Raw genomic sequence first — 115343 nt, 5'->3', positions numbered from 1 at the left:
GCGGCAGGCTGCCCAGCAGCGGCACGCCGTACTGCGCGGCCATGCGCGCGCCGCCGCCTTCGCCGAACAGGTGCTCGGCGTGGCCGCAGTTCGAGCACACGTGCACGGCCATGTTCTCGACCAGGCCCAGCACCGGCACTTCGACCTTCTCGAACATGCGCAGCGCCTTGCGCGCGTCCAGCGTGGCCACGTCCTGCGGCGTGGTCACGATCACCGCGCCGGCGACCGGGATCTTCTGCGCCAGGGTCAGCTGGATGTCGCCGGTGCCCGGCGGCAGGTCGACGATCAGATAGTCCAGCTCGCTCCACTGGGTGTCGTTGAGCAAGGTGGTCAGCGCCGAGGTCGCCATCGGCCCGCGCCAGATCATCGGCGTGTCCTGCTCGACCAGCGGGCCGATCGACATCGCTTCGATGCCGTGCGCGCGCAACGGCTGGATGTGCTTGCCGTCGGGGCTGTCGGGCTTGCCGTGGGCGCCGAGCATGGTCGGCACGCTGGGGCCGTAGATGTCGGCGTCGAGCACGCCGACGCGGGCGCCGTCCAGGACCAGGGCCAGGGCCAGATTGACCGCGGTGGTCGACTTGCCGACCCCGCCCTTGCCCGAACCGACCGCGATCAGGTTGCGCACGTTCGGCAGCGGCGACAGCTTGGGCTGGACCGCGTGCGAGACGATCCGCGCGATCAGCTCCAGGCTGGCCAGGGCCAGTCCCTGCGGCGCCAGCGCGGCGGCGATCGACGCCTCCAGCCCGGGACGCAGGCCGTCGAGGGCGAAGCCGGCCTGGATCGACACCGCGACCCGGCCCTCGGCCGCGCCGGCGCGCACGCGCGCGCCGCTGTCGGCCAGGCTCAGCCCGGTGTCGGGCAACGGCAGGGCCGCGATCGTCGCGGCCAACGGGGATTGCAGGTGCTCGCTCATGCCGGCGATCCGGCCGGGCGCGGAAGGTGTGTGCGCATGGGGACTCGTTACAGGGATGCCGCGTCGCGGCCGGCGTACATGTTAAGGCCTGGGCGCGCGCGCCGGCGCCGCGGCGCGGGGCGGCGACGGTCTGCGCACCGCTCCGCGAACGATGAATAAAGCAACTTGAAATTGCTTTTATCCATTCAGCGCCTCGCCAAGACGTGACGGACACACGCATTAGTTGCCCAACGAGGATGCAACGCGATCGTGCCTTCCCGCCGCTTAGCTGAATAATCAATTCATATAATTCAATCAGTTGAAAAACTGAATTGGGCAAAGGCAACGAGCCCGCCGTGCCAGAAAGCGAACGTTAGCCGCGTGTTAAGTTCAGTTTCGTAAAGGAACCGTTAAAGCCCGGGAAGGCAACCAAAACACGTAGATCGACGCGGCAGCGCCCGCGTTCGCGCATTACTTTCCAGCTAGGGGAAACACCATGGCAGTACCCAATTCGTTCGGCCTGCACCGCAGCAGGCTGACGGCGGCGCTCGTGTCCGCGATCGCCTTTTCCGCCGCCGGCGCCGCCGGCGCCCAGCAGGCCGCGCCGGCCGAAGGCGCCGCCGCGCCGACCGACATCGACGCGGTCACCGTGACCGGCTCGCGCATCAAGCGCATCGGCTTCGTCACGCCCTCGCCCGTGGTCGGCATCAGCGCCGAGGAGATCCGCGCCACCGGCGCGGTCACCATCTCCGACCTGATGACCACCCTGCCGCAGCTGTCGGCGACCTACACCATGGGCAACTCGACCCGCGCCATCGGCACCGCCGGCCTGGGCCTGCTCGACCTGCGCGGCATGGGTTCCTCGCGCACCCTGGTGCTGGTCAACGGCCGCCGCCACGTCGGCGGCGTGTCCGGCTCGACCTCGGTCGACATCAACACCATCCCGGTGGAACTGATCGAGCGCGTGGAAGTGATCACCGGCGGCGCCTCGGCCGTCTACGGCGCCGACGCGGTCGCCGGCGTGGTCAACTTCATCATGAAGAAGAAGTTCGACGGCTACGAGCTGCGCGGCCAGACCGGCGACGCCAGCGAAGGCGACTTCAGCCGCTCGTTCTTCAGCTTCACCGGCGGCAACGAGTTCGCCGGCGGCCGCGGCAGCGTGGTGTACTCGGCCGAGTACAGCAAGCAGGACAACTTCGGCCGCGGCGACCGCGCGATCGGCCGCCGCAACCTGATCAGCATGCCGAACCCGGCCTACGACCGCAGCCGTCCGTCCACCCAGGACAACCCGCAGCGCGTGTTCATGGGCCCGGGCGGCAACTCCAGCATCTCCTACGGCGGCACCTTCGACGCCGGCGGCAAGCGCTACCAGTTCGACGACAACGGCACCTTCCGCCCGACCCGTTACGACGGCCCGCGCGACGGCGCCAACACCTGCGTCAACTGCGACTTCGTCGACCTCAACAACGTCGCCGACCTGCAACCCGCGTTCGACCGTTACAGCGTCAACGCGCTGGTCAACTTCGATATCAACGAGAACCACAAGTTCTTCTTCGAAGGCAAGTACACCCGCACCGAGTCGCAGTTCAACGCCCAGCCGGCGTTCGACCAGCCGCTGCGCATCCGCCGCGACAACGCCTACCTCTCGCCGCAGCTGGCCGCGCTGATGGACGCCAACGGCCTGCGCGATCCCAACGACGCCGCGCAGGCGTTGCAGATCTCGCGCTTCAACGTCGACGCCGGCCGTCGCGGCGAAGACGTCGAGCGCACCACCCAGCGCTACGTCGCCGGCCTGGAAGGCTTCCTCAACGAGAACTGGAGCTACGAGGTCTCGGCCAACTACGGCCAGACCGAGATCGACCGCCTCAACCTCAACAACCGCATCAACGAGCGCTGGCAGGCCGGCATGGACGCGGTGCGCGACGCCAGCGGCAACATCGTCTGCCGCGTCTCGCTCGATCCCAACGCGATCAACCCCAACACCAGGCAGCGCTACCACGAGATCGCGCGCCAGGGCTGCGTGCCGTTCCAGGTGTTCGGCAACGGCGCGGTCGATCCGCGCGCGGCCGACTGGTTCAACTACGACGCCCGCAACCGCACCAAGCTGACCCAGAAGGTGTTCAGCGCCTCGGTCGCCAACAGCGCGCTGTTCGAACTGCCGGCCGGCGGCGTCGGCTTCGCCGGCGGCGTGGAGTGGCGCAAGGAGAGCAGCCAGGAGATCACCGATCCGCTGGCCGCGCAGGGCCTGACCTTCCTCAACGCCATCCCGAGCCGCAAGGGCGAATACACGGTCAAGGAAGTCTTCGCCGAAACGACCATCCCGCTGCTGGCCGACCTGCCGGGCATCCAGCGCCTGAGCATGGACGTCGCCGGCCGCTACTCCGACTACAGCACCGTCGGCGAGACCAAGACCTGGAACGTCGGCCTGGACTGGGCGGTCAACGACTCCTTCCGCGTCCGCGCCAGCCTGGCCCAGGCGGTGCGCGCGCCGAACATCGGCGAGCTGTTCAACCCGGCGACGCAGAACTTCGCGACCATCTGGGACCCCTGCGACGTCCGCCCGGGCCGCCGCAACTCGGTCAACACCGCCGCCGATCCGGCGCTGCGCGCGCGCAACTGCGCCGCGCTCGGCCTGCCGGCCAACTTCAACGACAACTACGGCGGCCGCTTCCCCGGCACCAGCGGCGGCAATCCGGACCTGAAGGTGGAGACGGCGCGTTCGTTCTCCTACGGCTTCGTCTGGCAGCCCGAGTTCTTCGAAGGTTTCGGCCTGTCGGTGGACTACTGGCGGGTCAACCTCAAGGACGCGATCGACGCGGTCAGCGCCGAAGCCCTGGCGACGCGCTGCGTGGATTCGCCCGGCGGCATCGGCAACAAGTTCTGCGGCATGATCCAGCGCGCGCCGGCCGGCGGTTTCGTCGACAGCCAGGGCCGCGCGTTCCCGGCCGGCTCGATCTCCAACTGGATCGCGCTGACCGAAAACGTGGCGCGCTCGCGCCGCGCCGGCGTCGACGTGGAAGCCGACTACCGCTTCGAAGCGTTCGGCGGTCAGGCCGCGCTGCGCTTCGTCGGCACCCGCCTGATCACCTCGCGCGAATGGTCGTTCCAGGACTTCCCGAACGACTACCGGGAATACCTGAACTACGTCGGCGACCCGCGCTGGCGCGCCTCGCTCAACGCCAGCTACAAGCGCGGCGACTGGCGCGCGAGCTGGGACCTGCGCTACATCCACACCAACCTGCGCGTCGAACCGTGGAGCTATCAGTCCAATCCGGGCCAGGTGAGCCCGATCCGCAACGGCTCGTACACCTACCACAACCTGCAGGTCGGCTATAAGGTCCCGGGCACCGGCCTGGACCTGTACGTCGGCGCCGACAACGTGTTCGACAAGGACCCGCCGCTGGGCTACTTCGGCGAGACCGAGGACAACTCGAACTACGACAACATCGGCCGCTACCTCTACGTCGGCGCCAGCTACAAGTTCTGACCCGCGTCGGGATCGTTCCACCGTTGCAGCGAAAGCCCGGCGCACGCCGGGCTTTTCGTTTTCGCCGCTCGCGCCCGCCCGCGCCGCGGCGGCTGGCCTGAACGCGCCGCGCGCGCCGCTTCCATACCTTTGCGGATGCGGTATAAAGAACCCGTCCCGCCGCGCCGGCCCACGGCGCGCGGCCATCACGCTCACGTCTCTGGGAGGGGATACATGCGTAAACAACTGCTCGCCCTGCTGCTGCTCGCGCTGCCGGCGGCGGCGTTCGCCCAGGCCACGCCGGTCGGGTCCTGGACCACCATCGACGACAAGACCCAGAAGCCCAAGTCGGTCGTCGAGATCTACGAGGCCAAGGACGGCAGCCTCGCCGGCCGGGTCAACGAAGTGCTGCAGTCCGAGCACGGCCCCAACCCGGTCTGCGACAAGTGCGACGGCGAGCGCAAGGGCAAGCCGGTCAAGGGCATGGTCATCCTGTGGGGCATCCGCAAGAGCGGCGACACCTGGGAAGGCGGCAAGATCCTCGACCCGGCCAGCGGCAAGGTCTATTCGGTCAAGGTCACCCCGCAGGACGGCGGCAAGAAGCTGGAAGTGCGCGGCTTCATGGGCTTCTCGCTGATCGGCCGCAGCCAGACCTGGATGCGCCACGAACCCTGACCGGCCGGCCCGCATGCGTGTAGCGGAAACCCGGCCTCGGCCGGGTTTCTTCGTTTTAGGCTCCGGTCCGGCTTGCTCTTGTGGGAGGGCCTTCAGGCCCGATGCTTTTGTTTCAGGTCGCGGCAACTGATCGAAAGGCATCGGGCCTGAAGGCCCTCCCACAAGAGCAAGGCCCCACCTCACCCCCCGCCCCACCCGCCCGGCCTCCGCGGCCGCCCATGCCATAATCCACGACCACCTACGGCCCCCGTCTATGTCCCGCGAAATCGTCGTCTCCAACGCACTGCCCTACGCCAATGGCGAGCTCCACCTCGGTCATTTGGTCGGCTACATGCAGGCCGACATCTGGGTGCGGGCGCAGCGCATGGCCGGGAACACGGTGCACTACGTCTGCGCCGACGACACCCACGGCACGCCGATCATGCTCGCCGCGGAAAAGGCCGGCAAAACGCCCGAGGCGTACATCGCCGAAATCCAGGTCCGCCACGAGCGCGACTTCGCCGACTTCGGCGTGGCCTTCGACCATTACGACTCGACCCATTCGGCCGCCAACCGCCAGCTCACCGAGGCGATCTACGCGCGCCTGGACAACAACGGCCATATCGCCAAGCGCTCGGTCGCGCAGTTGTTCGACCCGGTCAAGCGGATGTTCCTGCCCGACCGCTACGTCAAGGGCATCTGTCCGAACTGCAAGACCCCGGACCAGTACGGCGACAACTGCGAGAACTGCGGCGCCACCTACGCGCCGACCGACTTGCTGGAGCCTCATTCGGTGGTCAGCGGGGCGACGCCGGAACTGCGCGACTCCGAGCATTTCTTCTTCGAGGTCGGCCACTTCGAGGCGTTCCTGCGCGAGTGGCTCGCCGCCGACACCGCCACGCCCGGCATCCGCGCCAAGCTGCACGAATGGCTCGACGCCGACGGCGGCCTGCGCGCCTGGGACATCTCGCGCGACGCGCCCTACTTCGGCTTCGAAATCCCCGGCCATCCCGGCAAGTACCTGTACGTGTGGCTCGACGCGCCGATCGGCTACCTCAGCAGCTTCCAGACCCTGTGCGAACGCAAGGGCCTGGACTTCTGGTCGTACCTCGCGCGCGACAGCCAGGCCGAACTGCACCACTTCATCGGCAAGGACATCGTCACCTTCCACGGCCTGTTCTGGCCGGCGGTGCTGCACGGCGCCGGCTTCCGCGCGCCGACCCGGCTGCACGTCAACGGCTATCTGATGGTCAATTCGCAGCGCATGTCGAAGTCGCGCGGCACTTTCATCCAGGCCCGCACCTACCTCGACCAGGGCCTGGACCCGGAAGCGCTGCGCTACTACTTCGCCACCAAGACCAGCGGCGGCGTCGAGGACATCGACCTCAACCTCGCCGACTTCGTCGCGCGGGTGAACTCCGACGTGGTCGGCAAGTTCGTCAACGTCGCCAGCCGCTGCGCCGGCTTCATCGAAAAACGCTTCGGCGGCCGCCTGGCCGACGCGCTGCCGGAGCCGGCGATGTACGCGCGCTTCGTCGAGCAGCTCGCGCCGATCGCCGCCGCCTACGACGCCAACGAAGCCGCGACCGCGCTGCGCCTGACCATGGCCCTGGCCGACGAAGCCAACAAGTACATCGACGAGCGCAAGCCGTGGGTGCTGGCCAAGCAGGACGGCGCCGAAGCCGAGTTGCAGGCGGTGTGCACCCAGGGCCTGAACCTGTTCCGCGTGCTCGCCGCCGCGCTCAAGCCGGTGTTGCCGCGCGTGGCCGCACAGGGCGAAGCCTTCCTGGCCGCTCCGGTGGCGACCTGGGACGACCTTGCCCAGCCGCTGCTCGCCCACGCCATCGCCGCCTACGTCCCGTTGTTCACCCGTATCGACGCGAAACTCATCGAAGCCATGATCGAAGCCAGCAAGGAATCCCTCCCCCCCACCGCCGCCGAGGCCAAGCCCGCCAAGCCGGCGGCGAAGGCCGAAGCGCCCAAGGCCGAGGCCAAGCCCGATGCCGCCGACGCGGCGCCGGCGACCGTCAACCTCGACGATTTCGCCAAGCTCGACCTGCGCGTGGGCAAGGTGCTGGCCTGCGAATTCGTCGACGGCTCCGACAAGCTGCTGCGCTTCGAACTCGACGCCGGCGAGCTGGGCAAGCGCCAGATCTTCTCCGGCATCCGCGGCTCCTACGCCGAGCCCGAAAAGCTGGTCGGCCGCAGCGTGGTGTTCATCGCCAACCTCGCCCCGCGCAAGATGCGCTTCGGCGTCAGCGAGGGCATGATCCTGTCGGCCGGCTTCGACGGCGGCGGCCTGTTCCTGCTCGACGCCGATGGCGGCGCGCAGCCGGGCATGCCGGTGCGTTGAAGCGAGAAAATAGCGGGGAGGAGTGAGAAGTGAGCGAAAGCGGCACTGCCTGCGCTTGAGCACTTACTCACTCCTCACTTCTCTACGCTCACTTCCATGCTCCCCGACTTGACCGAACGCCTCGACCGCCTGCTGCCGCAGACCCAATGCGGCCAGTGCGGCTACGCCGGCTGCCGGCCGTATGCCGAGGCGATGGCGCACGGCGACGCCGACGTCGATCGCTGCCCGCCGGGCGGCGACGACGGCGCGCGCGCGCTGGCGAAACTGCTGGACGTGGCGGCCAAGCCGTTCGACCGCGAACGCGGCCGCCACCTAGCGACGCCGCCGCTGGCGCTGATCGTCGAAGCCGACTGCATCGGCTGCACCAAGTGCATCCAGGCCTGCCCGGTCGACGCCATCGTCGGCGCGGCCAAGCACATGCACACCGTGATCGAACCGCTGTGCACCGGCTGCGAGCTGTGCGTGCCGGCGTGCCCGGTGGATTGCATCGTGCTGGTCGCGCCGGCGGCCTGAAAGCCGCGCGATCCACGCGATCCAACTGTAGGAGCGACGCGAGTCGCGACCGCGAAAACGCAACTACGATGAAAGTTTCGGCGTAGTTGCGTTTTCGCGGTCGCGACTCGCGTCGCTCCTACAGGGGTGCGCGGGAAACTTCGCGGGTCAGTGCCTGGGCTCGACCTTCTTGCTCTCGCGCGCGTCGTCCGGCGTCAGCTTCACCGGCGGCGCCGGCGGCAGCGCCGCGGGCGGCATCGGCGCCAGATCCGCGGTCCCGGTCGCGCACGCCGAGCAGATCCGCTCGATCTTGTAGCCCTTCGCGCGCAGGCGCTCGACCAACCCGTCGTTGCCGAGCAGATGCAGGCTGCCGACCACCACCAGGGTGTCGCCCTTCTTCTGCTCGTCGAGCAGCTTCTGGATCTGCGGCACCCAGGCCTCGTTGCGCTCGACGTTGACGATGCGGTAGGTCTGCGGGGTCTTCTGCTGCATCTCCACCCGCGCCTTCTCGTCGAGCTTGGCCAGATCGGCCTCGCGCCAGGCGGTGTGCATCTCTTCGAGCATGCCCGGCACTTCGGTGGGCCGGTCGAGGAATTCGCGCAGCGCCTTGATCTGCTCGTCGGCGGGGCTGGCGTCCATCACGTCGAGCTGATGGTCCATGCTCTCCAGGCCCGAGGCGCCCTTGCCGGCCTCGGCGGCCTGACGCATCAGGTACTGGTCCAGGCCCAGCTGCGAGCTGAAGCCCAGCGACTGCGACACGCCCAGCACCAGCGACAGGTTGACGAACCACGGCTCCAGGCTGTCGACCTGGCTCAGCGAACGGCCGTTCTTGGCCAGCACGCGGTTTAGTTTTTCGCGCAGGTCCGCCGGCAGGGTCTGGCTGAGGGTGCGGCCGTCCTGGTACCGCGCGCGCTCCAGGAAACGCTGGCCGACCGACGGATCGAACATCTCGTCCGGCGCGACCTCGAACACCAGTTTCTCCGAGCCGGCGAACGCGCGCTGGATGTCGTCGGACAGCGGGTAGTCGTCGGCGCGCAGCAGGTGGAACGAGCCCAGCAGGAACACCGCGTTGTCGGCGTCGGAGACCCGCCACAGCAGCGGCACCGGCGGCGGCTTGGCCGCGGCCTGGGCCGCCTGGGCGACCGCGCCGGTCGCGGTGGCCGAAGTCAGCGGCGCGCTCAGCGCGACCGCGGCGCACAGGGGCAGGACGAACAGCTTGAGCAACCGCATGGGCGACGCAGACCTCGAAGATGGGCGGGCGGCCGCGCAGGACGAAACGGCGGCGGCGCGAGAGAACGGGCGCCCAGTGTAAGGCGTCGGCCTCGGGCTTCGTATTACGAACCCGTAAACGCCGGCATTCGCATGCGGCGCGGCGACGCGGGGCCTCTGCGGCGACGCGACTCGCGGATGCGGGCGGGTTTCGCTTCGACGCCGCCGAAGCGCGTCGCCTGCCGAGGCCTGGCGCTGAAGTCTGTGGATCCCCGCCTGCGCGGGGAGGACGAACGGGAACATGCGCAGCGAACCGCGAGCGCCGGAGTCCGTTGTGGCAGGGCCTTCAGGCCCGACGCCTTCCTCTCAGAAAGAAAGGCGCAACCAGTAAACCCGCCCCTCGCCATTGCACACCGCGCACCCGGCGCGCGGCCCTCAAGACGCGTGCGCCGCTGCACCCGCAGGCTTGTACGCCTTCTCCCCCGCCGTGACCTCCAGGTCCAGCCGGTTGCCCTGCGGCGGCAGCGGACAGGTCGCGAACGGGGTGAACGCGCACGGCGGGTTGTAGGCCTTGTTGAAATCGACCGTGACCTTGCCCTGCGGGTTCGGCCGCGGCACGTCGAGGAAGCGCCCGGCGCTGTAGCTGCCGTGGCCGCTGGTGCGGTCGGCGAACACCAGCATCAGCTCCTCGCCGCCCTGATCCAGCGCCTCCAGGCGGAAGCTGCGGCCGTCGCGCTCGAACTCGACCGCGCCGGGGTTCGGGGTCGGCTCGATCACGCCGATGATGTTGGCGACCTCGATGGTCTGCCCGGCCGGATGGGCGACGAACTTGGCGCTGAGCTTCCAGTCCTGCGTCGCCGGCCAGTACTCGATCGCGCTGAAGCCGACCCGGCTGGGCGCGTCGGCATGGCGCACGCGCAGGTACCAGCGGCCGCCGCGCTTGATCGCGGTCAGCACGCCCTTGCCTTCGTCGAAGCCGATCCGGGTCGGGCCGGCCGGGGAGTCGTCGGCCAGCAGCACCGCCGCGCCCTTCAGCGGCTGCTCGTTGAGGGTCAGCGTCAGGCCGCGCTCGGGCACGAAGCGCAGCCGGCCCTTGTCCAGGTTCAGCAGCCCGATGTGGCCGGGGCCGACGCCGACGCGGATGCCGTTGTCGGCGTCGCTGCCGAAGTAATGCGCGCCCGGCTCGATCGGATGCAGCCCGACCAGGCTGGTCCAGCCGTCGGGCTTGAGCAGTTCGCGATGGCGTTGCTCGCGCCAGATCTGCTGGTCGCGCTGGAAGTCCTGGATGGCGTGGACCGCGCGCTCGGCCTCGCGTTCGGCCCGCGCCTGCTGTTCCGGCGAACCGCAGCCGGCCAGCGCCAGCGCGGCGGCCGCGCACAACCACCAGCGCGACGCGCCGGAATGGGACGGCAACGCGCCAGCGGCGGGCACGGCGCACGAACGGACAGCAGCGGTCATCAGCGCCCTCGCAGGAACCAGCGGTCGATTTCCGACAGGGTGAAGCGGGCCCAGGTCGGGCGCCCATGATTGCACTGACCGGAGCGTTCGGTCGCCTCCATCTCGCGCAGCAAGGCGTTCATTTCCGGCAAAGTGAGACGGCGATTCGCGCGCACCGCGCCGTGGCAGGCCATGGTCGCCAGCAACTCGTCGCGGGCAGCGCCGACCCGGCGCGATTCGCCGTGTTCGCGCAGGTCCGCCAGCACGTCGCGCAGCAGCGCCTCGACATCGCCGTGGGCGAGCAGCGCCGGCACCGCGCGCAGGGCAAGCGACTGCGGGCCGGCGCGGGTGACCTCGAAGCCCAGCGCGATCAGCGTCGCCTCCTCGCGCTCGGCGACTTCGGCCTCGCGCTCGGACACCGCCAGCGTCGCCGGCACCAGCAGCGGCTGGGTGCGCAAGCCTTCATGGTCGTGGGCGAACTTGAGCTTTTCGTAGCCGATGCGTTCGTGGGCGGCGTGCATGTCGACCACGATCAGGCCCTCGGCGGTCTCGGCCAGCACGTAGATGCCGTGCAGCTGGGCGATCGCGTAGCCCAGCGGCGGCAGGGTCTCGTCGTCGCTGTGCGGCAGCGCGGGCGCGGCGTAGGCGCTGCCGCCGCCCGAGTAACTCGCCGGCGCGGGGTAACCGCCGGCAGGCGCGCCGCCACTGCCGCCGCCACCGTTGCCGCCGTACAGCGCCGCATAACCGGCCTGGGTCTCCTGCACGCGCAAGGCCAGCGGCGCGGTCGGCCGGTACTGGTACATGCCCGCCTGCGACGGCGGCGCGGCCGCGCCCGGATCGGGCGGATGGCCGCCGCCGAACTCGCCGGTCTGCGCCGACGGCAGTGCGCCGGCGCGGGTTTGCGCCAACGCGTCGTTGAGCGTGCGATAGACGAAGTCGTGGATCAGCCGCGCGTCGCGGAAGCGCACCTCGTGCTTGGCCGGGTGCACGTTGACGTCGACCCGGCGCGGGTCCAGCTCCAGGAACAGCACGTATGCCGGCTGGCGGCCATGGAACAGCACGTCCGAGTACGCCTGCTTGACCGCGTGGGCGATGCTGCGGTCGCGCACCGCGCGGCCGTTGACGTAGAGATATTGCTGGTCGGCGCTGGCGCGGTTGTACGACGGCTGGGCGATCCAGCCGTGCAGGCGCAGCCCGGCGCCGCTGTGGTCCACGCGCAGCGCGTTGCGGGCGAATTCCTCGCCGAGCGCCTCGCCGATGCGCACGTCCGACAGGCCCAGGTCGATCTGGTCGCCCTCGCCTTTCCAGCGCCGGGTCGGCTTGCCGTTGTGCGAGACCCGCAGCTCCACGTCGGGACGCGCCAGAGCCAGCTGCCGCAGCCATTCCTCGATATGGCCGAGCTCGGTGCGCTCGGCCTTGAGGAACTTGCGCCGTGCCGGAACGTTGAAGAACAGGTCGCGCACCTCGACCGTGGTGCCCTGCGGATGCGGCTTGGGCGCGACCTCGCCGAGCCGGCCGCCGTCGATCTCCAGCACCGCGCCGCGGTCCTCGCCGATCCGGCGCGAGGACAGCGAAAAGCGGCTGACCGAGGCGATCGACGGCAGCGCCTCGCCACGGAAACCCAGCGTGGTCACGCCTTCCAGGTCGTCGAGCGACGCGATCTTGCTGGTGGCGTGGCGCGACACCGCCAGCGGCAGTTCGTCGGCGGCGATGCCCTTGCCGTCGTCGCGGATGCGGATCAGCCGCACCCCGCCTTCTTCAAGGTCGATATCGACCCGGCGCGCGCCGGCGTCGAGCGCGTTCTCGACCAGTTCCTTGACCACGGACGCGGGCCGTTCGACCACTTCGCCGGCGGCGATCTGGTTGATGAGGGTGTCGGGGAGCTGGCGGATGGTCACGGCGGCATTCCGGTGCGCGCAGGCACCGCGGGGGAGTGGAAACCGATGATAGCCGCCGGGTCCGGCCGGCGCGATCCGCGGCTTGCGCTGTGCGGCGTTGCGCCGGCGTCGCGCTCAGCGGCGGCGGACCGCCGCGCGCAGATCCTCGGGCCGCAACGGCAACTGCGCGAAGGTGTAGGCCAGGGCCTGCGCCAGCGTGTCGAAGCTCAGGCGCCGGTGGCTGAGATAGAGATCGACGGCGTCCTCGTGGCGATCCTGCCAGTCGTCGAAACCGAGCAGGATCGTGCCGTGCAAGATCGTGCCATGCAGAATCGTGCCGTCCAGGATCGCGCCGTCGATGTCGCCGCGCCGCGCGGGCTTGAGGAAGTATTCGCGCTGCGCGGGTTCGCCTTCGTGCGAATAGCGCTGGTTGATCCACAGGCTGCCGCGGTCGGACAGGCGGCGGCGGATCGCGGCGATCAAGTCGGCGTCGTCGGCCGCGTCGGCAGGCCCGGTGTCGTCGGCGCTCATCGACGCTCGCTCACGCTGCGGTGTTGGCGGCACCGCGCGGCATGCGCCGGCGTCGCCCGGCCGCGATCAGGGGCTGCCGCCCCCGCCGAATCCGCCGCCCTGCGCCTGCTGCGCTTCGGCGCGCGCCGCGTACAGCGAGCCCGGCGGCGGCTGGCGGGTGAAGTAGTTGTTGATCCCGCCGAGCACCGCGCGCGCCAGCGCGCGTTGGTGCGCGGGATCGGTCAGGCGGCGCTCTTCTTCCGGGTTGGAGATGAAGTTGGTCTCCACCAGCATCGCCGGCATGTCCGAGGTGCGCAGAACCGCGAAGTTGGCCTTTTCCACGTGCGGCTTGTGGTTCTTGCCAACGTCGCGCAGGCCGTCGAGCACGTGCGCGGCGGCGTCCTCGGAGGCCTTCATGTGGCCGCTCTGGGTCAGGTCGAGCAGCACCGAGGCCAAGGTGTTGTCGGTCTGCTGCAGGCGCACGCCGCCGATCAGGTCGGAGGCGTTTTCCTTGTCCGCCAGCCAGCGCGCGCGCTGCGAGGTCGCGCCCTTGAGCGAGAGCACGTACACCGACGAGCCGCTCGCGCTGCGGTTCTCGGCCGCGTCGGCGTGGATCGAGACGAACATGTCGGCCTTGGCCTGGCGCGCCAGCTGGGCGCGCCGCGGCAACGGGATGAACACGTCGGTGTCGCGGGTCATGTAGGCCTTCAGGCCCGGAGTGGCGTTGATCTGGCGCGCCAGTTCGCGGCCGATGGCCAGGGTCACGTCCTTCTCGCGCTTGCCGCCCTGGCCGATCGCACCGGGATCTTGGCCGCCGTGGCCGGGATCGATGGCGATGACCAGCGGGCGCATGCCGCGGCCGCGCATGACGTCCTTAAGGGTCTTGACCGCACCGGCCGGCGGCGCGGGTTCGTTCGCCGGCGCACTCGGCGCGGCGGCGGTCGTATTGGGATTGGCCGCGGCCGAACCCGGCATCGGCGTCGGCACGCCGGTGGCGATGCGGGTAGGCACGCCGGTGGCGATCCGGGTCGGGACGCCGGTCGCGACCGTGGTCGGCACCGGCGCCTGCGCGGCCTGTTCGAACACCGCCTGGGCGGCGGCCCGCTGCGCGCCGGTCGGCGGCAGCGCTGCCGCGACGGCGGGCGCTTGCATGGTCGTAGCCGGCATGTTCGTAGCAGGCATGTTCGTAGCCGGCGCGTTCGCCGCCGGCAGGCTCGCGGCCGGCACGGACGCGGGCTGCACGTTGGCGACCTGCGCGCCCGCGGGCTGGCCGGCATGCGCCGCCGGCGCACCCGCCGCGCCGCGCGCGGCGAGTTCGGAAATCAGCTTGCTGGTGGCGGCGTTGGACGCGACCGCAGGATCGGCGGGTTCGCTGCCGGGCGCGGCCTGCGCCGGCGCGGCTGCGGCAACCGTGGCGGGAACGACAGCAGCCGCTGCGGCGGGCGCTTCGGCCTTCGGCGCGGCGGCGACCGCCGGCTCGCTGCCGTCGCCGGGCCATTCCAGCACCAGGCGCGGACCGCCGGCGCCCTGCTCGATGCGCGGCTTGAGCACCGCGACCGGCTGGGCGAGGTCGAACACGATGCGCGCGGTACCCGGCTGGGGCTCGCCGACGCGCACGGACTTGATCAGGCCGGCACCGGCCGGCAGCTTGACGCCCTTGCCCAGGCGCGAGGCCGGCAGGTCGACGACGAGGCGGTCAGGGCCCTTGAGGCTGATGACCTTGTACTGGCCGGCGCCGTCGAGGGCGATCTCGGCGCGGGTACCGGTGGCGCCGTTGCGCAGTTCCAAGCCCTTGATTTCGCTGGCATGAGCGAGATTCCAGGCCAGCGCTGCCAAGAGCGCCAGGCCCATCAGGACTTTCTGAACGGTGGCCCCCTTGACTCGCATGGGCGTAAGTCAAGCACCGAGATAGTGGAATTGCAAGTATTTTTTCCTTGCAAATCCGGGACCTGCCGTTACTTCCTAGGGAATCGTTCAGGAGTCGGCCGCAAACGCCTCTAGGCCGAGCCTGTGAACGCCGCTGTCGCACCCATTGCTGCGACCCCGTCCAGCCAGGCCCGCGCCGCCGGACTGGCGGCCTGCAGGCGGGCGCTGCGCCCGGCGCCGTCGACGGCGAGGTCGATCCGCAGGTCGGCCGCCGGCAACCAGCCGCGACCGCGTTCGGGCCACTCGATCAGCCACAGCGAGGCCTCGCCGCCATCCAGGCCGAGGAACTCCAGCTCGCCGGCGTCGCCGATGCGGTACAGGTCGAGATGCCAGGCTTCGCCGCCGTCGCTCAACCCGTAGCGCTCGACCAGGGTGTAGGTGGGGCTGCGGATCGCGCCCTGCACGCCGAGCGCGCGCAGCAATGCGCGCGCCAGGGTCGACTTGCCCGCGCCGAGGTCGCCGTGCAGGTGCACGTGCAACGCCGGCGCGTTCGCCGGCAGGTGCGCGCGCGCGGCCGCGAGCGCGGCGCCGAGCGCGTCGGTGGCGTCGGCGTCGGCCAGATGCAGGCGCAATTCGGAAAGGACATCGTGACTCATCGCGAAATCATCGCTCATCCGCGCGCGGATTGGCGCAGCGGCGCAGCCACGGCATCAGGTCGCTCGGCAGCAGGCCGCGTTCGCCGTCGTCGCGCGCGGCGCGGTCGCCGGCCGTCGAATGCAACAGCGCGCCGCAACTGGCCGCATCGAACGCGTCCAGCCGTTGCGCGCGCAGCGCCGCGATCGCGCCGCTGAGCACGTCGCCCATGCCGCCGACCGCCATGCCGGGATTGCCCGCGCCGATCACGCGCACGCCCTGCCCCGGCGCATGCACCAGCGTGCCCGCGCCCTTAAGCACGACCGCACACCGGTAGCGCTCGGCCAAGGCGCGCACCGCGGCGTCGCGGTCGGCCTGCACCCGCGCGGTGTCGCTGCCGAGCAGGCGCGCGGCCTCGCCCGGATGCGGGGTGAGGATGCAGTCGGCCGGCAGCGCGCGCGGCTGCGCGGCCAGCAGGTTCAAGGCATCGGCGTCGAGCAGCAGCGGCTTGTCGCTGGCCAGCGCGGCGGCGAACAGCAGCGCGCCCCACTCCTGGGTGCCCAGGCCCGGGCCGATCGCGATCACGTCGGCGGCGGCGAGCGCGGCGCGCAGGTCGTCGCTGGATTCGACCGCGCGCGGCATCGCCTCGGGCAGGCGCGCCAGCAGCGGTGCGACGTGGTCGGCGCGGGTGGCGGCATCGACCAGGCCCGCGCCGCTGCGCAGCGCCGCCTGCGCGCACAGGACCAGCGCGCCGCCGTGGCCGTGGTCGCCGCCGATGCACAGCACCCGGCCGTTGCGGCCCTTGTGGCTGTCGCGCCGGCGCGGACGCAGCCAGCGGCCCAGATCCGGCGCGCGCAGCCACTCGGCGACCGGATAGGCCGCATGTTCGGACATGTCCACGCCCAGCGACGCCAGCACCGGTTCGCCGACGTGGTCCAGCGCGGCGCCGGTGCGCAGCCCGCGCTTGCGGGCGATGAATTCGAGCGTGCAGTCGGCGACCACCGCGGGGCCCGCGACCGCGCCGCGATCGGCATCGACGCCGCTGGGAACGTCGAGCGCGAACACCGGCGCGCCGTGGCCGTTGATCGCCTCGATCAACGCGCCCGCCACGGCATCGGGCGCGCGGCTCAGGCCGATGCCGAACAAGGCGTCGACGATCGCCTCGGCCGGCGGCAGCGCGCCGTCGAATTCGAGCGTCGCGCCGCCGGCGTCGCGGTAGCCGTCCGCGGCGCGGCGCGCCGGTTCGCCGCGCGGCGCGTGTTCGCGCAGCCGCACCACCGCGACCTTGCGGCCGTTGCGCAGCGCGTGGGTCGCCATGACGTAGCCGTCGCCGCCGTTGTTGCCGGGCCCGCACACCACCAGCAGCGAATAGGCCTGGCTCCAGCGGTCCAGCCACTCGCGCCAGGCCGCTTCGCCGGCGCGGCGCATCAGTTCGAACGCGTCGCCCGAGGCCGCGGCGGCGCCGCGCTCGGCCGCGCGCAACGCCGCGGCGTCGTAGAGCGGGCACGGCGCGGTCGCGGCGCGGGCGCCGGCGCGGCGGCCTTCGGTTTCGGCGGACCGGGACATGCCTGGATTCTATACTTGCCGCATCGTGAGCCAGATCGACGCCAGCCCCAGTTCGCCGCTGCCCGGCCCCGCCGGCCGCCCCGCGCCCGATTACGCGGCGCTGGCGCGGCGCATCCGCGCGCTGGCGCGCGAGTTCGGTTTCCAGCGCTGCGGCATCAGCGGGGTCGAGCTGGGCGAGGACGAGGCCTACCTGCTGGACTGGCTCGAACGCGGCCTGCACGGCTCGATGGACTGGATGGCGCGCCACGGCGAACTGCGCGCGCGCCCGGCGCAACTGCTGCCGGGCACGGTGCGGGTGATCTCGGTCGGGCTGGATTACGGCCGCCGCGACGACGAGGAAGCCTGGGCCACGCTCGCCGACGGCGAGCGCGCCTACGTCGCCCGCTACGCGCTCGGCCGCGACTACCACAAGCTCATGCGCCAGCGCCTGCAGCGGCTTGCCGAGCGGCTGGCCGAACTGGTCGGGCCGTTCGGCCACCGCGTGTTCGTCGATTCCGCGCCGGTGCTCGAACGCGCGCTGGCGCGCAACGCCGGGCTCGGGTGGATCGGCAAGCACACCTGCCTGATCGACAAGGACGGCGGCTCGTGGTTCTTCCTCGGCGAGATCTACGTCGACCTGCCGTTGCCGGTCGACGCGCCGGCCAGCGCGCACTGCGGCACCTGCGTGCGCTGCATCGACGTCTGCCCGACCCAGGCCATCGTCGCGCCGCACCGGCTCGACGCGCGCCGCTGCATCGCCTACCTGACCATCGAGCACGACGGCGCGATCCCGCTGGAGCTGCGCGAGCCGATCGGCAACCGCATCTTCGGCTGCGACGACTGCCAGTTGGTGTGCCCCTGGAACAAGTTCGCCAAGCGCAGCGACGAGCCGGATTTCCGCGCCCGCAACGACCTCGACCGGGCGACGCTGGCGCAGCTGTTCGCGTGGGAGGAAGACGAGTTCCTGCGCCGCACCGAAGGCTCGGCGATCCGCCGCAGCGGGCACGAGCGCTGGCTGCGCAACATCGCGGTGGCGCTGGGCAATGCGCCGACGACGCCGGAGGCGATCGCGGCCTTGCGTTCGCGCCTGCAACATCCCAGCGAACTGGTGCGCGAGCACGTCCAATGGGCGCTCGCGAAGCACGAAGCCTCGCTGTAGGAGCGGCGCGAGCCGCGACTGCGACAACGCAGCTACGACGAAGGTTGCGGCGCAGTTGCGTTGTCGCAGTCGCGGCTCGCGCCGCTCCTACAGGGTCTTCGGCCGCAAACGAAGAACGGCGCCGTAGCGCCGTTCTTTTGTTTCAAGACCCGAGAGCTCAGCCGCGCAACCGCGCCAGCAACTCGCGCGTCACCGGATCCTCCGCCTGCGCCTCGCCGGCCAGCGCCGGCAGCAGCTTGCTGGCGACCTGCTTGCCGAGTTCGACGCCGAACTGGTCGAAGGCGTTGATGCCCCAGAACACCGACTGCAGGTACACGCTGTGCTCGTACATCGCCAGCAGCGCGCCGAGCGAGGCCGGGGTCAGCGCGTCGAGCAGGATCGTCGTGCTCGGGCGGCCGCCGGCGTAGGCGCGGTGCGGGTCGTCGCTGCGCTGGCCGTTGGCGAAGGCCTCGGTCTGCGCGAGCAGGTTCGCGTGCAGGGCGCGATGGTTCTGCGGGTACGGCGCGTCGCTGCGGACCACGCCGATGAAGTCGGCCGGAACGATCGAGGTGCCTTGGTGCAGCGCCTGGAAGAAGCTGTGCTGGGTGTCGGTACCGGCGCCGCCCCACCACACCGGCACGGTGTCTTCGCCGACCGGCGAGCCGTCGAGCTTGACCGACTTGCCCAGGCTCTCCATCACCAGCTGCTGCAGGTAGTTCGACAGCAGCTTCAGACGCTCGTCGTAGGCCAGCACCGCCTGGGTCGCGTAGCCCAGGCCGTTGCGGTTCCAGATCGAGGTCAGCGCGTGCCACGCGGCGAGGTTGCTCTCCAGCGGCGTCTGCAGCACGTGCGCGTCCATCTGCGCGGCGCCGGACAGGAACTGCTCGAACCCGTCCATGCCGATCGCCAGCGCGATCGGCAGGCCCACCGCCGACCACAGCGAATAGCGGCCGCCGACCCAGTCCCACATCGGCAGGATGCGCTCGGGCGGGATGTCGAAGGCCTGCGCGGGGCGTTCGAGGTTGGCGCTGATCGCGTACAGGCGCCCGCCGTCCAGGCTCGCGCTGTCGCCGAGCCAGTCGCGCAGGATGCCGCCGTTGAGCAGCGTCTCCTGGGTGCCGAAGGTCTTGGAGATCAGCAGCGCCGCGGTGCGCTTGGGATCGAGCCCGGCCAGCGTGCGCTGGGCCGCGTGGCCGTCGACGTTGGACAGGAAGTGGACGCGGAAACGGCCCGGCTTCGGCCCGCTCAGCGCGTCGACCGCCAGCCGCGGACCGAGATCGGAACCGCCGATGCCGACGCTGACGATGTCGGTGACCTCGCTCGCTTCCAGCGCTTCGATGGTCGCGCGCATCCGCGCGCGCGCCTTGAGCGCTTCGCGGTGGGCCTCATGCGCGACCGGCGCGTGGGAGAAATCGCCGCGCAGCGCGGTGTGCAGCGCCGGCCGGCCTTCGGTGACGTTGACGGTCTCGCCGTCGAACAGCGCCCGCACGCGCTGCGCGCTGCCGGCCGCCTCGGCGGCGCGGAACAGCCAGCGCACGGCATCGCGGTCGTAATGCTGGCGGGCGAAGTTGGCGTAGACCGGCCCGACCTTGAGCGCGAAGTCGCCGGCGCGGGCCGGGTCGGCGGAAACCAGTCGGGACAGCGGCGTGGCAGCGACGCGCCCGACCTCGGCGCGCAGCTCGTTCAGTCGGGAGGCGTCGCTCATTGCGCGTCGGGTCTCAGGCGGCCTGGGCCGGCATCGAATGGTTGGTGTGGGTCAGCTGGTTGTCGCGGTCCACGTAGACCAGGGTCGGCTTGTACTTGGCCGCCTCGGCTTCGTCGCAGATGCCGTAGGCGCAGATGATCACCAGGTCGCCGGGCTGGGCCTTGTGCGCGGCCGCGCCGTTGACCGAGATCACCCCGCTGCCCTCTTCGCCGCGGATGGCGTAGGTGGAGAAGCGGTGGCCGCTGTTGATGTTGTAGATGTGCACCATCTCGTACTCGCGGATGCCCGAGATGTCGAGCAGGCGGCCGTCGATCGCGCAGGAGCCTTCGTAGTGCAGCTCGGCATGGGTGACGGTGGCGCGGTGGATCTTGGCCTTGAGCAGATTCAGTTGCATGTCGGTCACTCGTGGGCCCGCGGACGCGCGGGCGCGAAGGGTCTGAAGTCTAGCAGCGCATGGCGCGCTGCAACATGGTCCGGGCGCAAGCCGTACGGAACGCAGCTTTCCCGCGCGTTGCGGCCGCCCGCGCCCGCGGCCCGGGCGCCGTCGCCCTGTTCAGGCAACGAATTCGAGGTTGTCGATCAGGCGGGTGCGGCCGAGCCGGGCGGCGACCAGGGCCACGCGCTCGCGGTCGCCGGCATCGCCGGCCTCGGGCAGGCTCAGGTCCGGCCGGCGCAGCACAGCGTAGTCGACCTCGAAGCCCGCATCCGTGAGCCGGCGCGCGGCTTCGGCCTCGACCGCCTCGCGCCCCTGCCCGGCCTGGACCGCCTCGCGGATCCATTGCAGGGTGCGGTGGATCTGCGGCGCGCGCGCGCGCTCGTCCTCGGACAGGTATTGGTTGCGCGAGCTCAGCGCCAGGCCGTCGGCGTCGCGCCGGGTCGGCGCGGCGACCAGTTCGATCGGGAACGCCAGGTCGCGGACCAGGTAGCGGATCACCGCCAGCTGCTGGTAGTCCTTGCGGCCGAACACGGCCACGTCCGGGCGGACCTGGTTGAACAGCCGCGCCACCACCGTGGCGACGCCGTCGAAGTGGCCCGGGCGATGGGCGCCCTCCAGGGTCTCGGTCACGTCCGGCACGGCGATGCGCACCGTGCGCTGCGCGCCGTAGGGATACATGGTCTCCACCGACGGCCGCCACAGCAGGTCGCAACCGGCCGCGCGCAGGCCGTCGGCGTCGGCCTCGGGGGTCCGCGGATAGCGGCCGAAGTCTTCGTTCGGGCCGAACTGGGTCGGGTTGACGAACACGCTCGCCACCACCCGGTCGGCGCGCTCGCGCGCGAGCCGGATCAGCGAATGGTGGCCTTCGTGCAGGTTGCCCATGGTCGGGACGAAGGCGACGCGGTGGCCGGACGCGCGCCAGGCCTGCAGGGTGGAACGCAGCGCGCCCAGTTGATCGACGGTCAGCATGCGGTAACTCGCAAAGAAGGGACGGCGTAAAAAACGGCGTGAAAAAACGACGTGGAAGCGACGGCGCGATCCATGCGCGAGACGGGCCGGACTGGCTGCCGGACGAACGCGAAGGCACGTCCGGCGCAGCGTCCAGGCCTATGTCGGGCCGCGCCGCGGCGATTTCCAGGCCCGCGGCGGCGCGCGCGCTCAGTCGTAGGAGTGCGAGGCGTCGGGGAAGCGGCCGCTGCGCACCGCCTCGCCGTAGGCGGCGAAGGCGCCAGCGACCGAGCCGCCTTCGGCCAGGAAGTCCTTGACGAACTTGGGCCGGCGGTGGCCGGAGTTGACCCCGAGCAGGTCGTGCAGCACCAGCACCTGGCCGTCGCAATGCGGGCCGGCGCCGATGCCGATGGTCGGAATCGCGATCTCGGCGGTGATCGCCTGGGCCAGCCCGGTCGGCACGCATTCCAGCACCAGCAGCGCCGCGCCGGCCTCGGCGACCGCGCGCGCGTCGGCGCGCAGCTTGGCCGCGGTGGCGTCGTCGCGGCCCTGCAGCTTGTAGCCGCCCAGGCGCAGCACCGATTGCGGGGTCAGGCCGAGGTGGGCGCAGACCGGAATCTCGCGTTCGACCAGGAAACGGATGATGTCGAGCTTGTGCCCGGCGCCTTCGATCTTGACCATCGCCGCGCCCGCGCGCAGCAGCGCGGTGGACGCGTCGAGCGCGCGCTCGGCGGTGGCGTCGGAGGCGAACGGCAGGTCGGCGATCAGCAGCGCCTTGGACAGGCCGCGGGCGACGCAGGCGGTGTGGTAGGCCATGTCGGCCGCGCTCACCGGCAAGGTGCTGTTGTGGCCCTGCACGACCATGCCCAGCGAATCGCCGACCAGCACCAGGTCGGTGCCGACGGCGTCCATGGTGCGGGCGAAACTGGCGTCGTAGGCGGTCAGCATGACCAGCTTGCGGCCGTCGCGCTTGGCGTCGGCGAGCATGGGCACGGTCCAGGCCTTGCGCTTCTCGGAAGGCGTGGCATCGGTCGGAGCCGAGGTGTACATGGGCGGAAGTCCGGTGGCGACGGACGTGGTGGGGAGGTCGCCTAACTTAACAGGTTGCCGCCGGCCCGCATCCCTCGCCGGCGGAACGCTGTCGGGCCGCCATGCGCGGGCAAGCCGGCGGACAGGCGCGGCGATGTCGGCGTTCCCACGCGGTTGCGGCCGCCCCCTGCAGGACCGGCGCAAGCCGCGACCGCGCCGATGCGGCCACGGCGAAACCCACAGGAAACCCGCCGCCCCGCGACCGCTTCCGCCACAGCCGTCGGTCGCGCTGGCGCAGGCCGCTTGCGTCGTCGCCGCATCGGCGCGGTCGCAGCTCGCGCCGCTCCTGCACGGGGCGGCCGAACGCGCGACGCGAGCGGACTCAGCCGCCCTCGCCTTCGTCCAGGACCTCGATCCCGCCCAGATCGATCCGCGCCAAGGCCTCGCGCGCCGGGCCCACGCCCGGGATCGACGCCTGCGGCGCGATCTCCACCAGCGGCGCCAGCGCGAAGCCGCGCTCGTGCAGGTGCGGATGCGGCACCTGCAAGCCGGTTTCGGCGATGACGGCCTCGCCGTACAGCAGCAGGTCCAGGTCCAGGGTGCGCGGCCCCCAGCGGTCGCTGCCGTCGGCGCGGCGCGCGCGCCCGGCCTCGCGCTCGATCCCGAGCATCGCCGCGAGCAGTTCGCGCGCCGGCAGCGCGGTGTCCAGCCACGCCACCGCATTGAGGAAGTCCGGCTGGTCGGTGCGGCCCCAGGCCGCGGTGCGGTACAGACGCGAAGCGCGGCGCAGGCGCGAATGCGGCAGCGCGGCGAGCGCGTCCACGGCCGCGCGCAGCACCGCGGCGCTGTCGCCGAGATTGCTGCCCAGGCCGATGTAAGCGGAAACGGTTGGCGTCATGGCGGTGCGGCGCGCGAACGGACGGCGAACGGGCCGACGCCGCCGGGCGCGAGGCGGACGGCGGGCGGCGATGCGAAACGGTGTAGCTGGCTGGAACTGCGCAGGCTGAAATCGCGCCGGCTGAGATCGTGCTGGCCGAAATCGTGCAGGCCGAAAGCGCGCAGACCGAAATCGGGTCGGCGCGAGCGGCGCAGGCCGCGTCGGGACCGACGGCCCGGCATGGCCGGTCCAAACCGGCCGCGCCGAAGCCGGGCGACGACGCAGCGCGGCGCCGCGGGCTTACTCCGCGGCGCCGCCCACCGGCGCGCCGCGACGGCGCCGGCGGCGCTTGCGCGGAGCCTGGCCGTCGCCGCTCTCCTCGTCGCCGCCGTCCTCGCCCGCGCGCTCATGCTGCGCTTCGTGCTGGGCCAGCGATTCGTTCGGGTGCTGCTGCGCCTCGCGCCAGAACTCGACATCGGCCGAATGCTCGTCCGAGGCGGCCGTGCGCAGGCTCAGGAAGTCGAACGCGGCGCGGAAGCGCGGGTGCGACAGCAGCCGGAACACGCGCTTGCGCTGGCGCTGCTGGAACCGCGACTGCAACAGCCAGATCTCCTGCATCGGCAGCGAGAACCGGCGCGGCAGCGCGATCGTGGCGAGTTGGTGCAAGGTGACCCGGTCGGCCGCGCGGCGCTGCGCTTCGGCGGTATGCACGCCCTGCGCCTGCAGGCCCATCAGGTCGCGGCAATACGCCGGCCACAGCAACAGCGCGAACAGGAACGCCGGCGATACCGGCTCGTCCGCGGCGACGCGCGCGTCGGTGCCCTTGAGCCCTTCCAGCACCATCCGCCGCAGCGCGCCGCTGCGGTTGGACTTCAGCGCCGCGGCGCTTTCCGGCAACAGCGCCGGCAGCAGGCCGTAGCGCTCCAGGCCGAGGAAGCTCTCGACCGCGTGGCCGGACAGGAACAGCTTCAGGCATTCCTCGAACAGCCGCGCCGGCGCGGCTTCGGCCAGCAGCGGCGCCAGCTTCGGGATCGGCGCGGCGGTGTCGCGCTCGATCTCGAAGCCGAGCTTGGCCGCCAGGCGCACCGCGCGCAGCATCCGCACCGGGTCTTCGCGGTAGCGCGTTTCCGGATCGCCGATCAGGCGCATCAGCCGGTTCTGCACGTCCTCGAAGCCGCCGACGTAGTCGCGCACCGAGAAATCCTCGACCGCGTAGTACAAGGCGTTGGCGGTGAAGTCGCGGCGCACCGCGTCGTCCTCGATGCTGCCGTAGACGTTGTCGCGCAGCAGCCGGCCGCCGTCGTCGGTCTCGCGGTCGCCGCTGCCGTCGTCGATGTTGGCGCGGAACGTCGCCACTTCGATGATCTCGCGGCCGTAGACCACGTGGGCCAGGCGGAAGCGCCGGCCGATCAGGCGGCAGTTGCGGAACAGCCCCTTGACCTGCTCGGGCGTGGCGTCGGTGGCCACGTCGAAGTCCTTGGGATGGCCGCCGACCAGGATGTCGCGGACCGCGCCGCCGACCAGGTAGGCGCCGAAGCCGCTGTCGCGCAATCGGTACAGCACCCGCAACGCATTGGGGCTGATGTCCTTGCGCGAGACGTTGTGCTGGTCGCGCGGGATCACCCGCAGCGAGGTTTGGATATGGGATGAGATGTTGTCGGCTTGCATCGAACGCGGACGCGCCGCCTTTTGAAAGAATTCGTGGGTCAGGCCGTTGCCGGAGGCTGCGGCGGCGCATATACTAGCAGGCCGCACGGGATTGAGAGACTGTGCGGTCCACCAGGAAGCCTCCGGACGCCGGAGACCCCGGGCGGAGGTTCCAACGCTCCCTTCGTCTAGAGGCCTAGGACGTGGCCCTCTCAAGGCTAAAACACGGGTTCGAATCCCGTAGGGAGCGCCATCCAGGCGACCATGTCGCAGAAAAAGCCCGCCTCGCGCGGGCTTTTTCGTTGCTGGGCCGGGCCGGCCGGGGCCGGCCGCCTGGAAACGGCCGGCCGAACCGCGCCGCGCGCCACGGCCCGCTCGCGCGAGCGCCGCGGCATTGCGATCCGCGCCGCCGCCCCCAGCACGCGCTGCGTCGCGGATGCGGGCCGACGCGCTGCGCACAACCGCGCCATCGAGCAGTTCCGTCCATGGCGTTACCCGCTTCCCAGCTTGCGTAAGAGAACACGCGCAGCCTTGGGCCGGCGCGGCGCGAGTGGCTACACTATCGACCGCCCGGCCTGCACCGCACCGGATCACCTACAGGACCCAGCCATGCCCTTCGTCGTCACCGAGAACTGCATCAAGTGCAAGTACACCGACTGCGTGGAGGTGTGCCCGGTGGACTGTTTCCATGAAGGCCCGAATTTCCTGGTGATCGATCCGGACGAATGCATCGACTGCACCCTGTGCGAGCCGGAGTGCCCGATCAACGCGATCTACCCCGAGGACGACGTGCCCGCCGGCCAGGAGGCCTTCGTCGCGCTCAACGCAGAGCTGGCCCAGGCCTGGCCGGTGATCACCACGCGCAAGGACAGCCTGCCCGACGCCAAGGAGTGGGAAGGCAAGACCGGCAAGATCGACCTGCTGGAACGCTGAAGGCCCGGGGCCTATAGAAGTGAGCGCAGAGGAGCGAGGAGTGAGCGAGAGCCTGCTTTCGCTCACTCCTCGCTCCTCTGCGCTCGCTCCTCGCCCTCTCCGGCGCGGATGCGTTCATCCGCGCGTGCCTAGACTGGCCGCGGTCCCCTACCGCCGCGCCGCCATGTCCAAGCTTCTGCCGTTCGGCCTGTTGCTCGCGTTGTGCCTGACCCCGGCGGCGACCGGCGCGCAGCACCGCGGCTTCGATCTGTCGCAACTGGATCTCTCGCAACTCGACCTGTCGCGGCTGGATCCCGCCGCGATCATGGCCAGCGCCAACGACACCCTGATGCGCGCGCCCGACGCGCGCATCGACGGCCTGTTCCAGGCCCTGCGCAGCGCATCGCGCGACCGCGGCGACGCCGCCACGCTGTGCGCGCTGTTCGATCCGCGCGCCGACCGCAGCGCGCAGGCGTTGATGGCGGCGGCGCAGCGGCTCAGTCCGGACAGCCACCAACGCTTCGGCAACGCCCTGATCGAGATCGCCGCCAGCGGCCTGCAGAGCCCGCGCCAGGCCTACGACGCGGGCGCGGCCAAGCAGTCGCTGAAGTCGGCCGCGGCGCAGGCGATGATGCTGCACGACGGCTTCGGCGCCGGACTCAATGCCGACGGCGCCGACGAGACCTCGCGCCAGGCGCGCTGCCAGTCCTTCGCCTGGCTGCTCGACGCGCTCGGCGAGCAGCCGCTGGCGCAGCGCGCGGGGGCGATGCGGCTGCTGTTGAACGAAGGCATGAACCGGCTGGCGGTGCGCTGAGGCCAAGGGTCCGGCGATCCGACCCAAAAGCATCGGGCCTGAAGGCCCTCCCACAAAAGCCCGGCGCCCGGGCCTGCTCTTGTGGGAGGGGCCTGCTCTTGTGGGAGGGCCTTCAGGCCCGACGCTCTCGGCTCAGATCGCCACCCACCCCAACAACGAAAACGGGCGCCCCAGGGCGCCCGTTTCCGCATCCGGCCGAAGCCGGAAACAACCGATCAACGCCCGCCCAGCGCCGCCTTCAGGTCGGCGATCAGCTTGGTCGGGCCGGCGCCGGACGCCGGCAGGCCGCGCGGGTCGACCGCCGAGACGTAGGCGCCCGCCTCGACCGCGCTGACCCGGACCAGGAAGTTGGCGCCCTGGTAGCTGACGTCGTAGGCGCCCAGCAGCTGGGCGCGGCTGGCGATGGTCAGGCCCTCGGTCTTGCCGAGGACCTCGCCGACCTTGTTGAAGGCATCGTCGCGGTTGCCGCTGAGGGTGAAGCCCAGCGCCGAGGACGCCGGCGCGCCCGGCTGGGCCTGGATCGGACGGTTGGCCGAGGCCGTCGCCGAGCCGCCCGGGATCGCCATGGCGCCGTCGGTGCGCGGCTGGTCGAGGTCCGGCGGCACTTCCAGCGGGCGGTTTTCCGGCGCTTCGGCGTAGAGCTTGTTGCCCTTGCGGAACCAGCTGCAGCCCGAAGTGGCGACCACGGCCAGCAACAGACCGGCGACGACCGCGCGGGACAGGGAAACGTTGGAACGCATGGGTATCTCCTGCAAGGGTTCAGGCCGCGAGGTTGGCGCGGCTCAGGTGTTCGAGTTCGGCGGCCAGGGCGCTGGCCTGGCGGGCGGCATCGGCGTGCGCCGGCGACAGCGTCTGCAACGGCAGGCGCAGGCCGTGGCCGATGCCTTGCGCGGCCAGCAGCGCCTTGACCGGGATCGGGTTCGGCTCGACGCCGAGGAAATCGTAGGCCGGACGCAGGCGCGCGTCCCAGGCCTCGGCGTCGCCGCGCTTGCCGGCGCGGGCCAGGTCGGCGAGGCGGCGGAACGCGGCCGGCATGGCGTTGGAGCCGACCGAGACGATGCCGTCGGCGCCGGCCAGCATCGCCCGGCACGCGGTCGGATCGTCGCCGCTGAGCACGGCGAAGGCGTCGGACTTCAGCGCCAGCAATTCGTGCATGCGCTGCGGGTCGGACACCGCTTCCTTGATGCCGACGATGCGCGGATGCGCGGCCAGTTCGGCCACGGTCGCCGGCAGCAGGTCGCAGCCGGTGCGGCCGGGCACGTTGTAAAGCACCACCGGCAGCGCGCCGTCGTCGGCGATCGCGCGGTAATGGGCGAGCAGGCCGGCCTGGGTCGGGCGCACGTACGGCGGCGCGACCACCAGCGCCGCGTCGGCGCCGAGCGCGGCCACGCGCCGGTTCAGTTCGATCGTCTTGGCGGTGTTGGACAGGCCGGTGCCGGCCAGCACCGGGATGCGCCCGGCGACGAATTCCACCGCGCTGCGCAGCAGGGTGTCGTACTCCGCGTCGAACAACGCCGCCGCCTCGCCGGTGGAGCCGGCCACGACCACCGCCTGGGTGCCGCCCTCCAGCTGTTTCGCCAGCAGCGTGCGCCAGGCGTCCAGGTCGAGTTCGGCGGACGCGGTGAACGGCGTCGCCAGCGCGGTGATGCTGCCGGTAAGTCGCAAGTTGGAACCTGTTTGAGCGTTTTGAGCGTTGGGGAGCGGCCGCGGGGCGGTCGCCGGGGACGGGCGGGACGGTCCGGGCGCCACCGCCGCGGGCCGCGGCGGCGGTCGGCCGAGCGGGCGCGGCCGCAAGCGACCGGAACCGGGCCTGCGGACACGAAACCATGCCCACGGACGGCCATACACCGGGCGATGTTACTTGCGGCGCGAAAGCGCGGGCAAGTATGCTGACCTGCAGTCGCGGCCCGCGCCCGGGCCGCCGTTCATTCTCCGAGCCGACATCCGCTCCCCTTGCAGGCGCCGCCTTGACCGATTCCGCTTCCCGGCCGTCGCCGAACGATAACCACCTCCTGATCAACGCCTATACGACGCATCCGGAGTCGCCGCTGCTGTCGGTGACCCGCCGCATCGCCGACTCGGGCTGCAATCTCGTCGACGCGCGCCTGGCCACGGTCGGCCGCGACGTGTCGGTGACCGCGCTGGCCCAGGGCTCGTGGGATTCGGTCGCCAAGCTCGAAGCCATGATGGCCCGGCTGGAGCGCGAGGAAGGCCTCAAGCTGGTGTGGTACCGCACCGGCGCCAAGCAGGTGCAGTCCAACCTGCTGCCCTACATCGTCGAAGTCGTCGCCGCGGACAAGCCCGGCATCCTGTTCCAGCTGGCCGACTTCTTCGACCGCCAGGGCATCACCATCGAAAGCCTGCACTGCTCGCGCTACCGCGCGATGCAGACCGGGGCGGACATGTTCTCGGCCCAGATCACGATCGGCGTGCCTTCGAGCATGCACATCGCCGCGCTGCGCGACGATTTCCTCGAGTTCTGCGACCACTTGAACCTGGACGCCATCATGGATCCGATGAAGTTCTGACGGGTAGTCTCCAATCATGCTCGACACCGGCGATCGCGCTTACGGCGGCAAAGCCCCCAACTACGACCTGGCCCTGTCCAGCGGCGAAACGGTCAAGCTCAAGGATTACGCCGGCGGCTGGCTGGTGCTGTACTTCTACCCCAAGGACAGCACCCCTGGCTGCACCACCGAGGGCCTGGACTTCAACGCCCACCTGGCCAAGTTCAAGAAGCTCGGCGCCACCGTGCTGGGCGTGTCGCGCGACTCGGTCAAGTCGCACCAGAACTTCTGCGCCAAGCAGGGCTTCAAGTTCGACCTGGTCAGCGACAAGGACGAAACCTTGTGCAACGCCTTCGGCGTGATCCAGGAAAAATCGCTGTACGGCCGCAAATACATGGGCGTGGAGCGCAGCACCTTCCTGATCGACCCGAAGGGCGTCATCGTGCAGTCATGGCGTCCGGTGAAAGTCGCCGGGCATGCCGAAGCCGTACTCGCCGCGCTCAAGGACCACGCCGCCCAGTGAGGCCGCCCCTTTCCCCGACGCGCCGCCGTCCCGCCCCGCGGGCCATGGCGGCGCTGCCGTGCGCGCGCGCCCGCGCGCCGGCCCGCAGCCTTCCGAGTTCCTGTCCCCCGGCGTGCCGCCACGCCACTCTCCCGCGGAGTTGTCGATGACACGAAGCAAGCGCATCTACGTGCTGGATACCAACGTGCTGATGCACGATCCCACCGCGCTGTTCAAATTCGAGGAGCACGACGTCTACCTGCCGATGCAGGTCATCGAAGAGCTCGACAACGGCAAGAAAGGCACCTCCGAAGCCAGCCGCAACGCGCGCCAGGTCAGCCGTTTCCTCAACGAGCTGATCGAGGCCGAGGGCACCGACAAGATTTCCAGCGGGATTTCGCTGGTGCGCCCGCAGGGCCTGCAGCTGCGCGGCGCGCAGAGCATCGGCAAGCTGCGTTTCCAGACCGATTCCTTCGATGCCGGCAAGCGCTTCGGCACGGTGATCCCGGACAACCACATCCTCGGCGCGGTGCTCGCGCTCAAGGAGAGCGACCCCGGCGCGCCGGTGGTGCTGGTGTCCAAGGACATCAACCTGCGGATCAAGGCGTCGATCGCCGGGATCGTGTCGGAAGACTACGAGAACGACCGCGCGCTCGACGACTTCAGCCTGCTCTACACCGGCGCCACCGCGCTGCCGGAGGATTTCTGGCAGCGCCACGGCAAGGACCTCAAGTCCTGGACCGAGAAAGGCCGCACCTTCTACGAGATCGGCCGCACCGACAACGACGACTGGTATCCCAACCAGTTCCTGTACCTGCCCGGCGACGACGAGTCCGAGCTCAAGGTGACCAAGGTCGGCGAAGAGCGCGTGACCCTGCAGATCGTCGACGACTTCCGCCATCACCAGCATTCGGTGTGGGGCATCGCCGCGCGCAACCGCGAGCAGAACTTCGCGCTCAACGCGCTGATGGACCCGGAGATCGACTTCGTCACCCTGCTCGGCACCGCCGGCACCGGCAAGACCCTGCTGGCGCTGGCCGCGGGCCTGGCGCAGACGATGGACCAGCAGCGCTACCGCGAGATCATCATGACCCGCGCCACGGTCAGCGTCGGCGAGGACATCGGCTTCCTGCCCGGCACCGAGGAAGAGAAGATGACCCCGTGGATGGGCGCGCTGACCGACAACCTGGAAGTGCTGACCCACAACCAGGACGGCGGCGCCTGGGGCCGCGCGGCGACCAACGACCTGCTCGCTTCGCGGATCAAGATCCGCTCGATGAACTTCATGCGCGGGCGCACCTTCCTCAGCCGCTGGCTGATCCTGGATGAGGCGCAGAACCTCACCCCGAAGCAGATGAAGACGCTGATCACCCGCGCCGGCCCGGGCACCAAGATCGTCTGCCTCGGCAACGTCGAGCAGATCGACACGCCCTACCTCACCGAGACCACCTCGGGCCTGACCTACGCGGTCGACCGCTTCAAGGGCTGGGCGCACAGCGCGCACGTGACCCTGCGCCGCGGCGAGCGCTCGCGCCTGGCCGATTACGCCTCGGAAGTGCTGTAGCCGATGGGGTCGACGACAAGGACGTTGTCGCGCGGGTTGCGCATCGCGCTGGCGGTGTTCGCGCTCGCCCTGTTGGCGCGGATCGGCTTCGAGTTGTGGGCCGACGAGGTGCAGGGCGAGCCGCTGGACGACGCGCCGATCGCCGTCGCCAGCGGCGGCGCGCTGGATGCGCGCATCCGCCTGCGCGTGCGCGACTCCTACCGCATGCAGCTGGTGTTCCTGATCCCGCCCGGCGGCCGCGAGCGACTGCGCGACCTGCTCGCCGAACCGGTGCCTCGCGGTGGCCCGCCGGTCTCCGAAGGCGTGGTGGTGCCGCTGCGCTGGTCGCTCAGCGAGGCCGACAGCGGCCGTGTCGTCGCTCAGGGCGAACCGCGGACCGAGGGCCTGGATGCCTGGAACAGCGACATGTTCTGGCGCGAAGCCGCCAGCTTCGCCGCCAAGCCGGGCTGGTACCGGCTGCGGGTCCAGGCGACCCGGCCGGTGCCGGAACTGGCCGGCGTGACGACCCTGATCAACGTCGGCCTGCGGCCCAAGGCCAGCAGCAGCTGGCAGACCGAGTGGGCCTGGTTCGGCCGCCTGCTGTGCCTGCTGCTGGACCCGCTGTTGCTGCTCGCGGGGTTGCTGTTGGCGTGGTTCGTCGGCCGCCGCCTGTGGTTCGCTCGACGCGCGATCGCCGCGCCGGCCTGACCCGGATTCGACACGGGGCCGCCGCGCCGCGATGACGCCCGGATCGGCGCTGCCGCGCCGGGCGCTTTTCGCTACGCTTGCGCCATGAGCGCTACTCCCCGCACCGCCGCCATCGTTTCCGCCCTGACCATCGCCGGCTCCGACTCCGGCGGCGGCGCCGGCATCCAGGCCGACCTCAAGACCTTCGCCGCGCACCGCGTGCACGGCCTCAGCGCGCTGGCGGCGCTGACCGCGCAGCACACCCGCGGGGTGACCGCGGTGCACGTGCCCGACGTCGGTTTCCTGCGCGCACAGATCGACGCCTGCTTCGACGACTTCGAGGTGCGCGCGGTCAAGCTCGGCATGCTCGCCACCGCCGACGTCATCCACGCCGTGGCCGACACGCTGGAACAGCACAAGCCGCGCTGGCTGGTGCTCGATCCGGTGATGGTCGCCACCTCCGGCGCGCGCCTGCTCGAACCCTCGGCGCTGGACGCGCTGCGCACGCGGCTGCTGCCGCTGGCCAGCGTGGTCACGCCGAACCTGCCCGAAGCCGAACTGCTGATCGGCGCGCCGATCGCCGACCGCGACGCCATGCGCGCCGCGCTCGACGGCCTGTTCGCGCTCGGCGCGCGCGCGGTCCTGCTCAAGGGCGGCCACCTGCCCGGCGACGGCGACGTGGTCGACCTGTTCGCCGTGCCCGGCGCCCCACCGCGCGAGATCGCCCATCCGCGCCTGCAAGTCGACGCGCACGGCACCGGCTGCACGTTGGCCTCGGCGGTCGCCGCGAATCTGTGCCTGGGCCGTTCGCTCGAAGACGCCAGCATCGCCGCGGCCGACTACGTCCACCTCGCGCTGCGCCAGGGCTACAAACCCGGCCGCGGCGAGGTGCTGGTGCTCGATCATTTCGGCGCCGCGCCGCGTGGCTGAGCCGGCGCGGATCGAGCCGCGCGCGCTGACCGGCGCCGACGGCCATCGCTGGTCGCTGCTGTGCGCGCTGCCGGCGCGCCCCAGCGCCAGCCTGCTGTGGCTGCCGGCGCTGGGCGTGGCCGCGCGCCACTACCAGCCCTTCGCGCACGCGCTGGCCGCGCGCGGCGTGGCGGTGTTCGTGCACGAGTGGCGCGGCAACGGCGGCAGCAGCCTGCGCGCCAGCCGCGCCTGCGATTGGGGCTACCGCGAACTGTTGCTCGACGACCTGCCGCTCAGCGACGCCGAAGCCGCCGCCGCGCTGCCGGGCGTACCCCGCATCGTCGGCGGCCACAGCCTCGGCGGGCAGATGGCGTGCATGCGCCTGGGCCTGGCCGCGCTGGCCGGCGACCCGCTGATGCCTACATCGCTGTGGCTGGCCGCCAGCGGCGCGCCGTATTGGCCGACCTGGCCGCTGCCGAGCCGCCTGGCGATGCCGCTGATCTACCGTTTCCTGCCGTGGCTGGCGCAGGTCAACGGCACCCTGCCCGGCCGCCGCATCGGCTTCGGCGGCACCGAGGCGCGCAGCCTGATCCGCGACTGGGGCCGCACCGCGCTGAGCGGCACGTACGCGGCGCGCGGGATCGAAGCGGACATCGAAGCCGGCATGGCGCAGGTGCGCGTGGACGCGCGCGCGGTGCGCATGGTCGACGATTGGCTGGTGCCGCGGGCGTCGCAGGATTTCCTGCTCGGCAAGTTGCCGCTGGCGCGGGTCGAAGCCGTCGAATTGGGTGCGCGCGAGCTCGGCGTTCGCGCCGATCATTTCGCCTGGATGAAGCAACCGGATGCGGTAGTCGCCGCGTTGCTGCGCTAGCGCCCTGTAGGAGCGGCGCGCGCCGCGACCGCGAAACCGCACATACGACGCAACCGGCCGCCCCGCGGTCGCGGCTCGCGCCGCTCCTACAGGGATGGCTGCCGGCATTTACGCTGTCGGACCGATCTTTTACGCCGAATTTACGCGGCGACGCCGATCGCGAAATAGCGGCTTTACGCCCGCCCTTCCGAGAATGAACACGTGGCCGAACCGGCCTCGTTCGCTTCTTTCCGGATACTTCCATGTCGTCGTCGCATCACCTGTTCCGCCGCCGCGAAGCCGCCGCGCCGTTGCTGCTGGCCGCCTGCGCCGGCCTCGGCCTGCTCGCGCTGGGCGCGGATGCGCGGGCCGAGCAGGCGCCCGCCTTCACCCTCAGCGGCTCGGCCGCGCTCACCAGCGACTACGTCTGGCGCGGCAGCTCGCAGACCCAGGGCGACCCGACCGCGCAGGTCGGCGTCAAAGCCGCCCATCGCAGCGGTTTCTACGCTCAGGTCTGGGGCTCGGGCGTCGAGTTCGCGCCGGACACCCACGCCAGCAGCGAGCTCGACTTCACCGTCGGCTGGGCCGGCAAGATCGCGCCGGACTGGGCGCTGGACGTCAACGTCCTGCATTACCGCTATCCGTCCACCACGGTCGATCTGAACTGGACCGAGCTCAACGGCACGGTCACTTACCGCGACAACTACTGGCTGTCGCTGGCGTATTCCAACCAAGCGCTCGGCAGCAAGGACCGCGGGATCTACTCGCAAGTCGGCGCGCGCTTCCCGGTCGACGACGCGCTGCGTTTCGAAGCCGCGCTCGGCCATTACTTCCTCGACGACGTCTACGGCCGCAGCTACACCCACGGCCAGCTCAGCGCGATCTGGGCGTTCAAGAGCCCGTTCGAACTGCGCCTGACCGCGCACGGCACCGACCGCAACGCCGAGCGGATCTTCGGCGATTCCCTGGCCGGCTCGCGCATCGAAGCGGCCCTCCAGGCGTCCTTCTGACAGGAGATACGACCATGCCCGGCTGGCTCTCGATGCTGTGCGCGATCTCGGTCCTGGTGGCCGCCGCGTACCTGCTCTACGTCGTGCTGCGCCCCGAGGATTTCTGAGGCGCGCCCGCGGCGCGAGGAACGCGCCGCGGTTCCATTTTCTTGCGCGCATCCGTCGTTTGAGCGGATGCGCGCGAGGCCGTTGCCGCGCCGGATGCGCGGATGCGGCCCCACCACCGTCCGGTGTTCGTCATGATCGAAATCTTCCTCGTCTTCGCGCTCGCCATCGGCCTGGGCTGGCCGCTGGGCCACTACCTGGCCCGGGTCATGCGCGGCGACCGCTCGCGCCTGGACCCGCTGTTCCTGCCGCTGGAACGCGCGATCTATCGCGCGCTCGGCACCGATCCGTCGCGCGGCATGAGCTGGCGCGGTTATGCGCTGGCGTTCGCGCTCAGCAACGCCGTGCTCGCCGTCTTGGTCTGGGTGTTGTTCATGACCCAGGCCTGGCTGCCGCTGAACCCCGACGCCGCGCCCAACATGCGCTGGGACACCGCGCTGCACACCATGGTGTCCTTCCTCACCAACACCAACCAGCAGCACTACTCCGGCCAGGCGCAGCTGAGCTATCTCTCGCAGATGGTCGGCATCGTCGGCCTGCAGGTGGCGACGCCGATGATGGGCCTGGGCATCGTCGTGGCGACCCTACGCGGCCTGTTCGGCGGCCGCCAGGCGATGGCCAACCCCGGCGCCGCGGCGCACGAGGGCGAAACCCGCGACCTCGGCAACTACTGGGTCGACGTCACCCGCGCCACGCTGCGCTTCATGCTGCCGCTGTGCCTGCTGTGGGCGGCGTTGCTGACCTGGCAGGGCGTGCCGTCGACGCTGCAAAGCGGCGCGACCGTTGCGCCGCTCGACCAAAGCGCCGAGCTGAAACAGCAGAAGATTCCGGTCGGGCCTGTCGCGGCCATGGTCGCCGCCAAGCAGCTCGGCACCAACGGCGGCGGCTGGTACGGCCCCAACAGCACGGTCGCGCTGGAGAACCCGACCCCGTTGTCGAACCTGCTGGAAACCCTGGCGCTGATCCTGATCCCGGTCGCGGTGACCTTCATGGTCGGCCCGTTCACCGGCCGGCGCAAACTCACCGCGCTGGTGTTCGGCAGCATGCTGCTGATGTCCACCGTCTCCACCGGCATGTCGGTGTGGTCGGAAGCGCATTCGGCCACGACCGCCGACGCCGCGCTGATGGAAGGCAAGGAAACCCGCTTCGGCGCCAGCGACTCGGCGCTGTGGTCGGCGCTGACCACGCAGAGCAGCAACGGCTCGGTCAACGCCATGCACGACTCGCTGGCGCCGCTGACCGGCGGCATGGCGATGGTCAACATGCTGATCAACGCGATCTGGGGCGGCATCGGCTGCGGCCTGCAGCAGTTCCTGGTGTATCTGCTGCTGTCGGTGTTCCTCGCCGGGCTGATGACCGGACGCACGCCGGAATTGTTCGGCCGCAAGATCGAAGCGCCCGAGGTGCGACTGCTGGCGCTGCTGATCCTGCTGCAACCGCTGGTGGTGCTGGGCTTCAGCGCGATCACCCTGGCCCTGCCCTCGATCACCGGCAACTCGAATCCGGGCTTCCACGGCATCGGCCAGGTGTTCTACGAGTACACCTCGGCGTTCGCCAACAACGGCTCGGGCTTCGAAGGACTCGGCGACGCGACCTACTGGTGGAACCTGAGCTGCGCCGCGGTGCTGGCGCTGGGCCGCTATCCCGCGCTGATCGTGCCGCTGGCCGTCGCCGGCCTGCTCGCGCGCAAGCGGGTGGCGCCGGAAAGCGGCGGCACCCTGCACGCGGAAACCCCGACCTTCGCGCTCACGCTGATCGCGGTGATCGCGATCCTGACCGTCCTGCAATTCATGCCCGCGTTGGTGCTCGGCCCGATCGCCGACCACCTGACGCTCGCGACCAAGGCGCTGTGAGGTAAAGCCTTATGAACAACAACCAAGCACATCTGGGCGCCCAGCGCCGCAGCGGCGCCGTCGCCGGACTCGACGCCGCCGGCCTGCGCGCGGCGATCCGCGAATCCTTCGTCAAGCTCGCCCCGCACCACGCGATCCGCAGCCCGATCATGGCCGTGGTCCTGCTCGGCACCGCGCTGTCGGCGCTGATCACGATCTTCGTCCCGGGCAACGCCGCGTTCGGCGCCGCGGTCACCGCGATCTTGTTCGTGACCGTCCTGTTCGCCAACTTCGCCGAAGCCGTGGCCGAAGCGCGCGGCCGCGGCCAGGCAGCGTCGCTGCGCGCGGCGCGCCGCGATCTGGTGGCGCGCAAGCTCGACACGCTCGGCCGCAACGAAACCCGCGTCGCCGCGTCCACGCTCAAGCCCGGCGACCGGGTCGTCGTCTCCGCCGGCGAACTGGTGCCGGCCGACGGCGAAATCGTCAAGGGCCTGGCCACGATCAACGAATCGGCGGTCACCGGCGAATCCGCGCCGGTGCTGCGCGAGGCCGGCACCGACCGTTCCGGCGTGATCGGCGGCACCAAGGTGCTGTCCGACGAGATCGTGGTCGAAGTCAGCGCCGAGCCCGGCCAGAGCTTCCTCGACCGCATGATCGCGCTGGTGGAAGGCGCCAACCGGCAGAAGACCCCGAACGAGATCGCGCTGACCATGCTGCTGGCGGCGATGACGCTGACGTTCCTGATCGTGGTCGCGACCCTGCCGTTCTTCGCCGGTTTCGTCGGCGCCAAGCTCGACCCGCTGCTGCTGATCGCGCTGCTGGTCTGCCTGATCCCGACCACCATCGGCGGCCTGCTGCCGGCGATCGGCATCGCCGGCATGAACCGCGCGCTGTCGGCCAACGTGCTGGCGAAATCCGGCAAGGCGGTGGAAGTGGCCGGCGACGTCGACGTGCTGCTGCTCGACAAGACCGGCACCATCACCCACGGCGACCGCCAGGCCACCGCGTTCCACCCGCTCGCCGGCATCGACCGCTCGCAGCTGCGCGACGCCGCCCTGCTCGCCTCGCTCGCCGATCCGACTCCGGAAGGCAAGTCGATCGTGCGGCTGGCGCGCGAGCAGCACAGCGCGGTGGCCGAACCCGAGCGCGCCGACTACCTGCAGTTCACCGCGCAGACGCGCATGTCCGGCGTCGATCTGCCCGACGACCACGAAGGCGGCGCGCGTTCGATCCGCAAGGGCGCGGGCGACGCCATCGGCAACCACGTGCGCTCGCTCGGCGGCGACGTGCCCGCGGAACTGGCCGCGCGCGTCGAACAGGTCGCGCGCGGCGGCGCCACCCCGCTGGTGGTGGCCGAAGGCCGCTACGTACTGGGCGTGGTCGAACTGTCGGACGTGGTCAAGCACGGGGTCAAGGAACGCTTCGCGCGGCTGCGGGCGATGGGCGTGCGCACGGTCATGATCACCGGCGACAACCCGCTCACCGCCGCCGCCATCGCTGCCGAAGCCGGCGTGGACGACTACATCGCCGAAGCCCGGCCCGAGGACAAGCTCGCCCGCATCCGCGCCGAGCAGGCCGGCGGCCGGCTGGTGGCGATGGTCGGCGACGGCACCAACGACGCCCCGGCGCTGGCCCAGGCCGACGTCGGCCTGGCGATGAACTCCGGCACCCAGGCGGCCAAGGAAGCCGGCAACATGGTCGACCTGGATTCGGATCCGGCCAAGCTGCTGGCGGTGGTCGAAGTCGGCAAGCAACAGTTGATCACCCGCGGCGCGCTGACCACGTTCTCGCTGGCCAACGACGTGTCGAAGTACTTCGCGATCCTGCCGGCGCTGTTCGCCGCGGCGATCCCGCAGATGGCCGCGCTCAACGTCATGCACCTGTCGAGCCCGACCAACGCGGTGCTGGCGGCGCTGATCTTCAACGCGATCATCATCCCCGCGCTGATCCCGCTGGCTCTGGCCGGCGTGCGCTTCAAGCCGGCCACCGCGGTCGCGCTGCTGCGCCGGAACATGCTGGTCTACGGCCTCGGCGGCGTGCTGCTGCCGTTCGCCGCGATCAAGCTGATCGACCTGGCGCTGTCGGCGATCTTCTGACTCCGAAAGCCCCTCTTCCGCCTGCGGGAGAGGGGTTGCGGCGAGGGCCCGGCCCTCGCGAACAAAGGAACCTCCCAATGAACACCCAACCCACTTGCGCCGCCAGCATCGACGACCGCCAGTCCCTGCGCGCGCCTTCGCTCTACGCCGCCGTCTGCCTGCTCGGCTTCGGCCTGGCCTACTCGCTGGCCGGCACCGCCATCGGCCGGGTCGCGTTTCCGGCGCAGGCGACCGGTTCTATCCTCGAACGCGACGGCCGCGCCGTCGGCTCGGAACTGGTCGCCCAGCCGTTCGCCGACGCCCGCTATTTCCAGCCGCGCCCCTCTGCGGCCAAGTACGACCCGATGGCCGCGTCCGGCAGCAACCAGGCGCGCAGCAATCCCGACCTGCGCAAGCGCCTGGCCGAGGAAACCGCGGCCATCGCCCAGCGCGAAGGCATCGCCGAAAGCGAGGTGCCGGCCGAACTGGCGACCCAGTCCGGCGGCGGCCTCGACCCGCACATCTCGCCGCGCTCGGCGCAGGTGCAGGCCGCGCGCGTGGCCAAGGCGCGCGGGCTCGACGCCGACCGGGTCGCGGCGCTGATCGCGAGCAACACCGAAGCGCCGCAGTTCGGCGCGCTCGGCGAGCCGCGCGTCAACGTGCTCAAGCTCAATCTCGCCCTGGATGCGGCGCGCTGAGCGTGCGCGCGCAGCGCAGCGCCGATCCGCGCGCAGCGGCGATGCGGACGCGTGCCCCACGCCGCGCGCGAAAACAACTGTCAGAATCGCGAATGTTGCGATCCGTAGAACTGCGAACGCGATTCGCTCCCTGCGACCGCGACCTCCTAGGCTCGAATCGCCAGAACGATCTGGCGCCAAGGAGAGAAGCACATGAAGCGCTTGTTCGAAGGAAAGAAGAAGATGCTGCTGGCGTTGGCCGGCGTCGCCACCTTCGCCGCCGGTTTCGCCTATGCCGCCGCGCATCCGTGCGTGGAATGCGGGATCGAACGCGACCGCTGCCTGGCCTCGGGCGAAAACCCGACCCTGTGCCAGGCGATGTACAAGACCTGCTGGCAGGAAAACGGCTGCAACCCGACCAATCCGGGCAACCCGCGGTAACGCCCGCGCCCACGCGGCCGGATCCGGGCGTCGTCCCGATCCGCTCCGTGCCGGCTTGCGCGCCGCAGCCGCAAGCACCATGCTGCGCGCGAGCCCCGCGCCGATGCGATCTGCGCATCGGCGCGACCGCGGCGGCCGCCGGCCCTTACCCGCCCGGCGCCGCCGAGCAGGACCCCGACCGATGAGCGACCCGCGCAGCGCCCAAGCCGATGCCCTGATGGGCGAACTGCAACGCCAGGGCGCCGGTCGCCTCACCATCTTCCTCGGCGCCGCGCCCGGCGTCGGCAAGACCTACACCATGCTCGGCCGCGCGCGCGAACTGCAGCGCCGCGGGATCGACGTGGTGGTCGGCATCGTCGAGACCCACGGCCGCGCCGAGACCTCGGCCCTGGTCGACGGCCTCGACCTGCTGCCGCGCAAGCGCAGCGACTACCAGGGCCGCACGCTCGACGAGATGGACCTCGACGCCCTGCTGGCGCGCAAGCCCCAGGTCGCCCTGGTCGACGAACTCGCCCACCGCAACGCCCCCGGCAGCCGCCACGAGCGGCGCTGGCAGGACGTGCTGGAACTGCTCGACGCCGGCATCGACGTCTACACCACGGTCAACATCCAGCACCTGGAAAGCCTCAACGACGTCGTCCACCGCATCACCGGCGTGCGCGTCAGCGAGACCGTGCCCGACGCGCTGTTCGACCGCCTGCGCGACATCGTCCTGGTCGACCTGCCGCCGCGCGAGCTGATCGAGCGCCTGCAGCAGGGCAAGGTCTACGTGCCCGAACAGGCCGCGCACGCGCTGCAGGCGTTCTTCTCGCCGTCCAACCTGACCGCGCTGCGCGAACTGGCGATGCAGACCGCCGCCGACCGCGTCGACAGCGACCTGCGCGAGGCGCAGACCGCGCGCGGCCTGCCCGGGGTGCCGTTGCGGCGCGCGGTGATGGTCGCGATCGACGGCCTCGGCCAATCCGAATACCTGGTGCGCGTGGCCCGGCGCCTGGCCGAACGCCGCGACGCGCCGTGGCTGGTGGTCACCGTGCAGACCGGCGGCGCGCCCGACGCGCAGCGCCAGGGCGAACTCGACCGCGCTTTCGCCCTGGCCCGCCGGCTCGGCGGCGAGGCGGTGGTGCTGCACGGCAACAGCATCGTCGACGCCCTGCTCGATCACGGCGAACGCGCCGGCGTGTCGACCATCGTGCTCGGCCGCACCCGCGAGCGGCCGCTGGCGCGCATGGTCAACCGCACCCTCACCCAGCAGCTGATCCAGCGCGGCGCGCACTACGAGCTGACCATCGTCAGCACGCCCGAGGCGCGCGCCCGCGCGCGCCGCAGCCTGCGCGAGAACGGCGGCCGCCTGCGCGGCCTGCTCAGCCGCAGCGACGCGGCGCTGGCGGTGTTCGCGGTGGCGATGGCGGTGGTGCTGGCCGGGTTCGCCGAACGCTGGATCGGCCTGGACGACCTGTCGCTGGTGTTCATCGTCGCGGTGGTCGTGGTCGCCGCGCGCACCCGCATGACCGCGGCGGTGCTGGCCTCGGCGCTGTGCTTCCTGGCCTACAACTTCTTCTTCATCGAACCGCGCTACACCCTGTTGATCGGCGCGCGCCAGGGCGTGACCACGGTGACCTTGTTCCTGGTCGCGGCGCTGGTCGCCGGACGGCTGGCGTCGAAGCTGCGCATGCAGGTGGTGGCGTTGCGCGCGGCCAACGCCCACGCCACCGAGCTGCAGACGCTGGGCCGCGAGCTGGCCACCGCCGCCGACGCCGGCCAGGTGGTGCGCGCGGGCAAGCGCGCGCTCAAGCGCTCGCTCGGCGCGGAGGTGTTCGTCTACGTCGGCGGCGCGCCGCTGGCCGGGCCGAACCTGCCCGAACTCAGCGACAAGGACCGCGCCGCCGCCGACTGGGCGCTCAAGCACCGCCAGCCGGCCGGGCGCTACACCGACACGCTCGCCGGTTCGGATTGGTGGCTGCTGCCGCTGAGCGGCGACGCCGGCGACAAACCCGCGGCCGGGCTGGTCGGCCTGCGCCTGCCGCCGTCGCTGACCCGGCTCGGGCCGGAACAGCGCCGTCTGGCCGAGGCGATGACCGACGACATCGCCCAGGCGGTGCTGCGCACGCGCCTGGTCGCCGACCTGGAAGACTCGCGCGTCGGCGGCGAGACCGAGCGCCTGCGCTCGGCGCTGCTGTCCTCGGTCTCGCACGACCTGCGCTCGCCGCTGGCCTCGATCATCGGCGCGGCCAGCAGCCTGGACAACTACGCCGAGGCGATGCCGCGCGAGGACCGCCACGCCCTGCTCGAAACCATCCGCATCGAGGGCGAGCGGCTCGACCGCTACATCCAGAACCTGCTCGACATGACCCGGCTCGGCCACGGCGGCCTCGCCCTCAACCGCGACTGGATCGGCGTCGACGAGCTGATCGGCTCGGCGGTCACGCGGCTGCAGCGCTACGAGCCGGCGGCGCGCTTCGAGGTCCGCCTGCAACCGGGCCTGGGGCCGATCTGGGTGCATCCGGCGCTGATCGAGCAGGCGCTGTTCAACGTGCTCGAGAACGCGGTGAAGTTCTCGCCGCCCGACGCGGCGGTGACGATCGACGCGCGCCGCGTCGATGGCGAGCCCGGCGGCCCCGATCATCTGTTGCGCATCGACGTCGGCGACCGCGGTCCCGGCATTCCCGAGGACGAACGCGCGCGCATCTTCGACATGTTCTACAGCGTCGAGCGTGGCGACCGCGGCCGCCAGGGCACCGGCCTGGGCCTGGCGATCTGCCAGGGCATGATCGGCGCCCACGGCGGCAGCGTGGTCGCCCTGCCCGGCCAACCCGACGACCAGGGTCGCCGCGGCACCACGATCCGCATTACCCTGCCGCCCATCGAACCCGAACCCAGGCCCGACGCCGCCCGCGCGCCATGACCCACGACCACGCCCCGCATGCCGCATCGCCGCAGGCCGCGCCGCCCGCGCGCGTGCTGGTGGTCGACGACGAACCGCAGATCCGCAAGTTCCTCGACATCGCCCTGCGCGCGCAGGGCTACGCGGTCGAACTGGCCGACACCGGCAACGCCGGGCTGGAGAGCCTGGCCACGCGCGGCGCCGACCTGGTCGTGCTCGACCTCGGCCTGCCCGACCGCGACGGCTTCGACGTCCTGCGCGAGCTGCGGCAATGGTCGGGCGTGCCGGTGATCCTGCTGACCGTGCGTTCCAGCGAGGCCGAGAAAGTCGCCGCGCTCGACGGCGGCGCCAACGACTACGTGACCAAGCCTTTCGGCGTGCAGGAACTGATGGCGCGCGTGCGCGCCCTGCTGCGCGCGCACGGCCCGCAGGGCGAGACCCTGCCGGTGTTCGACGACGGCCGCCTGCGCATCGACCTGGCCCGGCGCGAGGTCGCGCTCGACGGCGAACCCGTGACGCTCGCGCGCAAGGAGTACGCGCTGCTGGCTCTGCTGTTCCAGCACGCCGGCCGGGTGGTGACCCAACCGCAGTTGCTGCGCGAACTGTGGGGCCCGACCCACCAGGAAGACACCCACTACCTGCGCATCCTGGTCGGCAAACTGCGCCACAAACTCGGCGACGACGCTGCCGCGCCGCGCTACATCGCCACCGAACCGGGCGTGGGCCTGCGCTTCATCGACAAGCGCTGAGATCGCATGCCGACCCGGATGCTGCGTATCCGTCTGCAGCAGCGACGCAAGTCGCGACCGCGCCGCCACGACAACCGCGCAGGCCGCGAAATCGCGCGGCCGGAGCGATGACGGCCGCACCATTGCATGGCCGCACCAGCGGACATTCGTCGCGACGTTGCGTTCGCGGTCGCGGCTTGCGCCGCTCCTACAGGTAGCCCATGCAGAAACGGCCCCGCTGACAGCGCGCGCCGGATGAACTGCCTGTAGGAGCGGCGCAAGCCGCGACCGCGCCGACGCAATCGACTGAGCGAATCGCGAAGCCGCGGATCGAAGCGCGGGCCACAGGCTTGGCCGCACGACCCGCAGCTCCCGCATGACCTCCCTGTAGGAGCGGCGCAAGCCGCGACCGCGCCGACGCAATCGACCGAGCGAATCGCGACGCCGCGCATCGAAGCGCGGGCCGCGGGCTTGTCCACACGACCCGCAGCTCCCGCATGGCCTCCCTGTAGGAGCGGCGCAAGCCGCGACCGCGCCAATACGAACAACCGCGCCACTGAAGGCGTCTTATGCGGCAATGGATTGCCCATCGCCTTCCAGCGTCCATCGCCGCTTCGCTTTCGCGGTTGCGGCTTGCGCCGCTGCTACCGTCAGGCCAAGCCGGGACGCGATCGCGCGCAAAGAAAAAGCCGGCAATCTCGCGATTGCCGGCTTTCCGATTTGGCGCGCCCGGAAGGATTCGAACCTCCGACCCCCAAGTTCGTAGCCTGGTGCTCTATCCAGCTGAGCTACGGGCGCCTGAGTGCAATTATGACGTGTTATTCGCGCGACGGGAAGCGTCATCGCGATGTCGCAGCGATATCGCGACACATCGGGAAAACACCGCGTCGGCGCAGGCATTGACTGACGACCAGGCTTGGTTGCGCATGCGCTTGCGGCGCTGCATTTCGGCGACGGCGATCTGATCGCAGAGCGTCGGGCCTGAAGGCCCTCCCACGCCGTCGCGTCGCTTCGGTCGCGAGCACGCAGCGAAGCTGCCGCAATGCACGGCGAGGCTCGAGCGCTTCGATGCCACGGGGCTTCGTCGCTTCGCAAATTCGTTTGTTCGTTTGTTCGTTGCTCGATGCCTCGGCGGCTCGCCACACGAAATCACCAACTCCGCGCGCGCGCCGACCTGCGAAACCGGACGCGATTCGCGGCGGCGCCGAGCAAAAACCCGGGCAAAAGAAAAAGCCGGCAATCTCGCGATTGCCGGCTTTCCAATATGGCGCGCCCGGAAGGATTCGAACCTCCGACCCCCAAGTTCGTAGCCTGGTGCTCTATCCAGCTGAGCTACGGGCGCTTAGTTGGAAAAGTATGACGGACAAACGACTTTCCGTCAACATTTCCGGTGAAACCCCTTCGTCGTACCGGCCGTGTCGCAGGGCCGGTGCGGCGAAAGAAAAGCCGCCGAAGGCGGCTTCGGTACAACTGGCGGAGAGTGAGGGATTCGAACCCTCGATAGAGTTTTTGACCCTATACTCCCTTAGCAGGGGAGCCCCTTCGGCCACTCGGGCAACTCTCCGCATCTATCAAGCGATGCGGGCGGCAATCATAACGGCTCGCCCGATTTACAGCAACATCCGCCGCAACATTCGCGGCGATGTTCTCAGGCGACCTGTTCCTCAGCCGCCCGTGTGTTTGCCCGAATCGTCCGACGCATCCTCGCCGCGCTGAATGCGCTGGTAAATCTCCTCGCGATGTACCGCGACATCTTTCGGTGCGGTAATACCGATACGCACCTGGTTGCCCTTGACGCCGAGCACGGTGACCGTCACCGAGTCGCCGATCATCAGGGTTTCGCCGACGCGACGCGTCAGGATCAGCATTGAAAACCTCCTCGAGCCGGCACCCGGGGCACCGGCGTTGGCATTCTTTCCATGTGGAAGAATGCTTCAATTTGTACACAAACGTGAACCATCTTAGCGACCGGTCAAACCCGGTCGCAAGCGATAGCAGTCACTGTTCGCCATTCAGACAAGCTTACTCTCAACCCATCGCGCGACGCCCGCAAGAGCCTGGGTCAGGGCCGGGCCGTCGTCGCCGCCGCCCTGAGCCATGTCCGGTCGGCCGCCGCCTTTACCGTTGATCTGACCGGCCACGTGCGAGAGAAGTTCTCCCGCCTTGACCTTGCCAGCCGCGCTTCCGTTCACTCCGGCGACCAAGGCCGCCTTACCGTCGCTGGCGCCCGCCAGCACGATCACCGCATCGCCAAGCTGTTGCTTGAGGCGGTCGACCGCCTCGCGCAGCGCCTTGGCGTCGAAACCTTCCAGCCGGGTGGCCACGACCTTGACCGGACCGATCTGCGCCGCCGAGGCGGCCAGGTCGGCCGCGGCGCCGGAGGCGGCCTTGGCCTTGATCGATTCGAGCTCGCGCTCGAGCTTCTTCTGCCGGTCCAGCAACGCGCGCAGTTTGTCGGCGACGTCGGCCGGGTTGCCGCCGAGCAGGCGCGCGGCCTGCTCCAGGCGCGCTTCCTCTTCGGCCACGTAGTCCAGCGCGCCCTGCCCGGTCACCGCCTCGATCCGGCGCACGCCGGCCTGGACGCCGCCTTCGGCGACGATCTTGAACAGGCCGATGTCGCCGGTGCGCGACACGTGGGTGCCGCCGCACAGCTCGGTCGAGGCCTCGCCCATGCGCAGCACGCGCACGCGGTCGCCGTACTTCTCGCCGAACAGCGCCATGGCGCCGAAGTCCAGGGCTTCCTGCATGCCCATCTGGCGGACTTCGGCCTCGTAGTTGCCGCGCACATCGCGGTTGACCTGGCGCTCGATCTGCGCGAGTTCGGCGTCGGTCAGCGGGTTGAAGTGCGAGAAATCGAAACGCAGGCGATCCGGCGCGACCAGCGAGCCCTTCTGGGTGACGTGGTCGCCGAGCAGGCGGCGCAGGGCCGCGTGCAGCAGATGGGTCGCCGAGTGGTTGAGCACGGTCGCGGCGCGGCGGCCGGCGTCGACGGCGCCGCTCACGCGGTCGCCGACCTTGAGGCTGCCGTCGGTCAGCACGCCGACGTGGCCGTGGAACTGGCCGGCGAACTTCAGGGTGTCGGCGACCTGGAACGATGCGCCGGACGCTTGCAGCGTGCCGGTGTCGCCGACCTGGCCGCCGCTTTCGGCGTAGAACGGGGTGCGATCGAGGATCACCGCGCCTTCGTCGCCGATGCGCAGCTCGTCGACCGCGACGCCGTCGCGCAGCAGCGCGACGACTTGCAGCTCTCCTTCGACCAGGCGGTCGTAGCCGAGGAATTCGGTCGGCGCCAGGCGCGCGGCGACTTCGGCCGGCATCGCGGTCTTGTTGCCGAACTTGCCGGACTGGCGCGCGATCTCGCGCTGCTTTTCCATCTCGGCTTCGAACCCGGCCATGTCCACCGACAGGCCGCGCTCGCGCGCGATGTCGCCGGTGAGGTCGGCCGGGAAGCCATAGGTGTCGTAGAGCTTGAACGCGTCGGCGCCGGCGATGACGCCGCTCGAGCGCGCCGCGATCTCGTCGAAGATACGCATGCCCGAGTCGAGGGTCGCGGCGAAGCGCTCTTCCTCGGCGGCCAGCGCGGCGGCGACGAACCCGGCCTTGGCGGCCAGCTCGGGATAGGCATCGCCCATCACTTCGACCAGCGCCGGCACCAGCTTATGGAAGAACGGGCCCTTCTGGCCGAGCATCCAGCCGTGACGCAGGGCGCGGCGGATGATCCGGCGCAGCACGTAGCCGCGGCCGTCGTTGGACGGCAGCACGCCGTCAACGATCAGGAACGAACAGGCGCGGATGTGATCGGCGATCACCCGCAGCGACTTGTTCTCCAGATCGGCGGTGCCGGTGGCTTGCGCCGCGGCCGCGATCAGGTGGCGGAACAGGTCGATCTCGTAGTTGCCGTGCACGCCCTGCAGCACCGCCGCCAGACGCTCCAGGCCCATGCCGGTGTCGACGCACGGCGCCGGCAGCGGCAGCAGCGTGCCGTCGGGCTGGCGGTCGAACTGCATGAACACCAGGTTCCAGATCTCGATGAAACGGTCGCCGTCCTCGTCGGGCGAGCCCGGCGGGCCGCCGGCGATGTGCGCGCCGTGGTCGTAGAAGATCTCGGTGCACGGACCGCAGGGACCGGTGTCGGCCATCTGCCAGAAATTGTCCGAAGCGAACGGCGCGCCCTTGTTGTCGCCGATGCGCACGATCCGCTCGGCTGGAATGCCGATCTTCTTGTGCCACAGGTCGTAGGCTTCGTCGTCGGTGTGGTAGACCGTGACCAGCAGGCGCTCGGCCGGCAGCTTCCACACGCCGGTCAGCAGCTCCCAGGCCCAGGCGATCGCGTCGGCCTTGAAGTAGTCGCCGAACGACCAGTTGCCGAGCATCTCGAAGAAGGTGTGGTGGCGCGCGGTGTAGCCGACCTGGTCGAGGTCGTTGTGCTTGCCGCCGGCGCGCAGGCAGCGCTGCACGTCGGCCGCGCGCACGTAGCCCGGCTTCTCGCTGCCGAGGAACACGTTCTTGAACTGCACCATGCCCGAGTTGGTGAACAGCAGGGTCGGGTCGTTGGCCGGCACCAGCGGCGCCGACGGCACGATGGTGTGGCCTTTGCCCCGAAAGAACTCGAGGAAATCGCTGCGGATTTCGGTGGTCGTTTTCATGCCTGGGGGAAGATTCGCCTGGTCGGGAGCGGAGCGCTCGACCGAACCCATGCCACCACGATGGGGGCATCGACTGGAACAGGCAACCCGGGACCCGAAAGCCGCGTAGCCTAGCAGGCCGGAGGCCCTTGTGCGCAAGGCCTCGCAGGAAAAGTGCCTGAACGTTCAGTCCGATACGTACGAACGGCTGGCGATGCGAATGGTTTCCATCTCGAACCCCCGCCGCATAAGCAAATCGGCGGCCTTGCGGCGCCGCGCCGGGTCCTGCGCATAGGCCTCGCCGAAGCGGCGCCGGAGCAGGTCGCGGGCGTTCTCCAGCCAGTCGCCTTCGAAGGTCGCCATGGCCGCGGCAATGGCTTCGCCGTCGAGGCCGTGGGTGCCCAGTTCGGCGCGGATGTGGACCGGGCCGTAGCCGTTGTTGGCGCGGCTGCGGACCAGGGTCTCGGCGAAGCGGGTGTCGTCCTGCCAGCCGGCGTCGGCGAGGCGGTCCACCGCGTCCACGACCTGCTCGCGGTCTAGCCCGCGCGAGGTCAGTTTCCGGGTCAATTCCTTGCGCGAATGCTCGCGCCGGACCAGCAGGCCGAGCGCGCGCTGGGTCGGGCTCTGTTCGCGCGCAGCGCGGCGGCGCTCGCGGCGCGAGGGGCCGCTAGTACTTTGGTCGAACAGGTGGCCGTCGCCGTCGGCAAACGGGTGTTCGAACGTGGCGTCGGACGTGGAATGCGCGAAGAGCGGGCCGGCGGCGGAGTCGGCGGCGGCGTTGGCGGTTGCGGGTGCCGGTGCCGGGGGTTCGGCCGCGGCGTTGCGGTCGTCCGTAGCGTGACGCTCGCTTGGGCGGCGTTGCGCCGCTGCGGACAGGCCCGCATGGACGCGGGCGGCTGCATCGGTTGCAGATGAAACCTGTTGGCCCGGTCTTGTACGCGGTTCGGGCTGCGGCCCGGTGTCGGTGTCGGTGTCGGAAAACAATGATGCGCGGGACGGCCGGTCCGCATCCGCGGACCGGCTCCCGCTTTCGATCGCACGCATGCGCGCGCGCAGGTCGTTCAGACTCGTCGCTCCACGGCCGGGCGAGGGCTCACCACCCTGCCCGGCCGTGCTGCCGGCGCCACCACCATGGCGCCGTCCGTCATCCCGATCGGAACTCATTGCAAAGACGATGGGCTAAGGACCGGCGAGGATCAGTCCTCGGCGGCCTCTTCGCGCGAAGCCTCGGCCGGCACGAACTTCTCGCGCAGATTGGCTTCCAGGCGCTGGGCCATTTCGGGGTTTTCCTTGAGGTACTGGCGGGCGTTTTCCTTGCCCTGGCCGATGCGCTCGCCGTCGCAGCTGTACCAGGCGCCCGACTTCTCGACCAGCTTGGCTTCCACGCCCATGTCGATCAGTTCGCCTTCGCGCGAGATGCCTTCGCCGTAGAGGATCTCGGTGACGATCTGCTTGAACGGCGGCGCCATCTTGTTCTTGACGACCTTGATCTTGGTCTGGTTGCCGATGATCTCGTCGCCCTTCTTGATCGCGCCGATGCGGCGGATGTCCAGGCGCACCGAGGCGTAGAACTTCAGCGCGTTGCCGCCGGTGGTGGTTTCCGGGCTCTGGCCCGGCATCATCACGCCGATCTTCATGCGCAGCTGATTGATGAAGATCACCAGCACGTTGGAGCGCTTGATGTTGCCGGTGAGCTTGCGCAGCGCCTGCGACATCAGGCGGGCCTGCAGGCCCGGCAGCTGGTCGCCCATCTCGCCTTCGATTTCGGCCTTCGGCGTCAGCGCGGCGACCGAGTCGACCACGACCATGTCGACCGCGGCCGAGCGCACCAGCATGTCGGCGATTTCCAGCGCCTGTTCGCCGGTGTCGGGCTGCGAGACCAGCAGGTCGTCGATGTTGACGCCGAGCTTGGCGGCGTAGATCGGGTCGAGCGCGTGCTCGGCGTCGATGAAGGCGGCGGTGCCGCCGTTCTTCTGGCACTGGGCGATGGCCTGCAGGGTCAGGGTGGTCTTGCCCGAGGATTCCGGGCCGTAGATCTCGACCACGCGGCCCTTGGGCAGGCCGCCGATGCCGAGCGCGATGTCGAGCATCAGCGAGCCGGTGCCGATGACCTCGGCGGCTTCGACCGCGCGGTCGCCCATGCGCATCACCGAGCCCTTGCCGAATTGCTTCTCGATCTGGCCCAGGGCGGCCGCAAGCGCGCGCTTCTTGTTCTCGTCCATCGCTGTGTTCCTTAAGTCTGTCGTGGTGGGGATACGTTAGAGGGCGCGTATCGCAGAGGCTGAGATCGTGGCGCCGAGAGCCAAATTATCCGTCGAAGCGGCCGTGCGCTGCCGGGCGGTTGCCGGCGCGGGGGTCGGATTTTCCCGCGCCAGCGCGGCGGAAATCGTCTCGCCGAGGCCGCGCAGCGCGGCTTCGGCGGCCGGCACCGCGGCGCATTCGCGGGCGAAGCCGCGGCGGTCGTAGAGGCGGACGCAGGCCATCGCGGGATTCAACGGTTGGGCCGGACCAGGCCGCAATACAGGCCTTCGATGGCGAAGTCCTGGTCGGGCTGGACTTCGATCGGCGCGTAATCGGGATTGCGCGGCAGCAGGCGGATGCGGTCCTTGCCGATCTTCAGCAGCTTGACGGTGATCTCGTCGTCGATGCGCGCGACCACGATCTGGCCCGAACGCGCGTCGCGGGTGCGGTGCACGCCGATCAGGTCGCCGTCGAAGATGCCCTCGTCGCGCATCGAGTCGCCCTTGACCTTGAGCAGGTAATCGGGCGACGGGAAGAACATGTTGCGGTCGAGCAGGACGTAGTTGTCGGGCTCGATGCCGGCGGCCGAACCGATCGGCGCGCCGGCCGCGACCCGGCCGAGCACCGGCAGGCGCAGCGCGTCCTCGTCGAAAGACTGCGCCGGCGCGGCGACCAGGCCGAGCTCGCGCTGCGCCTGCGGCGGCGGCTGCAGCACGCGGATGCCGCGCGCGCGTCCCGGCAGGCGCTCGATCGCGCCGGCCGCCTCGAGCGCCTCGAGGTGGTACTGCGCGGCGCGCACGCCCTTGAAACCGAAGGCGCGCGCGATCTCCGTCTGCGACGGCGGGAAACCCTCGGCGTCGATCCGTTCCGCGATCAGCGCGAGGATGGCTTGCTGGGTGTCGGTCAGGCTCATGGTTAGTAGTATTACTACTAACAACCGGGGCGGGCAAGGCCGTTCGTCCGGCAATTGATTGACCCAGTCAAATAACTCTCGCAGGCTGCGGTTCCGCCCCCGCCCACCGAGCCGCCCGCCATGGCCACCGAAATCGAAGCCGCCCAGGTCGACGCCGTCCGCGCCTTCAACCGCTTCTATACCCGCCGGATCGACGTACTGCGCGAGGACCTGCTCGACAGTCCGTTCACCCTGACCCAGGCGCGGGTGCTGTTCGAACTGGCCCAGCGCGAGCCGGTCGCGGCGCGCGAGATCGGCGAGACGCTGGGGCTGGACGCGGGCTACCTGAGCCGGATCGTGCAGGGTTTCGTCGACGCCGGCCTGGTCGCCAAGGCGCGCAGCGAACACGATGCGCGCAGCTTCGCGCTGAGCCTGACCGCGCGCGGCCGCGAGACCTTCGCCGGACTCGACCGCAGCTCGCACCGGACCACCGCGGCGATGCTGGAGACCCTGTCCGCGCTCGACCGCGACCGCCTGCTGCGCGCGATCGCCGAGGCCGAGCGCGCGCTGACCCCGCATGCGCTGCCGGCGCCGCAGCGCTTGCGCGTGCGCGAGCAGGCGATCGGCGACATCGGCTGGGCGATCGAGCGCCACGCCCGCCTGTATGCCGACGAGTACGGCTGGAACGCGGAGTTCGAGACGCTGGTGGCGACGCTGTTCGCGCAGTTCGCGAGCGGCCGCGATCCGGCGCGCGAGCGCTGCTGGATCGCCGAGATCGACGGCGAGCGGGTCGGCTGCGTGTTCGTGGCCGCCAACGCCGACGATGCGCGGATCGCGCAGCTGCGCTGCCTGTTGGTCGATCCGCGCGCGCGCGGGCTGGGCGTGGGCCGGCGGCTGGTGGAGACCTGCATCGACTTCGCCCGTGCGGCCGGTTATCCGCGCATACGCTTGTGGACCAACGACATCCTGGTTGCGGCGCGGCGCATCTACGAGGGCTTCGGATTCGTGCTGGTCGAAGAGAACCGGCATCGCAGCTTCGGCCACGATCTGGTTGGGCAGGTCTGGGAGCTTTCGCTGGAGTGAGCGGGCGCGATTGCGGCGGAGGCGCGTTGCAGGAGCGACGCGGGCCGCGATGCGGCCGTTGCGGGAACTGGGGTGCCGCAGTTGTCTGCTCGGTGGTCGCTGCGTTACGGGTTCGCGGCGATCTGCCGGGGCGCGGTCGCGGCTTGCGCCGCTCCTACAGGGGGATCGCCGCGCGGCGTCGCGTCGGGTACGACTGGAGGGATCGGCGCTGGTTTGCGTGTGCGCGGCAATCTGCCAGGGCGCGGTCGCGGCTTGCGCCGCTCCTACAGGAGGACGGCGGAGCCGGCACCGTTTGTCTCAGGACGCCAGCGTTTCCAGGCCTTGCAGCGCCGCGGCGACGGTCTGGCGCCGCACCGCTTCGCGGTCGCCGTCGAAGTGGAAGGCTTCGGCGCGCGGGTAGCCGCCGCGGCGCTTCCACGCGACCCAGACCGTGCCGACCGGCTTGTCCTCGGTGCCGCCGCCGGGGCCGGCGATGCCGGTGACCGCTACGGCGAGGGTCGCGCCGGTGTTGGCCAGGGCGCCGGAGACCATCTCGATTACGGTTTCGCGGCTGACCGCGCCGTGCTGTTCCAGGGTCTGCGGGCGCACGCTCAGCAGCGCCTGCTTGGCCTCGTAGCTGTAGGCGACCAGACCGCATTCGAACCAGGCCGAGGAACCGGCGATGTCGGTCAGGGTCTTGGCGATCCAGCCGCCGGTGCAGCTCTCGGCGGTGACCAGCATGTGGTGGTTGCGGCGGGCGGTTTCGCCGATGCGGGCGGCCAGGGCATCCAGGGCGGCGTCGGTGCTGTCGGCGGGGGCGATGGCAGGGGTGTGGGCGCTCATGGGCGCCACTATAACGGGCGTGGGGACGCGGGCTTTGCCGGGTTGGACGGTTGGACGGTTGGACGGTGCGGGCGCTGCCGGCAAGGGCGCGGCGACGACGCCGGCCGCGGTGGGCGCCTCGGCGATTGCGATGACCGCGTCGCGGCTCGCGCCGCTCCTACAGTCGGATCGCACGCCACGGCCTCGCCCTGTAAGAGCGGCGCGAGCCGCGACCCCGGGCTCGCCGTTCGCGGCGCGACGGCGGCGGCCTGCGCGACGACGGCGGCCTGCGCGACGACGCGGCCTGCGCGACGATGGCGGCCGCGCGCAGGTCGCGCGCGGTCGCCGTCGCACCGGCTTGGCTCAGTAGCTCACCCGCAAGGTCACCCCGTAGGTACGCGGCGCGCCGAGGAAGGCGTTCCACGAACCGGTCTGCAACGGGGCGTCGAAGCCGACCTGCTTGTATTCCTCGTCGAACAGGTTCATCGCCCAGGCCTCGACCATCCAGCGGCGGTTCTTGGCGCCGACGCCCAGGCGCGCGTTGACCACGGTGTAGGCCTCCTGGCCCTTTTCCGGGTCGAGGTCGGAGCCGGTGTTGTAGTCGGAGGAATACTTGGCGCCGATGTTGAAGCGGCCGACCAGGTCGGGGCCGAAGTCCCATTGGTAGGTCACCGCGGCCGAGGCCGACCACAACGGGGCGAAGCTGGCGCGCGCGCCGGGCAGCTTGGCCAGGTCGGCGTCGGGCAAGGGATCGTTGCCGTACTTGGTGTCGGCGTACATCACCCCGCCCTGCAGCATCAGGCCCTTGATCCCGGTCTGCCACAGCACTTCGGTGTCGATGCCCTGCGACACCACTTCCGGAATCGAGCGCACCACGAAGCTCGTGCCGAGGAAGCTGTTGAGCTGGAAGTCGCTGTAGGTCTGGTGGAACAAGGTCGCGTTGAGCAGCAGGTTGCCGCCGGCCCAGGTGGTCTTGGCGCCGAGCTCGTAGCTGTCGACGAACTCGCCCGGGAACGAGGTGTCGTTGACCGGGGTGATGCCGGCGGTGCCGGCCGACAGCCCGTTGGAGGACTGCACCCGGTCGAGGTTGAAGCCGCCGGCCTTGTAGCCGCGCGCGGCCGAGGCGTAGCCCATGACGTGCTCGTTCCAGCGGTACGCGGCCTTGAACGTGCCCGACCATTCCTTCTCGTCGCGCTCCTGGTGGGTCACCCGGCCGTTGTGCAGGGTGTTGGCCCACGGCAGGCACATGAAGCCGAGCACCTGCGGCACCAGCGCGTTGATCGCCGCCAGCGGCACGCCGCGCGCGGCCAGCGCCTGCCCCACCCGCGCCGGATTGGCCAGGCCAGCGCCGCAGCCGACGCCGCCGTTGGGGTTGCTGTAGACCGAGTCGAGCTCCTTGTTCTCCTTGGTGTAGCGCAGGCCCAGGGTCAGGTCGAGCTGGTCGGTGACGTGCCAGGTGTTGTTGGTGAACAACGCCACGCTGGTGCTGTTCTGCTTGTAGCGGTCGAGCGCGCCGAGGCCGGTGAAGGCGGTGCCGAACGGACGCCCGGACGCCTGCGACAGGAAGGTCGCGGCGTTGGCGGTGTTGACCACGCCGGCCGGGAAGCGCGCGGCGATCTGGCTCAGCACCGCGGTCGACAGGTACGGCTCGTAGGCGGCGCCGAGGCTGTAGGAATCGTTGCGCTTGAGGTCTTCGTCGGCATAGAACAGGCCGACCATCCAGTCGAGCTTGTCGGTGGAACCGGTCAGGCGCAGTTCCTGGCTGAACTGCTTGAAGCCGGTGAAGGATTCGTCCGGATCGGCGTTGCGGTAGATCATGTCGGCGGTGGAGAAATCGAAGTCCAGGCCGTTGATCGCCTGCCAGTCGCGCGCGGCGGTGATCGAGGTCAGCGTGGCGCCGCCGAACCACGGGGTGATCCAGTTGATCTCGGCCGAAACGCCCTTGTCCTTGATGTCCTGGGTGGTCGGCCGGTTGCTCCAGGCGCGGCGCGCGAACGGATCGGCCACCGGCGCCACGCCGGTGCCGCCGGCCAGCGCGTTGACGATCGCCGCGGTCGGGCCGCGCACCGTGGTCAGGCCGACGCAGCAGTTTTCCTCGCGGCTGCTGAAGTCGGCGATCAGGTTGATGTCGAGGTTCTCGGTCGGCTCGAACAACAGTTGGCCGCGCAGGGTGTGGAAGTTCTGGTCGCCGTCCTCGCGCTCGGCGCGCGGGCCGCGGCCGACTTCGACGTCGGTGAAGCCGTCGCGCTTGCGCTTGGCGCCGTAGATGCGGAACGCGGCGTTTTCGCCGAGCGCGGTGTTGAACGAACCGGCCGCGCCGACCGCGCCGTAGTCGCCGATGGTCAGCTCGCCCTCGACCTTGGTGTTGTAGTCCGGGCGGCGGGTGATGACGTTGATGACGCCGGCCGAGGTGTTCTTGCCGAACACCGTGCCCTGCGGGCCCTTGAGCACTTCGATCCGCTCGATCTCGCCGAGGTCGCCGAAGCCCACGCCGTTGCGCGGGCGGTACACGCCGTCGACGACCACGCCGACCGAGGATTCCAGGCCGGCGTTGTCGCCGACCGTGCCGATGCCGCGGATGCGCGCCACCGTCTGCACCTCGCTCTGGGTGCTGCTGACGGTCAGGCCGGGCACCAGCAACTGCACGTCCTTGATGTCGCGCACGCCGGTGTCCTGCAGCAGTTGCTCGGGCAAGGCGGTGATCGAGATCGGCACGTCCTGCATCGCCTCCTCGCGTTTTTGCGCGGTGACGGTGAGGCCGGCCAAGGTCTTGGCCTCGTCCTCCTGCGCCGGCGCGGACTGCTGCGCGTGCGCGGCGGCGGACGCGGCCAGGCTCAGGGCGACGGCGAACGACAAGGTCTTGCGACCCGGCGAGCGAGCGATCATCAGGCATTCCCCTCTTGTGACGACGTTTCCTACGAAAAACGCTGGATTCCAACGTTGGACTTCGATGTCTGGCGGTATCGGCGCGCGCTGCCGCGCGCGCCTCCGCGCGGTCCCCGGCGCGGTGCGTCCTCGACGTATACGCGATCGGCGGGGGAAGGCGGCCGGGCTACGCGGGAAGCAGGATGGGCGGAAAACTAGCACGCTGCGCGCAGGCGTCATGCGGCGTCGCAGCACCGTTGTGTCGGCAAGTAATTTTCGCCGATGTTGCGAACGAACGTTCGCAAAGTGGGTGGTGGGTATTGGGGGATCGCGATTTGCGACGAGGGCGGAGGAGCGCGGCGATCCGGCACAAGAGCGTCGGGCCTAAAGGCCCTCCCACAACAGCCCGGATGCCCTCGGCCTGCGGCGCTTGTCCGGCAGGAGCTTCACCGCTTTCGTGGGAGGGACTTCAGTCCCGATGCTTTTCGCTCAGGTCATGGCGATCTGGCACAAGAGCATCGGGCCTGAAGGCCCTCCCACAACAACCCGGATGTCCTCGGCCTGCGGCGCTTCTATCGGAGGGACTTCACCGCTTTTGTGGGAGGGCCTTCAGTCCCGACGCTTTCCGATCAGATCATGGCGATCCGGAACAAGAGCGTCGGGCCTGAAGGCCCTCCCACAACAACCCGGATGTCCTCGGCCTGCGGCGCTTCTATCGGAGGGACTTCGCCGCTTTTGTGGGAGGGACTTCAGTCCCGACGCTTTCCGATCAGATCATGGCGATCTGAAACAAGAGCGTCGGGCCTGAAGGCCCTCCCACGACAGCTCGGATGCCTGAGGCCCGCGGCGCCTGACTGGCAGGAGCTTCACCGCTTTAGTGGGAGGGACTTCAGTCCCGATGCTTTTCGCTCAGGTCATGGCGATCTGGCACAAGAGCATCGGGCCTGAAGGCCCTCCCACGACAACTCAGTGGCTGATCGGGCCGCGGCGCCCCACGCTCAGTCGCGCACCAGCGTCGACTTGCCGAACAGGCTCTCGACCAAATCGATCGCGATCAGCGCGGTGGCGTTGTCGCGGTCGAGGATCGGGTTGAGTTCGACGATGTCCAGCGAGCCCATGCGCCCGCTCTCGGCGATCATCTCCATCGCCAGTTGCGCTTCGCGGTAGTTCGGGCCGCCGGCGACGCCGGTGCCGACGCCGGGGGCGATGGTCGGGTCGAGGAAGTCGACGTCGAAGCTCACGTGCAGGTGGGTGTCCTCGTCGAGGTCGGCCAGCGCGTCCTCCATCACCCGCTTGATGCCGAGATCGCCGATCCGGCGCATGTCGTACACCGGCAGGCCGTGGCGGCGAATCAGTTGCTTCTCGCCGGCGTCGACCGAGCGCGTGCCGATCTGGCGCATCTGCCCGGCCTGCATCGCCGGCGCTTCGCCGCCGAGGTGGGTCAGTTCGCGCGGGCCCAGGCCGATCAGGCAGGCCACCGGCATGCCGTGCAGGTTGCCGCTCGGGGTGATGTCGTTGGTGTTGAAGTCGGCGTGCGCGTCCAGCCACAGCACGCGCAGCTTCTTGCCGTGCGCGCGGCAGTGCTGGGCGACCGCGGTGATCGAGCCCAGGCCCAGGCAGTGGTCGCCGCCGAGCAGGATCGGCATGCGGCCCAGGCCGAGTTCGGCGGACACGGCGTTCATCACCTGGCGGTTCCAGGCGATGACTTCATCGAGATGGCGATAGCCGTCGACCGGCCCGGTCCAGGGATTGGGCGGGCCGTCGAGGTTGCCGCGGTCGGCGACGTCCAGGCCGAGTCCGTGCAGCGCTTCGCGCAATCCGGCGATGCGCAGGGCCTCCGGGCCCAAGCGCGCGCCGCGGTCGCCGGCGCCGACGTCGGTCGGCGCGCCTATCAACGAAACCGGCAAGGCGGAAACCGGTGAGGCAGTGGGGGAGCTCATGTGCGGGTCCTGAGCGGCCGGCTCGGCGGCCGCGTGAATGGATGGAGCCGCCTTGGCGGCCGAAAAAGAGGTGGATGCGAACGCTTCTACGAGCGCAGGCCGCCAGCGAAGCCGCGCCGAGGCGAAGCGCGCATCGCATCGGCATCGGAACCGATGCAGCGGGCGCGCGTGCGACCCGATCGTGATCGCGTATCGCCGCGCCCTGCCCCGCCGCGCCGGCTCACTTCTCGACGAAGGCCCGCTCGATCACGTAGTCGCCCGGTTCGCGCGTGCGCGGCGAAGCGGCGAAACCGCGCTGGTCGAGCAGCGCGGCGGTGTCGGCGAGCATCTGCGGGCTGCCGCACAGCATCACCCGGTCTTCGGCCGGATCCAGCGGCGGCAGGCCGAGCGCCTGGGTCATGGTGTCGGCGGCGATTGCGTCGGTGAGCCGGCCCTGGTTGCGGAACGGCTCGCGCGTCACCGTCGGGTAGTAGCGCAATTGTTGCCGCACCGGCGGGCCGAGGAACTCGTGCTTGGGCAGTTCGCTCTCGATGAACTGCTGGTAGGCCAGGTCGTCGATCCGGCGCACGCCGTGCGCGAGCACCACGGTCTCGAAGCGCTCGTAGGTCTCCGGGTCGCGCACGATGCTCAGGAACGGCGCCAGGCCGGTGCCGGTGCCGAGCAGGTACAGGCGCTTGCCCGGGTTGAGATCGTTCAGCACCAGCGTGCCGGTGGGCCGGCGGCTGACCAGGATCTCGTCGCCGAGCTCGATGTGGCGCAGGCGCGAGGTCAGCGGGCCGTCGGGCACCTTGATGCTGAAGAACTCCAGGTGTTCCTCGTAGTGCGCGCTGGCGATCGAGTAGGCGCGCATCAGCGGGCGGCCGTCGATCTCCAGCCCGACCATGACGAAGTGCCCGCTGTCGAAGCGGAAGCCGGGGTCGCGGGTGGTGCGGAAGCTGAAAAGGCTGTCGTTCCAATGCCTGACTTCGATGACGCGTTCGGTCGCCAACTGCATCTGGGTGACTCCTGCATGGAAGGGGCGCAATGGGGGTGAAGCGGCGGTCGGGGCGCGAATCCGCGCCGCAGCCGACCCGCCGCGCGGGGTCGGCTGCAATCGCTGCGTCATCGTGCGGACGCGCTCGGGTAATTAACGGCCGTCGCGGTCGCAACGCCCGCGACGCGGGCGCGGCGCGACGGCCGGGCAATACCAGCACATTATTTTTTCCGGAGGGAAACGGATATTCCAAAGAATGATCCGCGTCGCAGGATAATCGGGCCTGCGCCTTTGACGGCGCCGCGGCCTAGCCGCGAATATTCGCCGGCATTATCTGCAGCACTCTGTCCGGCCGTCACGGAGCGCGCGAGCGCATAACCGGGCCGACCACCACCAGCCTGCCGGGAGGATCGCATGGGCGATTCGACGGGAACCTCTGCACCAATGGATTCAGAGACTTGCGAAAAACCGCCGAGCGCTCGCCGGTCGCGGCGCGGCGGCGGTCTCATTATCGAAACGGGGCGGCCCGCTCATTTTCTGAAAGATAATGGAAAAAGAAAATGAACGGATTATCAGAGCACACTTTGGAAACGCGTGCTGCGTCGCAACAGGAGAGTGACGCGACCGGGCAGGACGGCGCCGCCGCGGCCGGCGCCGCGATTATCGCGGGACCGAATGCCGACCCGGTCACGCCGGCAGCGACGACGCGGCTGGATTTTCTTCGGCACTGCGCCCACCCGCTGCTGATGCTGGCGGTGGCGGTTTATGCCTATGCCGCGATCGCGCGCGGCTGGGACCTGGGCGGCGCCAACTTCGCCTTCGTGTTGCTGACCATCGGCTACCTGGCGCTGCTGGAGCGGCTGATCCCGTACGAGCGCCGCTGGCTGCCGGACCGGCGCGAATGGGGCCTGTACGGCGTCTACTTCTTCCTCACCGTGGTCGGCGGCGCGCTCGCGCAGATCCCGCTGATGGCGGCGGTGTCGGCGGTGGCGCCGCTGCATCCGGCGCTGCCGCTGTGGGCGGAGATCCCGCTGGCGCTGCTGCTGAGTTCGCTCGCCAGCTACGCGGTGCACCGCGCCGGCCACGACGTTCCGCTGCTGTGGCGGCTGCACGGCGTGCACCACGTGCCGGACAAGGTCAACGTCGGCAACAACGGGGTCAACCACGTGCTCGACGTGACCCTGGCCCAGTTCGTGGTGCAGTTTTCGCTGGCGCTGTCGGGCTTCTCCGCGCATGCGCTGTTCGCGGTCGGCATCTTCGTCATCGCCCAGGGCTATTTCGTCCACGCCAACATCGACGTGCGCCTGGGCTGGCTCAACCACGTGCTCGCCAGCCCCGAGCTGCACCGCATGCACCACAGCGCCGACAAGCACGAGGCCGGCCACTTCGGCTCGGACCTGTCGGTCTGGGACCGCCTGTTCGGCAGCTACACCTGGCGGCCGGGCAAGCGCCCGCGCCAGATCGGCCTGTTCGCGCCGGGCACGTTCCCGCCGAACCGCGCGCTGCTGTCCACCTTGTTGCATCCATTGCGGCCGCGGCGCTATCCGCCCGCGCCGCCACCCTCGCCCGCCCACGCACCGCTCGCATCCGCCGCGCCCGCCGCGGACCGCGCGCCGCCCTGACCGATTTGTTTCAGATCCAGTTTGTTCCAGAACCAGTTTGTTCCAGATCACGGCCGGAACGCGTTCCGGCGCTCCACCGAACCGCTCCGCAAGACGCCCTTAAGACGACCCGACGACCCGATCACACGGCCCGCCGCGCTCGCGCGTGGACGCATCTCCAAGGAATCGACCATGACGGACTCCAGCAAGAAGCCTTCCTCCAGCGAAGCCTCCGCTCACGACGCCCACGACGCCGCCGCGCGCGCGGCCGCCGACGGCGTCGCCCAGACCGGCGGCCCGGTGGCGATGGAGGACCGCATCGCCATCATCGGCATCGGCTGCCGCCTGCCCGGCGGCGCCAGCGACTACCGCGCGTTCTGGCAGAACCTGGTCCAGGGCAAGGACTGCCTCACCGACACCCCGCTCAACCGCTACGACGTGCGCACGCTCGGCAGCCGCGACAAGAGCAAGCCCGGGCGCCTGGTCGGCGGCCGCGGCGGCTACATCGACGGCTTCGACGAATTCGATCCCGCGTTCTTCGGCATCAGCCCGCGCGAGGCCGACTACATGGACCCGCAGCAGCGCAAGCTGCTGGAAGTGGCCTGGGAAGCGCTGGAAGACGGCGGCCAGAAGCCCGGCGAACTGGCCGGCCAGGAGATCGGCGTGTTCGTCGGCGCGTTCACCCTGGACTACAAGATCGTCCAGTTCGCCGACCTGAGCTTCGACACCCTGGCCGCGCACACCGCCACCGGCACGATGATGACGATGGCGTCGAACCGGATCTCGTACTGCTTCGACTTCCGCGGCCCGAGCCTGTCGATCGACACCGCCTGCAGTTCCTCGCTGGTGGCCGTGCACCTGGCCTGCCACAGCCTGCGCCGCGGCGAGACCAGCCTGGCCCTGGCCGGCGGCACCCTGCTGCACATGACCCCGCAATACACCATCGCCGAGACCAAGGGCGGGTTCCTGTCGCCGGAAGGCAAGTCGCGCACTTTCGACGCATCGGCGAACGGCTATGTGCGCGCCGAGGGCGTCGGCATCGTCGCGCTCAAGCGGCTGGAGGACGCGCTGCGCGACGGCGATCCGATCCACGCGGTGATCCTGGCCACCGGCGTCAACCAGGACGGCCACAGCAACGGCATCACCGTGCCGAATCCCGACGCCCAGGTCGCGCTGATCCAGCGCGTGTGCGGCGAAGCCGGGATCGCGCCGGGCAGCCTGCAGTACATGGAAGCGCACGGCACCTCGACCCCGGTCGGCGATCCGATCGAGGCCCGCGCGCTCGGGCGCGCGCTGGCGCAGGGCCGCGAGCCCGGCGCGGAATGCTTCGTCGGTTCGGTCAAGACCAACATCGGCCATACCGAGGCCGCCGCCGGCGTCGCCGGCCTGATCAAGACCGCGCTGGCGCTCAAGCACAAGCAGATTCCGCCGCACATCAATCTCAAGACGGTGAACCCGGACATCGACCTGGCCTCGATGCCGTACAAGATCCCGACCGAACTGACGCCGTGGCCGGCGCACGAAGGCCCGGCGCGCGCCGCGGTCAACTCGTTCGGCTTCGGCGGCACCAACGCGCACGTGGTGCTGGAGGAAGCGCCGGCGCGCGCCGTCGCGACCGCCGCCGCCGACCAGGCCGAAGCGCTCGACATCGGCGGCTACAACCTGCTGCCGCTGACCGCGCGCGATCCCGCCGCGCTGCCCGAGCTGGCCGCCGGCATCCTGCGCGAACTCGACCGCGAAGGCGACGAGGCGGTGTCGATCGACGACCTCGCCCACACCCTCGCCCATCGCCGCCAGCACCTGGAATCGCGCCTGACCCTGGTCTACGACAGCCGCGAAACCCTGCGCGAGCGGCTGGCCGCCGCGACCGCCGGCGAAGCGCACCCGCTGGTGCTCGCCGACGACCGCCGCGGCGCCGCCGCGCCGAAGCTGGCCTGGGTGTTCACCGGCATGGGCCCGCAGTGGTGGGCGATGGGCCGGCAGCTGTTCGAGAACGAGCCGATCTACCGCGAGGTGATCGAGCGCTGCGACGCCGAGCTGCGCAAGCACGTCGACTGGTCGCTGATCGAACACTTGGGCGCCGCCGAAGCCGACTCGCTGATGAGCGACACCTGGCTGGCGCAGCCGGCCAACTTCGCCGTGCAGATCGCATTGGCGGCGATGTGGCGCGCGCGCGGGGTGACGCCGGACGCCATCGTCGGCCACAGCACCGGCGAGGTCGCCGCGTTCTACGAAGCCGGCGTCTACACCCTGGAACAGGCGGTGCGCGTGGTCGTGCACCGCAGCCGCCTGCAGCAGACCCTGGTCGACACCGGCAGCATGCTCGCCGTGAGCCTGAGCGAGGCCGAAGCTTTGCGCCGGATCGCGCCGTACGGCGATCGCGTGTCGATCGCCGCGGTCAACAGCCCCGGCGCGATGACCCTGGCCGGCGACCAGGACGCGCTGGCCGAAGTCGCCGCGCAGCTGCAGGCCGAGCAGTTGTTCGCCAAGTTCCTGACCGTGCGCGTGCCCTACCACAGCGCCAAGATGGACCTGATCAAGGACGAACTGCTGGAGTCGCTCGAAGGCCTCGCCCCGCACCCGGCGCAGTTGCCGCTGTACATGACCGCCAAGCCCGGCATCGCCGCCGGCCACGAGCTCGACGCGCAGTACTGGTGGGAGAACGTGCGCAACAGCGTCGGCTTCCGCGCCGCCATCGACGCGATGGCCGACGACGGTTACGAACTGTTCCTGGAGATCGGCCCGCACCCGGTGCTCGGCCACTCGATCAACGAGTGCTTCGCCGCGCGCGGCGCCAGCGCGCGCAGCGTGCCCTCGATCCGGCGCCAGGAAGACGAGGCGGCGCGCTTCGCCGCCTCGCTGGCGACCCTGCACAACCTCGGCGTCGCCATCGACTGGCAGGCGCTGCATCCGCGCGGCCGCCAGGTCGCGCTGCCGCGCTATCCGTTCAAGCGCGACCGCTACTGGGTCGAACCGCGTCCGGTCGAGCAGATCCGCCTCGGCCAGCTCGATCACGCGCTGCTGGGCCGGCGCATGGCCAACGCCGAGCCGACCTGGGAAGCGCGCCTGGACGCCGAGCACCAGCCGTATCTGCAGGACCACCGCATCCAGGGCAACGTGCTGTTCCCCGCCGCCGGCTACATCGAGATGGCGGCGCAGGCGGTGCGGGCGATGACCGGCGGCGGCACCGCCGCGATCGCCGACATCGAACTGCGCAAGGCGCTGTTCCTGTCCGACACCGAGGCGGTGACCGCGCAATTGTCGTTCTCCTCCGACGGCGCCGGCTTCAACGTCTCCACCCTGTCCGCCGACGGCGGCGAGCGCACCGTCCACGCCGCCGGCAGCGTGCGCGCCAGCCAGGGCCGCCGCGCCGCGCCGGCGCTGGACGCGCGCGCGGTGCGCGAACGCAGCCCGCTGTACCTGGCGCGCGCGGCCTGCTACCAGCAGCTCGGCGAGATGGGCTACCACTACGGCCCGGCGTTCCAGGGCATCGAGGAAGTCTGGATCGGCCACGGCGAAGCGCTCGCCAAGATCGTGCCGACCGAACAACTGCTCGGCGGCGCCGCCGACCATCACTTCCACCCGGCCATGCTCGACGCCTGCTTCCAGGCGCTGCTGACCCCGCAGATCCTGCAGCGCCAGATCGCGCTGGAAACCGGCCGCGGCGCCGACGCCGGCACCGGCATCCGCCTGCCGCTGTCGATCCAGGAAGTGCGCAGCGAGGCCATCGGCGAGCGCACGCTGTGGGTGCACGCGCAGATCACCCACGACGGCGGCGACGAGCTGATCGGCGACCTCCTGGTCTACGGCGAGGACGGCCGCGCGCTGGGCAAGGTCGCCGGCTTCCGCGCCGCCAACGTCGAGAACGCCAGCGCCAAGGTCGGCCTGCCGACCATCGACGGCTGGCTGGCCGAGACCCACTGGCACGAGATCGCCGAAGACCCGGCGAACCCGCCGCAGGCCGGCGAAAGCGAAGGCTGGCTGATCTTCGCCGACGAGCACGGCCTGGGCGACGAACTCGCCGCGCTGGCCGCCGACCGCGGCGAGCGCGTGCACCTGGTGCGCCCGGGCAAGCGCTACAAGCTGGAGAAGGACCTGCACGAGTCCAGCGTCGCGCCCGGCGTGGCCAAGGACCTGCTGCGCCTGTTCGCCGACCTCGACAAATCCGGCGCCGGCCGCTTCGGCCGCATCGTCCACCTGTGGAACCTCGACCAGCCCAGCGTCGACGCCGCCGACACCCCGGCGCTGCAGAACGGCAACAGCCGCGGCGCGTATTCGCTGATCGCGCTGGCCCAGGCGCTGACCGCCGCGCACCCGCACGGCCGGCTGCACATCGTCACCCGCGGCACCCAGGCGGTGAACCGCGGCGATGCGGTCGAACCGCTCGGCGCGCCGGCCTGGGGTATCGGCCGGGTGCTGTGGTACCAGGAGCTGATCGCCCAGCGCGGCAAGCTGATCGACCTGCCGCTGCGCGACGCCCACGACCCGGCCGAGCGCGTCGCCGAAGCCGCGCTGCTGCGCAACGAACTGCTGCGCGGCGACGAGGACGAAGTGGCCCTGCGCGAGGGCAAGCGCTACACCGGCCGGCTGCTGCCGGCGCAAGGCCTGACCAAGCCGCTGCCGCTGCGCCTGCGCAGCGACGGCGCCTACCTCGTCACCGGCGCGTTCGGCGCGCTGGGCCGGTTGCTGTGCCGCACCCTGGTCAAGCGCGGCGCGCGCAAGCTGATCCTGGTCGGCCGCAGCAAGCTGCCGGCGCGCGCGCAGTGGCGCGACACCGATCCGGACACCGCGGTCGGCCGCAACGTGCGCTTCCTCAAGGAACTCGAACGCCTCGGCGCCGAGCCCATCCTGGCCCAGCTCGACATCACCGACGAAGGCGCGCTGCGCGGCTGGCTGGCCGATTACCGCGAGCGCGAGCTGCCGCCGATCCGCGGCGCGTTCCACCTCGCCGGGCAGGTGCGCGACACCTTGCTCGCCGACATGCAGCGCGACAGCTTCGATCCGGTGTACGAGCCCAAGGTCATCGGCGGCTGGCTGCTGCACAAGCACCTGGCCGACCAGCCGCTCGACCACTTCGTGCTGTTCGCCTCGATCGCCTCGATCGTCACCACCGCCGGCCAGGCCAACTACGCCGCCGGCAACGCCTTCCTGGATGCGCTCGCGCACCACCGCCGCGCCCAGGGCCTGCCCGCGCTCGCCGTGGACTGGGGCCCGTGGGCGACCGGCATGATCGAGGAACTGGGCCTGATCGAGCACTACCGCAACAGCCGCGGCATGTCCTCGCTGCCGCCGGACGCCGGCATGGACGTGCTGGAGCGGGTGATCGGGCAGGATCGCGCCCAGCTGTTGGTCGCGACCGTGGTCGACTGGCCGATCTTCATGGCCTGGTACTCCTCGCCGCCGCCGCTGATCGAGGAACTGGCCAAGCTCGGCGCCGGCAGCGGCGCGGCCGAGCACGGCAGCTTCGTCGAGGCCTTCCGCGACGCCGACGCGCTGGCGCGCTGGAGCCTGCTCGGCGAGCGCTTCCACGGCCTGATCGCCCAGGTCATGCGGGTCAAGCCCGAGCAGATCGACGCCGACGCCAGCCTCAACGCGCTCGGCCTGGATTCGCTGCTGGCGATGGAACTGCGCGCGCGCATCCACACCGAACTGAAAGTCGCGCTGCCGGTGGTGACCCTGCTGAGCAGTTCCTCGATCGGCACCCTGACCGAGCAGTTGCACGCCGGCCTGGTCGAACTGGTGGCCGCGCAGGGCGAGGACGACGGCGCGGCCCAGTTCGAGGCCCACACCGACGAGAGCCGCTACCCGCTGAGCCAGAACCAGAACGCGCTGTGGTTCCTCAAGCAGCTCAACCCCGACGGCTTCGCCTACAACATCGGCGGCGCGGTCGAGGTGCGCACCGAACTGGAACCGCAGCTGATGTTCCAGGCGGTGCGCGAGCTGATCGCGCGCCACCCGAGCCTGCGCGCCAGCTTCGTGCTCGACCGCGGCCAGGCGGTGCAGGTGATCCGTCCGCACAGCGAGGCGGACCTCGCCCTGTTCGACGTGCAGGACAAGCCGTGGGAGGAGATCTACCAGCAGATCATCCGCGAGTACCGCAAGCCCTACGACCTGGAACACGACCCGCTGGTGCGCTTCCGCCTGTTCAAGCGCGGCAAGGACCGCTGGGTGATCATGAAGGCGGTGCATCACATCATCTCCGATGCGATCTCCACCTTCACCTTCATCGAAGAGCTGCTGGCGATCTACGAGGGCCTGCGGCGCAAGGAGAAGGTGGAACTGGCGCCGGTGCGCGCGCGCTACCTGGACTTCTACAACTGGCAAAGCAAATTCCTGGCCTCGCGCGAGGCGGCGAAGATGCTGGAGTACTGGAAGTCGCACCTGCCGGCGCAGGTGCCGATCCTGGCGCTGCCGACCGACAAGCCGCGCCCGGTGGTGCAGACCCACAACGGCGCCTCGGAATTCTTCGTCCTCGACCGCGAGCTCAGCGCGCGCATCCACACCCTGGCGCGCGAGCGCGGCGCGACCGTGTTCATGGTGCTGATGGCGGCCTACTACGTGCTGCTGCAGCGCTACACCGGCCAGGACGACGTGATCGTCGGCAGCCCGGTGATGGGCCGCACCCAGGAGGAGTTCGCCCAGGTCTACGGCTACTTCGTCAACCCGCTGCCGCTGCACGTGGACCTGAGCGCGCAGCCCAGCGTGGCCGAGCTGATCGCGCAGGTGCAGCGCACCGTGCTCAACGGCCTGGACAACCAGGAATACCCGTTCGTGCTGCTGGTCGAGAAGCTCGGCCTGCAGCACGATCCGAGCCGCTCGGCGGTGTTCCAGGCGATGTTCATCCTGCTCGCGCACAAGGTCGCGACCGAGAAGTACGGCTACCGCCTGGAATACATCGAACTGCCGGAAGAGGAAGGCCAGTTCGACCTGACCCTGTCGGCCTACGAGGACGAAGCCGACGGCCGCTTCCACTGCGTGTTCAAGTACAACACCGACCTGTTCCATGCGCAGACCGTGCAGCGGCTGGCCGCGCACTACGTCAACCTGCTCGACGGCCTCACCCGGCTGCCGGCGCAGGCGTCGATCGCCGAGCTGCAATTGCTCGATGCGGACGAGCGCCGCGAGGTGCTCGGCCGCTGGAGCGGCGCCGACGACCGCGCCGCCGCCGACGTGCCGGTGCCGACGCTGATCTCGCGCGCCGCGCAGGCCCACCCGGATGCGCTGGCGGTGGCGGTGCCGAGCGAACGCGGCGACACCCGCCGGCTCAACTACGGCGAACTGGAGCGCCGCTCCAACCGGCTCGCGCGCAAGCTGCGCGAGCTCGGGGTCGGCAGCAGCTCGGTGGTCGCGCTGTGCCTGGACAAGTCGCCCGAGCTCATCGTCGCCCTGCTCGCCGTGCTCAAGGCCGGCGGCGCCTACCTGCCGCTGGACCCGGACTACCCGGCCGAGCGCCTGGCCTACATGGCCGGCCACGCCGGCGCGAAATTGGCGGTGATCGACGAAGAACGGCGCGAACGCCTGGCCGGTTGGGACGGCGACGTGCTCACGCCGGACGAACTGCAGTTGATCGCCGACGCCGACACCGACGCATCGCCGCTGGAGTTCGCGCCGGCGCCGACCGATACCGCCTACGTGATCTACACCTCCGGCTCGACCGGCAAGCCCAAGGCGGTGCACGTCACCCACGCCAACTGGGCCTCGGCTTACGCCGGCTGGGAGCGCGAGTACGCGCTGGACCAGACCCACGCCCACCTGCAGATGGCCAGCTTCTCCTTCGACGTGTTCGCCGGCGACTTCGCCCGCGCGCTGTGCGCGGGCAAGACGCTGGTGCCGGTGACGCGCGAGCTGCTGTTCAACACCCAGCGCCTGTACCGGGCGATGGTCGAGGAAAAGATCGACGCCGCCGAATTCGTGCCGGCGGTGGTGCGCGGGGTGATGGACTACTGCGAACGCGAAGGCGAGCGCCTGGACTTCATGCGCCTGCTGGTGGTCGGCTCGGACGTGTGGAAGGTCGAGGAATACCGGCGCCTGCGCGCGCTGGCCGGACCGCACACGCGCACGATCAACTCCTACGGCCTCAGCGAAGCGACCATCGACAGCACCTATTTCGAGGGCGACGCCGCCGAGCTGGAAGGCAGCCGCATGGTGCCGATCGGGCGGCCGTTCCCGAACACCGCGCTGTACATCCTCGACGAGCGCCGCCAGCCGGTGCCGGCGGGCGTGGCCGGCGAGCTGTGGATCGGCGGCGGCGGCGTCTGCGCCGGCTACGTCAATGACGAGGAACAGACCGCGCAGCGCTTCGGCGAACTGCCGCTGGGCGCCGACGGCGCGATGGTGCGGGTCTACCGCACCGGCGACCTGGCGCGCTGGAGCGGCGACGGCCAGGTCCAGCTGATCGGCCGCGCCGACGGCCAGGTCAAGGTGCGCGGCCACCGCGTCGAGATCGGCGAGATCGAATCGCAGCTGGCGGCGTGGCCGGAGATCGCCCAGGCGGTGCTGACCGTGCGCGAGGACGCGCGCGGCGAGGCCTCGCTGTGCGCTTACTGCGTCGCCGCCGAAGCCGGCGCGACCCTGAACTGGCGCGCGCTGCGCGAGCATCTGGCGCAGTACCTGCCGACCTTCATGATCCCCTCGCAGTACGTGCAGCTCGACGCGCTGCCGCTGTCGGGCAACGGCAAGGTCGACCTCGCCGCGCTGCCGGCGCCGGACGGCAACGCCGCCGAGGCCGCGTTCGAGCCGCCGCAGACCCTGTTCGAGACGCGCATGGCCGAGCACTGGAAGCAGTTGCTGGGCCTGCAGCAGGTCGGCCTGCACGACGACTTCTTCGAGGTCGGCGGCAGTTCGATCAAGCTGATCGAACTGATCTACAACCTGCAGAGCGAGTTCAACATCGCCATCGCGGTGAGCCAGCTGTTCAAGCTCACCACCCTGCACGGCATGGCCAAGACGGTCGAAGCGATCAGCCTGGGCCGGGTCGCCGGCGCGCAACCCTACCTGCGCTTCAACGCCGGGCGCGGGCACGAGCAGACCATCTTCTGCTTCCCGCCGGCCGGCGGCCACGGCCTGGTCTACCGCCAGCTCGCGGTGCATCTGCCGGAATACGAGTTCGTTTCGTTCAACTACCTGCTCGGCGACGACAAGGTCGCCCGCTACGCCGACTTGATCGAAGGCATCCACGCCGAGGGCCACTGCACCCTGTTCGGCTACTCGCTCGGCGGCAACCTCGCTTTCGAAGTGGCCAAGGAACTGGAGCGCCGCGGCCGCGAAGTGCCGAACGTGGTCATCATGGATTCCTACCGCATCCCGGAATCCTTCGAACTGGGCAACGAGCACTTCGAGGCCTTCGAGCACGAGCTGACCGAACACCTGCGCAAGCACACCGGCTCGGACCTGCTCGCCCACGACACCCTGGAGCAGGCGCGCGACTACATCCGGTTTTGCAGCCAGACCCCGAACCTGGGCACCATCGCCGCCCCCGTCAGCGTGATCTCCGACGAGGACAAGCTGGTGTTCTACGGCACCGGCCAGCGCGGCACCTGGCATGGCAGCTCGCTGACCCGCAGCCAGGTGTTCCGCGGCTACGGCAAGCACGCCGACATGCTCGACGCCGACTACATCGAGAAGAACGCGGCGCTGGCGCGCGGCATCCTGGTCGGGGAGACGGCCCATGTCGCCTGATTCGGCCGGCGACGCCGTCGCCAGCAAGCGCGGGCCGGACTGGAGCGCGCGCACGCGCGCTCCGGGTTCGCGGCCCCGGGCCATCATCGTCGGCGCCGGCATGGCCGGCATGGCCACCGGCTGCTACGCGCAGATGAGCGGGATCGAAACCCGCATCTTCGAAAAGCACGTGCTGCCGGGCGGCTGTTGCACCGCCTGGTCGCGCGGCGGCTACATCTTCGATTACTGCATCGAGTGGCTCAACGGCACCGCGCCGGGCAACAACGCCAACCAGGTCTGGCGCGAGCTCGGCGCGCTCGACGGCAAGACCGTGCGCAACTTCGAACTGTTCAACAAGGTCGTCGACGAGCGCGGCCGCGAAGTGAACTTCTACAACGATCCCGACCGGCTCGAACGCGAGCTGATCGCGGTGTCGCCGCAGGACGCGCCGCTGATCAAGGCCTTCTGCGCCGATTTCCGCCGCTTCACCAAGCTCGCCCTGCATCCGTTCCTGAAGCCGCCGCCGCTGGAGAACTGGAAGGAGAAACTGGCCACGCTGCGCCAGGTGCTGCCGGCGTTCGCGCTGTTCTGGCGCACCGGCGCGGCGCAGATGGGGCCGTACGCGGACCGTTTCGCCGATCCGCTGCTGCGCCGCGGTTTCCGCAATATGTTCTTCCAGGACCCGGGCAACTTCGCGGTGCTGCCGTTCCTGTACAACCTGGCCGAGGCCTACAACGACAACGTCGGTTTCCCGCAGGGCGGCTCGCTGGGGCTGTCGCGCTCGGTCGAGGAGCGCTACCTCGGCCTGGGCGGCCACATCGCCTACCGCACCCGCGTCGACCGGGTGCTGGTCGAGGACGGCCGCGCGGTCGGCGTGCGGCTCAAGAACGGCGAATGCCACTACGCCGACCACGTGGTCTCGGCCTGCGACGGACTGTTCACCCTCAACACCCTGCTCGACGGCCAATACAGCAACCCGCGCCTGGACAAGCTGTTCAAGGAAGTGCTGCCGCGCCCGGGCGAGCGCTATCCCGGCGTGGTCTCGGCCTTCGTCGGCTTCGACGGCGACGTGCCGGCGGGCGAGTCGCACAGCACCACCTACCTGCTCGGCGCCGACGACGCGGCGCGGCTGCCCGGCGGCGACCAGGGCAGCCTGGTGGTGCAGTTGCGCTCGCGCTATTCCGACGGCTTCGCGCCGCCGGGCAAATCGGTCATCCACGTCACCTACTTCAGCGACTACGACTACTGGAAGCAGTTGCGCAACAGCGACCGCCGCCAGTACTGGGCGAAGAAGCGCGAAGTCGCCGAATTCGTGCGCGAATTCCTGGAGCGCAAGTACCCGGGCATCGGCGCGCGCATCGAGCTGGTCGACGTCGGCACTCCGGCCACCACCGAGCGCTACACCGGCAACCACAAGGGCGCGATCCTGGCCTGGAAGTCGCCCGACGCCGACGACCTGATCGCCGCGCTGATCGCCAAGGACCGCCTGCGCCTGCAAGGCCTGCGCGGGTTCTCGATGGCCGGGCACTGGGTCGCCGGCGGCAGCCTGATCAAGGCCGCGTCCAGCGGCCGCTTCTGCGCGCAGTACCTGTGCGAGGAACTGGGCGTGCCGTTCAAGGCCTGGGAGAGCGGCAACCGCGAACCCTGGCACCGCGACAAGCTCGGCCACCTGCCGCAACTCGACGACGGCCCGGCGCTGGAGCGTCCGGCGCGGCCGCGCGCCGTCGCCACCGTCCCCATCGCCGGCGCCGCCGCGCTCCCGGCCGCCTGACCACGAGGACCCGACCATGCCGCACCCCCACGGCAACACAGCGCGCGCGCGCCGCCGGCGTTTCCCCGCGGAGGCCCGCCATGGCGCGCGATAACGGCCCCGACTGGAGCGAACGCGGCGCATCCGCGGACGGCACGCCGCGGGTCATCGTCATCGGCGGCGGCGTCGGCGGCCTGTCCACCGGCGTCTACGGCCAGATGAGCGGATTGCAGACGCGGATCTTCGAGACCCACGTGCTGCCCGGCGGTTGCTGCACCGCCTGGTCGCGCCAGGGCTACATCTTCGACTACTGCATCGAATGGCTGATCGGCACCGGCGCCGGCAACGACGCCAACCGGGTCTGGCGCGAGCTCGGCGCGCTCGACGGCAAGACCGTGCGCGACTTCGACATGTTCAACAAGGTCGTCGACGAGGACGGCCGCTCGGTGACCTTCTACAACGATCCCGACCGGCTCGAAGCGCACCTGCTGGAGATTTCCCCGGCCGACGCCGAACCGATCCGGGCCTTCTGCGCCGACCTGCGCCGCTTCGTCAAGATCGAGCTGTACCCGTTCCTGACGCCCGACCCGCTCAAGAGCGTCGGCGAGAAGCTGCGCACATTGCTGAAGGTGCTGCCGGCGTTCCGCCTGTTCTGGCGCAACGCCGCCACGCCGATGCACCGCTTCGCCGACCGCTTCAGCGACCCGCTGCTGCGGCGCGCGTTCCGCAACATCTTCTACCAGGACCCGGAAACCTTCCCGGTGCTGCCGTACCTGTACAACATGGCCTGCGCGCACAACCGCAACGCCGGCTTTCCGCAGGGCGGCTCGCTGGGGCTGTCGCGCTCGATCGAGGAGCGTTATCTCGCGCTCGGCGGCATCCTCAACTACCGCTGCCGGGTCGACAAGATCCTGGTCGAGGACGGCCGCGCCGTCGGCGTGCAGCTCAAGGGCGGCGCGCGCCACTACGCCGACATCGTGGTCTCCGCCGCCGACGGCTACACCACGCTGTACGGCATGCTCGAGGGCAAGTACACCAGCCCGGCGATCGAGACCCTGTACGGCGAGATGCTGGACAAGCCCGGCATCCTGTTCCCGGCCGTGGTGTCGGCTTTCGTCGGCCTGACCGGCGACTTCGATCCGGACGACTCGCACAGCACCACTTACCTGCTCAGCGAAGAGGAAGGCCGGCGACTGCCCGGCGCGCTGCAGAACAGCATCGTCGTGCAGCTGCGCTCGCGCTATTCCGACGGCTTCGCCCCGCCCGGCCGCGCGGTGATCCACTGCACCTACTTCAGCGACTTCCACTACTGGCGCCGGCTGCGCAGCGAAGACCGCAAGCGCTACTGGGCGGAGAAGCGCGAGGTCGCGCAGTTCGTGCGCGAGTTCCTGGAGCGGCGCTATCCGGGCATGGACGAACGCATCGAACTGGTCGACGTGGCCTCGCCGGCCACGACCAAGCGCTACACCGGCAACAGCAACGGCTCGATCCTGGCGTGGAAGGCCTTCAGCGACGCCGAGGACCTGGCCAACGAGCTGGTCAACAAGGGCCGCATGCAGTTGCCCGGGCTCAAGGGTTTCTACATGGCCGGGCAATGGGTGGGCCTGGGCGGGCTGATCCGCGCCGCGTCCACCGGCCGTTTCGCCATGCAGTACATCTGCAAGGAACTGGGCCGCGAGTTCCGCGCCTTCGAAAGCCAGGCCGGCGAACGCTGGCATACCGGCAAGCTCGGGCCGTTCCCCCAACTCGACAAAGCACTCGACAAGCAGGCGGCCGACCGTCCCGCGCGCGCCGCGCGCGGCGGCGACGCGCCTGCGCTGCACGCCACCATCGTCTGACAGGAGCACGGCCATGCCGAGCGGCAAGCGGGAAAGCATGATCATCATCGGCGCGGGACTGGGCGGCCTGTCCACCGGCTGCTACGCGCAAATGAACGGCTACAAGACCCAGATCTTCGAAATGCACGAAATCCCCGGCGGCTGCTGCACCGCCTGGGACCGCGGCGACTTCACCTTCGACTGCTGCATCAGCTGGCTGCTCGGCAACGGCCCGGGCAACGAGATGCACCAGATCTGGCTGGAGCTCGGCGCGTTGCAGGGCAAGCAGATGCGCCACTTCGACGTGTTCAACATCGTGCGCGGCCGCGACGGCCGCGCGGTGTACTTCTATTCCGATCCGGACCGGCTCGAAGCGCACCTGCTGGAGCATTCGCCGGCCGACGCCAAGCTGATCCGCGACTTCGTCAAAGGGCTGCGCAGCTTCCGCAAGGCGCTGGCGGTGTATCCCTTCCTCAAGCCGGTCGGGCTGATGGGGCGCTGGGAACGCTGGAAGATGCTGGCGTCGTTCCTCCCCTACTTCAACGCCATCCGCAAGTCGATCAGCGTGCTGATGACCGACTACTCGGCCAAGTTCAAGGACCCGCTGCTGCGCGAGGCGTTCAACTTCATCCTCTACGAAAAGCACCAGAACTTCCCGGTGCTGCCGTTCTACTTCCAGCTGGCCTCGCACGCGAACCTGTCCGCCGGCGTGCCCGAGCACGGTTCTCTCGGCCTGGCCAAGTCGATCGAGGAACGCTACCGGCGCCTCGGCGGCCAGGTGCACTACAACGCGAAAGTCGAGGAGATCCTGGTCGAGGACGACCGCGCGGTCGGCATCCGCCTCAGCGACGGGCGCGAGATCCGTTCCGACATCGTGGTCTCCGCCGCCGACGGCCAGACCACGCTGATGAAGTTCCTCAAGGGCCGCTACCTCAACGACACCTACCGCAAGCTCTACACCCAGACCATCGCCGAACCGCACATGGTCTTCCCGGGCTACTTCATCACCTTCCTGGGCCTGAACAAGCCCTTCCCCGAAGGCGAGCCCTGCGCGACCTACCTCCTCGACGACGAGGAAGCGCAAGAGATGCTCGGCATCCGCCACCCGAGCATCAACGTGCAGTTCCGCAGCCAGCACTATCCGGAACTGGCGCCGAAGGACCATTGCATCGTCTACGCCACCTACTTCTGCGACATCGCGCCGTGGCGCGCGCTCAACGAAGGGCCCGAGCAGGTCAGCCGCAAGCGCAAGGGCGAGGAACTGCACACCCTGCCGGTGCGCCGCGGCCACGAGTACCACGCGGCCAAGCGCCGGGTCAGCAACGCGATGATCCGGCTGCTGGAAAAGCGCTATCCCGGGCTCAAGGATTCGATCGTCGTGCGCGACGTCTCCAGCCCGCTGACCCAGGTGCGCTACACCGGCAACTTCGACGGCACCGTGCTGGGCTGGCAACCGTTCGTGGAGAGCGGCGAGACCATGGAAGAGGAGATCAAGAAGCACGGCCCGGTGATGCAAGGGCTGTCGAACTTCTACATCTCCGGCGTGTGGGCCACCACCGGCGGGCTGATCCGCGCCGCCGCCGCCGGCCGCCACGTCATGCACTTCATCTGCAAGGACGACGGCCGCGACTTCACCGCCAGCATCGACGACCACGCGCCGATGCCGACCCACCTGATCCACCCGGTCGGGCCGAGCAAGCCCGCCTACGCGCCGCCCAGCGGCTTTCCGCAACTCGCCACGACCAGGACCGCAAGCACATGAAGACCGAACGTTGGGTGGTACGCGAACACGTCGAGGGCGTGCCCGATGCCGCGCGCATCTACGAAAAAGTCGAGACCGAACTGGACACGCGCCTGGGCGAGGAGCAGATGCTGCTCAAGACCCTGTACGTGTCGGTCGATCCCTACCTGCAAGGCATCTGCCTGGACACGCCGATCGGCGACCACATGGGCGCCGACTCGATCATGCAGGTGCTCGACGCCGGGCCGAAGGCGCCGTTCCGGCCGGGCGACCTGGTGCAGGGTTTCGGCGGCTGGCGCACGCATCTGGTCAGCGACGGCAAACCCAAGCTGTGGCAGACCGGCACCTTCCCGATGGTGTTCCCGGCCTACCGCAAGCTCGACCTGCGCCACTACGACGACGCGCTGCCGCTGTCGACCGCGCTCGGCGTGATGGGCGGCCCCGGCATGACCGCCTGGGGCACGATGACCAAGTTCATGCAGGTGCGCCCCGGCGACACCGTCGTGGTCAGCGGCGCCTCGGGCATGATCGGCACCCTGGTCGGGCAGATGGCCAAGCGCGCCGGCGCGCGCGTGGTCGGCACCGCCGGCTCGGCCGGCAAGGCCCGGTACCTGAGCCAGCTCGGCTTCGACGCGGTGATCGACTACAAGCTCGCCGACGACGCCGACAAGATGCGCGAAGCGTTGCGCGAGGCCGCGCCCGACGGCGTGGACAAGTACTTCGACAGCATCGGCGGCAGCGTCACCGACGCGGTGTTTTCGATGCTCAACGTCGGCAGCCAGGTCGCGGTGTGCTGGCAATGGGCGACCCAGGTCCAGCGCGATTACCACGGTCCGCGCCTGCTGCCGTACATCATGTTCCCGCGCGCGACCATCCGCGGCATCTTCTCGCTGGAGTGGTTCAACGAGCAGAACTGGAGCGCGCTGCACGAGGAACTCGGCGGGCTGGTGCGGCGGCAGGAGCTGGTCGCGCACGAAACCGTGCAGGACGGGTTCGAGCATATTCCCGCCGCATACCAGACGTTGTTCTCGGCCAGCGAAAGCAACCGCGGCAAGGTGCTGGTGCGGGTGTGAGCGCGATCGGCGGACGCGCGCGACGGCGCGTCCGCCGTGGGGGTTGTGTCGTGGAGGCTCGCGCCGCGCGATTTCCGCCTCGGAGCTTCCGCCTCGGGGTTTCCGCTTCGAGGGTTACGGCTCAGGGTTTGCGCCGCTGGGATTTGGCCGCGACGTTTCGCGTTCGCTGTCGCTTGTACATCGCGCCCTCGCTCGCTTTCTTTCGCCCTCACGCACGCGTCAGCCTCCAGCCACCGTCATTCCGGCGAAAGCCGGAATCCATTTTGCCGTTGCTTCTGATTCGCCTCTGTTCGTGCGAAGCGGACGCGGCGAAAGAAAAATCAAAATGGATTCCGGCTTTCGCCGGAATGACGGCGCGCGAGGGCCGGTCAAAGACGATTCGTTTCCCGCCTAGATTTTCCCGCATCCCGCTTCCTACCTCGTTCCTCTTCCTCACTTCTCACTTCTCGCTTCTCGCTTCTCGCTTCTCACTTCTCACTTCTCACTTCTCACTTCTCACTTCTCACTTCTCACTTCTCACTTCTCCGCTCCCCGCACACCCACTCCCCACTCCCACCCCAGCTCCCAAGGACCGGCCATGCCCGCCCCCTCGCCCGCCCTCGCCGGCCACTCGCGCCTGCTTACCGGCCTGTTGCTCGCGCTGTTCCTCGGCGCGCTGGAACAGACCATCGTCGCCACCGCGCTGCCGGCGATCGTGCGCGATCTGGCCGGGTTCGACCTGCTCGGCTGGGCGCTGTCGGCCTACCTGCTCGCCACCGCCGCGGCCACGCCGGTGATCGGCAAGCTCAGCGACCTGCACGGCCGTCGCGCGCTGCTGCGCGCGTGCATGGCGCTGTTCGCGCTGGGTTCGGCGATCTGCGCGCTGGCGCCGGACATGCGCACGCTGATCGGCGGACGCGCCGTGCAGGGCATCGGCGGCGCCGGCCTGATCGTGGTCGCGCAGGCCGCGGTCGCGCAGCTCGCCGGCCCCGCCCAGCGCAGCCGCTACGCCGGCTACTTCGCCCTGGTGTGGGCCGCGGCCGGGCTGATCGGTCCGCTGCTCGGCGGCGCGCTCAGCGACTGGCTGCACTGGCGCGCGATCTTCTGGATCAACCTGCCACTGGGCGCGCTGGTGCTGTGGATCGGTGCGCCGGGGCTGCGCGCGCTCGGCCCGGGGCACGGCGAAGGCCGCATCGATCTGGCCGCCACCGCGCTGTTCGCCGTCGCCACCGGCGCGTTCCTGCTGGCGCTGTCGTGGGGCGGCGCGCGCCATCCGTGGCTGTCGGCGCCGGTGCTGTCCGCGCTGGCGGTCGCGCTGGCGACCGGCGCGGTGTTCTTCGCGCGCCAGCGCCGCAGCGCCGACCCGCTGCTGGCGCCGGCCTGGCTGCGCGATCCGGCGATCGGCCCGGCGCTGGCCGCGAGCCTGCTGCTGTACGGCTTCTACATCGCGGTGGCGGTGCTGATGCCGGCGTACTGGCAGCTCGGCCACGGCCTGCGCCCGACCGTGTCCGGCGCGCTGCTGGTGCCGGCGCTGATCGCCGGCGCGGCCGGCGCGCTGATCGGCGGCCGCGCCGCCGCGCGCAGCGGCGACTACAAACGGCCGGTGCTGCCGGGACTGGCGATCGCGGCGCTGACCCTGGCGCTGATGGGCGCGCTGGCGTCGCAACTGAGCGCCTGGTCGGTCAGCGCCCTGCTCGCCTTGGTCGCCTTCGGCATCGGCCCGTGCACGGCCACGGTCAACGCGGTCGCGCAGAACGCCGCACCGGCGCGGCAACTCGGCGCGCTGACCGGCGCGATGGCGCTCAGCCGCACCCTCGGCACCGCGGTCGTGGTCGCCGCCGGCTCGGCGATGATCGTCGCCCACGTCCGCCTCGGCGGCGGCGCGCTCGCCGGCGGCCTGCTCGCCGGCGGCGAAAGCGCGACGGCGCAGACGCTGCCCGAGACCACCCGCGCGTTGCTGCGCGACGCCTACTCCGAACTGTTCTTCTTCGCCGCCGCCGGCATCGCCCTGGCGCTGCTGTGCTACGCCTGGATCCGGCCGCGCACCGCGCACGCGGCCGAACTGGCCGAGCCCGCGCCCGGCGCGTGAGCTGGCGCCGGCCGGCGCCGACCGGCGCGCTCCGCGTCGGCGCCAAGGTCGCGCCGGCCCGCGCCATCGGCTGAGATGCGTGATCCGCGACACACCCTCGGCCCCGATCGCCTGCCGCGCCTAGGGTCGCTCCTAGCTGGCCGCGCGCGCCCACAGCGCCTGCAATGGACGCTACGCCCACCGCCGCCGCGCACGGCTGCATTCCGTCGCGACGGCGCACGACCAGGAGACCGGCCCATGGACAGCGTCAACGGCGCTTCAGGCAGCTCAGGCAGTTCCAGCACCCAGGACAGCCAGTCCGTTTCGCACACCGCGCAAACCGCGCCGACCGCGGCCGAAACCCGCGCGCAGGAACTCGACGACGAACTGGAGAACAACCCCCAGGCCACGGCCGCGCTGGCCGCGCTCACCGCCGATCCGAACTACGCCCAGCTCAGCGTCGAACAGCAGGTGCAGGCCCTGGACGCGTTCAACGCCGCGCCGAACCTGGCCACCGCGACCTATCTGCAAGGCGTGGCCGAGCAGACGCTGGACCCGCAGGCCACGCCGAGCGCGCTGACGCCCGACGCCGGCACCCTGACCCTGGACGGGCAGACCTACGACATCCGCAACGGCGAACTGATCGGCGCCGACGGCCAGGTCGCCGGCAGCATCCGCAACGACGGCCAGGTGCAGCTCGCCGGCGAGACCGCGCCGCGCAGCGTCTACGACGACATCAACACCCGCGTGCAACTGCGCGAGGCCGACGCGGCCGGGCAGACGCGCAACCTGGTCGACCTGCACGCCGCCGATCCCAACGCGCGCCTGGACAGCGCCGACCTCAACCGCGCGCTGACCCAGCGGGTCGAATCGGTGATCTCTCGCGCGCGCCGCGAAGGCATGGACATGCGCGTGACCGACACCTACCGCAGCGTCGCCGAGCAGAACGCGCTGTATGCGCAGGGCCGCACCGCGCCGGGCCGGATCGTCACCAACGCCACCGGCGGCAGTTCCTGGCACAACTATGGACTGGCGGCGGACATCGCCTTCAACGACGCGCGTGGCCAGCCGAGCTGGCCGGAGAACGGCAACTGGGACCGCTACGGCGAGATCGCGGTCGCCAACGGCCTGGAATGGGGCGGCAACTGGCGCGGCATCACCGACCGCCCGCACGTCGAGTACCACCCCGGCCTCGGCGCCGGCGAAGCGCGCACGATGCTGCCGGCCTATCGCCAGGGCGGACTGCAGCAGGTCTGGAACAATCTCGGACTTTGAAAGCAGGAGATAGCGGTTAGGAGATAGGAGATAGCGAAAGCCGGGGCGGCGCTGCCGGCTTTCGCTATCTCCTATCTCCTATCTCCTAACCGCTATCTCCTACTAGGGTCGCTCCTAGCTGGCGCGCGCGGCCGCATTCGCGTGCAATGCCGCACTTCGCGCGCGATCCTCGCCGCGGCCTGAGGGGGACGTCTTGCACATGCAGTCGCCGCACCGCGCCATCAAGATCGGCGAAGCCACCAACAGATAAGCGCGTCCGAACGCGCACCGCGGCCGCAGCGGCCGCACCCGCCACACTTCCTCGGTATCGCATGAAAACCACCCTCGGCGTAGCCCTTACGCCTCCGAGCGCGGCCGCGCTGATCGCCGGCGCCTGCCTGCTGGCGGCCGCGTGCCTGCCCACCTGCCACGGCCGCGATTACGCCCGGGCCAGCGCCGCAGCGCCGACCGCGTCGCCGTGCGCGGCGACGGCCGAACCCGCGCGCGCGATCGCCGCCGACGCGCTGGACGAAGCCGCCGAAGCGGCGCAGGCCGCGCGTTACCCGCCCGGCGCGGCGCAACTGCAAGGCCACGCCGCCAGCGGCCAGCGCTGAGCGCGACGCGCAAGGCCGCGCTTCGAGCAGGCCACGCTTCGGGCAGGCCGGCTTGGAGCAGGTTGGCTTTGAGCAGACCGGCTTGAAGCCGTCCAAGCTTGCGCGGACGCGCGTCGAACGGCCACGCTGCGCGCGCGCAGCGACCGGCTCAAGCGCCGTCGGACGCGCCGGCCAACCGGCTGTGGCGGATGCCGTAACCGAAATACACCGCGCAGCCGAGCAGCAGCCACAGCGCGAAACGCTCGTAGGTGACCCACGGCAGGCCCGAGATCAGCCACAGCGAGAAACCGATCCCGATCAGCGGCACCCACGGCGAGAACGGCGTGCGGAACGGCCGCTCCAGCTCCGGCCGGGTCCGGCGCAGCACCAGCACCGCGCTGCAGATCACCACGAACGCGCTCAGCACGCCGATGTTGACCAGCTTGGCGAGTTCTTCCAGGGTGAACAATCCCGCCGCCAGCGCCGCCACCGCGCCGATCAGCCACGTCGTGCGCCACGGCGTGCGCCAGCGCGGATGGGCCTGGCCGAACCACGCCGGCAGCAGGCCGTCGCGGGCCAGCGCGAACCAGATCCGCGCGCCGGCCATCAGGTTGGCGAAGATCACGCTGGTGATGCCGCAGATCGAGGCCAGCGAAATCGCCACCATCACCCGCGGCATGCCGATGGCGGCGAACGCGTTGGCGACCGGCGCGTCGTTGTCGAGCGTGGCGTAGGAGACGATGCCGGTCAGCACCAGGCAGATGCCGACGTACAGCGTCATCGCGATCGCCAGCGACAGCACCACCGCGCGCGGCAGGTCGCGTTGCGGGTTCAGCGCCTCCTCGGCCGCGGTGGTCATCATCTCGTAGCCGAACACGGCGAAGAACACGATCGAGGCGCCGGTGACCACGCCGCCGAAGCCGAACGGCATGAACGGCTGCCAGCGCGCCGGATCGACGAACGCCGCGCCGGCGGCGATCACCAACACCGCCGCGCCGATCTTGATCGCCACCACCACGGTGTTGAAGCGCGCGCCGGCCTGGGTGCCGAACGCCAGCAGCGCGGTGATCGCCAACGCCACGAACACCGCCGGCAGGTTCACCCACTGCCCCGGCACGTCGCCGAAGTACGCGCCGCGCGCCCACAGCGGCAGTTCGATCCCGGCCGCGGCCAGCAAGGCCTGCACGTAGCCCGACCAGCCCACCGCCACCACCGCGGCGATCAACGCGAATTCCAGCAGCAGGTCCCAGCCGATCAGCCAGCCGGCGAACTCGCCGAGCACCGCGTAACCGTAGGTGTAGGCGCTGCCCGAGACCGGGATCAGGCCGGCGAACTCGGCGTAGCACAGCGCCGCCGCGGCGCTGGCGATGCCGGCGATGACGAACGACAGCACCACCGCCGGCCCGGCGTGATCGGCGGCGACGGTGCCGGTCAGCACGAAGATGCCCACGCCGATGATCCCGCCCAGGCCGATCGCGGTGAGATGCCACAGCCCCAGTACCCGTTGCAGTTCGCCGCGCGTTTGCGCCTGGCGTTGCAGTTGTTCGACCGACTTGCGGCGCAACAGGCGGGCGGCGAGGCTCATCGAAGCTCCAGCGGCGGCGGACGACCCCGGCGATGCTCGCACCGGCGCGGCGCGCCGGACTAGTCGCGCTTGCCCGGTTGGGATGCGGAAGTCCGCACAACCGCGGCGCGGTTCGCGCGCCGGTTCGCTGCGGGACCGGACCGCGTCGACGACCTCAACCGTCGGTCGAGCGGCCGGCCCAATGGGTGCGGAAAGACCCCGGCGCGCGAAGTGCGGCGCATGCGCGCGAGTTTCGCCCTGCTCCGCCCGCCGCCCGGCTCATCCCGCCGACAGCAATCGCCACGCCAGCCATGCCGGCACGCCGAGATAGAACGCCGCCCGGCCCAGCCATTCCAGCGCGTCGCGCACCGCCGCGGCTTGCGTGGCGCGCAAGATCGCGGCCGCCGCCACCGCGATCTCGATACCGATCCGCAACACCGCCGCGAGCAGCATCAGGCCGATCGACCACGACGCCCACCAGATCAGCAGGCCGGTCAGGTACGCGCCGAGCCCGTAGCTGTAGTACTCGCCGAAGGTGCCGCCGAAGGCGATGACCTGATGCAGCCGGAACGCCACCAACGCCAGCAGCAGCGGCAACAGCGCGAACTTCGCCAGCGGGTGATCGAGCCGGCGCCGGTGCGCGTCGGCGCGGGCCTGGGCCCACTCGGCCCAGGCGGCGGCGAAGCGGCCCTCCCAGCGCACCGACGCGCCGCCGGCGGCCAACAGGCGCAGCAGCGATTGCGGCCGCGCCAGCGCCAGGCCTCGGGTCCAGCGCGGACCCTCGGCCAGGCGCACGTCGACGCCGCTGCCCGGCAGCGCGATGCGCCACGGCCTCAACGCGGCGACCGATGCCAGCGGCAGTTCGATCCGCTGCCGCCGCTGCTCCAGCACCCACCTCCCGTCCTCGACCCGCAGTTGCGCCGCGAACGCGCGCCCGATCGCCCACGCCGCCACCGCCGGCGCCACCACCGCCATCGCGAACAAGCGCAGTTGCGACAGGGATTGGATCTGCAAACCGATCCGGGTCAGCATGTCGAACGCCAGCCACGCCAGCCCCAGGCCGGCGCACAGCCGCAGCGCGCCGGCCAGCGCGCGCCAGGGCGGCGTCAGCACCGCCGCATCGACCGTGGTTTCCTCGCGCGCCGCGGCGGCCGCGCGACGGCGCGCCGACTGCCACACCGCCAGCATCGCCAATCCCAGCAACACTCCCGCGCCCGCGCGCCCGACCCAATCGCCCCAGCGCACCATCAGCGTCGGCATCGGCGCGCGCGCGCCGATCGCCGCGGTCAGCACCGCCCGGTCGCCGGTCGCGGTGTGCGCCAGCACTTCGCCGCTCTCGTCGATGATCGCGCTGAGCCCGTTGCTGGTGACGCGCACCTGCGGCAGCCGGGTCTCGATGCTGCGGAACGCCGCGACCGCCAGGTGCAGGCGCGCGCCCACCGGGTAATGGGTGAACCAGGAATCGTTGGACATGCCGACGATCGCCTGCGCGCCGAGCCGGGCGCCGTCGATGGCGAGGTCGGGATGCACGTCGTCCAGGCAGATCAGCGGCACCACGTTGACTTCGCGTCCGTCGGCGCTGCGCAGCGGCAGCACCCGCGCGCCGTCGCCCGGGCGCCAGCCGCCGGTCCACGGCAGCGCGCGGCGCAACAGCGGGCCGTCGAGCCACGCCGGCACGTACTCGGTCAGCGGGAACGGATAGGTCTTGCGGTAGACGCCGAGCAGGCCCTTGCCCGGCTCCAGCAACGCGGCCGCGTTGTACTCGCCGAGCGCGTCGCGGTCGTAGGTGCCGAACACCAGCGGCACGCCGGCGTGATCGACGAAGCCCTGCAGTTCGCGGTCGAACGCGGCGCCGTCTTCGCTGCGCGGATGGCCGAAACTGGTGGGATAGACCGTCTCCGACCACAGCAGCACGTCCGCGCCGTGATCGTTGATCGCCGAGGCCGACAGCGCGTAGTGCGCGTCGAGCACCTTGCGCACCACCGCATAGGCGCCGATCTGCCCGCGCAGGCGCTCGTAGTCGACGATGCTGGCCTGGACCATCGCCACCCGCAACGACTGCGCCGGCGCCGGCGGCGCCTGCAAGGCCGCGCGCCGCGCCATGCCGTAGCCGCCCATGCACGCCACGATCAGCGCCGCGGCCGCGAGCGGCCGCGCCAGCGCGCGCGCGCCCTGTCCGCGCCGTTCGATCGCCGTCGCCACGGCTTCGTTGACCAGCAGCAGCAACGCGGTCAGCCCGGCGGCGCCGCCGAGGTCGGCGACCTGGCGCAACGTCGCCGACGGATACAGGCCGTGCCCCAGGGTGTCGCCCAGCGCTTTCGGCGCCAGCCACTCGCAGGCGAGCCACGCCGAGGTCGCGGCCAGCGCGCGCAGCGCCGGGCCGTAGCGGCGCCCGGCCCATTGCCTCGCCAGCGCGAAGGCCAGCCATTGCGGCTGCATCAGCGGCGCCAGCGCCAGCAGCGCCGCGGTCGCCGTCGTCGCGCCGACGCCGACATAGGCGCCGATCGCCGCGCCGAACCAATAGAACACCGCCGCGACGAAGGCGACGCTCATCAGCGCGCCGCTCGCCAGCGCGCCGCGCAAGGTCGTGCCGCGCCCGAGCGCCAGCAGCCACGGCACCAGCGCGACGAAGCCCAGGCCCCAGGCGAGGCCGCCGCGGGCGTACAGGCCGAGCAAGAGCGCAGTGGCGAGAATGCCGGCCGGACCGCGCCAGCGGGACAGGGACGACCGCTCCTGGACCAAATCGAACGCTCCGTGTCGCGGTGTCAGTGGCGGGGAATCTCGATCTGCCGCTGCGGCATGCCCGGCGGCGCCAGTTCCGGCGGCACGATCCGGTTGTCCGGCATCGCGATCGGCCGCCCGCGCGCGTCGCGCAGGACGAAACCGGGCGCGAACATCAGCACCGGTTCGATCGGCACGCCTTCGTCGGTGACCTGGTGATGGCGCACGTAGCCGGTCGGCAGTTCGTAATCGGCCGGCACCGCCAGACCGGCCAGCGGCGGGCTGGTGCCGGGCGGATTGAACGCGCCGATGCCGGTGCGCACGCCGGCCTGGTGCAAGGCCTCGATGACCTGCGCGCCGCTCGGCTCCGGATCGCCGGGGCGGAAATACGCGGCGAGGTCGTCGGGATCGTCGCTCGGCATCGTCGGCGGTTCCTGCCGCGACGCCGCGCGCGCCGCGGCGTCGGCCGCCGGCGAACCGCCCACGGACGCGGCGGCGGCATCGTGTTGGATGCGCGCCGGCGGCATGCCGCCGGCGTTGGCGCCGCGCACGGGCCACAACCACCAGCCGACCAGCGCCCCGACGACGGCGACGGCGACACAGGCCGCGCCCCATCGCCGGCCATCGCGCGCCGGCGGTTTCGCGATCACGCGCAGGCCCGCGCCGTCCGCGCGGGACGGCGAAGCCTGCGCGCGATTGCGTTCGGTCATGGCGCTAAGCCCTTAGCCTGCGCGCGGTTCACGGGCTCGCCGGCTGATACACCGACAAGGCCCAACCCATGCGCTCGTGCCCGTACTGGTTCCAGATCGGGTTGCGGCCGCTGTTGATGGTCGGATAGCGCGACGCGCCGCTGCCGGTGGTGCCGCCCCACAGGCCGGCCGAGACCGTGCCGCCGGTGTAGGTCGGGTGGGTGTCGTCGGACTGGATGTAGTCGTAGGAACTCGACGAGGAAACGAACTTGGCGTTGGCGTCGCGCAAGGTCGCGCGCAAGGTCACCGCGATGCGGTTGACGTAGCTGGCCTCCGAGTCGCCGACCACGTAGCGCAGCGCGTCGGCGTCGATCTGGCCGTCGCCGTTGCTGTCGTAATCCGCGCCCATGTACTGGGCGAAGCTGTCGGCGCACTTGAAGCCCTTCTGGCGCGCGTACTCGCACGTCCAGTAGTTCATCTTGGCGATCGCCGGCAGGAACTTGTCGCGCAGGCTCACGGTCTGGCCGGTGGCGGCGTCGCGGCACGAGCTCTGCACGTTGTCGGCGGCGTAGCCGGGGTAGTACAGGTTGGAGACGACCTTGAGCTTGACGTTGGCGTGGGCATTGGCGTTGATGTAGTCCATCGCCGCGGCCACGTAGGTCTTGCACGAGTTCACCGCCGAATCCAGCACGGCGTAGTTGCAGGTGCCGGTCTGTTCCTTGAACGCGGTGCGCGCCTGCAGCCCGTCGTTGCCGCACATCTCGAAGCTCACCGCGCGGGTCGAGGCGGCCTGCATGTAGGAGCGCTCGGCGACGATCTTGTTCTCGTACACGTCGCGCGCCACCGCGCCGGACTTGGCCCGGCGGACGTTCTCGATGTCGGCGTTCCAGCGCGCCGACAGGTATTCGGCGTCCACCGTCGGCGCCGAGTACTTGGCCGCGTTGCTGATCGAGCCGTTGTAGCCGGCGAAGATCGAATCGCCGTAGGCGACGGTGCGGTAGACGGTGCTGGTGCCGGCCCGGTCGATGGTCCACGACACGTTCTGGTTCAAGGTGCTGGCCATGGCCGGCGCGCAGAGCGCGAACAGGGCCGCAGCCGGGAGCAACCGCCCCGCGTTGTTGCGGAACAGAGTCTTCATCCTTAATTCCCCTTCGAGATGATGTACGCGGCGGGCGCACGCGGGCGCCCGGTGAGAAAGTGCGGAAGGCAGAAGCTGGGCGATACGGGCGGTACGAGCGACACGGACAATCCAGCGCGAGCCCGGTGCGCAGGCTCGCTTCGCGACAAGTCCGACTCATGACAACGCGGCCGCGGCCGGCGCCGCCGTCGCCGATCTGCGACGGACCTCAACGACGGCCGACTGCGATGCCGCTGCGCCGCCCCTGTCATCGCCCCCCGGACGCTAGCGTACGGTTTCGAGCCGGCGCAATGTGCGCTGCAACAGCCGCGCCGGGCGGCATCACGTTTTCGCGATCGCGATGGCGCGGACGCCGCGGCGCGCGCGCAAGTCGACGCACCGGGCGAACGTCGCGACCGGCCGCGGCGATCCAGGCAACGGACCGCGCGCGCGGCTGCGCGAACCGCCGCGCCGGCCGACGCATGCTCCCGCGCCGGGGCCGCCAGGGCGAGAACGCGACGCCGGTCCGCGATCGTCGAATCCCGCATCGGATCGGCGCGGCCTGTTCGCGTCGCGCCCGCGCCCGGCGCGGTGGGCGATGCGGTTTGCTTCATAATCGGCGCATAAAGCCGCATCGACTCCGACGCCGCTCTACACGCTTTCAGGTCAAGTATGGAATTCGGCATCGAAGTGATTGCGCTGCTCATGGCGGTGGCGTTCGTGGCGGGCGTGATCGACGCGCTCGCCGGCGGCGGCGGACTGCTGACGATCCCGGCGCTGATGGCCGCGGGCATTCCGCCGGTCGCCGCGATCGCCACCAACAAGCTGCAGAGCAGTTTCGGCACGGCCAGCGCCGTGTATGCGTTCGCGCGCAAGGGCAGGATCGATTTCCGCCGCTTCCGCAAGCCCGCGCTCGCCGCGTTCGCGGGCTCCGCGCTGGGCGCCCTGACCCTGCAACACGTTTCCCCGGCGTTCCTCAGCGGACTGATCCCGGTGCTGCTGATCGCGATGGTGGTCTACTTCGCGCTCGCGCCCAAAGCCTCCGAGGACGACCGGCACAGCCGCCTCGGTCCCGCGGCGCTGGTCGGCCTGGTCGCCGCGATCGGCTTTTACGACGGCTTCTTCGGCCCCGGCACCGGCGCGTTCCTGACCACCGCGCTGGTCGCCTTGTTCGGCATGGGGCTGGTCTCGGCCACCGCGCACACCAAGTTCCTCAACCTCTCCAGCAACGTCGCCGCGCTGCTCGCCCTGATCGTCGGCGGCCAGGTGCTGTGGACCCTGGGCCTGCTGATGGCGCTGTCGAGCGTGCTCGGCGGCCAGCTCGGCGCGCACCTGGCCTTGCGCGTCGGCGCGCGGGTGATCCGCCCGCTGCTGCTGGTCATGTCGCTGCTGCTGACCGCCAAACTGTTGTCGGACCCGGCCAACCCGCTGACCCGCTCGGTGCTGGGCCTGTTCTGAGACGCGCCGCCGCGGCGCGGGCACGCGCGGTCTGTGGCGTTCTGCCGCATCCGGCCTGCGCCGCCGCGTCTCTACAGTCGCAAGCCGGACTGGAGCGATGCGATGAACGACATGGGCGGCATGGACCTCAACGGGCGCTCGCGGCGGGCGGCCCTGCTCCACCTGGGCCTGGCCGCCTCGGCGGTCGCGCTGACGGCGGGCGCCGCGCGGGCAACCGGCGGCGCAAACGGCGCGAACGATGCCGGCGACGATCTGATGCGGGTCGGCATGGTCGTCTTCGACGGCTTCCAGTTGCTCGACGTGTTCGGCCCGCTGGAAATGTTCGGCGCCCTGCGCGACCGGCTGCGGATCGTCATCCTCGCGCAGAACACGGGCCTGGTCGCGAGCAGCGCGGGGCCTGCGGTCGCGGTCGATCGCGCGTTCGCGGACGCGCCCGACCTGGACGTGCTGCTGGTTCCGGGCGGAATGGGCACCCGCCGCGAAGTCGGCAACGCCGCGCTGATCGAAGCGGTCAAGGCGCTGGCGCTGAAGACGCCGCATGTCGCCAGCATCTGCACCGGCGCGGCGATCCTGGCCCGTACCGGCGTGCTCGACGGCGCCAGGGCCACCACCAACAAGCGCGCGTTCGCCTGGGCCACCGCGCAGGGGCCCAAGGTCGATTGGGTCGAGCGGGCGCGTTGGGTCGAGGACGGAAAATATTTCACCTCCTCGGGCATCTCGGCGGGAATGGACATGTCGTTGGCGCTGATCGCCAAGCTGTTCGGCGGAGATACCGCGACGCGAGTGGCGAACGGCGCCGAATACCGCTGGAACCGCGATCCGGACGAGGATCCGTTCGCCGCGCTCAACGGTTTGGCGCGATGACCCGGGCCGCGTGTCGCGCGCGCGGCGCGGCCGCCGCCGCGAACGCGCCGCGACCGCCGGGCGCGCGAACCGCCGGGTCGGGCAAGACGATCTAGGGCCATCCCTAGTGCCTCCGCGCGCCGGCCGGGGGTAGGTTCGGACTGCGGCGCCGGCCCCCTGCGCCGTCCCCCCTGTCCGAACGGACCACAAGGAGCGTACCCATGGCCGAATCCTCTTCCGGCGCCTCCGGCGTCGCCGGCTCCGACGCCGCCAGCAACGCCAACGCCGCCAACCAGGCCCAGGCCGACGCGCAGCTCGGCGCGATGACCCAGGAAGCCACCGCCGCCGCGCAGAGAGCCGCCGACGCGGCCGCCGCCGCGGCCCGCGCCTGCAACGATCCCCAGGCCGCCAAAGAAGCCGCCGAAGCCGCGCAGCAAGCCGCCAAAGCCGCCGAGGAAGCCGCGCAGGCGGTCGACGACGCGATCGGCGGCATGATCACCACCGACGCCCAGTTGGAAGCGCACGAGGAAGCCGGCAACGCCGCCGCCGCGGCGGCCCGCTCGGCCGAAGCCGCCCAGGCCGCCGCCGACCGCGCCGCCGAATCGCGCTGCGAAGGCGTGCCGATGTCGCAGGCGCAGCCGCCGGGGCCGACTCAGGGCCTGTCGCTGGCGACGATCAGCCAGCTCGATCCGCGCAACGCCTGATCCTGGCGCGCCGCAGCGCGGCGCCTGCGTCCGCCGCGGCTTCGCCGGCGTACGCCGATTGCCGCGCGGGCCGCGCTGCGCCAAGCTGGCGGCCGCATTCGCACCGCGACAGGCGCCGCCCGATGACCGACGAGCAAGCGCCCGCACGCGCAGCGACGGACCGCGAACGATCGCGCGAGGAACCGGCCGAATGCCTGCTGTTGGCACGTTTCCTGGCCGAGCTCGACGCGTGCGCAGACGCCATCGACGCCGCCTTGCACTTCGACGACCGCGCCGCGGTGAAGCCCGGCTACGACCGACTCATGCGCGTCGCCGCCGCGTATCGCGACCGCTGGCCGCGCCGGCCCTGCGCAAGCGCGCAGACGGCCGATGCCGACGCCTGCCGCGAAGCGGTCGCCGCCGCCGAAGCGGTCGCGGCGGTGCTGGACCAGATGTCCGCCGGCGTGTCGAGCTATCAAGGCCTGGCCGGCGAACTCGCGCGAGCGCGGGCCCGGCTCGCTGCCGCGCTCGCGCACCCGGACCGCTGAGTCCGCGCCCCGCCCGCGGCGCGCTCAGCCCGACGCCGCCGGCGGCGCCGGGTGCGAGGAGCGATGGCGGAACTTGCGGGTCAACCATTCGCCTAGGTCGTCGATGACGGTGAAGGCCGCCGGAATCACGATCAGGCTGAGCAGGGTCGAGGTGATCAGGCCGCCGATCACCGCGATCGCCATCGGCGCGCGGAAGCTGGAGTCGCCGGAGAAGCCCAGCGCGATCGGCATCATGCCCGCGCCCATCGCCAGCGTGGTCATGACGATCGGCTGGGCGCGCTTGCGGCAGGCGTCGATCAGCGCGTCGTGCTGGGTCATGCCGTGCTCGTCCTCGGCGATCACCGCGTAGTCCACCAGCAGGATCGAGTTCTTGGTGGCGATGCCGATCAGCATCAGTAGGCCGATCAAGGCCGGCAGCGACAGCATGTTCTGGGTCAGCAGCAGCGCGCCGAACGCGCCGCCGGCGCACAGCGGCACCGCGGTCAGGATGGTCAGCGGCATCAGCGCGTGGTTGAACAACAGCAACAGCACCATGTAGATGCAGGCCAGCCCCGCCGCCATCGCCAACAGGAAGCCGATGAACAGTTCGACGAAGACCTCGGCGTCGCCGGTGTTGAGGAAGCTCACGCCCGGCGGCAGTTGCTTGACGCTCGGCAGCCCCTGCACCGTCTCCATGACCTCGCCCAGCGGGCGGCCGTTGAGTTCGGCGGTCAGGGTCACGTTGCGCTGGCGCTGGTAGCGCGAAATCTGCGAAGGGCCGCTGCCCATGCGGATCTCGGCGACCGCCGCCAGCGGCACCGGGCCGTTGCGGCCGGGCACGCGCAGCTGGCCGATCAACGCCGGATTCGCCAGCGTCGCCTCGGCGAAGCCGACCCGGATCGGAATCTGCCGGTCCGGCAGGTTGAGCTTGGCCAGGCGCTGTTCGTAGTCGCCGGCGGTGGCGATGCGCGCGGCCTCGGCGATGTCGGCGGTCGCCACGCCCAGGTCGGCGGCGCGGGCCGGATTGGGCACGATCTGGATTTCCGGCCGCAGCAGCGACGCCGACGAGGTCACGCTGCCCAACCCCGGGATCGCGCGCAGATCGCGCTCCAGCGCGATCGAGGCGTCCTGCAGCCGCTGCGGATCGTCGCCGGACAGCACCAGTTGCAGCAGGTTGCCGGGCTCGGAACTGACATAGCTCACCCGCACCCCGGCCAGGTCGGCCAAGCGCGCGCGCGCGTCGCGCTCGAGCGCGCGCTGGTCGCGTTCGCGGTCGTCGGCCAGGCCCCAGTCCAGCACCAAGGTGGCCTTGCGCACGTCCGGCACGCCGGTGGTCGAGGGGTCGCCCAGGTCCAGCACGCTGCCGATCGCGGTATAGACCTGCTTGAGTTCGGGCATGTCCTTGAGCAGCGCGCGCGCGCGCTCGGCGACCGCGCGGGTCTCCTCCAGGCGCGTGCCCGGCGGCAGTTCCAGGCTCAGGTTGCTGCGGCCCAGGTCCGACTGCGGGATGAAGGTGGCCGGGATCAGCGGCACCAGCGCCAGCGAAGCGACGAACAGCGCGGTGGCGATCCACAGCGTGCGCGCGCGATGGCGCAGCGCGGCGTCGACCCAGCCCAGGTACCAGCGCATCAGCCGGGTATCGCCGGTTTCCTCGCCGTGCGGCTTGAGCAGGTAGGCCGCCATCATCGGGGTGAGCAGGCGCGCGACCAACAGCGAGAACAGCACCGCGGTCGCCGCGGTCCAGCCGAACTCGCGGAAGAACTTGCCGGCGATGCCGGGCATGAACGCCACCGGCACGAACACCGCCGCCAGGGTCAGCGAGGTCGCGATCACTGCGTTGCCGATCTCGCCCGCGGCCTCGCGCGCGGCCTCCAGCGGCGGCTTGCCCATGCGCAGGTGGCGCACGATGTTCTCGATCTCGACGATGGCGTCGTCGACCAGGATGCCGACCACCACCGACAGCGCCAGCAGGGTGATCAGGTTCAAGGTGAAGCCGAACCAGTACATCACCGCGAAGGTCGGGATGATCGACAGCGGCAGCGCCAGCGCCGACACCCAGGTCGCGCGCCAGTTGCGCAGGAACGCGAACACCACCAGCAGCGCCAGCAGCGCGCCCTCCCACAGCATCGTCATCGACGAATCGTAGGAGCGGTGGGTCTCGTCTATGGCGGTGGTGACCAGGCGGAAATCGATGCCGGGGTGGCCGGCCTTGAGCCGGTCCAGCGCCGCGTGCACGCCGGCTTCGACCTTGACCTCGCTGGAGCCGCGCGTGCGCGACATCGAGAAGGCGACCACGTCGCGGCCGTCCAGCAGCGCCGCTTCGCTGGGGTCGGCGGCGGCGTCGCTGACCCGCGCCAGCGTGGACAGCCGCACCGCGCGTCCGTCGGGCAGGCTGATCGAGTAATCGCGCAGCGCCTTGGCATCGGCGACGGTGCCCAGGGTGCGGATGGTCTGCTGCGCGCCGTCCAGCTCGGCCTTGCCGCCGGCGCGCTCGACCTGGATCGCCGCCAGCTGCCGCGACACGGCGCCGGCGGTGACGCCGTAAGCGAGCAAGGCGTTGGGGTCCATGTCCACCCGCACCTGCCGATCCACGCCGCCGACCCGGGTGACCCGGGCCACGCCGGGCACGCCGTACATGGCGCGGGAGACTTCGCGATCGACGAACCAGCTGGCCTCGTCCGCGCTCATCTGCGGCGCCACCAGCGCGTAGGTCATCAGCGAGCCGCCGATCTCGACCTTGGAGATCACCGGTTCCTGGATGTCCTGCGGCAGGTCGGTGCGGATGCGGGTGACCGCGTCGCGGGTGTCGTCCAGCGCGGTGGCCAGGTCGGCTTCGAGCTGGAACTCGATCTGGGTGGTGCTCACGCCCTCGCTGACCGTCGACATCACCCGCTTGACGTTGGTGACGGTGGCCACCGAGTCCTCGATCTTGCGGGTGACCTCGGCCTCCAGCTGGCTCGGCGAGGCGCCCGGCTGGGTCACCGTGACCGTGGTCATCGGGAACGCGATGTCGGGAAAGCGCGCCACCGGCAACTGGTGGAAGCCCCACAGTCCGGCGACGCAGAGCACGAAGAACACCATCATCGCCGGCAGCGGCCGGCGGATCGCCCAGGCGGAGAAATTCACGGCGCGCGCTCCGCGGCGGCGGGCACCACCCGCACGCGGTCGCCGTCGCCGAGGAAGCCGGCGCCGCCGCTGACCACGCGCTCGCCCGGCTTGAGCCCGTCGACGATCTCGATATGGCCGCGCGCGGTCTGGCCGGTGCCGACCCGGCGGCGCTGCACCGAGTGCGCGTCCTTCATCGTGAACACATAGCTGTGGCCGTCGCGCTGCACCACCGCGGCGGCGGGCACCATCAGCGCCTGGCCGTCGCCGGTGACGATGCGGCCCTCGACGAAGACTCCGGGCTTGAGCGGGCCGGGCTGCGGCAGGTCGGCGTAGACCGTGCCGGTCCGGGTCTGCGCATCGACGCCGGGACTGACCGCGCGGATGCGGCCGGCGACGGACCGGGCGCCGTACGCCAGTTCCACCGGGTCGCCGACGCCGACGTCGGCCAACTGCGCCTCGGACAGTTCGGCGCGCCATTCCAGCCGGCCGTCGCGGATCAGCCGCAGCAGCTCGGCGCCGGCCGAGACCACCTGGCCCGGCTGCACCAGGCGCTTGGACACCACGCCGTCGGCGGGCGCGCGCAGTTCGGCGAAATCGCGGCGCAAGCCGGCGGCATCGCGGCTGGCGCGGGCGGTGGCGACCTGCGCCTCGGCCTGCACCCGGGTCGCGCGCAGCTCGTCCAGACTGCTGGCGCTGATCAACTGCGTAGCGGCGAGCTTGGCGCCGCGGTCGTAGTTCACCTGCGCCAGCGTCAGCGAGGCCTGGGCCTGTTTCAAGCTGGCCTGCGCCTGGGCGAGCTCGCTGTCCAGGGTGCGGCGATCCAGTTCCAGCAGCACTTGCCCGCGGCGCACCGACTGGCCGACGTCTACATGCAGCGCGGTCACGCGCTGGCCGCTGAGCTCCACGCCCAGCAGCATCTCCTCGTAGGCCGACACCGGGCCCGACACGCTGACCGAGCGCTGCACCGGCTGCAACCGCGCCTGGCTCAGCGAGACCGCGAGCGCCGACGCATCGGCGCCGGCGGCGGCCGCCGCGTCCGGTTTCTCCGCGCAGCCCAGCAAACCCGCACACACAGCGATCAGGGCGAACCAACGGATTGTTGAAGGCATCGGGGCTTCGTCAGGGGCGTGGAGGGGCCGCGCGCAGCCCGGCGGCGCGGGCGCCGCCGGTTTCGCGGCGATCGCGGCAGCCTAGTGTGGCGGATTTAGAAGTTATTAAAGTCCGCGACGTTGCCGCGGCGCGAGGATCGCGCATACGCCGCGCCCCACTCCGCCCGGCGCGGGCCCTGGCGCAGCGGCGCGGACCGGGCGCCGCGGCCGCGATGCCGGCGTCGCCGCGGGCCGGACGTGTCTGGACGGCCCCGATTGTCCATACTGGTCGCCAATTCGCTGCACCGAAATTATCTAAATCGTTGAATCAAATGCAGAAAACCCAGAAAGCCGGCGCCAGCAAGGGCGCTGAAGAACATACCCCCCTGATGAAGCAGTTCTTCGCCGCCAAGAGCGAGCACCCCGACGTGCTGCTGTTCTTCCGCATGGGCGATTTCTACGAACTGTTCTACGACGACGCGCGCAAGGCCGCGCGCCTGCTCGACATCACCCTGACCCAACGCGGCGCCTCGGCCGGCCAGCCGATCCCGATGGCGGGCGTGCCGCACCACTCCGCCGAAGGTTATCTGGCGCGGCTGGTGGCGCTGGGCGAGTCGGTGGCGATCTGCGAGCAGATCGGCGATCCGGCCCTGGCCAAGGGCATCGTCGAACGCAAGGTGGTACGCGTCATCACCCCGGGCACGGTCACCGACGAGGCGCTGCTCAACGAACGCCGCGACACCTTGCTGCTGGCGGTCTCGCGCGGCAAGAGCGGTTGGGGCCTGGCCTGGGCGGACCTCGCCGCCGGCCGTTTCCTGGTCAACGAAGTGGCGAGCGAAGACGCGCTGGAAGCCGAACTGGCGCGGCTGGAGCCGGCCGAAACGCTGATGCCCGACGAAGACGGCTGGGGCGCGTTCGTATCCGAGCGCAACGGCGTGCGCCGGCGCGCGCCGTGGCTGTTCGACGTCGACAGCGGCCGCCGCCAGTTGCTGCGCTTCTTCGGCCTGCACGACCTGTCCGGCTTCGGCCTGGAAGACAAGCCGCTCGCGGTCGCCGCCGCGGCCGCGCTGCTGGGCTATGTCGAGGAAACCCAGAAGCAGCGCCTGCCGCACCTGACTTCGATCGCGGTGGAATCCGGCGACGGCGCGATCGCCATGAACGCCGCCACCCGCCGCCATCTGGAACTCGACAGCCGCATCGACGGCGACAGCCGCACTACCCTGCTCGGCGTGCTCGACAGCACCGTCACGCCGATGGGCGGGCGCCTGCTGCGGCGCTGGCTGCACCGGCCGCTGCGCGACCGCGCCGCGCTGCGCCACCGCCACCAGGCGGTCGCCACGCTGATCGAAAGCCGCGCCGGCGACGACGTGCGCGAACGTTTCCGCGCGCTCGGCGACCTCGAACGCATCCTCTCGCGCATCGCCCTGCGCAGCGCGCGCCCGCGCGACCTGTCGACGCTGCGCGACGGCCTGGGCCTGCTGCCGGACGTGCGCGGCCTGCTGCGCCCGCTCGACGCGCCGCGCCTGGCCGCGCTGGCCGACGAACTCGGCGAGCACGATGCGCACGCGCACCTGCTGGCCGAGGCGATCGTGCCGCAGCCGCCGGTGCTGGCGCGCGACGGCGGCGTGTTCGCGCCCGGCTACGACGCCGAGCTCGACGAGCTGCGCACGCTGTCGACCAACGCCGACCAGTTCCTGGTCGACCTGGAAGCGCGCGAGCGCATCGCCAGCGGCATCCCCACGCTCAAGGTCGGCTACAACCGCGTCCACGGCTATTACCTGGAAGTCAGCAAGGCCCAGGCCGAGAAGGCGCCGACCCACTACACCCGCCGCCAGACCCTCAGCAACGCCGAGCGCTACATCACCGAAGAGCTCAAGCAGTTCGAGGACAAGGTGCTGTCGGCGCGCGAACGCGCCCTGGCCCGCGAGCGGCTGCTGTACGAACAGCTGCTCGACGCGCTCAACGAACGCCTGGAACCGCTCAAGCGCTGCGCCGCGGCGCTGTCGGAACTGGACGTGCTGTGCGCGTTCGCCGAACGCGCCGCCAGCCTGGACTGGTCGCAGCCGGAGCTGACCGAGGCGCCGGGCCTGTGCATCCTGCGCGGCCGCCACCCGGTGGTCGAGGCGGTGCGCAGCGAGCCGTTCGAGCCCAACGACCTGGTGCTCGACGACAGCAACGGCCGCCGCATGCTGGTCATCACCGGCCCGAACATGGGCGGTAAATCCACCTACATGCGCCAGAACGCGCTGATCGTGCTGCTCGCGCACATCGGCAGCTTCGTGCCGGCCGCGCGCGCGACGCTCGGCCCGGTCGACCGCATCCTGACCCGCATCGGCGCCGGCGACGACCTCGCCCGCGGCCAGTCGACCTTCATGGTCGAGATGAGCGAGACCAGTTACATCCTCCACCACGCCACCGACTGTTCGCTGGTGCTGATGGACGAGATCGGCCGCGGCACCTCGACCTACGACGGCCTGGCCCTGGCCGAGGCCTGCGCGCGCCACCTGGCGCACCACAATCGCGCCTACACCTTGTTCGCGACCCACTACTTCGAACTGACCGCGCTGGCCGAACCGGGCAACGGCATCGCCAACGTGCACCTGGACGCGGTCGAACACCGCGACCAGAGCGGCAACGAGCAACTGGTGTTCATGCACGCGGTCAAGGACGGCCCGGCCGACCGCAGCTTCGGCCTGCAGGTGGCGGCGCTGGCCGGCCTGCCCAAGTCGGTGGTCAAGCAGGCGCGCGGGCGCCTGATCGAACTGGAGAACCAGGGCCGCGAAACGCCGAAGCCGTCGTTCGCCAAGGCCGCGCTGGATGCGCCGCAGCAGTTCGGTCTGTTCGCCGCGTCGTCCTCGGCCGCGTTGGACGCGCTGGCCGAAGTCGATCCGGACGAACTGACGCCGAAGCAGGCGTTGGAAGCGTTGTACCGGATCAAGGCGCTGGCCTGAACGCCGTACCCATGGCCCAAGCGCTGCAGTGACTGAATGCTGCAGTGGGAGGGCCTTCAGGCCCGATGCCTTTCGCTCGGATCGCGATGATCGGACACAAAAGCATCGGGCCTGAAGGCCCTCCCACAACAACAAGCGCAACGCTCTTGTGGAAGGGGCTTCAGCCCCGACGCTCTCCTCCCAGCCACCGCGCAATCTGTGACCGCCACAACCCGCTCCCGCCCGCGAGCCACGCACCCCAGCCGCTAAACTGTCGCCCGGAACGGACACCGGAGCGCCTGTGGAAGCCCTGCTATTCCTGGTCGGCATCGTCGCCGGCCTGATCCTCGCCCGCCTTTATCGCCCCGCCGTGCCGAGCGCGCAGGCCCTCGTCGCGCAAACCGCCAGCCGCGACGTCGACAGCGACGGCGCGGACGCGAGCGGGACCGAAGCGTCCGCCGCGCCCGCCGAGGACAGCGCCGCGCAGGCCGGGGAAACGCCGCAGGAGCGCCTGTTCGCCCTGGTCCGCCGCCTCGACGCGCTCGACGAACGCATCCAGCGCCCGCAGGATCTGCTCGCCTTGCCCGAGTTCCACCAGGGCGCGGAACTGCTCGCCGACCCGGCGCTGTTCGATGCCGAGGAACTGATCCGCCACCTCACCGGCTCCGGCTACGTGCTGCAGTCGATGGTGACCAAGGCCTTGCCGCGTCGCCCCGATGTCGCGCTCGAACCGGTGCTCGACCAGGCCGGCGGTTTCGGCGGCTATCCGCTGCACTTCCTGATCGAACATCTGCGCACCCGCGCCGACGCCGGCGCGCTGCCGCGGCTGCTGCGCCACGCCCAACCGTGGTGGTGGGATTTCGCCCCGGTGCGCCAGCACCTGCGCGACTACCTGCAGTGGGCCGAACAGTTCGGCCCGGCGCCGGCCGCGCCGGCGCTGGACGATCTCGAGGAAAGCGCCGCCGGCCAGCTGCGCGACACGCTCAAGCGCTTCGATTCGCCGATGCTGCAGCCGTTGATCGAGCAGGCCGAGCGCGCCGTCGGCCGCCGCCGCGAAACCCGCGTGCTCGGCGCGTTCGGCCGGGTCGACGCCGCGCCCAAGCCGGGCGTGCGCGTGGCCCACGCCGCGCTGGAACAACAGCTCGAACGGCTGCACGAACTGCTGACCGGCGACGCCGCGGCCTCGGTGCTGGTGACCGGCGAGCACGGCGTCGGCAAGACCGTGCTGATCGACCTGCTGGCCCAGCGCCTGCAAGCCGAAGGCTGGCTGGTGTTCGAGGCCAGCGCGGCGGAAGTCCTGTCGGGCCAGAGCTACATCGGCGAATTGGAAGAACGCGTGCGCGAGATGCTCGCCGTGCTCGACCGCCCGCGCGCGCTGTGGCGCGCGCCGGAGTTCTTCGACCTGCTCGCCAAGGGCTCGCACTCGCGCGACCCGCGCGGCCTGCTCGACCTGGTGCTGCCGGCGATCGAGCGCGGCCGCCTGCGCGTGATCGGCGAGATCACTCCGCGCCAACTGGCCCAGTTGCTGGTCGCGCGGCCGGTGATCAAGCACCACTTCGAACTGCTCAACCTGATGCCGCTGGAACCGGCCGCGCTGGCCCCGCTCGCCGCGCAATGGGCGCGGATCGAAAGCGAGCGCCTGGGCCGCGAGGTCGCCGGCGAACGCACCCTGGCCGAGGCCGCGCGCATGGCCGCGCAGTACTTCCCCGAACAGCACGAACCCGGGCGCCTGCTGCGCCTGCTCGGCGACGCGCTGCAGGCCGCGTGCGCGCAAGAGCCGGCGGCGCTGCCGCTCGACGGCGAACGCCTGCTCGCGACCATCGCCCAGCGCAGCGGCCTGCCGCTGGAAGTCATCGACGACCGCCAGAGCCTGGACCTGGAGCGCCTGCGCGAGTTCTTCCGCCGCCGCGTGCTCGGCCAGGACGAAGCGGTGGACGCGCTGCTCGACCGCATCGCCATGCTCAAGGCCGGCCTGACCGACAACGGCCGGCCGATCGGCGTGTTCCTGTTCGCCGGCCCCACCGGCACCGGCAAGACCGAACTGGCCAAGGCCCTCGGCGAGTTGCTGTTCGGCAGCGACGAACGCCTGCTGCGCCTGGACATGAGCGAGTTCCAGTCCGAGGACTCGGCCTGGCGCCTGACCGCCGACGAAGGCGGCGCCGGCGGCGTGCGCTCGCTGACCTCGCGCATCCGCGAGCAGCCGTTCTCGGTGGTGCTGCTGGACGAATTCGAGAAGGCGCATCCGAAGGTGTGGGACCTGTTCCTGCAGGTGTTCGACGACGCCCGCCTGAGCGACCGCAGCGGCCACACCGCCGACTTCCGCCACAGCATCATCATCCTCACCAGCAACGTCGGCTCGACCATTTCGCGCAGCGCCGGGCCCGGCTTCACCTCGGTGCGCGGCGGCTATTCGCGCAGCGCGGTGGAGAAGGCGCTGTTCGAGACCTTCCGCCGCGAGTTCATCAACCGCCTCGACCGGGTGGTGCTGTTCAATCCGCTCGACCGCGCGCTGATGCGCGAGATCCTGCACAAGGAACTCGCCCGCGTGCTGACCCGGCGCGGCCTGCGCAACCGCGACTGGGCGGTGGAATGGGAGCCTTCGGCGATCGAGTTCCTGCTCGACCGCGGCTTCACCCCGGACCTCGGCGCGCGCCCGCTGCGCCGCGCGATCGAGCACTACCTGCTGGCGCCGCTGGCGCGCAGCATCGTCGAGCACCGCGCGCCGCAGGGCGATCAGTTCCTGTTCGTGCGCAGCGCCGGCGACAAGCTCGACGTCGAGTTCATCGATCCCAATCCCGCCGCCGGCGCGCTCGCGGCGCCGGCGCCGACGCCGCAACCGGCCGACGCCGCAACCGCGCCCGCCACCGACGACCTGCGCGATCTGGTCTACGCGCCGGTCGCCGGCAGCGAGGCGGTCGCGCGCCTGGACGCGCGGCTGGCGGCGCTGGAAGACACCGTGCTCGGTGCGCACTGGCGCGGCGAGCGCGAAGCCGACTACGCGCGCATGGCCGCCGCCGGTTTCTGGGAATCGCCCGACCGCCACGCCGCGCTCGACCGGATCGAACGCCGCGACCGCATCGAAAGCGCGCTCGACACCGCGCTGCGCCTGCAGCAACGGCTCGGCCGCGACGGCGGCAACGCCCGCTTCGTGCAATCGCTGGCGCAGTTGCTGTTCCTGCTCGGCCTGGCGGTGGACGCGCTGCGCGGCGAGCGCCCGCAGGACGCGCTGGTGGAGATCGACCTCAGCGAATCGGCGCAGCCGCGCCAGGGCCAGGACCTGCGCGCGTGGTGGCGGCAGGTGCTGGACATGTACTTGGCCTGGGCCCAACGCCGCAACATGCGCGTGCAAGTGCTGCGCGAAGACCGCGAGCGCGGCAGCGCCTGGCTCGCGGTCAGCGGCTTCGGCGCGTTCGAGCTGCTGCAGCACGAGGCCGGCCTGCACGTGTACGAAGACAAGGCCGACGACCAGACCCAGCGCCTGTCGGTACTGGTCCAGGTCGCGCCCGACCTGCCCGGCCGCGCGCGCCAGGCGCAGGGCGCGCCGGCGTCCGCGGGCGGCGAAAGCGAGCGGCGCATCGCCCGGCGTTATCGGCAGTCGCCGGCGCCGCTGGTGCGCGACGGCGTGCGCGGCTGGCGCAGCGGGCGGCTCGATCGGGTGCTGGCGGGCGAGTTCGATGCGATAAGCGGCGAGTGATGCGTTCGCGGCTGCGTTGAAGCATGGTCGCGGCTGAGATGAAAGCGTCGGGCCTGAAGGCCCTCCCACAACAGCCGAGCGCGTCGGCCGCTGTTGTGGGAGGGCCTTCAGGCCCGACGTTCTTTTCCAGACGCCACGCCACCTGCGACCGCGCTCACAACAACGCACTCCATCGCGACCGCAATAGCTCATCCCTATCGAACAAGTCGAAACATTCGATTTCCTAATCCCACCCCACCGCACTTATCGTCGAGGCTCCTCCCCATCCCAGGCACGGAGCCAGCATGAGCCCGCCCGACGATTCCAAGCCCCGCAGCAAACTCACCACCGCCTTCGGCGCGCCGGTGGTCGACAACCAGAACAGCATGACCGCCGGCCCGCGCGGCCCGCTGCTGATGCAGGACCTGTGGCTGATCGAGAAGCTCGCCAACCTCAACCGCGAGATCATCCCCGAGCGGCGCATGCACGCCAAAGGCTCCGGCGCGTTCGGCACCTTCACCGTCACCGGCGACATCCGCCGCTACACCCGCGCCAAGATCTTCGACGGCATCGGCAAGCAGACCCCGATGTTCGCCCGCTTCACCACCGTCGCCGGCGAGCGCGGCGCCGCCGACGCCGAGCGCGACATCCGCGGCTTCGCGCTGAAGTTCTACACCGAGGAAGGCAACTGGGATCTGGTCGGCAACAACACGCCGGTGTTCTTCGTGCGCGATCCGCGCAAGTTCCCCGACCTCAACAAGGCGGTCAAGCGCGACCCGCGCAGCAACCTGCGCAGCGCGCGCAACAACTGGGACTTCTGGACCAGCCTGCCCGAGGCGCTGCACCAGGTCACCATCGTCATGAGCGACCGCGGCATCCCGGCCAGCTATCGCCACATGCACGGATTCGGCTCGCACACCTACAGCTTCATCAACGCCGACAACGAGCGCTACTGGGTCAAGTTCCACCTCAAGACCCAGCAGGGCATCAAGAACCTCACCGACGCCGAGGCCGGCGAGCTGATCGGGCGCGACCGCGAAAGCCACCAGCGCGACTTGTTCGAAGCGATCGACCGCGGCGACTTCCCGAAGTGGAAGGTCTACATCCAGGTCATGCCCGAGCTCGACGCGGACAAGGTGCCCTACCATCCCTTCGACCTGACCAAGGTCTGGCCGAAGAAGGACTACCCGCTGATCGAGGTCGGCGAGATGGAGCTCAACCGCAATCCCGACAATTTCTACGCCGACGTCGAGCAGAGCGCGTTCGCGCCGAACAACCTGGTGCCGGGCATCAGCTACTCGCCGGACAAGATGCTGCAGGCGCGGCTGTTCGCCTATTCCGACGCGCAGCGCTACCGGCTCGGGGTCAACCACCACCAGATCCCGGTCAACGCCGCGCGCTGCCCGGTGCACAGCAACCACCGCGACGGCGCCATGCGCGTGGACGGCAACTACGGCGGCGAGCTGCATTACGAGCCCAACAGCTACGGCCAGTGGCAAGAGCAGCCCGAGTACCGCGAGCCGCCGCTGCGCATCAACGGCGACGCGGATTTCTGGAACTTCCGCGAGGACGACGCCGATTACTACTCCCAGCCCGGCGACCTGTTCCGGCTGATGACCCCGGCCCAGCAACAAGCGCTGTTCGACAACACCGCGCGCGCGATGGGCGATGCGCCGGAATTCATCAAGCGCCGCCACATCGGCAACTGCGCCAAGGCCGATCCGGCCTACGGCGCAGGCGTCGCCAAGGCGCTGGGCCTGGGCGACTGAAACGTCCGCCGCGCCGCTCCTACACGGCCTGCGTGTAGGAGCGGCGCAAGCCGCGACCGCGAAACCTCACGCCCGCGGCGCAAGCTCGAACGAACGCCCCGGGCTCACCCCTCCAGATTGCACGCCGCAATGCACTCGCGGTACAGGCGTCCGCAATGCGCGGTGCTGCCGCCGCCGGCCTGGGCCCTGCAATCGTTCGCCAGTTCCTGACACGTGCTGTAGCAGCCCGGATCCGACGCCGACGCCGACGCGCCGAACCCCAACCCGAACACCAGCGCCGCCGCGGCCAACCACCCCATGTGCATCCGCTTCATCGTCTTGCCTCCTTGGACTTTGGATCGCCAACGCCGGCCCCGATGGCCGGCGCTGGCCGCAGTGTAGGCAGCGCGCGGCGCGCACAATGCGTGTTGCACGGCAACAAGCCGCGCGATGCGCGCCGTGCGTCGCGATTCCCGCGCGCGGTCACACCGCCGCCATCGCCCGGCTCGCATGATCGGCGGGCGAAGCGGACGCCGGGCGGCCTGCCATAGTCGATCCCTATCGAATATGTCGTAAGGATCAATTTCACTTCGGCGTCGACCCCGCCTATCGTCGCTTGGCACTCCGCGATCACCCACGCCAGCGATGAGCCAGCCGGACGATCCCAACGCCGTACCCTTCGCGGCCGCCCACGGCGGCGCGCGCATCGCCGACGCACCGCGCCGGCGCCGATCCGTCTTACCCCATCCACCGCCCCCGCCCCGCTGACCGCGCCCATCGCGCGCGTCGGCGCTGCGTTGCGCACGCGCCACTCGCCCCGCCCACCCGCCCGCACCCACCGTCAAAGGCACGCACCCATGTCGAAAGAAAGCAAATGCCCGTTCAACCACGCTGCCGGCGGCGGCACCTCCAACCGCGACTGGTGGCCCAACCAACTCAACCTCAAGATCCTGCACCAGCAGGCGCCGGCGACCGATCCGATGGACGCAGGCTTCGACTACGCCGAAGCCTTCAAGAGCCTGGATCTCGACGCGGTCAAGAAAGACCTGCACGCATTGATGACCGATTCGCAGGACTGGTGGCCGGCCGACTTCGGCCACTACGGCCCGTTGTTCATCCGCATGGCCTGGCATAGCGCCGGCACCTATCGCATCTTCGACGGCCGCGGCGGCGCCGGCGCCGGCCAACAACGCTTCGCCCCGCTCAACAGCTGGCCCGACAACGGCAACCTCGACAAGGCCCGGCGCCTGCTGTGGCCGATCAAGCAAAAGTACGGCAAGAAGATTTCCTGGGCCGACCTGCTGATCCTCACCGGCAACGTCGCCCTGGAATCGATGGGCTTCAAGACCTTCGGCTTCGCCGGCGGCCGCGCCGACGTGTGGGAGCCGGAAGAAGGCGTGTACTGGGGCGCGGAGACCGAATGGCTCGGCGACAAACGCTACAGCGGCGACCGGGTGCTGGAGAATCCGCTCGGCGCCGTGCAGATGGGTCTGATCTACGTCAATCCGCAGGGCCCCAACGGCAATCCCGATCCGATCGCCGCCGCGCGCGACATCCGCGAGACCTTCGCGCGCATGGCCATGAACGACGAAGAGACCGTCGCCCTGATCGCCGGCGGCCACAGCTTCGGCAAGACCCACGGCGCCGGCCCCGAGTCGCACGTCGGCCGTGAGCCCGAAGGCGCCGACCTCGCCGACCAGGGCCTGGGCTGGGCCAGCAGCTTCAACAGCGGCAAGGCCGGCGACGCCATCACCAGCGGCCTGGAAGTCACCTGGACCAGCACACCGACGCAATGGAGCAACGAGTTCTTCGCCAACCTGTTCGGCTACGAATGGGAACTGAGCAAGAGCCCGGCCGGCGCGCACCAGTGGATCGCCAAGGACCCCGCCGCGGCGAACAAGATCCCGCACGCGCACGATCCGTCCAAGCGCCAGGCGCCGACCATGCTCACCACCGACCTGTCGCTGCGCTTCGATCCGGCCTACGAGAAAATCTCGCGCCGTTTCTTCGAAAACCCCGACCAGTTCGCCGACGCCTTCGCCCGCGCCTGGTTCAAGCTGACCCACCGCGACATGGGCCCGCGCGTGCGCTACCTCGGCAAGGAAGTGCCGGCCGAGGAACTGATCTGGCAGGACCCGATCCCGGCCGTCGATCATCCGCTCGTCGACGCCGGCGACATCGCCGCGCTCAAGGCCAAGATCCTCGCGTCCGGCCTGAGCGTGTCCGAGCTGGTGTCCACCGCCTGGGCCTCGGCCTCGACCTTCCGCGGCACCGACAAGCGCGGCGGCGCCAACGGCGCGCGCATCCGCCTGGCGCCGCAGAAGGACTGGGAGGTCAACCAGCCCGCGCAACTGGCCAAGGTGCTGGCGACGCTGGAAGGCATCCAGAAGGACTTCAATGCCGCCGCCGGCGGCGGCAAGAAGGTCTCGCTGGCCGACCTGATCGTGCTCGGCGGCTCCGCCGGCGTCGAACAGGCGGCGAAGAACGCCGGCGTGGCGATCGACGTACCGTTCGCGCCGGGCCGCATGGACGCCAGCGCCGAGCAGACCGACGTCGACTCCTTCGCCGCGCTCGAACCGCTCGCCGACGGCTTCCGCAACTACCTGGCCGGCGCGTACAAACCGACCGCCGAAGCGCTGCTGATCGACCGCGCGCAATTGCTCGACCTCAGCGCGCCGGAGACCGCCGTGCTGATCGGCGGCCTGCGCGTGCTCGGCGCCAACGCCGGCGGCAGCAAGCACGGCGTATTCACCGACAAGGTCGGCGCGTTGAGCAACGACTTCTTCGTCAACCTGCTCGACATGGGCACGGCGTGGAAGCCGACCAGCGAGGCCCAGGACGCGTTCGAAGGCCGCGACCGCAAGACCGGCGTGCCGAAGTGGACCGCCACCCGCGTCGACCTGGTATTCGGCTCGCACTCGCAACTACGCGCGATCGCCGAGGTCTATGCCAGCGGCGACGCCAAGGAGAAATTCGTGCGCGACTTCGTCGCCGCCTGGAACAAGGTGATGAACGCCGACCGATTCGACCTGAAGAAATAAGCGCCCCGTCGCGGCGACCGCCTCGCGCGGCGCCGCGGCGGCGGGGCTCCGCGAAACCCTGTGCGATCTCATGCCCGGCGCCCCCGCCGGGCTTTTTTTGCCCGCCGCGTCGGCGCCAGCGCAAGCTGCGATCGCGCCAATACCCACCCAGTGCCCGCCAACCGTCGTTCCAGCGCAAGCCCGAATCCAACCGAAGCGACGCAGCTCCGCCGCTGCCTCTTGAAGCGCTGAACTTGCCAAACCGTCATTCCGACGAAAGTCGGAATGCACACGACGTTGCTGTCGCTCCTGCCTCAGCCGTTCGCTCTGACGCAACCCCAAGCGAAGCCCACGCCCCGCAGCCCCGAAGGGCGTGCGCATGGATGCGCACGCGCGCCATGGGACAGGATGTCCCTTATGGCGCGGCCCCGCGCCCGGTGCTGGACTTAGTGGCTCTTGATCCGAAAAAACAAGGCCTTTTCTTTGGTTACTTTCTTTGTGGCTTAAGACAAAGAAAGTGACCCGGCCGCTTGCGGACGGAAGCTTTTGATCGTGGCTTGTCGTCACGCGTTGCGACAACAAAGGCAAGAGCAACCGCAGAGTCGAAATGGATTCCGGCTTTCGCCGGAATGACGGCTTGAGAGGTTCGTTGCTTCAAAGAACGACGGCGGAGCGACGTCGCTTCGGTTGGATTCCGGCTTTCGCCCGAATGACGGCTCGGAAGATTCGTAGCTTCGGCCACCACGACATCCCCACTCGTGCCACCAGCAAACACCCCAACACACACCAAGCACCGCTACGCACCCAGTCTCCACATCCCCTCCAGCCCCACCCACCGGCATCACCCCGCACTAACGAGCCGGCGCTAGCATCTGCACTCCCCGTACACCGGAATTTAACGATGAGCGCCTCGCTGACCGACGACCTTCTCAACCAGCTCCAGGGCCAGCCGCTGGCGCAGATAGGCAGCCAGCTCGGCCTGTCCGAGTCGCAGACCCAGAGCGCGGTCGGCCAGGCGCTGCCGCTGCTGCTCGGCGCGCTCGGCCGCAACGCCAGCCAACCCGAGGGCGCGCAGGCGCTGTTCGGCGCGCTGCAGCGCGACCATGCCGACGCGGGCGGCGGCGCCGCCGGGCTCGATCTCGGCGGCGTGCTCGGCGCGGTGCTCGGCGGTGGCGGCGGCGGTCGCCAGACCGACGGCGCCGGCATCCTCGGCCACATCTTCGGCGGCCGCGAGGACACCGCGGCGCAGGGGCTCGGTCAGAGCACCGGCCTGGGCGGCGGCCAGGCCAATACCCTGCTGAAGATCCTCGCGCCGATCGTGCTGTCCTACCTCGCCCAGCGCATGTTCTCCGGCGGCAACCAGGCCGCGGCCAACCCGCAGCAGCTCGGCGACGCGCTCGGCCAGGAACACCAGCGCATCCAGCAACAGGGCGGCGCCGGCGGCCTGCTCGGCGCGGTGCTCGACCAGGACGGCGACGGCCAGCTCGGCATCGGCGACCTGCTTAAGATCGGCGGCAACCTGCTCGGCGGCAAGCGCTGAGTTCCCCTGCCCGGCGCCTAGTCGCCGGGATTCGCCGAACGGCCGCCTCGCGCGGCCGTTCGTGTGTCGGGGAGCGCGGTTTTCGCAGGAGACGGTCGCGGCCGCGCGATACCGCGCGCATCTGCGTTGCTCGCCCTGCACGCGGGCTTCCACGAAACAAGCCGAGCCGCGCCGGCTGCCGCAGCAACGCGGTCGCGGCTTGCGCCGCTCCTACAGGGAGATCGCAAGCGTCGGCCGCTCCCTGTAGGAGCGGCGCGAGCCGCGACCACGCAACGGCAGATCGCGCCGAATCCGCGACCGCGACGACGGTAGCGACGTCAAAACCGCGCCCGCGCCGACTCGTCCGCGCCGCCGCTACAACGCGTCGATATCCCCCAACGCCTTGATCAGCCGCCGCGCGCGCTTGTCCGGCTTGGTCTCCGGCGCGCGGTAGCCGTTGCGCTCGGCCGCGCGCAAGGCGCGCGCCTGTTCGCGCGCCACGCGCGAGGCTTCGGTCTCGGCGTACAGGGTCTGCGCGAGGCTGGCCGGCCCGCGGGTGTCGCTCAAACCGGTCACCGCGATCTCGAAGTGTTCCTCGCCGCGCGCCACCTTCAACGCGTCGCCCAGGCGCACCGCGCGCGAAGCCTTGGCGCGCTGGCCGCCGACTTCGACCTTGCCGGTCTCCACCGCCTGCCGCGCCAGGCTGCGGGTCTTGTAGAAGCGCGCCGCCCATAGCCACAGGTCCAATCGCACCGTCGCCTGCGCCGGCGCGCCCGTCGTTTCGTCTTGCTTGCTCATCGGCGCGAACGATACCACCGCGCGCGCGCCGCCGATGCGACGCCGCCGCGCCGCCCGTCGCCGCCGCACGGCCGCGGCGCGTGCGGATTTCGACCGATCGCGCCACACCGCGCGCAATCGCCGGCGCCGCGCCGGCCCGGGCGCGCGGCATACTGCGCACTCGTTCGCCCCGCGCGGCCCGTCGCCGCTCCTGCGCGTCCCGCGCGGCATACTGCCGTCTCGCCCGTCCGCCCGGTACCGACATGGCCCCCAGCGCATCCCGCGGCAGCCACTTGCTGACCGAAGGCCCGATCGGCCGCACCATGATCTCGTTCGCCTTGCCGATCATGGCCGGCAACGCGGCGCAATCGCTCAACGGCTCGATCAACTCGATCTGGGTCGGCCGCTACCTCGGCGAGGCCGCGCTGACCGCGACGGCCAACGCCAACAACATCATGTTCTTCCTGATCGGCTCGATGTTCGGCGTCGGCATGGCCGCGACCATCCTGATCGGCCAGGCCACCGGCGCGCGCGATACCGCGCGGGCGCGGCGGATCATGGGCACCAGCGCCAGTTTCTTCCTCGGCCTGTCGGTGGCGATCGCGGCGGTCGGCTGGTTCTTCGCCGACGCGATCCTGCGCGGCATGGGCACGCCGCCGGCCGCGCAGCCGCTGGCCGAGCAGTACCTGCGGGTGATCTTCCTCTCGATCCCCTTCATCTACGCCTTCGCCTTCCTGTCCTCGGCGCTGCGCGGCCTCGGCGACTCGCGCACGCCGTTCCGCTTCCTGCTGATGTCGGTGGCGCTGGACATCGTGCTCAACCCGCTGCTGATCTTCGGCTGGGGCCCGCTGCCGGGGCTGGGCATCGCCGGCTCGGCGCTGTCGACCTTCATCGGCCAGGGCGCCAGCCTGGCCGCGCTGCTGCTGCACCTGCGGCGCAAGCGCCACGTGCTGTGGCTCGGCCGCGGCGACGCGCACCTGCTGAAGATCGATCCGGCGGTGCTGCGCGCGCTGATCGTCAAGGGCGTGCCGATGGGATTGCAGATGGTGCTGATCTCGCTGGCGATGATCGCGATGATCCGCCTGGTCAACGCCCACGGCACCGCCATCGCCGCCGGCTACGGCGCCGCGCTGCAGTTGTGGACCTACGTGCAGATGCCGGCGATGGCGATCGGCGCGGCGTGTTCGTCGATCGCCGCGCAGAGCGTCGGCGCCGGCCGCTGGGACCGGGTCGACGCCGCCGCGCGCACCGGCACCTTGTTCAATTTCCTGCTGACCGGCGCGCTGATCGCGCCGCTGATCCTGTTCGACCGCTACACCCTGGCGCTGTTCCTGCCCGACGGCAGCGCGTCGTTCGAGATCGCCCGCCACCTCAATCACATCGCGATCTTCTCGTTCCTGTTCTTCGGCGTGACCTTCGTGATCTCCGGCGTGGTCCGCGCCACCGGCGCGGTGATTCCGCCGCTGCTGATCCTGGGCTCGGCGCTGTGGGGCGTGCGCGTGCCGTTCGCGACCTTCCTGCAGCCGGTGCTGGGCCTGGACGCGCTGTGGTGGAGCTTCCCGGTCAGCGCGCTGTGCTCGATGCTGGTGTCGATGGCCTACTACCGCTGGGGCGGCTGGCGCCGCGCGAAGATGATGGCCGCGCCCGAACGTGTGGCCGCGCCGGTGGCCACCCAGACCATCGCCACGCCGGCGGAAGTGCCCGCGCATACGCCGGCGCCGGTGGCCGATACGAGTCCCGACGACGATGCGGTGGCGGTCGACGAGGATCGGCTGGAGCGCGGCTGAGGAGCGCGGCGGCGGCCTGCGGCGGTTGTTGTGGGAGGGCCTTCAGGCCCGATGCTTTTGTGTCCGATCGCCGCGATCCGAGCGAAGGGCATCGGGCCTGAAGGCCCTCCCACAAAAAAACAAGCCCGGCGACCGTCGCGGTCAGATCTGCTCCAGTTCCAGCGTGAACACCCCGGCCTCGCCCTGGTCGAAGGCTTCGCGCCAGATCCGGTAGCCCTCCAGGTCTTCCTCGCGCACCGGCATGCGCCCGATCACCTGCGGCCGCGCCTCGGCCACGCGCGTGCCGACGATGGGGAAGTGGCCGAGCAGGCGGATGGTCTTGAGCTCGGCCACGTCGGCCTCGTCCTCGCGCCGGACCTCGTCGACGGTGTGGGTGTCGAACTTGCGCAGCGACAGCACTTCGCGCCCGTCCGGCAACGCATCGACGCGCTGCACCCAGAAAAAGCCCCAGGTGCCGTCGCTGCGCGGATAAGTGCAGATGTCGCCTTCGGACAGGCCAGGATTCATGGACGCTCCCGCCGCGGGGGCGGCGCGATGTTCGGGGACTGCGGCGGGCAGGACCGCGTGGCGAATCTAGCGCGATTCGCGACCCGCGCACAGCGGCGCGGCCGGCCGGGCGCGGGGGCGATCGCGGCCACGTCGGCGGCCGGCGATTGCGCTCACGCCCGGACGTAATGCGGGAACTGTGCGTCTTCGCCGATAGCGATTGCGCATGTGCGGGCTCCCCATGGACTGGCGGCTCGCTGGGCGCGGGTTTGCGCGCGGCGTCCAGCGAGCCTTACGTCAGTGCACAGGCGCGGGTGCCGAAGCTCACCGCCTTGTCGCGATGCAGCCACGGGTCGTGGCTTTCGCAAGAACGCGGCTTCGAGGCTTGCATCGGCACGCCGAACGCAGCCTGGTCCGCCGGTTGCACGCCGCATCGGCGCAAATGCAAACGGCCGCCTTTCGGCGGCCGTTCGCGACGCAGCAGCAGCGTACCGGGTTACTCGGCGGCCGGCGCGTTCTTGGCGCGCGCGTAGGCGGCCAGATCTTCCTTGATGCGGGCCTTCTTGCCTTCCAGGCCGCGCAGGTAGTACAGCTTGCCGGCGCGGACCTTGCCGCGGCGCTTGACCTGGACCGAGTCGATCACGGCGCTGTGGGTCTGGAACACGCGCTCGACGCCGTAGCCGTGCGAGATCTTGCGCACGGTGAACGACGAGTTGAGGCCGGCGTTCTTCTTGCCGATGACCACGCCTTCATAGGCCTGGACGCGCTCGCGGTTGCCTTCCTTGACCTTGACGTTGACGACGACGGTGTCGCCCGGGCTGAACTCGGGCAGCTTGCGCTGCACCTGCTCGGCTTCGAAATTCTGGACCAGCGTATGGATCGACGGCTTGTTCATGGCTATGGCCTGTTGGATTAGTTGTTGCGCGAGTGCACGTGGACCCGCGTCATGGCATGGATACAGCTAAGCGGCTAATTATAACGGGAATTTTTCGGCCGTGGCTAGGGCTCAATCGCCCCGCGCCGCACCGCCGGTCGCAGAACCGTCCGCCGCTGGGGCGGAAACGGCCTCGGAAGCGGCCCTGGAACCGGTTTCCGCGCCCTCCCCGGCCGTCGCCAGTTCGGCCCGGTAGGCCGCCAGCAGCTTGCGGTCGGCCTTGGACAGGGCCGCCTCGTCGAACAGGTCGGGGCGGCGCTGCCAGGTCCGGCCCAGCGACTGCTGCCGGCGCCACTGGGCGATGCGGGCGTGGTTGCCCGACATCAGCACCTCGGGCACGCCGCCCAGTTCGTGCTCGACCGGGCGGGTGTAGTGCGGGCAGTCCAGCAGCCCGTCCTCGAAACTGTCCTGCACCGCCGACTCGGCATCGCCGAGCGCGCCGTCCTGCAGGCGCGCGACCGCGTCCACCACGACCGCTGCGGCCAGTTCGCCGCCGGACAGCACGTAGTCGCCGATCGACAGTTCCTCGTCGACCTCGGCCCGGATCAATCGCTCGTCGACGCCCTCGTAGCGCCCGCACAGCAGGATCAACCGCGCGTGGCCGGCTAGTTCGCGCACCTTGGCCTGGTCCAGCCGCGCGCCTTGCGGGCTCAGGTAGACCACCCGCGCCGGCGCCGGATCGGCCGCGCGCGCCGCGCGGATCGCCGCGCGCAGCGGATCGATCAACATCACCATGCCCGGCCCGCCGCCGAACGGACGCTCGTCCACCCGGCGATAGTTGCCTTCGGCGTAATCGCGCGGATTCCAGCCGTGCATCGACAGCAGCCCGCGCTCGCCGGCGCGGCCGACCACGCCGAACGCCGCGCATTGCGCGACGAACTCGGGGAACAGGCTGATCACGTCGATGCGCATGGGACTAGGAGTGAGCGGAGAGGAGCGAGAAGCGAGCAACAGCAAGAGCGGCAGGAGCGAGCTTTCGCTCACTTCTCGCGCCTCTGCGCTCACTGCTCAAAAATCGGGATCCCAGTCGACGGTCACGCGCCGCGCTTCGAAATCCACCGACAGCACGTACTGCGGGATCACGAACGGGATCATGCGCTCGCGCTCGTCGTCGCGCGCGACCAGCACGTCGTTGGCGCCGGTCGCGAACAAATGGCTGACCTTGCCCAGGGCGAGGCCCTGGGTGGTGACCACGTCCAGGCCTTCCAGGTCGACCCAGTAGAACTCGCCTTCGCGCGGCGGCGGCAGGGCCGAGCGCGGAACATAGATTTCGGTACCGCGCAGCGCCTCGACCGCGTCGCGGTCGGTCACGCCCGGCAGGTTGGCGATCAGGTACTTGCCGCTTTCGCGGCCGCGCACGCCCGACAGTTCGCGCTCGCCGCCGTGCGGATCGCGCACGATCCACGGCTGGTAGCGGAAGATCGCGGCGCGCGGCTCGGTCCAGGACTCGAGCTTGGCTTCGCCGCGAATGCCGAACGCGCCGAGCACCCTGCCCAACAGGATGCGGCGCGAGGATTCGCTCATATGCGTAAGAGGGCCGCGCGCGTGGCGCGCGGCCCGCCGGCTCAGGCGGCCGGAGCGGCCTTGACGGCCTGCTTGTACAGGTCGGCGACCTTGTCGGTCAGCTGGGCGCCGTTGGCGACCCAATGCTTGACGCGATCGAGGTTCAGCTCGACGCGCTTTTCGTTGCCGGCGGCGACCGGGTTGTAGAAACCGACGCGCTCGATGTTGCGGCCGTCGCGGGCGCTGCGGCTGTCGGTGACGATGATGTGGTAGAACGGACGCTTCTTGGCGCCGCCACGGGTCAGGCGAATCTTGACCATGAGGGTTGCTTTCCTGTGTTGCCCAGCCGTCGGAATGACGGGGTAAGCCGGCGATTGTAGCCCATCGGGCGCCTCAGGCAAACCCGTGGCCTGGCCCCGGCCGGCGCCCCCTCCTCGCAGCGAACCGACCCGGGCCGTCCCCGGGCGGCCTACCCGCCCGGTTCCGGCCCGCGATCGCCGGGCCTCCTTGCCCGCCCTGCCTCGCCGCAGCCCGCGCCAGCGGGTCCGCGACGGGACGGCGCCGTCCTGGCGCCGCCCCCGCGGCCGGATCGCCCCCGACGCCGGCCGCATCTGCCTCCCCCGGCTACGAGCTCAGCGCTTGTAGCGGATGCTGCCGCGCAACGCGGTCGATCCGGCCTCGCAGCGCTGCTCGAAGTCGGCCGACAGGCCGGTGACCATGCGCGAGACCGGGTCCACCTCGACCGCCTTGATCGCGATCGAGCCGGCGACCCGGTTGCAGCCGCGGCCGTTGCCGGCGAAGTCGAAGCCGACGCTGTTGGCGTCGCCGAAGCGGCTGATCGGATAGGTGCCGACGCCCAGGGTCTGGCCGGTCGGCGGACGCAGGATCGCCGACCACGAATCGCGCTGGCCCGAGACGTTGTAGATCAGGTAGCCGGCGTTGCCGGACACGGCGAAGGTGCTGGTGTCGCCGGCGTAGTCCTTGCGCAGGCCGCGGCCGATGTAATCGCCGGCGTCGCTGTCCAGCGCCAGCGACAGCGGCTGCACGTTGTAGCGCAGCTTGGCGGTCAGCAGCGGCGCGTTTTCGAGTTCGCAGCGCTGCAGGCCGGTCGCTTCCAGCGCGGTCACCGCGTCGTTGGCGCCGAATTCGATCTGCTGGATGTAGACCGAGCCCCAGGTACTGCCGCAACCGCGGCCGTTGCCGCCGATGTCGATGCCGGGCGAGCGGCCGGTGCGGAACGCGGAGCGTTCGGCGAAGTAGTAGCGGCCCGGCTGCAGGCGCTGGCCGCGCGGCGCGCTGAGTTCGATCCGCCAGTTGTCGTTGCCGCGGTTCACGCTCATCTGCAGCGCTTGCGCGTTGCCGCTGACGGCGATGGTCGAGTCGGCGCCGGTGTACGTCTTGGACTGGCCCTGTCCGATGTAGTCGCCGGCTTCGCTGGCGAAGGAATACGAGGTCTCGGCCAGGGCCGAGGGTGCGGCGGCGAGGCCGGCGATGGCCAGCGCGAGCGCGCCGCACATCGTCGAAAGTCGGGTCATCGAGCGATCTCCATGATCGGTTTGCGGCCGTGCGGATGCATGGCCGGTCCTTGCGTCGTAGTGCGGGTGGACGGGTGCTGAAACGATCGCTCCGCGGCGCCGGCGGCGCGCGGGCGCGCCGCGCGGGCGGTGGCGCGGTCGCCGCGATGAAGCCTTGGGCGAGGCGCTTGCCGTGGAGCGGAGGCAAGTGTTGCGCGCGGGCATCTCGCGCGAAGAGAACGGCGCCGGCCGCCGGTCGGCGATGCGCGGGACGGCGGCGTCGCGGGATCGGCGACGCAGGTGTCTGCGCGAGGACGCGTCGCCGCGGCGGCGCGCGACCGCGGCGACGTCGCGAGGCGACGTCTTGGTCGCAGCGATGGCGAAGCGCGCTGCGTTCGCGATGACGCAGGAATCGGCGGTCGCGTCGTTACCGCGGCGGCGCGGTCGCGGCTTGCGCCGCTCCTACAGGCGGCGGCCGGGGCTGCGAATGCGGCGGCGGAAACGACGACGGCGGCCCATGGGCCGCCGTCGTGGCGCGAATCGGTGCGCGGCGCGCGCGATCAGCGGAACGGCAGTCCGCCGCGGCCGCCGCCGCCCATCATGCCGCGCATGCCGCGCATCAGGCCCTTCATGCCGCCGCCGGAGAGCTTGCTCATCATCTTCTCCATCTGCTGGTACTGCTTCATCAGCTTGTTGACGTCGGCCGGGGTCAGGCCGGCGCCCTTGGCGATGCGCGCGCGGCGCGAGCCGTTGAGCAGCCCCGGGTTGCGCCGTTCCTTCTTGGTCATCGAGTTGATGATCGCGACCATCCGCGGCACTTCCTTGCCGGTGATCTGGCTCTTGACGTTGTCCGGGATCTGGCCCATGCCCGGCAGCTTGTCCATGAGCCCGCTCAGGCCGCCCATGTTCTGCATCTGCTCGAGCTGGTCCTTCATGTCGTTGAGGTCGAACTTCTTGCCCTTGGCGACCTTCTCGGCGAGCTTTTGCGCCTTGTCCTTGTCGACCTGCTGCTCGACCTGCTCGACCAGCGACAGCACGTCGCCCATGTCGAGGATGCGGCTGGCGACGCGGTCGGGGTGGAACACGTCCAGGCCGTCGGGCTTCTCGCCCACGCCGATGAACTTGATCGGCTTGCCGGTGATGTAGCGCACCGACAGCGCGGCGCCGCCGCGGGCGTCGCCGTCGGTCTTGGTCAGCACCACGCCGGTCAGCGGCAGCGCTTCGCTGAAGGCCTTGGCCGTGGTCGCCGCGTCCTGGCCGGTCATCGAGTCGACCACGAACAGGGTTTCCACCGGCGCGACCGCGGCGTGCAGCGCCTTGATCTCGCTCATCATCGCCTCGTCGATGGCGAGGCGGCCGGCGGTGTCGACCAGCAGCACGTCGACGAAGGACTTGCGCGCGTCGGCGATGGCGGCGCGCACGATCTCCTCGGGCTTCTGCGAGGCGGCCGAGGGGAAGAACAGCACGTCGACCTGCTCGGCCAACTGCTTGAGCTGCTCGATCGCCGCCGGACG

General features: G+C 70.5%; 86 protein-coding genes, 4 tRNA genes and 5 pseudogenes (2 of these 95 only partly in view). 48 read left to right on the top strand and 47 right to left on the bottom strand.

Annotated features, from left to right (window positions below; genetic code table 11):
- Window positions 1-913 carry the 5' portion of an iron-sulfur cluster carrier protein ApbC gene (apbC, locus tag RDV84_RS16770; RefSeq protein ID WP_250449773.1) on the bottom strand. The gene continues 164 nt to the left of window position 1, outside the view, so only the first 913 of its 1077 coding nucleotides appear in the window; it begins with the start codon at window positions 911-913; the stop codon falls past the left edge of the window.
- Window positions 914-1388: 475 nt separating this feature from the next.
- Between apbC and RDV84_RS16765 the strand changes: the two genes are divergently transcribed.
- The 5 genes from RDV84_RS16765 (at window position 1389) to rnfB (ending at window position 7878) form a co-directional block, all read left to right on the top strand.
- Window positions 1389-4379, top strand: coding sequence for a TonB-dependent receptor domain-containing protein (locus tag RDV84_RS16765; protein ID WP_309150974.1), 2991 nt, complete (start codon window positions 1389-1391; stop codon window positions 4377-4379).
- 213 nt (window positions 4380-4592) lie between these two features.
- Window positions 4593-5033, top strand: coding sequence for a DUF2147 domain-containing protein (locus tag RDV84_RS16760; protein ID WP_078999932.1), 441 nt, complete (start codon window positions 4593-4595; stop codon window positions 5031-5033).
- A gap of 80 nt (window positions 5034-5113) precedes the next feature.
- Entirely contained in the window at window positions 5114-5260 is a 147-nt protein-coding gene (locus RDV84_RS26710; RefSeq protein ID WP_425606242.1) for a DUF6053 domain-containing protein, read from the top strand.
- A 26-nt stretch (window positions 5261-5286) separates the two neighbouring features.
- The gene (gene metG / locus RDV84_RS16755; protein WP_078996760.1) at window positions 5287-7365 is read left to right on the top strand and encodes a methionine--tRNA ligase; all 2079 of its coding nucleotides are present in this window, start codon (window positions 5287-5289) and stop codon (window positions 7363-7365) included.
- A gap of 96 nt (window positions 7366-7461) precedes the next feature.
- Window positions 7462-7878 carry an Rnf electron transport complex subunit RnfB gene (rnfB, locus tag RDV84_RS16750; RefSeq protein ID WP_250449771.1) on the top strand — a complete coding sequence of 139 codons (417 nt, stop codon included), beginning with the start codon at window positions 7462-7464 and terminating at the stop codon, window positions 7876-7878.
- A 147-nt stretch (window positions 7879-8025) separates the two neighbouring features.
- Here the strand turns inward: rnfB and RDV84_RS16745 are convergent, their stop codons facing one another.
- From RDV84_RS16745 to RDV84_RS16715, 7 genes are all read right to left on the bottom strand, one after another.
- Window positions 8026-9087, bottom strand: coding sequence for a TraB/GumN family protein (locus RDV84_RS16745; protein WP_309150973.1), 1062 nt, complete (start codon window positions 9085-9087; stop codon window positions 8026-8028).
- A gap of 414 nt (window positions 9088-9501) precedes the next feature.
- Entirely contained in the window at window positions 9502-10479 is a 978-nt protein-coding gene (locus RDV84_RS16740; protein ID WP_425606378.1) for a DUF1684 domain-containing protein, read from the bottom strand.
- A 44-nt stretch (window positions 10480-10523) separates the two neighbouring features.
- Complete coding sequence (gene mutL / locus RDV84_RS16735) at window positions 10524-12401, bottom strand: DNA mismatch repair endonuclease MutL (protein WP_309150972.1); 1878 nt, start codon at window positions 12399-12401, stop codon at window positions 10524-10526.
- Between the two features lie 114 nt (window positions 12402-12515).
- Complete coding sequence (locus RDV84_RS16730) at window positions 12516-12911, bottom strand: hypothetical protein (RefSeq protein ID WP_309150971.1); 396 nt, start codon at window positions 12909-12911, stop codon at window positions 12516-12518.
- A gap of 66 nt (window positions 12912-12977) precedes the next feature.
- Window positions 12978-14741, bottom strand: coding sequence for an N-acetylmuramoyl-L-alanine amidase (locus RDV84_RS16725; protein WP_309150970.1), 1764 nt, complete (start codon window positions 14739-14741; stop codon window positions 12978-12980).
- 146 nt (window positions 14742-14887) lie between these two features.
- On the bottom strand, window positions 14888-15412 hold the full coding sequence (tsaE, locus tag RDV84_RS16720) for a tRNA (adenosine(37)-N6)-threonylcarbamoyltransferase complex ATPase subunit type 1 TsaE (protein WP_309150969.1): 525 nt from the start codon (window positions 15410-15412) through the stop codon (window positions 14888-14890).
- A 7-nt stretch (window positions 15413-15419) separates the two neighbouring features.
- A complete protein-coding gene (locus RDV84_RS16715) occupies window positions 15420-16955 on the bottom strand; it encodes an NAD(P)H-hydrate dehydratase (protein WP_309150968.1) in 1536 nt (511 codons plus the stop codon).
- Here RDV84_RS16715 and queG point away from each other — a divergent pair.
- Complete coding sequence (queG, locus tag RDV84_RS16710; RefSeq protein ID WP_309150967.1) at window positions 16954-18093, top strand: tRNA epoxyqueuosine(34) reductase QueG; 1140 nt, start codon at window positions 16954-16956, stop codon at window positions 18091-18093. The two genes, RDV84_RS16715 and queG, sit on opposite strands and share 2 nt — an antisense overlap.
- 157 nt (window positions 18094-18250) lie before the next feature.
- On the opposite strand, the gene pgi is transcribed toward queG, so the two are convergent.
- The 6 genes from pgi to pcnB all read right to left on the bottom strand — a co-directional run bounded on the left by pgi (window position 18251) and on the right by pcnB (window position 24735).
- Window positions 18251-19777, bottom strand: a complete 1527-nt coding sequence (gene pgi, locus RDV84_RS16705; protein WP_309150966.1) for a glucose-6-phosphate isomerase — start codon at window positions 19775-19777, stop codon at window positions 18251-18253.
- A gap of 13 nt (window positions 19778-19790) precedes the next feature.
- Window positions 19791-20171 (bottom strand): aspartate 1-decarboxylase, encoded by a 381-nt coding sequence (gene panD, locus RDV84_RS16700; RefSeq protein WP_057948096.1) that lies wholly within the window; start codon window positions 20169-20171, stop codon window positions 19791-19793.
- A 159-nt stretch (window positions 20172-20330) separates the two neighbouring features.
- Window positions 20331-21182 carry a pantoate--beta-alanine ligase gene (gene panC, locus RDV84_RS16695; protein ID WP_078996751.1) on the bottom strand — a complete coding sequence of 284 codons (852 nt, stop codon included), beginning with the start codon at window positions 21180-21182 and terminating at the stop codon, window positions 20331-20333.
- Between the two features lie 189 nt (window positions 21183-21371).
- Window positions 21372-22211, bottom strand: coding sequence for a 3-methyl-2-oxobutanoate hydroxymethyltransferase (panB, locus tag RDV84_RS16690; protein WP_057948098.1), 840 nt, complete (start codon window positions 22209-22211; stop codon window positions 21372-21374).
- 361 nt (window positions 22212-22572) lie between these two features.
- Window positions 22573-23088, bottom strand: a complete 516-nt coding sequence (gene folK, locus RDV84_RS16685; RefSeq protein WP_309150965.1) for a 2-amino-4-hydroxy-6-hydroxymethyldihydropteridine diphosphokinase — start codon at window positions 23086-23088, stop codon at window positions 22573-22575.
- Between the two features lie 279 nt (window positions 23089-23367).
- Window positions 23368-24735, bottom strand: a complete 1368-nt coding sequence (pcnB, locus tag RDV84_RS16680) for a polynucleotide adenylyltransferase PcnB (RefSeq protein WP_078996749.1) — start codon at window positions 24733-24735, stop codon at window positions 23368-23370.
- A gap of 156 nt (window positions 24736-24891) precedes the next feature.
- On the opposite strand from pcnB, the gene RDV84_RS16675 reads away from it, so the two are divergent.
- The 3 genes from RDV84_RS16675 (at window position 24892) to RDV84_RS16665 (ending at window position 26440) form a co-directional block, all read left to right on the top strand.
- Window positions 24892-24967 (top strand) — tRNA-Glu (locus tag RDV84_RS16675).
- Between the two features lie 356 nt (window positions 24968-25323).
- Window positions 25324-25647 (top strand): ferredoxin FdxA, encoded by a 324-nt coding sequence (fdxA, locus tag RDV84_RS16670; RefSeq protein WP_057948102.1) that lies wholly within the window; start codon window positions 25324-25326, stop codon window positions 25645-25647.
- Between the two features lie 163 nt (window positions 25648-25810).
- The gene (locus RDV84_RS16665; RefSeq protein ID WP_309150964.1) at window positions 25811-26440 is read left to right on the top strand and encodes a hypothetical protein; all 630 of its coding nucleotides are present in this window, start codon (window positions 25811-25813) and stop codon (window positions 26438-26440) included.
- Window positions 26441-26655: 215 nt separating this feature from the next.
- Here the strand turns inward: RDV84_RS16665 and RDV84_RS16660 are convergent, their stop codons facing one another.
- Window positions 26656-27180 carry a hypothetical protein gene (locus RDV84_RS16660; protein ID WP_057948104.1) on the bottom strand — a complete coding sequence of 175 codons (525 nt, stop codon included), beginning with the start codon at window positions 27178-27180 and terminating at the stop codon, window positions 26656-26658.
- Between the two features lie 19 nt (window positions 27181-27199).
- A complete protein-coding gene (gene dapA, locus RDV84_RS16655) occupies window positions 27200-28105 on the bottom strand; it encodes a 4-hydroxy-tetrahydrodipicolinate synthase (protein ID WP_057948105.1) in 906 nt (301 codons plus the stop codon).
- A gap of 221 nt (window positions 28106-28326) precedes the next feature.
- Between dapA and RDV84_RS16650 the strand changes: the two genes are divergently transcribed.
- The 14 genes from RDV84_RS16650 (at window position 28327) to RDV84_RS16585 (ending at window position 43208) form a co-directional block, all read left to right on the top strand.
- A complete protein-coding gene (locus tag RDV84_RS16650; protein ID WP_138885121.1) occupies window positions 28327-28968 on the top strand; it encodes a glycine cleavage system transcriptional repressor in 642 nt (213 codons plus the stop codon).
- Between the two features lie 16 nt (window positions 28969-28984).
- The gene (locus tag RDV84_RS16645) at window positions 28985-29470 is read left to right on the top strand and encodes a peroxiredoxin (protein ID WP_309150963.1); all 486 of its coding nucleotides are present in this window, start codon (window positions 28985-28987) and stop codon (window positions 29468-29470) included.
- Between the two features lie 145 nt (window positions 29471-29615).
- On the top strand, window positions 29616-31013 hold the full coding sequence (locus RDV84_RS16640) for a PhoH family protein (RefSeq protein WP_057948108.1): 1398 nt from the start codon (window positions 29616-29618) through the stop codon (window positions 31011-31013).
- A gap of 24 nt (window positions 31014-31037) precedes the next feature.
- A complete protein-coding gene (locus tag RDV84_RS16635) occupies window positions 31038-31700 on the top strand; it encodes a DUF5625 family protein (RefSeq protein WP_309150962.1) in 663 nt (220 codons plus the stop codon).
- 84 nt (window positions 31701-31784) lie between these two features.
- On the top strand, window positions 31785-32609 hold the full coding sequence (gene thiD, locus RDV84_RS16630) for a bifunctional hydroxymethylpyrimidine kinase/phosphomethylpyrimidine kinase (RefSeq protein ID WP_250449756.1): 825 nt from the start codon (window positions 31785-31787) through the stop codon (window positions 32607-32609).
- Window positions 32602-33459: an alpha/beta hydrolase family protein gene (locus RDV84_RS16625; RefSeq protein WP_309150961.1), complete on the top strand. Its 858-nt coding sequence runs from the start codon at window positions 32602-32604 to the stop codon at window positions 33457-33459. The genes thiD and RDV84_RS16625 overlap by 8 nt, the downstream gene beginning before the upstream one ends.
- 242 nt (window positions 33460-33701) lie before the next feature.
- On the top strand, window positions 33702-34448 hold the full coding sequence (locus tag RDV84_RS16620; RefSeq protein ID WP_309150960.1) for a TorF family putative porin: 747 nt from the start codon (window positions 33702-33704) through the stop codon (window positions 34446-34448).
- Between the two features lie 14 nt (window positions 34449-34462).
- Window positions 34463-34555: a potassium-transporting ATPase subunit F gene (locus RDV84_RS16615; RefSeq protein ID WP_057948112.1), complete on the top strand. Its 93-nt coding sequence runs from the start codon at window positions 34463-34465 to the stop codon at window positions 34553-34555.
- Window positions 34556-34687: 132 nt separating this feature from the next.
- Window positions 34688-36406 carry a potassium-transporting ATPase subunit KdpA gene (gene kdpA, locus RDV84_RS16610; protein WP_309153744.1) on the top strand — a complete coding sequence of 573 codons (1719 nt, stop codon included), beginning with the start codon at window positions 34688-34690 and terminating at the stop codon, window positions 36404-36406.
- Window positions 36407-36417: 11 nt separating this feature from the next.
- Window positions 36418-38481: a potassium-transporting ATPase subunit KdpB gene (gene kdpB, locus RDV84_RS16605; protein WP_309150959.1), complete on the top strand. Its 2064-nt coding sequence runs from the start codon at window positions 36418-36420 to the stop codon at window positions 38479-38481.
- A gap of 77 nt (window positions 38482-38558) precedes the next feature.
- The gene (gene kdpC, locus RDV84_RS16600) at window positions 38559-39158 is read left to right on the top strand and encodes a potassium-transporting ATPase subunit KdpC (RefSeq protein WP_309150958.1); all 600 of its coding nucleotides are present in this window, start codon (window positions 38559-38561) and stop codon (window positions 39156-39158) included.
- 192 nt (window positions 39159-39350) lie between these two features.
- Complete coding sequence (locus tag RDV84_RS16595) at window positions 39351-39578, top strand: hypothetical protein (RefSeq protein WP_309150957.1); 228 nt, start codon at window positions 39351-39353, stop codon at window positions 39576-39578.
- Between the two features lie 181 nt (window positions 39579-39759).
- On the top strand, window positions 39760-42480 hold the full coding sequence (locus tag RDV84_RS16590) for a sensor histidine kinase (protein ID WP_057948116.1): 2721 nt from the start codon (window positions 39760-39762) through the stop codon (window positions 42478-42480).
- Window positions 42477-43208 carry a response regulator gene (locus RDV84_RS16585; RefSeq protein WP_057948117.1) on the top strand — a complete coding sequence of 244 codons (732 nt, stop codon included), beginning with the start codon at window positions 42477-42479 and terminating at the stop codon, window positions 43206-43208. The genes RDV84_RS16590 and RDV84_RS16585 overlap by 4 nt, the downstream gene beginning before the upstream one ends.
- A 700-nt stretch (window positions 43209-43908) precedes the next feature.
- On the opposite strand, the gene RDV84_RS16580 is transcribed toward RDV84_RS16585, so the two are convergent.
- The 10 genes from RDV84_RS16580 to lexA all read right to left on the bottom strand — a co-directional run bounded on the left by RDV84_RS16580 (window position 43909) and on the right by lexA (window position 50966).
- Window positions 43909-43985, bottom strand: a tRNA-Arg gene (locus RDV84_RS16580).
- A 10-nt stretch (window positions 43986-43995) separates the two neighbouring features.
- On the bottom strand, window positions 43996-44184 hold the full coding sequence (locus RDV84_RS27380; RefSeq protein ID WP_486624543.1) for a DUF6053 domain-containing protein: 189 nt from the start codon (window positions 44182-44184) through the stop codon (window positions 43996-43998).
- Between the two features lie 268 nt (window positions 44185-44452).
- Window positions 44453-44529, bottom strand: a tRNA-Arg gene (locus tag RDV84_RS16575).
- A gap of 129 nt (window positions 44530-44658) precedes the next feature.
- A tRNA-Ser gene (locus RDV84_RS16570) sits at window positions 44659-44751 on the bottom strand.
- Between the two features lie 100 nt (window positions 44752-44851).
- Window positions 44852-45055, bottom strand: coding sequence for a carbon storage regulator CsrA (gene csrA, locus RDV84_RS16565; protein ID WP_057948118.1), 204 nt, complete (start codon window positions 45053-45055; stop codon window positions 44852-44854).
- A gap of 144 nt (window positions 45056-45199) precedes the next feature.
- Window positions 45200-47884, bottom strand: coding sequence for an alanine--tRNA ligase (gene alaS / locus RDV84_RS16560; RefSeq protein ID WP_425606243.1), 2685 nt, complete (start codon window positions 47882-47884; stop codon window positions 45200-45202).
- Between the two features lie 114 nt (window positions 47885-47998).
- Window positions 47999-48499: a recombination regulator RecX gene (gene recX / locus RDV84_RS16555; RefSeq protein ID WP_057950167.1), complete on the bottom strand. Its 501-nt coding sequence runs from the start codon at window positions 48497-48499 to the stop codon at window positions 47999-48001.
- A gap of 509 nt (window positions 48500-49008) precedes the next feature.
- Window positions 49009-50034 (bottom strand): recombinase RecA, encoded by a 1026-nt coding sequence (gene recA, locus RDV84_RS16550; RefSeq protein ID WP_057948120.1) that lies wholly within the window; start codon window positions 50032-50034, stop codon window positions 49009-49011.
- A 36-nt stretch (window positions 50035-50070) separates the two neighbouring features.
- Window positions 50071-50307 (bottom strand): hypothetical protein, encoded by a 237-nt coding sequence (locus RDV84_RS16545; protein WP_057948121.1) that lies wholly within the window; start codon window positions 50305-50307, stop codon window positions 50071-50073.
- A complete protein-coding gene (gene lexA, locus RDV84_RS16540) occupies window positions 50304-50966 on the bottom strand; it encodes a transcriptional repressor LexA (RefSeq protein ID WP_057948122.1) in 663 nt (220 codons plus the stop codon). Before lexA ends, RDV84_RS16545 begins: the two co-directional genes overlap by 4 nt.
- A gap of 120 nt (window positions 50967-51086) precedes the next feature.
- Between lexA and RDV84_RS16535 the strand changes: the two genes are divergently transcribed.
- A complete protein-coding gene (locus tag RDV84_RS16535; protein WP_250449748.1) occupies window positions 51087-52028 on the top strand; it encodes a bifunctional helix-turn-helix transcriptional regulator/GNAT family N-acetyltransferase in 942 nt (313 codons plus the stop codon).
- A gap of 297 nt (window positions 52029-52325) precedes the next feature.
- Here RDV84_RS16535 and RDV84_RS16530 read toward each other — a convergent pair whose 3' ends face one another.
- Window positions 52326-52850, bottom strand: a complete 525-nt coding sequence (locus RDV84_RS16530; RefSeq protein WP_057948124.1) for a CinA family protein — start codon at window positions 52848-52850, stop codon at window positions 52326-52328.
- Between the two features lie 342 nt (window positions 52851-53192).
- On the bottom strand, window positions 53193-55715 hold the full coding sequence (locus RDV84_RS16525) for a TonB-dependent receptor (RefSeq protein WP_309150955.1): 2523 nt from the start codon (window positions 55713-55715) through the stop codon (window positions 53193-53195).
- Between the two features lie 436 nt (window positions 55716-56151).
- Here RDV84_RS16525 and RDV84_RS26695 point away from each other — a divergent pair.
- Both RDV84_RS26695 and RDV84_RS26685 read left to right on the top strand, forming a co-directional pair.
- Window positions 56152-56232, top strand: a pseudogene (locus RDV84_RS26695) (DUF6053 domain-containing protein); the annotation flags it as partial.
- A 59-nt stretch (window positions 56233-56291) separates the two neighbouring features.
- Window positions 56292-56372 (top strand): annotated as a pseudogene (locus RDV84_RS26685) (DUF6053 domain-containing protein); the annotation flags it as partial.
- A 91-nt stretch (window positions 56373-56463) separates the two neighbouring features.
- Here RDV84_RS26685 and RDV84_RS26675 read toward each other — a convergent pair.
- Window positions 56464-56514, bottom strand: a complete 51-nt coding sequence (locus tag RDV84_RS26675) for a DUF6053 domain-containing protein (RefSeq protein ID WP_425606379.1) — start codon at window positions 56512-56514, stop codon at window positions 56464-56466.
- A 57-nt stretch (window positions 56515-56571) separates the two neighbouring features.
- On the opposite strand from RDV84_RS26675, the gene RDV84_RS26670 reads away from it, so the two are divergent.
- The gene (locus RDV84_RS26670; RefSeq protein ID WP_425606244.1) at window positions 56572-56787 is read left to right on the top strand and encodes a DUF6053 domain-containing protein; all 216 of its coding nucleotides are present in this window, start codon (window positions 56572-56574) and stop codon (window positions 56785-56787) included.
- Here the strand turns inward: RDV84_RS26670 and rocF are convergent.
- Both rocF and RDV84_RS16515 read right to left on the bottom strand, forming a co-directional pair.
- A complete protein-coding gene (gene rocF, locus RDV84_RS16520) occupies window positions 56693-57634 on the bottom strand; it encodes an arginase (RefSeq protein ID WP_078996736.1) in 942 nt (313 codons plus the stop codon). The genes RDV84_RS26670 and rocF overlap by 95 nt on opposite strands.
- A 220-nt stretch (window positions 57635-57854) precedes the next feature.
- Complete coding sequence (locus RDV84_RS16515) at window positions 57855-58628, bottom strand: ferredoxin--NADP reductase (protein WP_309150954.1); 774 nt, start codon at window positions 58626-58628, stop codon at window positions 57855-57857.
- A gap of 539 nt (window positions 58629-59167) precedes the next feature.
- Here RDV84_RS16515 and RDV84_RS16510 point away from each other — a divergent pair.
- From RDV84_RS16510 to RDV84_RS16470, 9 genes are all read left to right on the top strand, one after another.
- Window positions 59168-60229, top strand: coding sequence for a sterol desaturase family protein (locus tag RDV84_RS16510; RefSeq protein WP_309150953.1), 1062 nt, complete (start codon window positions 59168-59170; stop codon window positions 60227-60229).
- A 171-nt stretch (window positions 60230-60400) separates the two neighbouring features.
- Window positions 60401-69886, top strand: coding sequence for an HSAF biosynthetic non-ribosomal peptide synthetase/polyketide synthase (locus RDV84_RS16505; RefSeq protein ID WP_309150952.1), 9486 nt, complete (start codon window positions 60401-60403; stop codon window positions 69884-69886).
- Window positions 69876-71636 carry a phytoene desaturase family protein gene (locus RDV84_RS16500; protein ID WP_309150951.1) on the top strand — a complete coding sequence of 587 codons (1761 nt, stop codon included), beginning with the start codon at window positions 69876-69878 and terminating at the stop codon, window positions 71634-71636. The genes RDV84_RS16505 and RDV84_RS16500 overlap by 11 nt, the downstream gene beginning before the upstream one ends.
- Window positions 71637-71716: 80 nt before the next feature.
- Window positions 71717-73453 carry a phytoene desaturase family protein gene (locus RDV84_RS16495; RefSeq protein ID WP_309150950.1) on the top strand — a complete coding sequence of 579 codons (1737 nt, stop codon included), beginning with the start codon at window positions 71717-71719 and terminating at the stop codon, window positions 73451-73453.
- Window positions 73454-73466: 13 nt separating this feature from the next.
- Window positions 73467-75194 carry a phytoene desaturase family protein gene (locus RDV84_RS16490; protein WP_057948131.1) on the top strand — a complete coding sequence of 576 codons (1728 nt, stop codon included), beginning with the start codon at window positions 73467-73469 and terminating at the stop codon, window positions 75192-75194.
- Complete coding sequence (locus RDV84_RS16485) at window positions 75191-76246, top strand: MDR family NADP-dependent oxidoreductase (protein WP_309150949.1); 1056 nt, start codon at window positions 75191-75193, stop codon at window positions 76244-76246. The genes RDV84_RS16490 and RDV84_RS16485 overlap by 4 nt, the downstream gene beginning before the upstream one ends.
- A gap of 577 nt (window positions 76247-76823) precedes the next feature.
- Complete coding sequence (locus RDV84_RS16480) at window positions 76824-78314, top strand: MFS transporter (RefSeq protein WP_309150948.1); 1491 nt, start codon at window positions 76824-76826, stop codon at window positions 78312-78314.
- Window positions 78315-78551: 237 nt separating this feature from the next.
- Window positions 78552-79568 (top strand): M15 family metallopeptidase, encoded by a 1017-nt coding sequence (locus tag RDV84_RS16475; protein WP_309150947.1) that lies wholly within the window; start codon window positions 78552-78554, stop codon window positions 79566-79568.
- Window positions 79569-79879: 311 nt separating this feature from the next.
- Complete coding sequence (locus tag RDV84_RS16470; protein WP_309150946.1) at window positions 79880-80161, top strand: hypothetical protein; 282 nt, start codon at window positions 79880-79882, stop codon at window positions 80159-80161.
- Window positions 80162-80309: 148 nt separating this feature from the next.
- Here RDV84_RS16470 and RDV84_RS16465 read toward each other — a convergent pair whose 3' ends face one another.
- The 4 genes from RDV84_RS16465 to RDV84_RS16450 all read right to left on the bottom strand — a co-directional run bounded on the left by RDV84_RS16465 (window position 80310) and on the right by RDV84_RS16450 (window position 86252).
- Window positions 80310-81725: an amino acid permease gene (locus RDV84_RS16465; RefSeq protein WP_057948136.1), complete on the bottom strand. Its 1416-nt coding sequence runs from the start codon at window positions 81723-81725 to the stop codon at window positions 80310-80312.
- A gap of 258 nt (window positions 81726-81983) precedes the next feature.
- Window positions 81984-84380: an apolipoprotein N-acyltransferase gene (gene lnt, locus RDV84_RS16460; RefSeq protein ID WP_309150945.1), complete on the bottom strand. Its 2397-nt coding sequence runs from the start codon at window positions 84378-84380 to the stop codon at window positions 81984-81986.
- Window positions 84381-84469: 89 nt separating this feature from the next.
- Window positions 84470-85135 (bottom strand): hypothetical protein, encoded by a 666-nt coding sequence (locus RDV84_RS16455; protein WP_309150944.1) that lies wholly within the window; start codon window positions 85133-85135, stop codon window positions 84470-84472.
- A 28-nt stretch (window positions 85136-85163) separates the two neighbouring features.
- Complete coding sequence (locus RDV84_RS16450; RefSeq protein WP_250449735.1) at window positions 85164-86252, bottom strand: hypothetical protein; 1089 nt, start codon at window positions 86250-86252, stop codon at window positions 85164-85166.
- A gap of 651 nt (window positions 86253-86903) precedes the next feature.
- Here RDV84_RS16450 and RDV84_RS16445 point away from each other — a divergent pair.
- The 4 genes from RDV84_RS16445 to RDV84_RS16430 all read left to right on the top strand — a co-directional run bounded on the left by RDV84_RS16445 (window position 86904) and on the right by RDV84_RS16430 (window position 89763).
- Window positions 86904-87689 (top strand): TSUP family transporter, encoded by a 786-nt coding sequence (locus RDV84_RS16445; protein ID WP_057948139.1) that lies wholly within the window; start codon window positions 86904-86906, stop codon window positions 87687-87689.
- Between the two features lie 102 nt (window positions 87690-87791).
- Window positions 87792-88553: a DJ-1/PfpI family protein gene (locus RDV84_RS16440; protein ID WP_309150943.1), complete on the top strand. Its 762-nt coding sequence runs from the start codon at window positions 87792-87794 to the stop codon at window positions 88551-88553.
- A 200-nt stretch (window positions 88554-88753) separates the two neighbouring features.
- The gene (locus RDV84_RS16435) at window positions 88754-89236 is read left to right on the top strand and encodes a hypothetical protein (RefSeq protein WP_309150942.1); all 483 of its coding nucleotides are present in this window, start codon (window positions 88754-88756) and stop codon (window positions 89234-89236) included.
- A gap of 122 nt (window positions 89237-89358) precedes the next feature.
- Window positions 89359-89763: a hypothetical protein gene (locus RDV84_RS16430; RefSeq protein ID WP_309150941.1), complete on the top strand. Its 405-nt coding sequence runs from the start codon at window positions 89359-89361 to the stop codon at window positions 89761-89763.
- Between the two features lie 24 nt (window positions 89764-89787).
- On the opposite strand, the gene RDV84_RS16425 is transcribed toward RDV84_RS16430, so the two are convergent.
- Window positions 89788-92868 carry an efflux RND transporter permease subunit gene (locus RDV84_RS16425; RefSeq protein ID WP_309150940.1) on the bottom strand — a complete coding sequence of 1027 codons (3081 nt, stop codon included), beginning with the start codon at window positions 92866-92868 and terminating at the stop codon, window positions 89788-89790.
- Window positions 92865-93959, bottom strand: coding sequence for an efflux RND transporter periplasmic adaptor subunit (locus RDV84_RS16420; protein ID WP_309150939.1), 1095 nt, complete (start codon window positions 93957-93959; stop codon window positions 92865-92867). The genes RDV84_RS16425 and RDV84_RS16420 overlap by 4 nt, the downstream gene beginning before the upstream one ends.
- A 311-nt stretch (window positions 93960-94270) precedes the next feature.
- Here RDV84_RS16420 and mutS point away from each other — a divergent pair, with 311 nt between their 5' ends.
- Window positions 94271-96889 carry a DNA mismatch repair protein MutS gene (gene mutS, locus RDV84_RS16415; protein ID WP_425606245.1) on the top strand — a complete coding sequence of 873 codons (2619 nt, stop codon included), beginning with the start codon at window positions 94271-94273 and terminating at the stop codon, window positions 96887-96889.
- On the opposite strand, the pseudogene RDV84_RS26665 reads toward mutS, so the two are convergent.
- Window positions 96873-97004: pseudogene (locus RDV84_RS26665) on the bottom strand (DUF6053 domain-containing protein); the annotation flags it as partial. The gene mutS and the pseudogene RDV84_RS26665 overlap by 17 nt on opposite strands.
- Between RDV84_RS26665 and RDV84_RS26660 the strand changes: the two are divergent.
- From RDV84_RS26660 to RDV84_RS16405, 3 genes and pseudogenes are all read left to right on the top strand, one after another.
- Window positions 96946-97212 (top strand): annotated as a pseudogene (locus tag RDV84_RS26660) (DUF6053 domain-containing protein); the annotation flags it as partial. The pseudogenes RDV84_RS26665 and RDV84_RS26660 overlap by 59 nt on opposite strands.
- Complete coding sequence (locus RDV84_RS16410; RefSeq protein ID WP_309150937.1) at window positions 97170-100562, top strand: AAA family ATPase; 3393 nt, start codon at window positions 97170-97172, stop codon at window positions 100560-100562. The pseudogene RDV84_RS26660 and the gene RDV84_RS16410, both read left to right, overlap by 43 nt.
- A 284-nt stretch (window positions 100563-100846) precedes the next feature.
- Window positions 100847-102310: a catalase gene (locus tag RDV84_RS16405; protein ID WP_309150936.1), complete on the top strand. Its 1464-nt coding sequence runs from the start codon at window positions 100847-100849 to the stop codon at window positions 102308-102310.
- Window positions 102311-102414: 104 nt separating this feature from the next.
- Here the strand turns inward: RDV84_RS16405 and RDV84_RS16400 are convergent, their stop codons facing one another.
- Window positions 102415-102624: a hypothetical protein gene (locus tag RDV84_RS16400; protein WP_057948148.1), complete on the bottom strand. Its 210-nt coding sequence runs from the start codon at window positions 102622-102624 to the stop codon at window positions 102415-102417.
- 522 nt (window positions 102625-103146) lie between these two features.
- Here RDV84_RS16400 and katG point away from each other — a divergent pair.
- On the top strand, window positions 103147-105330 hold the full coding sequence (gene katG, locus RDV84_RS16395) for a catalase/peroxidase HPI (RefSeq protein WP_309150935.1): 2184 nt from the start codon (window positions 103147-103149) through the stop codon (window positions 105328-105330).
- Window positions 105331-106210: 880 nt separating this feature from the next.
- Window positions 106211-106849 carry a DUF937 domain-containing protein gene (locus RDV84_RS16390; protein ID WP_057948150.1) on the top strand — a complete coding sequence of 213 codons (639 nt, stop codon included), beginning with the start codon at window positions 106211-106213 and terminating at the stop codon, window positions 106847-106849.
- Window positions 106850-107203: 354 nt separating this feature from the next.
- Here the strand turns inward: RDV84_RS16390 and RDV84_RS16385 are convergent, their stop codons facing one another.
- Window positions 107204-107626 (bottom strand): RNA-binding S4 domain-containing protein, encoded by a 423-nt coding sequence (locus RDV84_RS16385; protein WP_078999875.1) that lies wholly within the window; start codon window positions 107624-107626, stop codon window positions 107204-107206.
- A 242-nt stretch (window positions 107627-107868) separates the two neighbouring features.
- Between RDV84_RS16385 and RDV84_RS16380 the strand changes: the two are divergent.
- Window positions 107869-109143, top strand: a pseudogene (locus RDV84_RS16380) (MATE family efflux transporter); the annotation flags it as partial.
- Between the two features lie 62 nt (window positions 109144-109205).
- On the opposite strand, the gene RDV84_RS26655 reads toward RDV84_RS16380, so the two are convergent.
- The gene (locus RDV84_RS26655) at window positions 109206-109505 is read right to left on the bottom strand and encodes a DUF6053 domain-containing protein (RefSeq protein WP_425606380.1); all 300 of its coding nucleotides are present in this window, start codon (window positions 109503-109505) and stop codon (window positions 109206-109208) included.
- Here RDV84_RS26655 and RDV84_RS26650 point away from each other — a divergent pair.
- The gene (locus RDV84_RS26650) at window positions 109423-110067 is read left to right on the top strand and encodes a DUF6053 domain-containing protein (protein ID WP_425606246.1); all 645 of its coding nucleotides are present in this window, start codon (window positions 109423-109425) and stop codon (window positions 110065-110067) included. The genes RDV84_RS26655 and RDV84_RS26650 overlap by 83 nt on opposite strands.
- 307 nt (window positions 110068-110374) lie before the next feature.
- On the opposite strand, the gene rplS is transcribed toward RDV84_RS26650, so the two are convergent.
- The 6 genes from rplS to ffh all read right to left on the bottom strand — a co-directional run.
- Window positions 110375-110773, bottom strand: coding sequence for a 50S ribosomal protein L19 (gene rplS / locus RDV84_RS16370; RefSeq protein WP_057948153.1), 399 nt, complete (start codon window positions 110771-110773; stop codon window positions 110375-110377).
- Between the two features lie 111 nt (window positions 110774-110884).
- Entirely contained in the window at window positions 110885-111724 is an 840-nt protein-coding gene (trmD, locus tag RDV84_RS16365) for a tRNA (guanosine(37)-N1)-methyltransferase TrmD (RefSeq protein WP_309150932.1), read from the bottom strand.
- A gap of 96 nt (window positions 111725-111820) precedes the next feature.
- Entirely contained in the window at window positions 111821-112336 is a 516-nt protein-coding gene (gene rimM / locus RDV84_RS16360; RefSeq protein ID WP_057948154.1) for a ribosome maturation factor RimM, read from the bottom strand.
- A gap of 41 nt (window positions 112337-112377) precedes the next feature.
- Window positions 112378-112635, bottom strand: a complete 258-nt coding sequence (rpsP, locus tag RDV84_RS16355; RefSeq protein ID WP_057948155.1) for a 30S ribosomal protein S16 — start codon at window positions 112633-112635, stop codon at window positions 112378-112380.
- Window positions 112636-112947: 312 nt separating this feature from the next.
- Complete coding sequence (locus tag RDV84_RS16350; RefSeq protein ID WP_309150931.1) at window positions 112948-113850, bottom strand: hypothetical protein; 903 nt, start codon at window positions 113848-113850, stop codon at window positions 112948-112950.
- Window positions 113851-114389: 539 nt separating this feature from the next.
- A protein-coding gene (gene ffh / locus RDV84_RS16345; RefSeq protein ID WP_078999869.1) for a signal recognition particle protein crosses the window boundary here: on the bottom strand, window positions 114390-115343 show its 3' portion. The gene runs 420 nt beyond the window's last position; the window shows 954 of its 1374 coding nt (coding positions 421-1374); its start codon lies off the right edge, out of view; it ends in the stop codon at window positions 114390-114392.

The organism is Lysobacter yananisis, assembly GCF_031199375.1.
Taxonomy (GTDB): Bacteria; Pseudomonadota; Gammaproteobacteria; order Xanthomonadales; family Xanthomonadaceae; genus Lysobacter; species Lysobacter yananisis.
Note: the sequence above shows the minus strand (reverse complement) of the source record. Positions and strands in the feature narration are given on the sequence as shown.

What these genes read in the sequence shown, in the direction of transcription:
- RDV84_RS16765 (WP_309150974.1), top strand. Translation starts at nt 1,389, where the DNA reads ATGGCAGTACCCAATTCGTTCGGCCTGCACCGCAGCAGGCTGACGGCG.
- RDV84_RS16760 (WP_078999932.1), top strand. Translation starts at nt 4,593, where the DNA reads ATGCGTAAACAACTGCTCGCCCTGCTGCTGCTCGCGCTGCCGGCGGCG.
- metG (WP_078996760.1), top strand. Translation starts at nt 5,287, where the DNA reads ATGTCCCGCGAAATCGTCGTCTCCAACGCACTGCCCTACGCCAATGGC.
- rnfB (WP_250449771.1), top strand. Translation starts at nt 7,462, where the DNA reads ATGCTCCCCGACTTGACCGAACGCCTCGACCGCCTGCTGCCGCAGACC.
- RDV84_RS16745 (WP_309150973.1), bottom strand. Translation starts at nt 9,087, where the DNA reads ATGCGGTTGCTCAAGCTGTTCGTCCTGCCCCTGTGCGCCGCGGTCGCG.
- RDV84_RS16730 (WP_309150971.1), bottom strand. Translation starts at nt 12,911, where the DNA reads ATGAGCGCCGACGACACCGGGCCTGCCGACGCGGCCGACGACGCCGAC.
- RDV84_RS16725 (WP_309150970.1), bottom strand. Translation starts at nt 14,741, where the DNA reads ATGGGCCTGGCGCTCTTGGCAGCGCTGGCCTGGAATCTCGCTCATGCC.
- tsaE (WP_309150969.1), bottom strand. Translation starts at nt 15,412, where the DNA reads ATGAGTCACGATGTCCTTTCCGAATTGCGCCTGCATCTGGCCGACGCC.
- queG (WP_309150967.1), top strand. Translation starts at nt 16,954, where the DNA reads ATGCCTGGATTCTATACTTGCCGCATCGTGAGCCAGATCGACGCCAGC.
- RDV84_RS16715 (WP_309150968.1), bottom strand. Translation starts at nt 16,955, where the DNA reads ATGTCCCGGTCCGCCGAAACCGAAGGCCGCCGCGCCGGCGCCCGCGCC.
- pgi (WP_309150966.1), bottom strand. Translation starts at nt 19,777, where the DNA reads ATGAGCGACGCCTCCCGACTGAACGAGCTGCGCGCCGAGGTCGGGCGC.
- panD (WP_057948096.1), bottom strand. Translation starts at nt 20,171, where the DNA reads ATGCAACTGAATCTGCTCAAGGCCAAGATCCACCGCGCCACCGTCACC.
- panC (WP_078996751.1), bottom strand. Translation starts at nt 21,182, where the DNA reads ATGCTGACCGTCGATCAACTGGGCGCGCTGCGTTCCACCCTGCAGGCC.
- panB (WP_057948098.1), bottom strand. Translation starts at nt 22,211, where the DNA reads ATGTACACCTCGGCTCCGACCGATGCCACGCCTTCCGAGAAGCGCAAG.
- folK (WP_309150965.1), bottom strand. Translation starts at nt 23,088, where the DNA reads ATGACGCCAACCGTTTCCGCTTACATCGGCCTGGGCAGCAATCTCGGC.
- pcnB (WP_078996749.1), bottom strand. Translation starts at nt 24,735, where the DNA reads ATGCAAGCCGACAACATCTCATCCCATATCCAAACCTCGCTGCGGGTG.
- fdxA (WP_057948102.1), top strand. Translation starts at nt 25,324, where the DNA reads ATGCCCTTCGTCGTCACCGAGAACTGCATCAAGTGCAAGTACACCGAC.
- RDV84_RS16665 (WP_309150964.1), top strand. Translation starts at nt 25,811, where the DNA reads ATGTCCAAGCTTCTGCCGTTCGGCCTGTTGCTCGCGTTGTGCCTGACC.
- RDV84_RS16660 (WP_057948104.1), bottom strand. Translation starts at nt 27,180, where the DNA reads ATGCGTTCCAACGTTTCCCTGTCCCGCGCGGTCGTCGCCGGTCTGTTG.
- RDV84_RS16650 (WP_138885121.1), top strand. Translation starts at nt 28,327, where the DNA reads ATGCTGACCTGCAGTCGCGGCCCGCGCCCGGGCCGCCGTTCATTCTCC.
- RDV84_RS16645 (WP_309150963.1), top strand. Translation starts at nt 28,985, where the DNA reads ATGCTCGACACCGGCGATCGCGCTTACGGCGGCAAAGCCCCCAACTAC.
- RDV84_RS16640 (WP_057948108.1), top strand. Translation starts at nt 29,616, where the DNA reads ATGACACGAAGCAAGCGCATCTACGTGCTGGATACCAACGTGCTGATG.
- thiD (WP_250449756.1), top strand. Translation starts at nt 31,785, where the DNA reads ATGAGCGCTACTCCCCGCACCGCCGCCATCGTTTCCGCCCTGACCATC.
- RDV84_RS16620 (WP_309150960.1), top strand. Translation starts at nt 33,702, where the DNA reads ATGTCGTCGTCGCATCACCTGTTCCGCCGCCGCGAAGCCGCCGCGCCG.
- RDV84_RS16615 (WP_057948112.1), top strand. Translation starts at nt 34,463, where the DNA reads ATGCCCGGCTGGCTCTCGATGCTGTGCGCGATCTCGGTCCTGGTGGCC.
- kdpA (WP_309153744.1), top strand. Translation starts at nt 34,688, where the DNA reads ATGATCGAAATCTTCCTCGTCTTCGCGCTCGCCATCGGCCTGGGCTGG.
- kdpB (WP_309150959.1), top strand. Translation starts at nt 36,418, where the DNA reads ATGAACAACAACCAAGCACATCTGGGCGCCCAGCGCCGCAGCGGCGCC.
- kdpC (WP_309150958.1), top strand. Translation starts at nt 38,559, where the DNA reads ATGAACACCCAACCCACTTGCGCCGCCAGCATCGACGACCGCCAGTCC.
- RDV84_RS16595 (WP_309150957.1), top strand. Translation starts at nt 39,351, where the DNA reads ATGAAGCGCTTGTTCGAAGGAAAGAAGAAGATGCTGCTGGCGTTGGCC.
- RDV84_RS16590 (WP_057948116.1), top strand. Translation starts at nt 39,760, where the DNA reads ATGAGCGACCCGCGCAGCGCCCAAGCCGATGCCCTGATGGGCGAACTG.
- RDV84_RS16585 (WP_057948117.1), top strand. Translation starts at nt 42,477, where the DNA reads ATGACCCACGACCACGCCCCGCATGCCGCATCGCCGCAGGCCGCGCCG.
- csrA (WP_057948118.1), bottom strand. Translation starts at nt 45,055, where the DNA reads ATGCTGATCCTGACGCGTCGCGTCGGCGAAACCCTGATGATCGGCGAC.
- alaS (WP_425606243.1), bottom strand. Translation starts at nt 47,884, where the DNA reads ATGGGTTCGGTCGAGCGCTCCGCTCCCGACCAGGCGAATCTTCCCCCA.
- recA (WP_057948120.1), bottom strand. Translation starts at nt 50,034, where the DNA reads ATGGACGAGAACAAGAAGCGCGCGCTTGCGGCCGCCCTGGGCCAGATC.
- lexA (WP_057948122.1), bottom strand. Translation starts at nt 50,966, where the DNA reads ATGAGCCTGACCGACACCCAGCAAGCCATCCTCGCGCTGATCGCGGAA.
- RDV84_RS16535 (WP_250449748.1), top strand. Translation starts at nt 51,087, where the DNA reads ATGGCCACCGAAATCGAAGCCGCCCAGGTCGACGCCGTCCGCGCCTTC.
- RDV84_RS16530 (WP_057948124.1), bottom strand. Translation starts at nt 52,850, where the DNA reads ATGAGCGCCCACACCCCTGCCATCGCCCCCGCCGACAGCACCGACGCC.
- RDV84_RS16525 (WP_309150955.1), bottom strand. Translation starts at nt 55,715, where the DNA reads ATGATCGCTCGCTCGCCGGGTCGCAAGACCTTGTCGTTCGCCGTCGCC.
- rocF (WP_078996736.1), bottom strand. Translation starts at nt 57,634, where the DNA reads ATGAGCTCCCCCACTGCCTCACCGGTTTCCGCCTTGCCGGTTTCGTTG.
- RDV84_RS16515 (WP_309150954.1), bottom strand. Translation starts at nt 58,628, where the DNA reads ATGCAGTTGGCGACCGAACGCGTCATCGAAGTCAGGCATTGGAACGAC.
- RDV84_RS16510 (WP_309150953.1), top strand. Translation starts at nt 59,168, where the DNA reads ATGAACGGATTATCAGAGCACACTTTGGAAACGCGTGCTGCGTCGCAA.
- RDV84_RS16505 (WP_309150952.1), top strand. Translation starts at nt 60,401, where the DNA reads ATGACGGACTCCAGCAAGAAGCCTTCCTCCAGCGAAGCCTCCGCTCAC.
- RDV84_RS16500 (WP_309150951.1), top strand. Translation starts at nt 69,876, where the DNA reads ATGTCGCCTGATTCGGCCGGCGACGCCGTCGCCAGCAAGCGCGGGCCG.
- RDV84_RS16495 (WP_309150950.1), top strand. Translation starts at nt 71,717, where the DNA reads ATGGCGCGCGATAACGGCCCCGACTGGAGCGAACGCGGCGCATCCGCG.
- RDV84_RS16490 (WP_057948131.1), top strand. Translation starts at nt 73,467, where the DNA reads ATGCCGAGCGGCAAGCGGGAAAGCATGATCATCATCGGCGCGGGACTG.
- RDV84_RS16485 (WP_309150949.1), top strand. Translation starts at nt 75,191, where the DNA reads ATGAAGACCGAACGTTGGGTGGTACGCGAACACGTCGAGGGCGTGCCC.
- RDV84_RS16480 (WP_309150948.1), top strand. Translation starts at nt 76,824, where the DNA reads ATGCCCGCCCCCTCGCCCGCCCTCGCCGGCCACTCGCGCCTGCTTACC.
- RDV84_RS16475 (WP_309150947.1), top strand. Translation starts at nt 78,552, where the DNA reads ATGGACAGCGTCAACGGCGCTTCAGGCAGCTCAGGCAGTTCCAGCACC.
- RDV84_RS16470 (WP_309150946.1), top strand. Translation starts at nt 79,880, where the DNA reads ATGAAAACCACCCTCGGCGTAGCCCTTACGCCTCCGAGCGCGGCCGCG.
- RDV84_RS16465 (WP_057948136.1), bottom strand. Translation starts at nt 81,725, where the DNA reads ATGAGCCTCGCCGCCCGCCTGTTGCGCCGCAAGTCGGTCGAACAACTG.
- RDV84_RS16455 (WP_309150944.1), bottom strand. Translation starts at nt 85,135, where the DNA reads ATGACCGAACGCAATCGCGCGCAGGCTTCGCCGTCCCGCGCGGACGGC.
- RDV84_RS16450 (WP_250449735.1), bottom strand. Translation starts at nt 86,252, where the DNA reads ATGAAGACTCTGTTCCGCAACAACGCGGGGCGGTTGCTCCCGGCTGCG.
- RDV84_RS16445 (WP_057948139.1), top strand. Translation starts at nt 86,904, where the DNA reads ATGGAATTCGGCATCGAAGTGATTGCGCTGCTCATGGCGGTGGCGTTC.
- RDV84_RS16440 (WP_309150943.1), top strand. Translation starts at nt 87,792, where the DNA reads ATGAACGACATGGGCGGCATGGACCTCAACGGGCGCTCGCGGCGGGCG.
- RDV84_RS16435 (WP_309150942.1), top strand. Translation starts at nt 88,754, where the DNA reads ATGGCCGAATCCTCTTCCGGCGCCTCCGGCGTCGCCGGCTCCGACGCC.
- RDV84_RS16430 (WP_309150941.1), top strand. Translation starts at nt 89,359, where the DNA reads ATGACCGACGAGCAAGCGCCCGCACGCGCAGCGACGGACCGCGAACGA.
- RDV84_RS16420 (WP_309150939.1), bottom strand. Translation starts at nt 93,959, where the DNA reads ATGCCTTCAACAATCCGTTGGTTCGCCCTGATCGCTGTGTGTGCGGGT.
- mutS (WP_425606245.1), top strand. Translation starts at nt 94,271, where the DNA reads ATGCAGAAAACCCAGAAAGCCGGCGCCAGCAAGGGCGCTGAAGAACAT.
- RDV84_RS16405 (WP_309150936.1), top strand. Translation starts at nt 100,847, where the DNA reads ATGAGCCCGCCCGACGATTCCAAGCCCCGCAGCAAACTCACCACCGCC.
- RDV84_RS16400 (WP_057948148.1), bottom strand. Translation starts at nt 102,624, where the DNA reads ATGAAGCGGATGCACATGGGGTGGTTGGCCGCGGCGGCGCTGGTGTTC.
- katG (WP_309150935.1), top strand. Translation starts at nt 103,147, where the DNA reads ATGTCGAAAGAAAGCAAATGCCCGTTCAACCACGCTGCCGGCGGCGGC.
- RDV84_RS16390 (WP_057948150.1), top strand. Translation starts at nt 106,211, where the DNA reads ATGAGCGCCTCGCTGACCGACGACCTTCTCAACCAGCTCCAGGGCCAG.
- RDV84_RS16385 (WP_078999875.1), bottom strand. Translation starts at nt 107,626, where the DNA reads ATGAGCAAGCAAGACGAAACGACGGGCGCGCCGGCGCAGGCGACGGTG.
- rplS (WP_057948153.1), bottom strand. Translation starts at nt 110,773, where the DNA reads ATGAACAAGCCGTCGATCCATACGCTGGTCCAGAATTTCGAAGCCGAG.
- trmD (WP_309150932.1), bottom strand. Translation starts at nt 111,724, where the DNA reads ATGCGCATCGACGTGATCAGCCTGTTCCCCGAGTTCGTCGCGCAATGC.
- rimM (WP_057948154.1), bottom strand. Translation starts at nt 112,336, where the DNA reads ATGAGCGAATCCTCGCGCCGCATCCTGTTGGGCAGGGTGCTCGGCGCG.
- rpsP (WP_057948155.1), bottom strand. Translation starts at nt 112,635, where the DNA reads ATGGTCAAGATTCGCCTGACCCGTGGCGGCGCCAAGAAGCGTCCGTTC.
- RDV84_RS16350 (WP_309150931.1), bottom strand. Translation starts at nt 113,850, where the DNA reads ATGACCCGACTTTCGACGATGTGCGGCGCGCTCGCGCTGGCCATCGCC.